Genomic DNA, 92,837 nt, shown 5'->3' with positions numbered 1-92,837 from the left:
TACGCCGCCATCAACGTCAGCGCCGCCATCAACGCCAGCCGTCAAACGCCGCCATCAACGTCAGCGCCGCCATCAACGCCAGCCGTCAAACGCCGCCATCAACGTCAGCGCCGCCATCAACGCCAGCCGTCAAACGCCGCCGTGAACGCCAGCGTCAGCCGTCAACGTCAAACGCCAGCGTCAACCGTCAACGCCGCCGTGAACGCCAGAGTCAGCGCCGCCGTCAGCGTCAGCGGCGGCGACGCCGACGGCGTCAGTGCCGGCCGAGGAAGACCCGCCGCAGGATCGCCGGGGCGAAGAGGCGCTCCGGCGGCGCGGTCAGGTTCACCGTGCGGTGGAAGGCGACCGCCACCTCCGGCGAGGTCTCCGCCGCGCGCAGCAGTTTCGCGATGTACCAGTTGAAGAACCGGATCTTCGCGGTGCGCCGGCCGGGCACCGCCGGGAACGCGAGGTCGCCGCCGACGGCCATGTCCCACGGCGTGTCGATCACCTTCGCCGCCCTGGCGTAGAAGCGCCTGGGCAGGCCGTCCAGCCCGTCGGCGACCGCGGCCCGCAGCTCCAGAGCCTCGAGCGCGGCGACGGTCATGCCCTGGCCGTAGATCGGGTTGAAGGCGCAGACGGCGTCGCCGAAGGCGAGGAAGCCCTCCGGGTGGCGGGGGATCCGCTCGTACCGCCGGCGCACGCTCGCCGGGACGCGGAACGGCCGCGCCGGCCCGAGCGGCCGGGCGCCGTGCACCACCTCGGCGAGGTCGCCGATCGGCAGGCGGGTCGCGAAGGCGGCGAACCCCGCCTCGTCGGTGGGCGGGAGGTCGTCGCCGAGCCCGGCGAGAGTCAGGATCCAGCGGTCGCCCTCCATCGGCAGCAGCGCCGCGCCGTACGGGTACTCCGGCGTCACCCCGGTCAGCACGCCGAGCATGCCGCTGGCGAGGGGGCGGCGCTCGTACTCGCGGGTGGCGTACACGACGCCGGCCATGACGCTGTCCTGCTCCGGCGGCGCGTAGCCGAGCTCGCCGAGCCAGGTGGTGCCCCGGTTGCCCCGGCCGGTGGCGTCGACGACCAGGTCGGCCCGCACCTCCTCGGTCGCGCCGCCGGGCCCGGCCCCGGCGGGGACGACCCGGGCACCGGTGACGGAGGCCGGGGTGTGCAGCAGGCCGGTGGCTTCGAGGCCGCCGCGGAGGGCGACGTTGGGGAGCTTGCCGACGCGGGCCCGCAGGTAGTCCTCCAGGGCCGGCCGGCTGACGGCCAGGACGACGAGGTCGGAGGCGGCGCGGGCCATCGGGTTCGGGCCGTTGTGCCAGGCGAAGCCCGCCTGGATGTCGACGGTGAGCGCGCCGGCGGCGACGAGCTCGCCGGTGAGGCCGGGGAACAGGTCCTCGAGGACCTCGCGGCCCTTGGCGAAGAGCATGTGCGCGTGCCGGCCCTGCGGGACGCCCTTGCGCGGGCCGGTGCCGGTGAGGTCGTCGCGGTCGATGACGGTCACGGTGCCGAAGGTGTCGCTCAACGCGCGGGCGGCGAGGAGCCCGGCGATGCTGGCGCCGAGGATCACCGCGTGCGTGGAAGGTCTGGTCATCAGACCAGCCGACCATTGATCAGCGACAATTCATAGGTAGATGTACACGCAGCGCGAATCAGCGGGTGCTACGAGTCACATTCATGACAGGTTCGCCGGACGGGCAGGTGAACGTCATCCGGAGCAGGTCGTTGCCGTGGCGGAGCTCGACGAACGCGGTCGCGGCCGGACCGTCCTGGCGGGTCTCCGTCTTGTACGGCCTGGTCACCGTCACGGTCACGATCCGGACCCGCCCGGCGCCGGCGCACGCGGCCTGGACGGTGCCGGCCTCGGTGGTGAACGCGACCGGCGCGGTCCCCTGCGGCGTCGGCCCGGCGGTGCGCGGCGGCGTCGTGCCCCCGGTGGGCGTCGTGGGCCCCGTGGGCGTGGCGGGCCCGGCCGGCGTGGTCGCGGGCGTGCCGCCCCACGGCTGCGGGGGCAGGCCCGGCCCGGGGCCCTGCGAACCGGTCGCGCCGGTCGACGCGGTGCCGCCCGGCCCGGCGCCACCCGGCAGCGTGCCGCGCTGGGCGTCGGGATGCGCGGGGTCGCTGGTGGCCGCGCCGGCGGTGTCGCGCCGTCCGGCGCCGTCCAGCGCGGCCAGGATCCACGGGAAGGCGGCGGCGACGAGCAGGACGAGGGCGGCGAGGGCGAACCGGCGGCCCCGCCCCCCGCGGTCGGACCCGCCGCCACCGGTGGCGGCGGCTTCGACCGGCACGGGGGCGGCCACCGCGCCGGTCGGCGTCGTCCCGGTGGCGGCGGCCGCTGCCAGTACACCGGCGGCGGCGGAAGCGGAGGGGCGGCCGGCCGGATCCTTCGCCAGGCTCGCCATGCACAGCCGGGCGACGGCGTCGGGCACCCCGGGCAGCGGCGGCAGCGGCAGCGGCGGCGTGAAGACGTGGTCGCGGATCAGCTGGGTGGTCGTCTCCGCCGTCCACGGCAGCTCCCCGGACAGGAGCCGGTAGAGCAGCACCCCGAGCGCGTAGACGTCCGACGGCGGCGCGACCTGCCCGGTCAGCCGCTCCGGGGCCAGGTACGCGGGCGTGCCGAGGACGTCGTCGGGCAGCCGCGAGCCGGCGGGCGTGGCGAGGCCGAAGTCGACGAGCTTCGCGCCGGCGGGGGTGACCATGATGTTCGCCGGTTTGACGTCCTGGTGGACGAGCCCGGCCTCGTGCGCGGCGGCGAGCCCGGCGGCGACGCCCGCGCAGACCCGGAACACCTCCGCCGGCGGCATCGGGCCGTCGTCGATGTGCTGCTGGAGGGTCCGGCCCTCGACCAGCTCCATGACCAGGAACGGGAAGCCGTCCTCGCCGAAGTCGTGCACCTGGGCGAGGTTGGGGTGCGACAGCGCGGCGGCGGCGCGCGCCTCCGCCCGGATCCGGCCGTCCTGCCGGTCGTCGTTCAGGTGCAGCACCTTCACCGCGACCGCACGGTGCAGGACCTCGTCACGGGCCCGCCACACCACCGACATGCCGCCCGAGCCGAGCAGCTCCTCGAGGTGATAGCGACCCCCAAGCAGCAGCTCGCCCATCGGGGTCATCCTGCCTCATCGATGCGGGAAGTCCATCACCGGAACCTCTGGTTTCCTCACGTTCCCGGCCGATGGGAGGACCGGGAGGGCATCATGTCCACGTTTCTGATCGTGTTGGGCGGCATCCTGGCCGGCGTCGCGATCGGCTTCGTCGCGGGCCGCCGTGGTGCGGGCGGCGGGGACGAGGCGGCGCGGGTGCTGCGCCGGGCCGCCGCCGGCGACCTCACCGGGCGCGTGCCCGCGGGCGCCTCGCCGCTGGCCGCCGCCGTGAACGGCGCGCTCGACCGGGTCGCCGGCACGGTCCGTGACGTCGCCGCGGCGGCCGCCGCGCTCGGCGCCGCCGGCCGGCAGCTCGGCGGGATCGTCGAGGAGATGCTCACCTCGGCCGAGCAGTCCGTCGCCGCGTCGCAGCGCGTCCTGGAGGCGGCCAAGCACGTGCACACCCAGGTCACCGGCGTCGCCGACGGCGCGCGGCAGCTGGACGCCAGCATCGGCGAGATCTCCCGCAGCAGCGGCGAGGCCGCGACCGTGGCCGCCGACGCCGTCCGGGTCACCGACGCCACCGGCAGGACGATGACCAGGCTCGGCGACTCCTCGTCGGAGATCGGCGCCGTGATCAAGGTCATCACGTCGATCGCGGAGCAGACGAACCTGCTCGCCCTGAACGCCACGATCGAGTCGGCCCGCGCGGGCGCGATGGGCAAGGGCTTCGCCGTCGTCGCCAGCGAGGTCAAGGACCTGGCGCAGGAGACGGCCACCGCGACCGAGGACATCACCCGCCGCATCGCCGCGCTCCAGGCAGACACCACCGGCGCCGTGCAGGCGATCGGCCGGATCACCGACGTCATCGGCCGGGTCAGCGGCTTCCAGACGACGATCGCCCGCGCGGTCGAGCAGCAGAGCAGCACCACCGCGGGCATGTCGGGCGGCATCGGCCGGGCCGCCGGCGGCGCCGCCGAGATCGCCGACACGATGACCGTGGTCGCCGGCAAGCGCAAGGAGGCGCACGCGACGGTGCTGCGCGCGAAGGAGCTCGCCGCGGAGCTCGACCGGCTCACCGCCGGCCTGACGACCACGGTGGCCGCGCTCAAGGTGCCCTAAAAATCATCGATCGGGTGGTGCCGCGGCGGTTCGTGCCCCGTGCCGGGCGGTTCCACTGAGACTGGTGTTACCGGAAGCGAAGCATGCGATCGCACAAGCTCACCGGAAGCGAGACGGCCGGCCCGGGTGGCAGCGGGCCGGCCGGCGCTCGCCCCGCGTGATCATCCGGGGCATCGCGGCGGCCGGCGAACTGGCACACTTGGCGCCATGTCCTCGTTCATGTCCAACCTGACGCTGCACGACCTGACGATGATCGTCGCGGGTGTCGGCGTGTTCGGCGTCCTCCTGATCGTGGTCGGCGTCCTGGGCGTGCGCCGCTCCCGTGCCGCCCGCCGGGCCTCCATCACCCCCTGACCACCCGGGCCATTGACTTCTTCGGATGCGTGCAGAGAATTTCCCTGGGCGGTCCGAGAAAGGGAAATGGCGAATGGGCAGTAGCACACGTCGCATCCTCGTGCCGTTTCACGGTGAGGGGGCCGGGGAGGCCGACCTGACCTGGGCACAGCTGGGGATCTGGCAGACCATGCGGGACACCGGGCTGAGCATGAACATCGGCGGGACCGTGGCGATGCCGCCGGGGACGTCGGTGGAGTCCATGCGGACCCTGCTGCGCTATCTGGTGAGCCGTCACCAGGCGCTGCGCACCAGGCTGCGGTTCGGCGACCCGGTCCGGCAGGTCGTGTCCGAGGCCGGCGAGGTGCCCCTCGACGTCGTCGACGTCGGCACCGACGAGGAGCCGGAGGCCGTCGCCGAGGCGTTGCGGCTGCGGTACGAGGCGGCGCCGTTCGACTACGAGGCCGAGTGGCCCGTGCGGATGGGCGTCGTGTGCCGCGACGGTTCGGTGACGCACGTCGTCGTGCTGTACTGCCACGTCGCCGTGGACGGCTTCGGCATCGACGCGATCGTGCGGGACATGGCCAACCTCGACCCGGCGACCGGCACGACGGCGGCGCCGCTGCCCGGGCTGACGCCGCTGGAGATGGCGGCGAAGCAGGCGACGGCGTCCGGGCGGCGGCAGAGCGACAAGTCGCTGCGGCACTGGGAGCAGATCCTGCGGGCCATCCCCGCGCGGCGGTTCGGCGTCTCCGACGACCCGCAGGAGCCGCGGTACTGGGAGCTCACCCACCGCTCGCCGGCGATGCACCTGGCGATGCAGCTGGTCGCGCACCGCACCGGCGCCGGGGTCGGCTACGTGGTCCTCGCCGCCTACTCGGTCGCCCTGGCCCGGCTCACGGGCCACAACCCGAGCGTCGCGCAGCTGGTGGTGAGCAACCGCTTCCGTCCCGGCTGCGCCGGCTCGGTGAGCCAGCTCGCCCAGCTGAGCATCTGCGCGGTCGACGTGGCCGGCGCGACGTTCGACGAGGTGGTCGGGCGGGCGTGGACGGCGGCGACGAACGCGTACATGCACGGCCACTTCGACCCGCTCGCGTTGACGGCGATGCTGGAGCGGGTCCGCGCGGACCGCGGCGACGTCGACTTCTCGATCATCGTGAACGACCGCCGCACCCGCGACGGCGCGCCGCCGCCCGCGGACGACCTGGCGACCCCGCGGCAGCTGGCCGACGCGGTGCCGCTGTCGACGAGCTGGTGGAACCGGAAGGTCGACGTGCTGGACGCCGAGCTCAACATCAGCGTCGACGCCGCGCCCGGCGCGGTGGACGTCTCGATCTGCGCCGACACGCACCGGCTGTCCCCCGCCGACATCCAGGCGCTCGCCGCGGAGATGGAGCGGGTTACCGTGGAGGCGGCGTTCGACGCCGCGTCGCCGACCCTGGTCGGGGAGCATCAGACTGTGGCCGGCTGAGGAGTCAGGTGGGGTTCAGGTTCGACGTCGTCGGGGTCGGGGCCCTCAACCTCGACTCGATCGCCCCGGTGTCACCCGCCGCGAAGGCGCTGCTGCGGGGCTCCGTCGTCTGGGGCGCGGAGGGCAGGGTCGGCGCGGCGACGGTCGACGCCGCCCTGCGCACGGTGCAGGGCGCGGCGGTCCGGGTCGCCGTCGGCGGGTCCGCCTACAACACGATCAACGCGCTGGCGCACATCGATGCCGGGCTCCGGCTCGGCTACGTCGGCGTCGCCGGCCGGCTGCCGGTGCCGGGCACCCCGCTCGCGGGGCGGCTGCGCGCGCTCGGCGTCGACACGGGGATGCTGCGCGAGGAGCCGCGCGAGCTCAGCGGGGTGTGCCTGTCGCTGGTCGAGGACGGTGAGCGGACGCTGCTGGTCCACCCCGGCGCCAACGACCGCATGGCCGCGCACCTGGAGGTCGAGTTCGAGGCGGTGGTGGAGTACCTGTCGGCGGCCAGGATCGTGCACGTGACGTCGTTCCTGGACCAGCAGACGCCGGTGGTGCTCGCCGCCGTGCTCGCCGCGGTGCGGGAGCGCAGCCCGGAGACGGTGCTGTCGTTCGACCCGGGGCACGTGTGGGCGGCGAGCGGGTCGGCGCCGGTCACCGCGCTCGCCACCCTGGCCGACCACGTGCTGCTCAACGAGCGGGAGCTGCAGGCCCTCGGCACGACCGGCGACGACACGTGGGCCGCGGACCGGATCCTGCGGGTCGGCCGGCCCGGGCGCTTCGTGCACGTCAAGCGCCCCGCCGGCGTCACGACGTTCACGCGGTCGGGGCCGCTGCTGCGGGCCCGCTTCCACCCGCAGCACCCGGTGCCGGTGGAGCGGGTCGTCGACGCGACCGGCGCCGGGGACGTCTACGCCGCCGGGCTCGTCGCGGCGCTGGCCGGCGGCGCCGGCCTGCACGACGGCGTCCGGCTCGGGATGGCGATGACCAGGCACAAGCTGGTGCACCTGGCCGACGCCGGCCACCCGGGGCTGCCGGCCGTCTTCCGCGCGTGGCAGGACGGGGCTACGCCGGATCCGTCCTGATCATCCGCACCAGAGCGCGGATGCCGGTCAGCAGCTCCTGGTGGTCGCTGATGCCGTCGAGGGTGCCCTCGACGCGGCGGGCCATCTGGTCGATGCGGGCCTTGAGCGCCTCGTCGCGGTCGCGGGCGGCGGCCCGGTCGGCGGCCTGCGCGTCCTCCAGGCGGGTCAGGTCGGTGCCCGCCTGCTTGCGCAGCCTGGCCAGGTCGTCGGCGGTGGCCGTCCGGGCCTCGTCGAGCTCCCGCTGCACCCGCTCCACGGCCTCCTTGAGCGACTCCACGGCGGCGTTGAGCGTGACGACGTCGTCGCGGGGGTGGGTGCTCTCCCGGCGCAGCGACGTGATCCGCTCGCGGAGGTGGCCGAAGTATGCGGCGGCCGGCCGCACGAGCGTGGACAGCAGGTAGAACCCGGCGAGGTAGTAGCCGGTCAGCTCGCCGGACACGGCCGCGAAGACCGCGGTGACGGCGGCGGTGGCGAGGTGCCCGCCGATCGCGAAGCGCAGCATCCACCGCGCGATCCGCCTGGCCTCGTCGTCGCGGGCCGGCGGGACCGCGATGCCCCGGGCGCGGGAGACCTCGTGCTCGGCGGTGACGTGCCGGGCGTCGAAGTACAGGTTCCACGGCCAGGTGACGAGCACGACCGTCCACATGAGGGCGGCGAGCCCGGCGCCGACGGTGAGCAGCGTCCGCAGGGACACGCCGGCGACCTTGCCGAGCCAGGCGAACAGCAGCGCGGCCGCGGCACCGACCACGACCGTCGCCCACCACCTGGCCATGCTGGCACCACGATAGGAGCTCATGCCGACAGTGTTCCGCCTGTCGCTCCTGTACGGCACCGTGCCGCTACTCACGTGCCGGCAGGTACGCGTACTCAGCCCGTGACGACCGGGTCCTCGGCGAGGCTCTGGGTGCGGGCCACGAGCAGGGTCCGCAGCCGTTCGGCGTCCGACGCGGTGATGGCCGGGTCGCCGCCGGCGACGGTGCCGAGCACCTTGACGATCGAGTCCAGTGTGGACAGTGCCTGCGCGCCCGCGTAGAGGCGGCGGTACAGGTCGCGGTAGGCCCGCTCGTACACCACCTTGAACGCGGGGCTGGTCAGCGCCCGCTCCTTGAGCCGGTGGCCGCCCAGTCGCCCGCCCGTCCGGCCGGCGTCGAACGGGCCCTGGCCGGCGGCGCCGCTGAACGTGAGGTTGTGGTCCCAGGCGACGACGCGGAACCGGCCGGTCGCGGGGTCCAGCCACAGGTAGTAGTTGCGCCCGGGGCCGGCCATGTCGTCGAAGTTGAGCAGGAGGTTCTGCAGCGCGACGTACCGGGCGAACGCGGCGACGTCGACGTGGTCGCCGAGGTCCCGGTCGAAGTCGGCGTCGCTCGCGGTGCCCACCCAGCGGATGAGGTCGATGACCGGCTGGAGGTCCTGGCTGCCCTTGCCGGTGACCTGCTTGAAGTCGTCCTGGTAGGCGGTGGGGTCGTCGCCCTGGTCGGTGAACTGGCTGGTGCTGAGCGCCTTGTACAGCGCGCCGCCGGCGAACCGCGCCTCCGGGAGCTCGACGAGCAGGCGGGCGGTGGTGGGGCGGTCGTTCACCGTGAAGCTGCTGTACGCGTAGCGCTGCGCCGGCTCCCCCACCGACCCGAGCAGGTCCAGGGCGAGGGCCTCGTTGAGCACCGTGGATCCGCCGCCCATGCCGGCGACCCGGACCGCGATCTCCTTGTGCCCCTGGAAGCGGCGGCCGTCGACGTACGTGTCGAAATTGATCAGCCAGGGCAGGGTCTCGGGCTGCTCCGCCTTGAGCGTGGCCCGCCCGCCCATCGGCCCGCCGCCGCCCATCGGGGCGGGCATCTGCCCGCCCGGCGGGCGCCCACCCTGGAACTGACCGCCGCCGGGGAACGCGTCGCCGCCCGGGAACGCGCCGCCGCCCGGGAACGCGCCGCCGCCGGGACGGAAGCCGCCCGGGCGGGTCTGACCGTTTCTGGTCAGGCCGCCGAGCGTCGAGTTGCCCTTCAGGCGGATCCCGACGCTCGGCACCAGGACGCCGTCGACCACGAGGTCCGCCTCGAGGTACTCCTTCTCCCCCTCGTCGAAGTACGCGTCGAGGACGCGCTGGTAGTCCGCGTCGCGGAAGGTGAGCCTCAGGGTGTGCGCGACGGTCGCGTCGAACAGGTCGCGGCGGCCTTCGACGTTCACCGACCCCCTGTCCCCCGCCTGGTCGCCCGCCGCCGCGCCGGGGCTGGTGACGAACGGCCGGACCCGGTCCGTGCCGAAGACCAGCGTCAGCACGGCCAGAAACGCGGCGCAGGCCGCCAGCAGCTTCCAGTACTGGCGCACCCGCACCGGGATCCGCCGGACCAGCCGCCGGCGCATCAGAGGTCCGTCTGGTCGTAACCGGTCAGGACGGTGACGCGCTGCCCGGCGGTGCGTTCGCTGAGCGCGGCGACGAGGTCGGTGGGCTCCTTGCCCTTGGCGAGCCGGACCGTGTACATCAGCTCGGTGAGCGCACCGCCGCGGATCGACTCCATGCTGACCAGCTCGAACTCGCTGGTGAGCCGGATCAGCACGTCGCGGACGCGCTCGGCGTAGTCGCCGTCGGGCGGGACCTGGACCTTCACCACCTGCCGCTGGACGTTGAGCGCGAACCAGTTGAAGCGGTACATGACGGTGATGATCAGGCAGATCGCGACGGTCGCGACGATCGCCAGGGTGTAGAAACGGGTGCCGGCGGCCATGCCGACGCCCATGACGAGGAAGATGAACCCGACGTCGCGGGTCTCCTTGATGGCGTTGCGGAAGATGATCGCGCTGAGCACGAACGACAGCGACAGCGCGGCGGCGATGTCACCGACGCTGAACGTGCCCGACAGGTCCTGAACATCGAATGGCATCGTCACTCACCTACGTCGTCGCGGACATGGAAGATCGAGCGGGGGGCGCGGCCGAACGCCTCGACGCTCTGGCAGTACTTGGACACCCGCGCCACGGACAGGTTGGTGCGGGCGGCGAGGTCGGTCATCCAGTACGGGACGCGGTCGTTGGCCTTCACCTCGAGGATCGAGCGGGACGCCGGCACGACGAGCCGGTTCTGCGCGTCGGCGCCGAGGTGGAAGTCGCGGTCGCGGCCGCGGATCCGGTGGTCGAGGGTGACGCGCAGGCCGACGTCGGCGTCCCGGCCGACGAACGCCTCCCGCTGGTAACCGGTCACGGTCACCGGCCGCAGGTCCAGGCCGGACACGAGGCCGAGGACCTCCTCCAGGAAGGCGCGCTGGGCGCCGTCGTGCGCCACCATCGTGCGCTCGTCGCAGAGGCGGCGGGCCGTCCCGTACGGCAGCGGCACCCGCCGCTTCTGCGTGACCCGGTTGACCCGCTGCTTGATCTCGACGTAGACCGTCGTGTCGTCGGTGACGGCGAACCGGTCGCCGTAGTGCCGCAGCCGCAGCTTCCGGCGGAACCGCAGCCCCTCGATCTTCTCCCAGTAGAACCGCAGGCCGGGGGTGTCGTAGTAGACGCTCCAGACGCCGTAGCCGTCGGCGCCGGCGTGACTGTCGGCGTCCAGGCGGCGCGCGAACTCCTCGCGCAACGCCGGCACGAGCGCGGCGTCCACGAGGTACTTGATCTCGTAGCGGTTGAACGCGTGCAGCCGGCTCGGCGCCCGCAGCGCGTGCCCCGCCTGGTCGAAGCTCAGTCGCACGCAGGTGAGCGCACCGGACGAACCTCGGAGCCGGCTCGGAGAAGCCACCCGAACTTCCTGTGAACCCGGGGTGAACACCGCCCGGGAGATCGCGATGGCGATCAATGCTTGACAACTGTCACATCGACCGGCTTTGCTGTGATGGCTTATGAGCATCCGCGTTGGAACCTGTTGCCTTTTCGCCGAATCCGCCCGGAGGCGAACATGACAGACGCCCGGTTGTCCCGCCGCTCCGCGCTCAAAGGCCTCGCCGCCGCGTCCGCGCTCCTCGGAGCGCCCACGTTCGTCGCCGGCTGCGGCGACGACGACGGCAAGGCGCCCGACTCCGGCACCGTCACCGACCCGATCACGTTCGGGTCCAACTACTCCGACGACGCCACCAAGCAGGCGTTCGCGGCGCTGTGCGCGGCCGCGACGTCGGCGACGAAGGTGCCGATCACGGTCAACACCACCGACCACAACACGTTCCAGAACAACATCAGCAGCTACCTGCAGGGCACGCCGGACTCCCTGGCGACCTGGTTCGCCGGGTACCGGCTGCAGTTCTTCGCCGCGCAGGGGCTGCTCACCCCGATCGACGACGTGTGGGAGAAGATCGGCGGCACGTTCAACGACGCCGCCCGCAGCCTGTCCAAGGGCATCGACGGGCACTACTACCTGGTGCCGCTGTACAACTACCCGTGGGTCGTCTTCTACAACAAGAGCGTCTTCGCCGCGAAGGGCTACCAGGTCCCCGCGACCTGGGACGCGTTCATCGCACTGTGCCAGAAGATGAAGACCGACGGCCTCGTGCCGATCGCGTTCGCGGAGAAGGACGGCTGGCCGGCGCTGGGCACGTTCGACATCCTGAACCTGCGCATCAACGGCTACGACTTCCACATGCGGCTGATGAAGCACGAGGTGCCGTGGACCGATCCGAAGGTCGCGGCGGTGTTCGACCAGTGGCGGCAGCTGATGCCGTACGTGCAGAACGGCGCCAACGGTCGCACCTGGCAGGACGCGGCCAAGACCCTGGAGAACAAGCAGGCCGGGATGATGTTCCAGGGCTCCAACCAGGTCGCCGCGAACTACGCCCCCGCGAACCTCGCCGACCTGGACTTCTTCCCCTACCCGGCGATCAACCCCGAGCACGGCCAGTACTACATGGACGCCCCGACCGACGGCTTCATCCTGCCGAAGAAGGGCAAGAACTCCGCCGCCGCGAAGGTGGTCCTGCAGCACATCGGCACCCCCGAGGCGGAGACCAGCTTCCTGCAGAACGACCACTGGGACGTCGGGCTCGCCAACGGTCTGGTCGCGCCGACCTACAACGAGATCCAGAAGAAGTCCGTCGCGGAGATCGCCAAGTGCAAGAACGTGTCCCAGTTCATGGACCGCGACACGGTCCCCGACATGGCCACCGCGATGATCAAGCTGATCCAGACGTTCATCGACGACCCGAGCCCGGGCACGGTCACCTCCATCCTGAAGACCGCGGAGGACCAGGCGAAAACCATCTTCACCAAGTGAAGCGGGGCTTTCTGGGACGGCGCCGCCGTCGCCTGCTCACCCGCCGCGACGTCGCGGTCGTCGCGGTCATGCTCGGCATCCCGCTGCTGCTGGAGGCGTTGCTCATCTGGGGGCCGGCGCTGGCGTCGGTCGGGCTGTCGTTCACGAAGTGGACCGGCGTCGGCGGGGTGACGTTGCAGTCCTGCGACTCGCTGCCGTCCGTGCCCGGCATTCCGCAGCCCGGTTGCCTGTACGGTGTCCGCAACTACGAGCAGGCGTTCACCACGTACCCCGACTTCTGGCCGGCCGTGCGGCACAACATCATCTGGCTGCTCGTGTTCGTGTGCTTCGCGACGCCGCTCGGGATGCTGTTCGCCGTCGTCATCGACCGTGGCATCCGCGGCTCCCGCATCTACCAGAGCATCCTGTTCCTGCCCGTGATGCTCTCCCTCGCCCTCATCGGCATCATCTGGGAGCTCATCTACTCGCCCAACTTCGGCCTGGTGAACTCGCTGCTGCACCGCACCGGCGACGACAACCTCATCGACTGGCTCGGCGACCCGTCCCTCAACCTCTGGGCCCTGCTCGTCGAGGCCAGCTGGCGGCAGGCCGGCTACGTGATGATCCTCTATCTCGCCGGGCTGAAGGCGGTGGACCCGGCGCTGCGCGAGGCCGCCCTCATGGACGGCGCGTCAGCCTGGCAGACGTTCTGGCGGGTCGTCTTCCCCGCGATGCGCCCCATCAACATCGTGGTCATGGTGGTGACGGTGATCGAGTCGCTGCGCGCGTTCGACCTCGTGTACATCACCTCCGGCGGCAACCCGCTGAAGGGCCTCGAACTGCTGTCCGTCGCCGTCACCCAGAACATCGTCGGCGAGACCCAGCGGATCGGCTTCGGCTCCACCCTCGGCGTCATCCTGCTCGTCATCTCGCTCGTGCCGATCACGCTGTTCCTGTACCAGGCGTTCCGCCGCGAGGAGGCCCGCTCATGACCCGCCGCCCGTGGCGCGTGGCGTCCCAGGCGTTCATGCTCACGATGATCGCGCTGTGGCTGACGCCGATCCTGTTCGCGCTGTACGTGGCGCTGCGACCGATCGCCGACACCAACGCGCACGGCTACGTCTCGCTGCCGTCAGGCCTGACGCTGTCCAACTTCCGCGCCGCGTGGACCCAGTCCGACATGTGGCGCTTCTTCCTCAACTCGCTGATCGTCACGGTGCCGGCCGTGGTGCTGACCCTGCTGCTGGCCTCGTCGTTCGCCTACGTCGTAGCGCGGCTGCGGTTCCGCTGGAACATCGCCCTGCTCATCCTGTTCACCGCCGGCAACCTGCTGCCGCAGCAGGTCATCATCACGCCCCTGTTCCGCCTGTACCTGGCGATCCCGCTGCCACACTGGCTCAGCGAGAGCGGCCTGATGTACAACTCGTACCTCGGCCTCATCGCCATCAACGTCGCCTTCCAGCTCGGCTTCTGCGTCTTCGTCCTCAGCAACTACATGAAGACCCTGCCGAACGAGCTCGACGAGGCCGCCGTCGTCGACGGCGCGGGCGTCTGGACCCGGTTCTGGCGGCTCACGCTCCCCCTGTGCCGCCCCGCCCTCGCCGCCCTGGCGACCCTGCTCACCACCTGGATCTACAACGACTTCTTCTGGGCCATCACCCTCATCTCCACCGGCGACAAGCGCCCGGTGACCTCGGCCCTGGCCAACCTCCAGGGCCAGTTCGTCGCCAACCAGAACATGATCGCCGCGGCCGCCCTGATCGCCGCGATCCCGACCCTCATCGTCTACGTGGCCCTGCAGAAGCACTTCATCGCCGGCCTGTCCCTGGGCTCCACCAAGGGCTGAGCGCCGCTCATCCCTCCCCGACGAAGGTCGCCAGGGGCGACACCCGGGTCGCGCTCTCGTAGCCCGGCGTGAACGGGGCGGTCCCGAGCCCGTTCGCGTCGCGCCCGTTGTAGACGTGCAGCCCGCCGCCGTCCGTGACGATCCACAGGCCGGACGTCACCCAGCCGGCGAATGCGTGCCACGGCAACGGGTCGACGTTGAAATCCACGTCGTCACCACCCCGGAAGCACGGCGACTCGGTCACCGCGATCTCCGTCACCACCCGGCCGACGACCGCCGCGAGCGGCTCCGGCGCCGACGGCCGCCGCTCGTGCGGGCGCCCGACGGCCTCGGGAGCGACCGCGAGATCGATCGTGTCCCAGGTCACGGACAGGCCGTCCCAGGCCTGCCAGGCGAGCTCCAGCTGCGTCCCATCGTCGATGACCAGCACGAGCGGGATGTCCTCGAACCACCGGTCACGCTCGGGGTCCCAGCCGGTCCAGCCGGCGGTCACCCGCCGCCCGACCAGCGCGAGCAGCCGGTCCCGTTGCCGGTCCAGCTGCACCCGCGCACGCGCGAAGTCCGGCCGCCAGCCCGAGATCTTCTCGTCCCTCATACCGGCGATCCTTCCGCACGCATCGACCCACCTGATCACGAAACGGCGAAGAGCGGGCCACAGGTCGGGCCCGCTCTTCGCCGCGCCGGTCAGGCGGTGGTCGTGGCCAGCTTCTTGGGCTCGGCCGGCAGGTGGTCCTGGGCCTTGCCCTCGACGTGCAGCTCGGGCAGGAGGCGGCCGAGCCAGGCCGGCATCCACCAGTTGACGCGGCCGAGGATGTGCATCGCGGCCGGGACGAGCAGGAGGCGGACGACCGTCGCGTCGAGGAAGATCGCGGACGCCATGCCCACGCCGATGACCTTCAGGACCAGGTCGGGGCTGGGGATGAAGGCGGCGAACACCGCGATCATGATGGCGGCCGCGGCCGTGATGACGCGGGCGGTGCCGGCGAGGCCGTCGGTGACGGCGCGGGCGTTCTCGCCGGTGCGGGTCCAGACCTCGCGCATGCGGCTGACGAGGAAGACCTCGTAGTCCATCGAGAGGCCGAACAGGACGGCGAACATCAGCACCGGCACGAACGCCGGCAGCGGCGTCTCGGTGTCGATGCCGACCAGCTTGCCGGCCCAGCCGCCCTGCAGGACGAGGGCGACCACGCCGTACGCGGCGGCGACCGACAGCAGGTTCATCACCGCCGCCTTCAGCGCCACCGCGACGCTGCGGAACGACACCAGGAGCAGCAGCATCGACAGCAGGACCACGCCGCCGATGAGCAGCGGGATCCGCCGGGCGATGTTGGCGGTGCTGTCGATCGCGGTGGCCGTCATCCCGCCGATGTGGACGTCGGCGCCGGTGCCGGCGACCGTCTGCGGCAGGATGTCCCGGAGCCGCTCGACGAGGTCCTCGGTGCGGGCGTCCTGCGGGCCGGTGCGCGGCAGCACCGTGATGACCGCGGCGGTGCCGTCCTGGTTGACCTGCGCCGGCATCGCGGCGGCCACCCCGTTGACGCCGGGGAGGGCGGCGGCGAGCTTGTCCAGCGCCGTGGTGTCGCCGGGACGGGTCAGCTCGACGGCGAGCACGAGCGGGCCGTTGGCGCCCGGGCCGAAGCCCTCGGCGACCATGTCGTAAGCCTGGCGGGTGGTGGTCTCGGCGCGGTTGTTGCCCGCGTCCGGGAAGCCGAACCGGACGCCGAGGAACGGCGCGGCCAGCGCGAGCAGGATCGCCACGCCGAGGAACGCCGAGACGAAGCGGTGCCGCTGGACCAGCCCGCTCCAGCGCAGCCAGCCCTTGCCGGGCTCGACGTGCCCACCGGCGGCGACCGTCACGGCACCCTGGCGGAGCAGCGGCAGGCGCAGCTTGTCGACGTGCCGGCCGAGGTACCCCAGCAGCGCCGGGAACAGGGTGACGCTCGCGACCAGCGTGACGAGGACGCCGAGGATCGTGACGAGCGCGGCGCCGCGCATGAACGACAGGCCCATCGCGAACAGGCCGAGCATGCTGACGATGACCGTGCTGCCGGCGACCATCACGGAGCGGCCGGCGGTGTCGAGCGTCGCGACGGTCGCCGCCTCGGGTTCGAGGCCGGCGGCGCGCCACTCGCGGAAGCGGGTGACCATCAGCAGCACGTAGTCGATGCCGATGCCGATGCCCATCATGGTGGCGAGGGACGTGGACCAGTCGGGCGCGTCGACGAAGCGGATGAGGACCCCGGTCAGCGTGGCGCTGACGGCGAGCCCGGCGACGGCGACCAGGACCGGCAGGCCGGCGGCGATCACGGAGCCGAACATCAGCAGCAGGATGACGATGGCGGCGGCGAGGCCGATCCCCTCGGAGCCGATCTCGCCCTGCTCGGCGCGCTGGATGCTCTGCCCGCCGAGCGCGACCGTCAGCCCGGCGCGGCTCGCCTCGGTGGCGATGTCCATCAGGCGCTGGCTGTCCTCGACCGGCATGTCGTCGGGGTTGACCACGTCGAGGCGCAGGTCGGCGACCGCGGTCCGGCCGTCCTGCGAGATCCCGCCGGGCGCGGCGAACGGGTCGGCGACGCCCGCGACGTGGGGCGCGGCCGCCAGCTTCGCCAGGAGCGCCTGCACGTCGCTCTTCGCGCCGGCGACGCCGTTGTCGGCCCGCACGACGACCGCGACGGTCGCGCCGGACTGACTGGTGAAGCGCTCCTCGAGCAGCCGCGTCGCGGCCTTGGAGTCGGAGCCGGGCGCGGAGTAGTCGGCGGCGAAGTCGCCGCCGAAGAAGTTGGACAGCGCGAACGCCGCGGCGAGCGCGACGACCCACGCGACGACGGTCCGGCCACGCCGCCGGTACGCCACCCGGGCGAGCCGCCCGAGCGGGCCGAGCGCTGGGTTCGGGAGGTCGGTCATGATCCCTGCCTTCAGCAGTGAATGGGCGTCAGTTGCGTTATGCCTCTTAACCAACATGACGACCCGTCGCTTGTCAAGCGCCTTCACTTCTGTAACGATGATTAACGGAACGGTCATCAGGAGGACTCATGAACACACCCCGGCGGGAGAAGGCGCGCGCGGCGACCATCGACGAGATCAAGCACACCGCCCTCACCCACATGCGGGAGCAGGGCACCGTCGACATCCGCTTCGCCGACATCGCCCGGGCCATGGAGATGACGCCGCCGGCGCTCTACCGCTACTTCGCCGACCGGGACGAGCTGCTCAGCGCCCTCATCGCCGACGCGTACGACGATCTCGGCCGCTGCGTCGCCGAGGCCCGCGACGCGGTCCCCTCCGACGACGTCGGCGGCCGGTTCATGGCGGTCGCCGGCTCGTACCGCCAGTGGGCCCGGCAGGATCCGCAGCGCTTCGCCCTCATCCTCGGCATGCCCCTGCCCGGCTACGCCGCCCCCGTCGACGGCCCCACCACCGAGGCCGCCCAGCGAGCGATGTCACAGCTGTCGTCGCTCTTCCTCGAGGCCCAGGCGCAGGGCGTGCTCGGGCGCCCCCGGCTGCGCGACGTGCACCCCGCCATCGCCGCGTGCGCCGAGCAGAAGCACCAGCAGTCGGGTGTACCGGTCTCGGCGGAGACCTTCCAGGCCATGCTGCACGCCTGGTCGTCGCTGCACGGCTTCGCCGCCCTGGAGGCCTACGGCCACTTCGACTGGATCACCGAGGAGGGCCGCGACGCCCTCTTCGACGGCCACGCCCGCCTCACCGCCGAAACCGCCGGCCTCCCCGCCCCCAGGACCCTCTGAACTGGACGGTCTCCGACGGCGAACCTGACGCGGGCGGGTCAGCCGGTGACGCGGCGGGCCGCGGGTATCGCGGCGGTAACGAGGCCAGCGAGGGCCCGGCGGTGCACAACCTCGCCGCGGCGGTGCACGGGCTCGGCGGTGTCGGCAAGTCCGAGCTCGCCCTCCAATACGCCGCCGGCACGCTCGACCAGTACTGCCTGGTGTGGTGGGTGACCGCCGACACCCGCCAGAACGTCGAGGCGGGTCTGACCGACCTGACCCGGCAACTGCACCCGGTCGCCACGCTCGCCGAGGCGGCCGACTGGGCGATGGGCCGACTGCAGTCACACACGGGCTGGCTGCTGATCCTGGACAACGTCGAGCGGCTCCCCGACGTCGACCGGCTCCTTGGCAGCGCCAGGGGCCGCGGACACGTCCTGCTCACCACGCGCCGCGACGTCGGCACCGCCATGTGGCGGCGGGCCGGGCTCGCCCGCCACCCGCTCCGCGTCCTGGACCGCACCGCGAGCGTCACACTCCTGCGCCGCCTGACGAGCGACGAACCCGACGACAGACCGGACGACGGCGCCGGTGTGTTGGCCGCGGACCTCCGCGACCTTCCCCGGTGCTCGAACAGGCGGCCGCGTATGTCACGCACCACGACGGCATGACCCTCGCCGGATACCCGGGCGCTGCTGACGACGCGGTTCGACCGGGTTGCCGCGCACCAGGGCGACGAGCGCCGCTCGATCGCCGCCGTCTGGCGGGTGAGCACGGACGCCGCCGCCCGCCGGTCCGGCCTGGCCCGGACGGTGCTCGCCGTGCTTTCCTGGCTCGGACCCGACGGGCTGCCGGTCGACGTCCTGGCCCCGATCGCCGACGACACCACCGACGTCGAGCGCTACGAGGCGCTCGTCAGCGACTACCGCCGGGCACTGGGCGACCTGCATCCCGACACGCTCACCACCGCCGGCCTGGCCCGGGCATACCTGGCGACCGGCCACCGCGACGCCGCGATCCGCGCCCACGAGGACGTGCTGCGCCGCCGTCGTGAGTCCTTCGGCGACGGCCACCCGTTCACCCGCGGCTCCGAGTGGCACCTCGCCGCCGCCCGCTCCCATCCACCCGTGACCTGACGCGGGGGCGCCGCACGGCGTGGTGATGCTCAGCCGGCGGCGCGGCGGCCGCGGGTGATCGCGGCGGTGACGAGGCCGGCGAGGGCGAGCGCGCCGAGGCCCAGCAGGGCGAGGACGCCGGTCCGGGTGCGCTGGCCGTCGCGGGTGTCGGCGGTGGCCGCGACGACGGCGGTGTCCGTTGTGCCGTTCGGCAGGCCGAGCAGGGCGCCGAAGCCGTCGGTGGAGCCGTGGTGCTGGGCCGCGGTGCCGGGCTGGGCGGTGTCGCGGCCCTTGTCGGTGCCGGCGAGCCGGCGCGTCGAGTCCTGCGTGGTCCGGTGCTGCGCGGCGCGGTTCGCGTCCTGCGCGGCGCGGTTCGGGGTCCGGGCGGCGGCGTTCGACCCCGGCGCGGCACCGTTCGCGGCCTGCGTCGTGCCAGCGCCCTGGGCAGCGGCCTGCGTCGTGCCAGCACCCTGGGCAGCGGCCTGCGTCGTGCCAGCACCCTGGGCAGCGGTCTGGGTCGTGCCAGCGACCTGGGAAGTGATCTGCGTCGCGCCAGCGCCCTGGGCCACCGTCTGCGTCGTGCCCGCGCCGTGGGAAGCGGTCTGCGTCGTGCCCGCGCCGTGGGAAGCGGTCTGTGTCGTGGCGGCCGCGCCGTGGGAAGGGGGCCGGGTCGTGCCGGTCGTGGTCTGTGCGGCGGGCTGGGTGGCGGGGTTCGTGTGGGCCGCGCCGGTCGAGGGCGGGGTGGCCCGGTGCGGGTCGCGGGCGGGTTCGGTGGCCGGCGCCTTGGCGGGGGTCGTCCGGGCGGCGGCGGGGGCGCCGACCGTGGCCGGGGCGGACAGGGCGCTCAGGACCGAGCTGCGGGCGCCGGAGTCCGGGACGGCGACGGCGCGGACCGTGAACGAGTACGTCGCGCCCTGCGTCAGCGCCGGCACCACACAGCTCGTCGCGGCGTTGGTCCTGGTGCGGCAGGTCTTGGTGGCGTCCTCGATCGCGGTGGCCTCGAAGTGGTCGACGATGCCGGTCTCGCTGATGTTGACCTTCCACGAGACCTTCAGCGACGTGGGGGACTGAGCGGTGACCGTGACCGCGGTCGGGGCGGCGGCCACCTGCTGCACGGGGGTCGACAGGGCAGCGGCGCCGGGGGCGGACGGGGTGCCGGCGGGGGCCTTGCGCGGCGGCTTCGCGGCCGGCTTGTGCGCGACCTTGCGAGGCTTGGTTTTCGTCTTCGCCTTGGCCTTCGCGGCGGGCTTCGTGGCGGTCTTCGTGGTGGTGTCGGCCTTCGCGGGCGCCTTCGGCTTCGGGGCGGCGGGGAGCTTGCCGGCCTTGCGGTCGTTGACCTCCCGGTCGCCGCCGGTCGCGTGTACGCCGTGGCTGCGCACCTCGGTGCCGCCGTCCGGGCTCGGGCGGTTGAACTGGCCAGGACCCGCGAACGCCGTGCCCCCGGTCGCGCCGACGACGACGATGCCCACGGCCGCCAGCGCGAGACCGGCCCGGGCGGCGCGGGCGGTCTGGACGGCCCGGGCGGCACGGAAAGCGCGGACGGCGCGGCGGGCGGGGCGCGGCACGGATCTGGTCACCACGGTAACGGTCCCCTCTGGAGCATTCTGGACAAATGCCTATCGAAGGTAATGTAGCGACTACTCGGCGTGTCCGGGCGACATTCGCCGGTGGTGCTGTGACAGTTGAGCGGATCCGGGCGGTGGCGGCGCGGCGATACGCTGCCGCCGTGACCATGCCACCCGATGACCGGCGGCCACCCGCACCCTGGCCCCCGCCACCGGGTCCGCAGCCCTGGACACCCCCGCCGCCGCAGCAGCAGGCGCAGCCGCATCCGTACCCACCGCCGCACCACCTGCCGCGGCGGGGCAACCCGCCCCGGGGCGGTGGCCTACTGCCCTGGGTCGTCGGCGCGGCGATCCTCGGCGTCCTCGCACTCCTCGTCGGCGCCGCCGTCATCGTGGTCCGCCTCGCGGGTGACGACGGCGACGACCCGTCCGTGGCGGCGCCCCCGGCGACCACCGCGGCACCCGCGGCACCCGCGACCACCGCGGCGGCAACACCGGCGCCGGGCGAGACCGTGCCGCCGCGGCTGCCGGAGCGGCCCGAGACCTCGACGCCGCCGGCGCTGCCGGAGCTGGCGACCCGGCCGGTGACCGAGGAGGGCACGCTCAGGTCCGGGACCACGGGCGCCGCCACCGCGGTCACGTTCGTGAACAAACGCACGGACGCGGTCACCGTCCACTGGCTCGACTTCGACGGCAAACGCGTGCGCTACCAGCAGATGCCGCACGACACGTCGTACACCCAGCAGACGTACGCGAGCCACGCGTGGCTGGTCTGCGGCTACGACGAGACGCCGCTGCTCATCGTCGTCGCCGCCGCGCAGCCGGGACTGGTCACGATCCGGTAGCGGCCGCAACCCGCGCCGCCTCCCGGCGGTCCAGACCAGCATGAGACGCATTGGACTCGGACTGCTGGCGGTGGCCCTGATCTCCGGCTGCGGCGGCGACCCGGCCGCGGCACCAACCGGGGCACCGCCTGCGGCACCGTCGACGGCAGCGTCCGCGCCGCAGGCGGCGCCGAGCCCGACGGACCGGCGCTGCGCCGACCCCGAGCTCAACGACAAGCAGGTCGCGTTCCCGGGCAACGGCGGCTTCCTGACCGGCGTGCTGCTCGGCGCGGCCACGAGCAGGACCGTGCTCGTCCTCGCCCCGCAGGCCAGCGCCGACGCGTGCTCCTGGCTGTCGTGGGCCAGGCAGGAGGCCGCCGCCGGCTACCGCGTCCTCGCCCTCGACTTCGCCGGCGAGGGCCGCTCCCAGCGCGGCGACGGGAGCAAGCCGTCCGCCGACGTCCTGCGGGCGGTCGCGTACACGCGAACCATCGGCGCCGAGAAGGTCGTCCTCATCGGCGCGTCCCGCGGTGGCACCGCCTCCCTCGTCGCGGCGGCCGCCGCCGAGCCGCCGGTGACCGCCGCGGTGAGCCTGTCGGCGCCCGCCACCTACGCGGGCGAGGACGCCGCCGCCGCGGTCACCCGGATCGCCGTGCCCGTCCTGTACGTCGCGGCCACCGGCGAGACCTCGTTCGCCGCCGACGCGCAGACGATGTACGGCGCGACCGCCGACCCGCGCCGCCGCATCGCCCTCGTCCCGGGCCGGCTGCACGGCACATCGCTGCTCACCGTCACCGCCGACGGCACCGCCGAGGCCACCGCGGCCGTCACCGAGTTCCTGAAGGCCAACGCCGCACCGTGATGTCCCGGACGGGTGGGATCAGCTGACCCATGCGGCCCGGGACACCGGACCGGCACGCTCACTGGCATGACGAACGCAACCGTGCCGGACCGCTCCGCGGCGGCCGTACAGACATACACCGCGCCCCGCCGGGGCTGGGCGCTCACCGGTGCCATCGGCGGCCTCGCCGGCGCCGTCGGCATCTTCCTCGGCGCGAACCTGACCACCGACGTCGGCGACGGCATCAAGGACAACGCGCAGCTCGTCGCGGCGATCGTCGCGCACCGCGACCTGGTCTGGGTGTACCAGGTGAGCAGCGTGATCACCGCCGTGAGCCTGATCGTGTTCGCGGCCGGGCTGCGCCGGCACCTCGCCGTGCAGGAGCCCGCCGGCAGCCTCGTGCCCGGGATCGCGGCCGCCGGGCTGGGGCTCGTCGCCGTGTCCGCGTTCATCGGCGGCGGCATCTGCACCGAGCTGTACTGGGCGCTCGGCGAGCCCGACCGCTGGGACCCCGACACGATCGCCGCGCTGATCGAGGTCTACAACACGATCAGCTGGCTGTGGGCGGGCGCCGGGATCGCCGCCGCCGCGGTCGCCGTCGGCGGGTTCCGGCACGGCTCGGCCAGCAGGTGGCTGGCGGGTGTCAGCGTCGTCCTCGCGCTGCTCGTGGCCGCGACGCAGGCGTTCCCGGTGCAGTACGCGTCGCTGTTCCCCGGCGCGCTGTGGGTCGTCGTCGCGGGCCTGGGGTTCGGGCTGCGGAAAGCTCGTTAGGGTCTGAAGGCGATGCACCGTGCAGCCTGGGCCACCCTCGCCGTCGCGGGCGCGGCGGTGTGGCTGGCGATGGCCAACGGCGCCCCGCTCGCCGGCGTCAGCCACCTGTTCGCCGTCTCCGCCTGTACGGTCGCCGGCGGTCTCGTCCTGCGGCAGCGGCCGGCCAACCCGTTGGGCCGGCTGCTGCTGCTCGGCGCCGCGTGCTTCGTGTTCCTGGAGGCGTTCGGCCAGTACGCGATCCGCGGCCTGCCGGGCGCGACCGCGGCCGCGTGGCCGCAGACCTGGCTGTGGGCGCCCGCGAACCTCGCCCTGGCCGCGGTGCCCGCGTTCTTCCCCGACGGCCGCCCCGGCCGGTGGATGCGCCGGGCGCTGTGGACGGTCACCGCCCTCGCCGCCGCCGCCGCGGTCACCGGCGCGCTGAAGCCGGGGCACAACGACCAGGTCGGGCCCGACGGCCGGCCCAACCCCCTGGGTGTGGCCGGGTTCGGCGGCGTCGCCCCGGTCGTCGAGTCCGTGTTCACCGCGGCGGCGGGCCTGCTGTTCGTCGCCGGCGCGGCCGGGGTCGTCGCCGAGGCCGTCACCGCGACGGGAGCCCGGCGCGCGCAGGCCCGCTGGCTGGCGTACTCCATCGGCCTCGTCGCGCTCGTCGTCGTCGGCCGGCTCGCCGCCGGGCTCACCGACGGCCACCGGGACAAGATCTGGCCGGCCGGGAACGTGTGGTGGGACCTCGCCGGCAGTGTCTCCCTCGCGCTCGTCCCCGCCGGGATCGGCGTCGCCGTGCTGCGGCACCGGCTCTTCGACATCGACCTGCTGATCAGCCGCACCGCCGTGTTCGTCGTGCTGACCGGCGGCGTCAGCTGCGCGTACCTCGTCATCGTCGGCTACCTGGGCGCCTCGTCCGTGGTGGCCGCGGTCGCCGCCGCCCTGGTCTTCGGCACGGCCCGCACCTGGGTGCAGCGGCGGGTGAATCTTCTGGTGTACGGCGAGCGCGACGACCCCTACACGGTGCTCGCCAGGCTCGGTGAACGGCTCGCGCAGACCCAGGATCCCCTGGCCGTCCTGGCGACGAGCACCGCGACGGTCCGGGAGGCGTTGCAGCTGTCGTACATCCGCATCGACGCCGACGGAGGGCGCTCCTACGAGATCGGGACCCGCCCGGCGGAGCCCGTCGAGCTGCCGCTCGTCGCCGGCGGCGTCACCGTCGGCACGCTGCTGATCGGCCCGCGGCCCGGCGAGCCGGCGCTCGGCCCGCGCGACCTGCGGCTGCTCGCGGACGTGGCCAGGCACATCGGCCCGGCCGTGCAGGCCGGCCGGTTCGCCGCCGACCTGCAGCGCTCCCGCGAGCAGCTCGTCCAGGCGCGGGAGGAGGAGCGCCGCCGGCTGCGCCGCGACCTGCACGACGGTCTCGGCCCCACCCTCGCCGGGCTCACGATGCGGGCGGAGACGGCCCTCGCGGTCGGCCCGGACGCGGCGGAGCGCCTCCTGGAGGAGATCGTCCGGGACGCGGAGACCGCCATGGCCGACGTGCGCCGGCTCGTGGAGGGCCTGCGGCCGCCGGCCCTGGACACGCTCGGGCTGCGCGGCGCGCTCGTCGGCCACCTCGCCGGCTGGCCACCCGGCGGGCCGCGGGCCGGCGTGGACGCCGCCGACGACCTGCCGGCGCTGCCCGCCGCGGTGGAGGTCGCGGCGTACCTGATCGCGGTCGAGGCGCTCAACAACGCCCGCCGCCACGCCGGCGCGACCACGGTCCGGCTAGCGTTGCGGGTGGACGGCGACCGGCTGTGGTTGTCGGTCACCGACGACGGCCGGTTCACGACCAGCGGCGCGGGGGTGGGCATGCATTCGATGCGCGAACGCGCCGACGAGCTCGGCGGCACCCTCGACGTGACAGCCACCGACGAAGGCACCACCGTCACCGCCACGCTGCCGATCGGAGGGGCCGCGTGAGCGAGTCGGTACGGGTGCTGATCGTCGACGACCACGCGCAGTTCCGGGCGGGGCTGCGGGCGTTGCTCGCCACCACCGGCGAGGTCGAGGTCTGCGGCGAGGCGGCCAGCGGCGAGGAGGCCCTCACCGCGCTCGCCCGCGCGCAGCCGGACGTCGTGCTGCTCGACCTCGCGATGCCCGGCATGGGCGGGATCGCCGCGACCCAGCGCATCCTGGAGGCCAGCCCGCACGTGCGCGTGCTGGTGCTGAGCATGGCCGACGACGACGACTCGGTGTTCGCCGCGCTGCGCGCCGGGGCTCGCGGGTACGTGCTGAAGGGCGCCCGCCGGCTGGAGATCATCCGCGCGGTGAAGGTGGTCGCCGACGGCGAGGCGATCTTCGGCCCGGCGATCGCGACCCGGCTGATGGGTTACTTCGCCAACGTCGACCGGGACCCGCCCACCCCGGCCATCCCCGGACTGACCGCCCGGGAGCACGAGATCCTCGCGTTCGTCGCGCAGCACCTGACGAACCCGCAGATCGCGCAGCGGCTCGGGCTGAGCCAGAAGACGGTCCGCAACCACGTCTCCAACATCTTCGCGAAGCTGCAGGTCGCGGACCGTGCCCAGGCCATCGACCTGGCCCGCGAGGCCGGTCTGGGCTGATCGATTCCCACGATCCGCGGCCGGTGGCGCCGGTAGGCTCGCTGGTGCCGGCCCCCTCCCTTGGTTTGGACCTCACCCCACCATCACGGAGGTCATCGAAGCCATGCACACCGCAGCATCGACCCCGAACGCCAACTACGGCTACCCGTTCCCCGGCCCGCAGCGGCCGACCGGCCAGGACGTGATGGACAACGTCTTCTTCGTCGGCGCCGGCGACTGGGAGCGCATCCGCGCGCAGGAACGCTTCGACCACATCGTCATCGGCACCGGGCACTGCGGGCTGGCGTTCGCCGAACAGGTCCTGCAGCGCCGCCCCGAGGCCAGGATCCTGATGCTGGAGCGCGGGACGTTCTTCCTCGCCGAGCACTTCCAGAACCTGCCGCTGCCGTACGAGCAGACCCTCGGCGGGCTGTCGGAGACGTTTCCCTGGACGCTGTCGTCGCGGACCGTCAACGGCAAGCACATCCGCTGGCAGCACGGCATGGTGCCGTTCGTCGGCGGCCGGTCCATCATGTGGAGCGCATGGTGCCCACGGCCGACGGAGGCGGAGATGGCCGGCTGGCCACGGCCGGTCATCGACGTCGCACACGAATACTTCCACTCCGCGGAGCGGCTGCTCAACGTCGTGTCCGCCAACGACATCGACAGCGGCCCGACGGCCCCGCCGCCCGGCTCCCGCCCCGTCTTCGGCGCGCTGCAGCACCGGCTCACCGACCGCCTCGCCGAGGACCTGCACCGGATCCCGGCCGCGACCCGGGTCATGCCCGCTCCCCTGGCGGTCGGCGCGCCGCAGCTGCACGGCCTGGACTTCGACAAGTTCGCCACGCCCGGCCCGCTGCTCGGCCTCGTCGACCGGCAGCGCCGGCTCGCCGTCGAGGGGCACGGGAGCCCGCTGCAGATCCTCACCGACTGCACCGTGCGGCGGATCGTGTCGCAGGACGGCCGGGCGACCGCGCTCGACACCAGCCGCGGCATGATCACCGTCGGCGACGCCGACGTGGTGCTCGCCATGGGCACGCTGCCGCCGACGACGTTGATGCTCAACTCGTTCCCGCAGCTGCGGCACGCCGGGGAGCGGTTCACCGCGCACTTCATCAGCGCCGTCGTCGCCCGGGTGCCGCGCCAGGACTACCCGTTCCACGGCGAGATCGCCGACCTGGAGCTCGGCGCCATCTACCTCGCCGGCCTCGACGAGGGCAGCCAGGGCCAGTTCCACGTGCAGCTCACCGTCCTCGCCGACCGCGACCCGCAGGCCAACGCGCAGACCGCGGCCCGCCACATGCCGGACGTCGTCGCGACCGCCACCCCGGAGCAGCTGCGCACGTCGACCGACCACGTCGTCTTCGTGTGCGCGGTCCTCGGCGAGCTCGACGCCGGCAACCCCGACAACTGGCTGCACCGCCACCCCGACGGGCCCGACGCCGAGGACCCCACCACCAACGTGCTGCTCCAGGTCGTGCAGAACGACCGGGACGGCGCCACCTGGGACACCATGGACACGGCGACGTTCGCGATGCTGGAGGACGTCCTGTCCCCGAAGGGCGCCGAGCGGGTCGAGTACTGGCACGTCGACCCCGACGGCCGGCACGGCCGCTGGCTGCCGCACCGCCCGCCGACCGACCAGATCCGGGTCCCAGCCCTGGTCCACGAGGGCTCCACGATGTGGATCGGCGAGCACGACGACGCCCCCGTCGGCCTGGACTACCGCCCGCGCGGCGTCGACAACGTCTACGTCACCGGCGGGTCACTGTGGCCGCGCGGCGGGTCGTGGAACCCGACGATGACGATGGTCGCGCTCGCCCAGCACCTCGCCGACCTGCGCACCGACGCGGCGAAGAACCGCTCCCGCGACCCTTACGGCTCCCTTGAACGGCGGCACACGCCGTACACGATGTCCTGAACCATCTATCCTGCACCGGTGGACTGGCTCGACTACCTCGGCTGGGCCGGCTCGGCGGTGCTCGTCTGGTCGCTGTCCCAGGCCCGTCTCCTGCGCCTGCGGGTGCTCAACCTGATCGGGTCCGTCGTCCTCGTCGTCTACAACGCCGCGTTGAGCGTCTGGCCGATGGTCGGCCTCAACGCGGCGATGACGGCCATCAACACCTACCACCTGTACAAGATGCTGCGGACCCGCCACGACGAGGCCACCTACACCGTCGTGCAGGTCGGCACCGACGACACGTTCCTCGCCCACGTCCTGCGGGTGCACTGGGCGGACCTGGCGAAGTTCAACCCGTCGTTCCGCTTCGACGACAACCCCGACCGCGCCGCCTTCCTCATCACGCGCGCCGACGAGGTCGTCGGCGTCCTCTTCCTGCGCCCCGCCGACGGCCCCGACGCCGAGGGCGTCGCCCAGATCGAGCTCGACTACGTCACGAAACGGTTCCGCGACCTCAGCCCAGGCGAGTTCGTCTTCCGCAGCAGCGGCCTGCTCACCGCCCGCGGCTACCACCGCGTCCGCACCCCACCCGGCATGCTCGCCCCGTACTACGGCCGCCTGGGCTTCCACCGGGTCGGCGACCACTACGAGCTGGAGCTGCCTAGCACGCCGTCACCGGCTTGAGCCGGACCACGTCGGCGGCGGGCAGCACGGCGACGTCACCGCTGTCCGCCCGCCGGATCCGGACCGCGCCGTCGGCGGTGGACGCCAGCAGCACGCCGCACGTCACCGACCCGTCCGGCCGGGTGACCTGCACCGGGTCCGAGGACGCCGGCGCCTCCGGGCCGAAGACGGTCACGCCGACGGCGACGGCGAGCGCGGCGATCGTCGCGACCGCCGCTCGGACCGCCTGCCGCAGCCGCCCCGCCGCCTGCGCCGCCCGGCCCTGATACCGGGCGTACCAGTCGCGCAGCGCCTGGTCGTCGCCGACCACCCGGGTGACCGGCCACCCGTGCGCCGCCTGGTACGCGCGGGCGACGGCGAGCGCGGCACATCCGAGCGCGACCGCCAGCGCGACCCCGGTCAGCCCCTGCGCCCACGGCTCGAGGGCGCGGATCGCGTCCCGGCTGACCGCGGGCACGACGAGCCCGACCAGGCCGATGAGCGCGACCACCCCGGCCGTCCACTTGTCCGCGGCGCCCCGCACCGCCTGCAGCTGCCCCTCCTGCTCGGCCCGCACCGCGACGGCCGCCGCGAGCAGGTACGCGTCGGTGGCGGCGGCGAGCGTGACCGAGCCGTCGGCGGCGACCGTGGCGGTGACCCCCCACTCCCGCCCGCACCCGTCGGCCACCCCGGCCGGTCGCCCGTCGTGCGTGCCCGCACAGCAGCACGGCAGGCTCACGGTGATCGGCCCCGGCACCGGCGCCGTGGACTCCAGCGCCGTCGACGCCAGCGCCAGGTTCGCGAACGTGGCGTCACCGCACGCCGGGCACGCCCCTTCCAGCACCAGCTCGGTCCCCTGCCGCCGCCCGGCCCACCCGGCCAGCTCAGCCGTCGTGACCACGATCCGCTTCCGCTCGTACGGCGTCATCGGCACAGTATGTCGATACGCCGGCGCCGCGGAGGAGCAGCCGGACGGACAGATGTCGTACAGTGGCAGGCACTTCCGATCCCGATCGACGCGATCCGGCGGTGCCGCCGCCGGGCCTCACCGTGCGGCAGGTGGTGCCACATCGACCCGGAGCGCGCGATGCAGCGGCAGCTCATGGCGGCCATGCGCGACGCGTACACGAAGCGGTCCGACCTGGACCAGATGGTGTACTTCGTCATGGAGAGGAACCTGCCCGCCATCGTCGGCGACCAGGGTCTGCAGGACGTGATCTTCGAACTGATCCGCGCCGCCGCGGCCGAGGGCTGGCTGGACGAGCTGATCGACGCCGTCATCACCGACCGGCCCGGCAACCGCCTGGTCAAGCAGTTCGCGGCCGCCCACAGGCCAGACGGCCCGCCAACCGCGGCGACACCCGAGACGACCACCAGCGTCGGGCGGGACGCGCGCCATCCCGAGCCGCCCCGGCGGCCGCGGGCAGTCCCCGACGTCCGAACGGCCGTCGGCATCACACCGCAACCTCCCGAGCGGGCGATCGAGGACGCGGGTGGACCCATCGCCCCCGAACCGCGGACGGTGATCGTCCGCCGCGAGCCGTTCCTGTGGTCACCGGCCTTGCGCGAGACGGCCGATGCCGCGATCGCCATCGGCCGGCCGCTGCTGCTGCAGGGCGAGCCCGGCGTCGGGAAGACCCGCCTGGCCCACGCCGTCGCGTACGAGTTCGGCCTTCCGCTGGAGCAGGTCCCCGTCGACTCCGGCACCCGGAGCCGTGACCTGCTGTACGAGTTCGACACCGTCCGCCGCCTCGCCGACGCCCAGTCGGCTCACCTCGCCCCTCCGCACGCCTACGTCCAGTTGGGCCCGCTGGGCCGCACGATCGTCCGGGCCATGCACGGCCGGCGGTCCGTGCTCCTCATCGACGAGATCGACAAGTCGGGTCCCGACTTCCCCAGCGAGCTGCTGCGCGTCCTCGATCACCTGCGTTTCGAGATCGCCGAGGCGCCGGGCAGGTCATACGGGGTGCCGGCCGACCGACCTGAGCTCCGCCCGATCGTGATCATCACGAACAACGAGGAGCGGCCGCTCCCGAGCGGCTTCCTGCGCCGCTGCGTGACGCATATCGTCGAGCCGCCGGACGACCCGGCGACGCTCGACCACATCCTGGTCATGCACGGCGTCGACGACCCGGACCTGCGATGGCACGCGATCCACGTGTTCCTCCGCCTGCGGGCGATGGACCTCGAGCGCAAGCCCGGCCTCAGCGAGCTGCTCGACTGGGTCGGCTACCTGCGAGCCGTCGGCGCCCGCCCGGCCGACCTGCGGTCGTTGCCGCAGCTCGGCATGCTGGTGAAGCGCCGCGCCGATCAGGTGGCCGTCGCCCGGGCGTTCGACGACGGGTGATCCGCTCGTACGGCCGCCGGCGGGACGACATGTCAATGTGTCGACCGGTTGGGGGGATCTGACACACGCAGCGTTGTCGTACAGTGACAGGCGCTCCGGCCAGTCGATCGAAGGTGGTGCCGCATCTCCAGTCCGTTGACCGGCCGGCGCCTCGGCAGCCTTCTCGAGGCGATACTGGCCGCGTACCCGAGCCGCGCCGACCTGGACCGGCTGTTGCTGTTCTCGCTGGACCGGCGGCTGTCGGACTACGCCGGCGAGACCGGGCTGCGCCAGGTGGTGTTCGAGCTGATCCGGGCCGCCCAGGCGGAAGGGTGGCTGGCACAACTCGTCGACGCGGTGTACGTCGACCGTGGCGGCAACCAGCTGGTCCGCGCGTGGGTCGCCGCGAACGGCTCGCTGTCGGTGGCCGCGACCGGGCAGGACTTCGCCACCGACGAGGGCGGCCTGGAGCGGACCATCCGCGGGCACGTCCCCGACCTCGACCCGGCGCAGCTGCGGCAGCGCATCGAGGAGGCCGAGGGCCGGGTCTGCCGGGTCGAGGCCGACACGACGGCCGGTCCCCGGCCGCTCGGCACCGGAGTCCTCGTCGGACCGGGTCTGTGTCTCACCGCGTACCACGTGATCAGCGGCGTCCAGGGCGACGCCATCCGCCTGCGGTTCGACTACCGCTCCGCGGCCGGGACCGGGCACGTGTTCGCGCTGGAGCGGGACTGGCTCGCCGCCTCCGCCCGGCCGAGCGCCGCCGACGGCACCGCAGACGCGGCGGTCCCCGACCCGGCGGAGCTCGACTTCGCGGTCCTGCGGGTCGCGGGCGACCCCGGCAAGCAGCCGGCGCCGTCCGGCGCCCCCCGCGGCTGGATCGAGTCGGTGCGGGTCGACGCCCCCGAGCCGTACGACGACCTGTTCCTGTTGCACCACCCCGACGGCCGCCCCCTGCGCCTGTCGATCGGCCCGCTGCTGGACGTCAACGCCAACGGCACCCGCCTGCGGCACGCGGTCAACACCGCACCCGGCTCGTCGGGCGCGCCGTGCTTCGACGTGAACCTGGCCCTCGTCGCCATGCACCAGGGCGGCGACCCGGACTTCCGCCCGCAGCACCGCCCGACCCACAACCGTGCGATCCCGATCTCCGCGATCCGGCGCGCCCTGCCGCCGTCACTCGCCGCGTTCTGAGGAGGCACGGCATCGAGCACCACCAGATCCTGCAGTTCGCCGACGCGATGCAGGACGCCTACACCAGCCGGTCGCAGATCGACAGGGTGGTGTTCGCCGCCGGCCACGACCTGACGGCGATCGTCGGTGACGTCGGCCTCGACGCCGTCGTGTTCGGCCTGCTGCGGCAGGCGAAGGCGGCGGGTTGGCTGGACGCGCTCGTCAGCGCCGTGATCCAGGACCGGGCGGGCAACCCGCTCGTCAAGCGGTTCGCCGAGCAGCACGGCCGGTCCGCCGAAGTCGCCTCCGCCCTGGCAGTGCCACCGAACATCCGGATCCTCGACTCCACCTACTTCGACCTGGAAGCCATCAAGAAGACGGTCGCGCACCGGGTCCTGCGCCACCCGCCGGGCCTGCACGCGATCAGCCTGGCCTCGCGGGAGGACGTGCTGGTCAGCAAGTTCTGCACCTGGCTGCAGCACCGCCTCGGCGACGTGGAGCAGCCCCGGACGCTGACCCTGCAGCCCGAGTTCGCGCAGGCGGACCTGCGGGTCAAGCAGGTCCTGCAGCAGCTGCCCGCACCGGACGACGGTGGCCGGATCTGGTCGGTGCGCGTCGATCACGCCCCCTTGGACGTCGTCCAGGACTTCTGGCGCGGTGTCCACGCCAGCTGCCCGCCGCTCGAGCAGTGGTTCGTGCTGATCTTCACCGGCGCGTCCGAGCCCCTGCGCCTGGACGGTGTCGTCGACCTGGCCGAGCCGTGCTTCGGCGACGAGGACGTCTCGGCGTGGGTGTCCGAAGCGCTCATGGCGCTGGAGTGGGACAACCGGCTGCTCGGGCCGTGGAGCCACTACGTCGAGCGGGAGGCGACCGTGGCCGGGGCCCTCGACGTCCTGCTCACGTACGGCGCGCTCGACAAGAGCATCGGCGCGCTGCGCAAGGACCCGCACCCGCAACGATTCCGGCACTGGCTGGAGAAGGTGAGCTGACGTTGTACGTCCGCACCGTCGACACCTCGATGCGCCTCAGGGCCGACATGCCACCACCGGACACGCAATCCATCGAGGACGTCGAGGCCCACCCGATCGCCGAGCAGGACCCGCCGATGCGGCAGGTGCATCCGGAGCCGTACCTGCTGACACCGCAGCTCTGCGAGGCCGTCAACGTCGCGATCACCCTCGGCCGGCCCCTGCTGCTGCAGGGCGACCCGGGCGTCGGCAAGACCCGGCTGGCGCACGCCGTCGCGTACCGGCTGGGGCTGCCGCTGGAGCAGGCGCACATCAAGTCGACCAGCCGCGGCCGGGACCTGCTGTACGTCTTCGACGCGGTCCGCCGCCTCTCCGACGCGCAGCTCGGCGGCGTCGGCGGCGTGCCCCTGCCGGACCAGGCGGCCTACGTGCGCTTCGGCGCCCTCGGCCGGGCCATCGTGCGGGCCTCCTACGGCCGCCGCTCCGTGCTGCTCATCGACGAGATCGACAAGGCCGACCTGGACTTCCCCAACGACCTGCTCCGCGAGCTCGACGAGCTGCGCTTCGACATCGACGAGGTCCCCGGGGCCCGGCACCAGGTCCCACCGGACCGCGCGGACCTGCGCCCGGTCATCATCGTCACCAACAACGAGGAGAAGCAGCTGCCGGGCGCGTTCCTGCGCCGCTGCGTCTTCCACTTCGTGGAGTTCCCCGACGGCAGCCTCGACGCGATCCTGCGGATGCACGGCATCCGCAGCCAACGCTTGCGGCACAACGCGATCGAGGTGGTGCGGCGCCTGCGGGGCATGGGCCTCAACCGCGCGCCCGGCCTCAGCGAGCTGCTCGACTGGGCCGACTGCCTGCAGGCCGACGACGCCGACCCCGCCGGGCTGCACACGCTGCCCAACGGCGGCGCGCTGATCAAACAGCGCGACGACCAGCTCAAGGCCCGGGAACGGCTCAGCGCACCGTGACCGCCCCGATGCCGTCGTTCGTCCGGGAGCTCGTCACCCGGCTGCGCCGGCGTGGCCTGCCGCTCGGCGTCGACGACTGCGCCGCGCTGCGGACCGCCCTCGCCGCCGGGCACGGCCTCGACTCCCCCGCGGAGCTGCGGGCCCTGTGCGTCACGCTCTGGGCCAAGTCACCCCGCGACGCGGAGCTGATCAACGCCACGATGCATCTGGTACGGCTGCCGGACTGGCCCACCGCCGACACCCCTTCCCCGTCCAGGCCGGCCGACGTCGCCCTCGGTAAGCGGGCCGCACAGACCTCACCGGACATCGATGCTCCCACTGCGGCACCCGCTCCCGAGCTGGTCGAGGAGGAGCTGACCGTCGTGATACCGCCGCGGCACGCCGGTCCGGCCGAGCCGCCCCGATCGGGCATGACGTCGCCGTTCCTCGTCGTCCGGCCGCAGTACCCGCTCGCCGAGCGGGACGTCGCGCAGATCTGGCGGCGGCTGCGGCGTCCCGTCCGCCGCGGCCCGCTGACCGAGGTCGACGTCGACGCGACCGTCGACCGCTTCGCCCGCACCGGCCTCGCCGAAGGCCCGGTCCTGGTGCCCCGCCGGGTCAACGCGGCCCGGCTGCTGCTGCTCGTCGACCGCGACGGCTCCATGGCGCCCTACCACGGGTTCGTCGACCACGTCGTCGGCTCCGTCGTGCGCGCCGGGCGCCTCGACGACATCACCGTCGCCTACTTCCGCAACACCCCCGGCCGCAGCCGCGACCGCAGCGCCCTGGCGTCGCTGCCGGACACCCTCGCGTCCGACCTCGACCCGATCCTCGACCACGTCCCGCCGCTTCACACCGGCCGGGTGTACCGCGACCCCGAGATGCTCACCTCATGGCCCGTCGCCGACCTGCTCTCAGGCGTCACGCCCGCCACGGTGGTCGCCGCGATCAGCGACGCCGGGGCGCTGCGCGGCGCGTTCGTCACGACCCGGCTCTTCGACACCGTGGCGTTCGCCCTCGCGGTGCTGCGTCGCGGTGCCCGCCTCGCCTGGCTCAACCCCGTCGACCCCGACCGCTGGCCCGGCACGACCGCCGGCCAGATCGCCCGGCACGTCCCGATGTACCCGCTGACCCGCGCCGGTATGTACAGCGCCGTCGACGCGCTGCGCGGCCACCCCGTTCTGCTGGAGCGCCCGCTGTGACCGTCTTCGACCGGGTGTCGACGGCGGCCGCCAGGCTCGCCGAGGCCCGCGCGGCCCTCCCGCCGGGAGCCATCGAGCTGGCCTGTCACGCCGCCGTCCCCGTCGCCGTCGACCCGACCCTGCTCAACCTGCTGCGGATCAACTTCTTCGTCGACCCGCCGCACGACCTGCCGTGGTCGGTGGAGGCCGTGCTGCTGACGTCGCCGCTGTTCAAGGAGCTCGGCGGCGACCTGTACGAGATCGACGACGACCTGCGCCGCCACCTGCTCATCAGCCTGCGCACCACCTACGGCCCGGACCGCGCCGTGCAGGTGGCGCTGCTGCTGGAACGGTACTGCGACCGCCCCGGCGTCTGGGGCGCCCACCCGTTCCTGGAGCAGGCGCAGCGACTCACCGCGATCGGCATCATCGACCCATCGGCGGCCCACCGGTGGCTGGAGGAAGCCACCGGCGACTCCCGCGCCGAGACCGGCCTGTCGAAGGACTGGTTCGTCGCCATGCGCGGGCGGCTCGACCGCCAGCCAGACCCTGCCCTGCGCCTCGGCGCGGAGATGGAGGACGCGATCGGCCTGCTCCCGTCCAATGCGGCGGTCCAGAGGCTGGCCGAACTCGGCCAACTCCCCGGCGCCGACCTCGACGCCATCCGCGACGCACTCAGTTCCGTGCGCTCGGACGCGGCGGCGTCGGCCCTGGCGCTGCTGGACCGCCTGGCCGGCCCTGAGTCCTCGGACGCGGACCTGGAGGACGCACCGGTCCCGCTGACCGACCTCCTCGGCGGGTTCCCGATGTGGGACGAACACCTGGACGGCCGCCTCGTCCCAGTCCCGTTCGGCGTCGACGACGCCGGCAGGCCGGTCACGCTCGACCTGGAGCGGCACGGCCCGCACGGGTGGATCATCGCTCCCGCCTACACCGGCCGACGCCAGCTGCTGCGCACGATCGTCCTCGCGCTCGCCGCGGCCCACCCACCGCACGAGCTGGAGCTGCTCCTCGTCAGCGCGGGCGGCTCGCGGACGTTCACCGGCCTGAAGGACCTGCCACACACCGTCGGCGTCATCCCCGGCCCGCTCACCCCGATCAGCGCCGGACGGCTCGCCGACGACATCGGCCGCGAACTGGACCGCCGCCTGCACATGCCCGCGAACCGGCCGAAGCTCGTCATCGTCATCGACAAATACCTGAACGTCCCACCACGCCCGGACAGTCTTGTCGACCGGCTCTTCAACGCCGACGACGCCGGTCTCCACGTCCTGCTGACGGACGGATCCGAGGACTTCCGGTCGTCCGGGTTGCCGGAGCATCTGGGGTTCGAGCTGCGACTCGAACCGAACGCGCTGCCCGGATTCGGCACCTTCACAACTCGCTCCAGCGAGCCGCAACGGTTCCGGGGCGCCGTGACGTTCCTGCCGCTCGCCCCTCCGAGGCACGACACCGTCGCCGAATGGCTGGTCGCACGGATGTCCGCACTCGCCGGCGCGAGACCCTGGATCGCCGCGCCGGCCCCGTCCACGCAGCCGGCGCTGCTGGACCTGCTCGGCCCCCGCCGCGTCATCGAGGGCCGCGGCCTCACTGCCGGCTCCCAGGCCCTCTGGGGCAAGGCCGCCGGCATCGCCGGCAGCGTGGCCCGCAAGGACGGCACCGGCTACGAGCCGCTGGAGCTCGACCTCACGACCGGCAACGTCGCGATCGTCGGCATGCCGTACACCGGACGCGTCGACATCCTGATCTCGCTGGTGCTGTCCCTCGCTCTGACGAACACCCCGGACGAGGTGCAGTTCCTCCTCCTCGACCACGGCCGCGGCCTGGCCCCGCTCTTCGCACTGCCGCACGTCGGGCTCGCCGTCGACGACGAGGACGACCCGCAAGCCCGAAGCAAGGCGCTGCGTGCCGCGTTGCGGTTCATTGAACGGCGCCGCAGCACGCGCCGGCTCTTCCTGGTGATGAACCGGTGGGGCCCGCCCGACCTGGCTGAGCTGCTCACGCTGGCGGCCGCCTCGCGCGACCCGTCACACGGCTTCCACATCCTGGCGTCGGCCGAGTCGTGGGACGTCGGCGGCATCGAGTCGTTCACCACGAGGATGGAGACGAAGCTCGGGGACCCGTCGACCTCCCGCATCGACGCCGGCCTCGCCGCGGAGCTGCTCGCCGAACGACTCGACTACGGCCTCGCCCCGGACGGCGAACCCTTCGTCATCGGTCTCATCGGCGAGCACCGTGCGGACAACCGCGACAACGCCGCGGCGCTCGCCGCCGACATCGCCATCCAGTGGATCGCCTCGGCGGCCGGCGGTCAGCGGTCGTTGGGCGGTGGACGGTTCGCGTTGGTGATCGGCAACGTCAGGTCCAGCGACCAGTGGTACGGCGACACCTTACCCATACGGGAGAACCTCGCCGCGATGTCGGAGGTGCTCGGCGATCCGTCGATCGGCGGGTTCGCCGTGACCAGCACCGTCGACTTCGACCCGCAACGGATCCGGCAGGCGATCGGCGAGTTCCTGTCCGATCGCACGCACACCGATCAGGTGGTGCTCTACCTGGCCGGCCACGTGCTGCGTGACCTCGACGGGCCGGACGCGGTCGCCGGGGTCGGCATCCAGTGGCTGCGCACCCGGCTGAACGCGTGCCGGGCTCGCCGCCAGCTGGCGATCCTCGACGTCTGCACCGCCGATGAAGGCGACGGCACGCGCCTCGTCAACCTGCTGAGCGTCGCCGGCGACGCCACCGGGGCGTGGATGGTCGGTTCCTATCCGCGCGGCGGGCTCCCGAGATTCACCCGCGCGCTGGTCAGCGGGCTCCGCGACGGCTCGGCGGACAGCGACGGTGACGGCTTCATCACCGTCGGCGAGGCGTTTCAACGGGCGGTCGCCCACGGTGTGGCCGATGATGCATGGCCAGCGCTGCTACACAGGAATGACGCCGGGCACGAGTTCGTCATCGCCGTCGCCTGACAGCGAGGCGCCCCGGCGAGGTCTGGAGAACAGGACCACGCCGGGGCGGTTCCCCCGCCCCTGGGGGCTCAGCCGAACGCGCGCAGCTCGTAGATACGGGTTGCGGTGTCCGTGGTCTGGGTGGGGGTGGTGATGTTGAGGCGGACGTAGCGGGCCGAGAGCGCCACCGGGTGGGTGGTGTTCGCGGCGGTGTTGTTGGTGACCGTCACCGGGGTGGTCCAGGTGCTGCCGTCGTTGGAGACCTGGATGGTGAAGGCCTTCGTGTTGTAGTCGGCGGGCTCGCCGCCGGCCTGGGCGTGGGCGACCTCGAAGCGGGTCAGGGCGCGGACCGAGCCGAGGTCGACCTGCAGCCAGGCGCCCGCGACGCCGGAGCAGAACTTGTCGGTGTTGCCGCCGGAGACGCTGCCGTTGACGGCCTTCTCGGGGCCTTCGGTGGCGGCGCACGCGGTGGAGCCCGTGGCCGGCCGGTTCAGGGCCAGGTTCACCGGGACGGTCGCCGAGCCGTACGCCTCCAGCTCGTAGATGCGCGTCGCCCCGTCGGTGGTCTGCGTCGGGGTGGTGACGTTGAGCCGGACGTACCGGGCGGACGTCGACGCGAACTGGTGGATGGTGACCGGGTCGGCGTTGTTGGTGACGGTGACGGGGGTCGACCAGGTGCTGCCGTCGGTGGACAGCTGCAGGTTGAACGCCTTCGTGTTCAGGTTGGCTGTCTCCGCCCCGGCGCCGGCGTGCTTGACCACGATCTTGTTCAGCGACGCGGCGGACCCGAGGTCGACCTGCAGGTAGGCGCCGGCGACCGTGGAGCAGAACTTGTCGGTGTTGCCGCCGGTCACGCTGCTGTTGACGGCCTTCGACGGGGACTCCTCGGCGGCGCACGCGGTGGAGCCGGTGGCGGGCTTGCCGGCCGCCAGGTTCACCGCGGGGGCGGGGAGGGCGGTGTGGTTCGACGACGGCGGGGTGTCGCCGGCGCCGGTGCCCCACGAGCCCGGCGTGCCCGTCACCGTGTAGGCGATGTCGCCGCCGTGCGCGATGTCCGCCTGCGAGAGCCAGGTGCGGCTGAAGCCGGTGCCGTTCAGCGAGGCGGTGCCGATGTAGCGGTTGCTGTCGCTGACCGACGGGGCGGTGATGTTGAGCGTGCCGCCCTGCTGGCTGCCGTACGAGCCGATCGTCACCTTCGCCGACGGGAACTGCGGCGTGCTCACCCCGTAGAAGTTGGCGCCGTTCATCAGCGGGTACAGGCCCAGCGACGAGAACACGTACCACGCCGACATCGTGCCGAGGTCGTCGTTGCCGGTGACGCCGTTGGGGCCGTTGGTGAAGAGGGTGTAGGCGGCCCGCAGCACCGTGGAGGTCTTGTACGGCTGCCCGGTCCACAGGTACGTGTACGGCGCGAGCAGGTCGGGCTCGTTGTTCGGGTTGTACGTGGTGAAGCTGTAGTAGTCGTAGGCGCCGTTGACCCAGGTGTTGTGCGCGGTCCCCGACGGGTCGGTCAGCAGGTTGTTGTAGGCGAAGAAGCTGTCGAGCCGGTTGTTCGCCGCGGTCTTGCCGCCCAGCAGCGAGACCAGGCCGTCGGGGTCCTGCGGGACGAGCCACTGGTACTGGTAGGCGCCCGCCTCGTGGAAGGTGTGCGAGCCGTCGGTCGGCGAGTACGGGGAGCCCCACACGCCGTTGGCGTTGCGCGGCCGGAAGAAGCCGATCGACGGGTCGAACAGGTTGCGGTAGTTCTGCCCGCGCGCCTCGAACATGGTGGCGTCGGCGGTGTTGCCGAGGCCGCGCGCCATGATGGCGAGGGAGGAGTCGGCGGCCGCGTACTCCAGGGTGGCCGAGCTCGGGAACTTGCAGTCGTGGTCCATCGGCAGCACCGGGCCGCACGTGACGCCGGTCGGGATGTAGCCCAGCGACGCGTAGTAGGGGTTGCCGTTGCGGCCGTTGATGTTGGTGGGTACGCCGAGCGCGTTCTTGCGCAGCGCCGCGTACACCTGGGACTCGTAGCCGCCGAGCAGGCCGCGCGCCCACAGGTCGACGAGGAACGGGGTGACCGGGTCGCCGGTCATCGTGTTGGTCTCGGTGTTGGCGAGGGACCACTTCGGCAGCCAGCCGAGCTCGCGGTCCACGGCGAGCAGCGACAGCCCGTAGTCCCGGGCGACCTGCGGCTCGAGCAGCGCGACGAGCTGGTTCTGCGCGCGGTACGTGTCCCACAGCGAGAACGTCTGGTAGGGCGTGTACCCGGACGCGGTCCGCACCACGTTGTCGAAGCCGCGGTAGGAGCCGTTGACGTCGCCGGACAGGTTGGGGTGCAGCAGCGAGTGGTACAGCGACGTGTAGAACGCCACCTGCCGGTCGGTCGTGCCGCCGTCGACCTCGGCCTTGTGCAGCTTCGCGTTCCACGTGTCGCGCGCGGCGTTGCGGATGGTGTCGAAGCTGAAGCCGGCGGCGCTGGTCTCGGCGCTGAGGTTGGCCTGGGCTCCGGCGATCCCGGTGTACGAGAGGCCGACCTTCGCCGTCACGACCCGGTCGGACGAGGTGTCGAAGCGGACCCAGCCGCCCTTCGCGCCGCTGCCGGACGAGGCCCGGCTGCCGCCGGTGAACGTGGTGCCGGACCAGGTGCCGAAGGAGGCGAACGGCCGGCTGAACTTGGCCGAGAAGTACACGGTGTGCGCGGGCGCCGAGGCGCAGAACCCGGCGGTCGTCACGGACCCCTCGACGGTGTCGCTGCCGACGATCGAGATCGACGACGACTGCGCGCCGGTGCCGCTGCCCCGCGCCTGCGCGGTGTTGAACAGCACGTTGGCCTGGGTGCTCGACGGGAAGGTGTACCGCTGCCAGCCGCTGCGCAGCGTCGCCGTCAGCTCGGTGGTGACGCCGTTGGGGGTGGCGAGCCGGTAGTAGCCGGCGGTCGCCTGCTCCTGGGCGTGGTTGAGCGTCTGGCCGTAGGTGTTGGGGTCGGCGGAGTTGACCGCGCCGATCGTCGGCATGAGCGGCACCTCACCCATCACGGGGCAGCCGACGCCGGACAGGTGGGTGTTGGAGAAGCCCCACACCTTGCCGTGGTCGTAGTTGTACCCCGTGCCGTGGCCGGTGTCCGGGCTGACCTGCACCATGCCGAACGGCAGCGCCGCACCCGGGAAGGTGTTGCCCTCCTTCTGGGTGCCGATCATCGGGTTGACCAGCGTGGTCAGGTCCGCCGGCACGGCCGCCTGGGCCGGCACCGCGGGCAGGCCGGCGACGGCCGCGGTGACCGCCACCAGCAGTGCGCTGAACCGCAGTCTTCTCACAAACGCTCCGTTCGGATGCCACGGCACAGCCGCGGTGAGTGTCCCTGTGACCGCGGCGCGCCGATCGCCGAGGGAAGGAAGCTGGCGGGCTTCCTGCTGGAGAGGTTGGTCGCTGCCCCGAGTTCTGTCAATACTTGACATTTGCTACGGCCGTCGATCCGGTCCATCCACGGACACGAAAACGCCCGCCGCGCCGGGCGGCGGGCGGGCGGGCGTTACCGGGACAGCGGGCGTCAGATCATGCCGATGACCGCCCGCAGGACGATGATCGCCAGGAAGACGACGATGAACGCGAGGTCGATCCCGACCCCGCCGAGGCGCAGCGGCGGCAGCACGCGCCGGACCGGCGCCAGGATCGGCTCGGTGACCGCGAACACGCCCGCGGACACCCGCGAGCGGATCGAGCCTTGGGTCGACGGACCGGCCAGGACCACACTCCAGTCGAGGATGGCACGCGCGATCAGCAACAGCTGCACCACCAGCAGCACCAGACTCACGATGCCGAGAACGAGACCCATCGGATGCCTCCAGTGACCGGGCGGGACGTTCCTCCAACTGTGCGTCACGAATCTGTGGATCCGCTGAGCGCCGGCTGAGATTTGGTTCATGATCCCGGTCACCCGGCCGATGCCGACCTGTGTGAGAGGTGTGGCGGTCTGGCGTCCGACCGGTCTCCTGATCGGCGCGGTCGTCGTGCTGGTCATCGCGGAGGCGTGGTTCCTGGTGGGGCTGGCCCGGACGACGCCGGCGCTGGTGAGCTGGCTCGCGGTCCCCCTGGCGGTCGGGTGCGCGGTGTGGGCCTGCTGGACCACGAGCGCGGCGGAGGGGATGGCGCCCGGCGCGCGCCGCTTCTGGCGGCACGTGGGGCTCGGCATGGTCTTCATCGGCCTCGGCGGCGCCAGCAACGGCGTCGACATGTTCCTGCACCTGGTGGCGCCCCAGCACGTGAGTGGCCTCACCGCGGCGGTGTACCTGATGGGCCTGGTGGTGATGCTGTGGGGCCTGTTGCGGATCCCGGGCGCCCACCGCAGCCGGGGCGAGTGGCTGCGCTTCGGCCTCGACACCGCGACCGTCCTCGTCACCGTGGTCACCTTCGCCTGGCACTTCATCTTCCGGCACTGGGAGACGTGGTCGGGCGGCAACACCAGCGGCACGTGGGCCGTCATCGCGATCGTCGCGACCGGGTCGGTGTGCGTGTTCGCGTTCATCAAGGTGGCGTTCACCGGCACCGGCCCGCTCGACCGCAAGGCCCTCTACCTGCTCGCCCTCGCCGGCGGTGGCGGCGCGACCGGCGGCGCGCTGACGCCGCTGCTGACCGACCGCCCGCACCTCAACGGCACGCCGGTCGTGCTGCCCCTGACCTGCTTCATCCTGTGCCTGGCCGCGGACCGGCAGCGGCGGGCGGCCGGGGTCGAGCCACCGGCGGCGGTGCGGCGGGAGCGGCGGCCGCTGGTGCCCTACCTGGCGGTCTTCGCCACCGGGGTGCTGCTGCTCGCCGACGCGGCCGACGGCGGCGACGACGTGCTCGGGGTGGCCCTGGGCACCGTCGCGCTGGTCCTGCTCGTCGCGGCCCGGCAGGCGGCGGCGCTGCGCGACAACGCCGTCCTCGTCGACACGCTCGACAGCCGGCTGCGGGAGTTGGAGGAGTACCAGCAGACCCTCGCGTGGCAGGCGACCCACGACGCCCTCACCGGGCTGGCGAACCGCCGGCTGCTCATGCAGTACACCGGCGAGATCCTCGACGCGGGTCAGGACCCGGTCGCGGTCGCGCTGGTCGACGTGGACGACTTCAAGGGCATCAACGACGACCTGGGGCACGCCGTCGGCGACGCGCTGCTGACCGCGGTCGCGGCGCGGCTGGAGTGCCTGCGACCGGACGGCGGCCTGGTCGCCCGGCTCGGCGGCGACGAGTACGCGCTGGTCTTCCCCACCACCGGCGAGCAGCACGCGCTGCACGTCCTGGACACCGTGGCGGCCGAGCTGCGCCGCCCGCTCGACGCCGCCGGCCACGCCCTCGTCGTCGAGGCGAGCATCGGCCTGGCCCTGCACGCCGGCGACGCGACCGCGGAGGAGCTGCTGCGGCGCGCGGACGTCGCCATGTACGAGGCGAAGGCGCAGGGCAAGGGGCGGCGCGTCACGTATGCGCCGTGCCTGGACCAGCACAGCGCCGAGCAGGCCCGCACCGCCGCCGACCTGCGGGTCGCGCTGGACACCGGGCAGCTGCGCCTGCACTACCAGCCGATCGTGCGGCTGTCGGACGCCCGTACCGTCGCCGTGGAGGCGCTCGTGCGGTGGCAGCACCCGGAGCGCGGCATGGTGCGCCCCGACCTGTTCATCCCCGCCGCGGAGCGCACCGGCCTCATCGTCCCCGTCGGCCAGTGGATCCTCACCGAGGCGTGCCGGCAGGCCGCCAGGTGGCGCGACGAGCTCGGCCCCGACGGTCTGGAGTACGTGTCGGTGAACGTGTCACCGCGGCAGCTGCGCGAGGCCGGCTTCGCCGCGCAGGTCCAGGCGACCCTGCACAGCGTCGGCCTGCACCCCCGCCACCTCACCGTCGAGGTCACCGAGACGGCCGTGTTCGACGGCGGGTCCGGCCTGGAGGAGCTGCACCAGCTCAAGCGCCTCGGCGTCAACGTCGCCCTCGACGACTTCGGCACCGGCCACTCGTCCCTCGGCCTGCTGCGCACCTGCCCGGTCGACCTGCTGAAGGTCGACAAGTCCTTCGTCGACAACATCACCGACCGGGGCGACCGTTCGGTGATCGCGGAGGCCCTCATCGGCATCAGCGACGGCCTGCGCCTGCGCGCCGTCGCCGAGGGCGTCGAGACCGAGGCCCAGGCGGGGGTGCTGCGCCGGCTCGGCTACCGCTACGCGCAGGGCTACCACTTCGGCCGCCCCATGCCGGCCGCGGACCTCGCCGCCCACGTGCGGGCCGCCCACCCCGCCACCGTCGGCTGACCCCCCCGGCGGCGTCACCCGTCGACCGGGAGCGGGGCGCCGCAGACGGCGCAGGCGAAGTCGCCGTCGTGCACGATGTTGCGCTGGCCGCAGGCGGTACAGCGGCGGAAGACCACCGTGTCGGTGAACCCGCCCGGGTGGGGCGTGCCGGCCGCGTCGAGGGCGGCCGCGACGGCCGGCCAGCACGCCGGGTCGGGGCAGTAGCCGGTGGACTGGTTGCTCACCCGGTCGACGCGCCAGTCGGCGGCGAACCCCATCTCCCCGGCGGCGAGCACCGGCTCTCCGCCGGCGCAGGCGATGTGCTCGCTGCGCCGCGGCGCGAGGCGGAGCGTGCCGCCGAGGTCGACGACGAACGTGAACGGCTCGGCGAGCTCCCCGCGCGGGCGGGCCGCGAGCCACGCGGCGAGGTCGTCGCGGGACCGGATCACGGCGACGGCCACGGGTGGCAGGTCGCGCAGCTCGGCGGGCCCGACGTACTCGTACCGCCGCATCACGCGGCCAGGCGGGTCGTGGCGGCGGCGCGGACCTCGGGGGTCTCCAGGGGGTCGTCGCGCAGGACGGCGAGGCGGTGTTCGACGACGGGGCTCAGCGGTGCCCGCGCGGCGGCGAACTCGCGCACGTCCGCCTCGCAGTCCCAGAGGCCCTCGGTGAGCTGCCGGGTCGCGGCGTCGGGGTCCAGCGCGGTGAACGCCTTCAGGGTGGCGGCGCGCTCATAGGAGTGCGGGGTGAACCAGGCGCGGCGCAGCTTCGGGACCGCGGCCCGGGCCGCGTCGCCGCCGATCCGGGCCAGGCCGGTGGCGAGCCGGTCGAAGCCGCACAGGTCGTCGCGGTCCTCCAGCCACGCCCAGCCGGCGAGCAGCGCCGGCCCGTCGGACCCGTCGCCGTGCTCGGCGAGCAGCACGCACCCGGTCCAGCCGATCGGGTGCGGCAGCCGGGCCGCCCACGCCCGGGCGACCGGCACGGCCGCCGCGCCGAGCTCGCCCAGGGCGTTGCCGAGCGGGCCGTGCAGCTCCTCCACCGGCAGGGTGGCGACCAGGTCGAGCAGCGCGGGCTGCGGCCCGTGCCGGCGCAGGTGCCGCAGCGCGTGCCGGCGCTCCTCGACAGTCCCGGTGCCGACCTTGGCCAGCAGCTCGCCGGCGGGGGCGCCGCTGCACGGGCACCGCCGGTCGGGTGGGCGGCACGCTGCGATCGCGGCGGCGATCCGGTCGTCGCGGGCGGCCCAGCCGGTCCACGGCCGCGCCGCCCAGCCGATCATGTCGCCGGGGCGGAGCCGGTCCGCGGCCACGGGCAGCAGGTCGTCCCACAGCTCGGCGGGCCACGCCGCGGCGATCTCCTCCAGCGCGTCGACCCAGTCCGCCCCGTGCCGGACGTGCTCCCGGACCGCGTCGACCGCGACCTGGTCGCCGCCGCGGCCGAGCTGCGTCAGCACCTGCATCGCGTTGCCGACCGCGTTGTCCTCGTCCTCGCCCCGCAGCACGCCGGCGATCCGCCCGGCGTCGATCCCCAGGTCGCGGACGAGCCGCGCCAGGTACAGGGCCCTGTCGTCGAAGATCCGCCAGTACCGGTGATCGCGCCGGACGCACGCCATGACCGCCTCGGGGTCCAGCGCCAGCGCGGCGCCCCGGCCGAGCCCGCGCTGCAACGCCCCGGCGACCGTCGACGGGCTGTCGTAGTACCACTCGCCGCTCAAGCACTCCATGCTCCGCCCGCCGCGCCCGGACTGCGAGCGAATTGCCGCCGGGAGAGGATGGGCGGCATGGGGAGGATCGTGCCGTTCCGGGCGGAGTTCGGCGTTTCCTGAAGGTGGCGGGTCCTCTGGCCGGCGCGGGGTTCCACGTCGTGCGCCCGTCGCTGCCCGGGTACGGGTTCAGCGACAAGCCCACCGGCACCGGCCGGGGTGTGGAGCGCATCGCGGCGGCCTGGGTGGAGCTGATGGCGGGCCTCGGCTACGAGCGGTTCGCCGCGCAGGGGCACGACTGGGGCACCAGCGTCAGCACCGCGATCGCCCAGCAGGATCCCGGCAGGGTGGTGGGGCTGCATCTGGTGCCGCCGCTCGCGGCGCCCGACCCGGCGACGTTCGAGGACCTGACGGACGCGGAACGGCGGAGCCTCGCGGACCTGGAGCGGGCCGGCGCGGTCGAGGACGGATATTCCCTGGAGCAGTCGACCCGGCCGCAGACCGTCGGCTACGGGCTGGTGGACTCGCCCGCCGCCCTGTGCGCGTGGATCGTGGAGAAGTTCCGGCTTCGAAGCGCTGCGGGGTCAGTAGGTGCGGTGGTGGCACCAGGAGCGGGCGGCGCGGGTGTTGAGCAGGATCAGGAACAGGGCCGGGAAGGCGGCGCTGACGATCGTCGACACGGTGAGCAGCGACGTGGAGTAGGCCTGCCACGCGACCGAGGCGAGGCTGAGGACGTTGAGCACGGTGAGCAGGATCCGGGCCCAGTTGCGGCCGCGCTGGACCTTGCGGCCGAGGATGATGGCGATCAGGCCGATCCCGGCGAAGACGGCGACGACGACCGCGACGGCGGACGTGACGGACGCGTCGTAGGTGCCGAGGCGACCGCCGAGCTGCTTGGTCATCTCCGAGGCGGCCAGGGCGAAGAGCGCGGCGATCCCCAGCATGAGGAGGCCGCCGAGGTACTGGAAGATCGCGACGACGTGCAGCGAGGCGGGTGCGGTGCTGCGCATCGCGTACGCCTGCTGCGGCGGGTATGCGTAAGCCATACCGAGGAGCATGGTCCGGCGCCGCCGCGGGCGACTCGCACGTTCATGCCACTTCAGCCCGGTGGGCCCCGGCGGACGTACGGCAGGACCGCCCCGTCGTCGGCGCGGACCACGCGGCGGTCGCCGAGCGGCCTGGACAGCGTCAGCGAGTCCCACGCCGTCCGGCCGTCGGAGCCGAGCCCGGCGCAGGCCCCGCCGGAGCGCGGCGTCCTGCTGACGACGTCGCCGACGCGGACCTCGGTCGACGTCTCCGCGGCGGCGATGGTGAACTGGCCGGAGCACCAGCCCTCGTGCGGCCAGTCGAAGCGGATCACGATCGTGTTGGAGTCGCCGCCCTGGCCGAGGTCCGAGTACGCGGTCGGCCGGTGCCGCGTCTCCGGCGGCCCGGCGGAGACGCCGTAGAAGAGCGCGGTCACGACCAGGCCCGCGAAGGCCAGCAGGACGATCCACCAGTGCCGCACGCGCCGATGGTACGGCCGCGCCGCGCTACGTGAGGGCCCGCAACGCGGCGGCGATCTGGGCGACGGCGACCGCGGCGTCCCTCGTCAGCGCCAGCTTCCTCGGGAAGTTGTGGAAGGTTCCCTGGTACCGGGTGGCGATGACCGGCACGCCCGCGGACGCGAGGAAGGCGGCGTACCGCTCGGCCTCGTCGCGCAGGATGTCCAGCTCGGCGGTGACCACGACCGCCGGCGGCAGGCCGGCCGGGTCGGCGAGGAACGGGTCGAGGTCCGGCTGGTGCCGGTCCACGCCCGGCGGGCAGAACAGGTCCCAGAACTCGGCCATCTCCTGCGGCCACAGCCCGTCGTTGCCGAGGTCCGGGTAGTCCATGACGGGGCTCAGCGCCGGGCAGATCAGCACCTGTGCCAGCAGCCCCCGCCCGGCGTCGCGTTCCCGCCGGGCGGTGACCGCCGCGAGCAGCCCGCCGGCGGAGTCACCGGCGACCGCGACGGCCGTGGGGTCCAGTCCGTGCTGCCGCCCGTACACCCGCAGCCAACCGCAGACGGTGTCGATGTCCTCGAACGCGGCCGGGAACGGCGACTCGGGCGCCCGCCGGTAGTCCACGGCCAGCACCGCCCAGCCGGTCTCGGCCGCGAGGAGCCGGCACAGCCCGTCGTGCGTGGTGAGGTCGCCGAGGACCCAGCCGCCGCCGTGCGCGTAGACGATCACCGGCGGCTCCGCCGCGTCACCGTCCTGGTAGAGCCGGACGGGCACCCCGTCCGCGTCGAGGTCCCGCACGCTCCGGACGGCCCGCCCGGGCCCGACCTGCTCGCCGACCGCGTCGACCATCACCTGCCGCTGCGCCACATGATCCACGGCAGCAGTATGCCGCAGCGCCTCACATCCTGAGCTTGTGCGCCCACCGATAGTTCAGGTGGTGCGGGCCAATTCGAACATCTGCGTGTGCGAGCCGCACCACTTCGCGCAGTGGAAGTCGACGGCGCGGACGTGGAGCACGAAGTTGAACGGGTCGCGCCGGCGGCCCGCCAGCCACGCGTCGAGCCGGTCCCGGCCCTGTTCCTCGGCGGCGTCACCGAGGATCGCGATGCGGTGCCCGCGCCGCTCCAGGTCGGTGCCGGCGGCCGCGATCACGTCGGCGGCGGCGCGCCGGTCGCCCGCGACCGCCCGTTCCCGCGCCGCGCGCAGGTCGTGGTCGTCGAGGGCGCGGTCCACGTCCGTCACGAACGGCAGCGGCGCACGTTCGCGGCGGAAGATGCTCTTGAACATTCCGGCGATCTCAGGCGGGCGCGGTCCGGGCCGTTGTCGCCGGAACGGGTGGATGCGTTACTGTGCCGCGCCATGACGCGTGCGCGGTCCCGGCTGGGCATCGACTTCGGCACGTCCACGACGATCGCGGTGCTGCAACGGGCCGACGGGCGCGTCCAGCAGCTGCTCTTCGACGGCTCGCCGCTGCTGTCCTCCGCCGTGCTGCTCGGGCCCGACGGGCGCCTGCACACCGGGCGCGACGCGGCGCACCTGTCGCACAGCTTCCCGGAGCGGCTCGAACCCAACCCGAAGCGCCGCATCACGGACACCGCCGTCCTGCTCGGCGACGCGGAGGTCGGCGTCCGGGACCTGGTCGCCGCGGTCCTGCGGCGGGTCGCTGCCGAGGCGGCCAGGGTCGCCGGCCCCGTGCACGACGTCACGCTCACCCACCCTGCGGACTGGGGCGCGGGCCGCCGGGCGCTGCTCACCGACGCGGCGCTGCTCGCCGGGTTCGACCCCGCCGGGGTGCGGCTGGTGCCCGAGCCCGTGGCCGCCGCGACCTTCCTCGCGGAGGCGCAGGAGGTGCCCGTGGGTGCCGTCGTCATGGTGTACGACCTGGGCGCCGGCACCTGTGACGCCACGCTGCTGCAGCGCCGGGCGGACGGCTTCGAGCCGTTCGCGTCCGCGGGCCTCAACGACCTCGGCGGCCTCGACGTGGACGCGGCGGTCGTCGGGTTCCTGCAGGCGACGTACGGCACTCTCTGGACCGACGCGGCGACCCGGCGCCGGCTGTGGGACCAGGTGCGGGCCGCGAAGGAGATGCTGTCGCGCGCCAGCGGCACCGTGATCATGGTGCCGGCGCTCGGGCGGGAGGTGCCGCTCGGGCGGGAGCAGCTGGACGGCCTGATGCGGCCGGTGCTGCGGCCGAGCGTGGCGATGGTGCAGACGCTGCTCGCCGAGGACGGGCTGCGGCCTGCCGAGCTCGGCGGGCTGTTCCTCGTCGGCGGCTCCAGCCGGATTCCCCTGGTGGCGACGATGCTGCACGAGGCGCTCGGGGTCGCGCCGGTGGTCGCCGAGCAGCCCGAGCTGGTGGTGGCCGAGGGCGCGCTGACCGTCGCGCGACCGGCCCCTGCCACGGCGGCCACGGCCGGCGGCTCCCCCACCGCCCCGCCGCATCCCGGCGCCCCACCGGCCGGCGCCGCGCCGCGCCCCGGCGCCGCGCAGAGGACCAGCGCAGCGCAGAGCACCGGCGCAGCGCAGAGCACCGGCGCAGCGCAGAGCACCGGCGCAGCGCAGAGCACCGGCGCGGCGCCGGTCGAGCCGGTGGCCGGCGCGCGGTCCGGGGCACGCGGGCGGAGGTCGCGGAAGCGGCTGCTCGCCGGGGTCGCCGCGGGCGTCGTCGTCCTCGCCGGTGCCGCCGTCCTCCTGGCCAACCTGCCGGACGACTCCGCCGGCGCGTCCGACGGCGCCTCGCCGACCGCCGCCGCCGCCCGCTACGACCTGAGGAAGGTCCCCGACGAACTGTGCGCCAGCATCGACCTGGCGCCGTTCGCCGGCCTGTACGAGAAGGCGGACTCCCCACCGGCGTCCCGGCTCGACGTCGGCGCGGCCGGCGGCAACGCGTCGTGCATCGCGGTCCGGCTGCACGACAACGGGGCCGGGCGCGCTTCCTTCGCCGCCGAGCTCCGGATCACCCCCGAGGAGGCGACCGCCGCGTACGACTACAAGCAGCGCATCGCCGGCGACGCCGCCCTCAACGTGCAGCCCGTCCAGCTGACGGGTCTCGGCGAGGAGGCCGTCGTCTTCGAGATGGCCGGGTCCAGCGCGCAGGCGAAGACGATGCTGACCCTGCGCATCGGCGTCCGCGACGGCAACCTGGTGTGGCAGATGCGGATCTCCGTCGACCGTCAGGACAAGGCCGGCTGGACGGCCGCGCAGAAGCAGGACCTCCGCGACCGTCTCGTCACCGTCACCCGGGCGGCGCTGCCGAAGGTCACGGCTGCGGTGCGTTGACGATCTGGATGTCGTCGACGTAGCCGCGGAACGTGCCGGTGCCGCCGGGCTGGTCGTAGCCGATGCGGATCTGGTCGACGGTGCCGCCCGCCAGCCCGGCGAGGCTGACCTGCACCAGGTTCCACTGGTTGACCACCAGGCGCCGGCCCTCGCCCTGGAACTGCGGGTGCGCCCTGACCCCGAACTGGTCTACGGCGCCCGAGTCACGCAGCGACCGGCCGTCGGTGAGCGCGAGGTCGAGCGCCGCGAAGGTGCCGTTGACGGACTGCGGATAGATCCAGTAGGTGAGCGTCGTGCCCGCGGTCAGCGGCAGGTGCACGTCGAAGACCCGGTTGTAGGAGTACGACCCGGCGGCGCTGGTGTCGGTGCCGGAGTACATGAGCGCGTAGGTGCCGCCGTGCGCGACCTCCGCCCGGCGGCCCGACTCCATCGACGTGAGGCCGCAGCAGTACCCGGTGACGTTGCGCGCCGCCTGCACCGTGTCGGTCCACGTGAGCGGCGGCGCGGCGGCCCCGAAGTCGGTCTTGAATAGCGGCCACGGCCGACCGGCGCCGAGCACCGGCTGGAGCGCGGAGAACCACACGTCGGCGAGCTTGGCGTAGCCGCCGTCGGTCGGGTGGATCCGGTCGGGGCCGATGTCGGCGAGGGTCAGGTTGGCGTGGAAGTCGGCCAGGCGGACCTTCTTGCCCGCCGCGGCCTTGGCCTGGACGATGCCCGGGATCTGGCCGTTGTACGCGCGGACCCTCGCCTCCACCGCCGCGTCCGGGTTCGGCACGAGCGTCGAGACGACGACGGTCGCGGTGGGGGCGGCCCGCAGGATCTGGTCGACGAGGGCGCTCAGGCGCGCCGGCGCGTTGGGCAGGTCGTAGCTCTGCAGCATGTCGTTGGTGCCGACGTTGAGCAGCACGACGTCGGGCCGGGCCGCCGCGATCCAGGCGTCGGCGCCGGCCGCGACCTGGTCGACGCGGTACCCGGGATGGCCCTCGTTGTCGTTGTCCGCGGCGGTGCCGGAGCGCTGCGAGCCGACCATGTCGACCGCGACCCCGGCGTCGTCGGCGAGGTGCCGGCGCAGCGCCTCCCGGTAGCCGTTGCCGTCGGTGGAGCTGGTGCCCCACGTGATCGACGCACCCAGCGGCATGATCCGGGCGGGCGTCGCCGCCTGGGACGCGGCCGCGGGGACCACGGCGAACGCCGCGGCGGCCAGCACCGTCGTCAGGGCACGGACGGATGGGCGCACGGCAGCTCCTCGATCGACCGGGATGTTGCCGTACAGCTAAGAGCATCGATACAAGTTGTGTCAACGATGTCAGGTCACGGCGGCCGCCGGCGTGCCCCCGGCGGGCGTGGCGGCGTCAGCGCAGCCAGGCGCGGATGCCGTCGAAGACGGCCGGGCCGTAGTCGCCGGTGACGCTCTCGGCGAGGTCGGCGATGGTGACCGCCCGCAGCGCCTCCCGCCAGGCGTGCTCGGCGGCGGCCATCGCCCGGCTGATCGCGCACGGCGCCGTGCACATCTCCGCCGGGGTCGCGAGGGGCCCCCGCTGGCGGATCTCCGTGCACACGAACGCAGGCTGCGGCCCGTCCACGGCGACCACCACGTCCAGCACGGTGATCTCGCTCGCCGGGCGCGTGAGCCGGTAGCCGCCGGCGTGCCCCTGCACCGAGTGGACCAGGCCGGCCCGGGACAGGCTCTGCAGCTGCTTGGCCAGATAGCTGCCGGAGACGTCGTGCAGCTCGGCGAGCCGCCCCGCCGGCACGGGCGCGGGCGCCGCGGTGAGCACCACGCAGCAGTGCAGCGCCCACTCGACCCCGCCCGACATCTTCACCCCGCCATCCTACTTGACTCGGACACTTCATGTCCGGGTATGGTGGTGGCGTCATCCCGGACAAGATTTGTCCGAGTTGGATCTGTGGAGGAGACCCTCATGAAGTTCGTCATCATCGGCGGCACGGGGCTGATCGGCGGCAAGCTCACCCACCTGCTGCGCACCGCCGGCCACGAGGTCGTCCCGGCCTCCCCGGCCACCGGCGTCAACACCGTCACCGGCGAGGGCCTCCCGGAGGTCCTGGCCGGCGCCCAGGTCGTGGTCGACGTGTCGAACTCGCCGTCGTTCGAGGACGCGGCGGTGCTCGAGTTCTTCCGCACCTCGGCCCGCAACCTCCTCGCCGCCGCCCGCACCGCCGGCGTCTCCCACGTCGTCGCCCTGTCGGTCGTCGGCGCCGACCGCCTGCCCGACAGCGGATACCTGCGGGCCAAGGTCGCCCAGGAGGCCGCGATCACCGGGTCCGGCCTGCCGTTCACGATCCTGCGGGCCACCCAGTTCTTCGAGTTCACGCAGGCGATCGCCCAGTCCGCGGTCGTCGACGGCGCCATCCACCTCCCGCCGGCGCTCTACCAGCCGGTCGCCGCCGACGACGTCGCCGCCACCCTCGCCGACGTCGCGCAGGCCGCCCCGGTCGGCGGGATCGTCGAGCTCGGCGGCCCGGAGCCGGTGCGCATGGACGAGCATGTCCGCCGCTTCCTCGCCGCCCAGGAAGGCGCCGAGCCGGTCCAGGACGTGACGACCGACCCGCACGCCCGCTACTTCGGCGCCGAGCTCGACGACACCTCCCTGACCCCCGGCCCGGCCGCCCGCCTCGGCACCATCCACTTCGTCGACTGGCTCGGCAAGCCCTGACCGCACATTCATCACTCACGGTGACCGGGGCACCGAAACGCGTGATGATTGGCTACCGTGGATGGGTGACTACCGCGCCGAGCACGCCGCTGTTCACGCAGGACTTCTGGGACGACCCGCATCCGGTGTACGCCGCGATGCGGGAGCAGGCGCCGGTGCACCGGCTGCAGCTGCCGACCGGCATGGAGATGTGGCTGGTCACCAGGTACGCCGACGCGAGGTCGGCGCTCGGCGACCCGCGGCTGTCGAAGCGGGTCGGCGCGACCGCGAACGCCGCCGCCCTCGCCCGGGAGGTCAGCGCCCCGCTGACCAGGCACCTGCTGGCGAACGACCCGCCGGACCACACCCGGCTGCGGCGGCTCGTCGCGAAGGCGTTCACCGCACGGCGGGTCGAGCAGCTGCGCGGCCGGGTCGAGGAGCTCAGCGCCGCCCTGATCGCCGGCATGGCCGAGCGGGAGCACGGCGACGTCATCGACGACTACGCCGTGCAGCTGCCGATCCAGGTCATCTGCGAGCTGCTCGGCATCCCGCAGGAGGACCAGACGGAGTTCCGGCGCTGGACCGGCGTCCTGGTGGCCGGGTCCGTGGAGCGGGCCGGCGTGCCTGAAGCCGCCGCGAGCTTCCTCGCCTACCTGCGGACCCTGATCGCGACGAAGCGCGCCGAGCCGGCCGACGACCTGCTCAGCGCGCTCATCGCGACCACCGACGAGGGCGACCGCCTCGACGAGGACGAGCTCACGTCGATGGTGTTCCTGCTGCTGATCGCCGGGCACGAGACCACGGTCAACCTGATCGGCAACGGCATGTGGACCCTGCTGACCCGCCCGGAGGAGCACCGGCGCCTCCTCGCCGACCCGGCGCTGATCCCGCGGGCCGTCGAGGAGTTCCTGCGCCTGGAGTCACCGGTGGAGACGGCGACGTTCCGGGTGGCGATGGAGCCCGTCACGTACGGCGGCATCACCATCCCGGCGGGCGCCGTCGTCGCCATCTCACTGCTCAGCGCGGACCGCGACCCGGACCGCTTCCCCGACCCTGCCGCCGTCGACCTGGACCGCCCCGACAACCAGCACCTGGCCTTCGGCCACGGCATCCACTACTGCCTCGGCGCTCCCCTGGCCCGGCTGGAGGCGCAGATCGCCTTCCGCGACCTCCTCGCCGCGTTCCCGGCGATGCGCCTGGCCGTCCCCGCCTCGGAGCTCATCTGGCGCCCGGGCGTCCTCATCCACGGCACCACAACCCTGCCGGTCCACCTCGGCTGAACACCACGGCGCCCGGCCACCTCGGCCTGACCACCACGGTGCCCAGCCACCTCGGCCTGAACACCAACGCGCCCGGCATCTCGGCTGAACACCAACGCGCCCGGCCAGCTTGGCTGAACACCGAAGTGGCCGGGCACGAAGGCCCGGCCACCGGTTGCGCGAGAATTGCTAGGGCAGGACCCAGCGCTGGTTCGCGCCGGCGAAGCAGTCCCAGATCTGCAGGCGGGTGCCGTCGGTCGACACGTTGCCGGTCACGTCGAGGCACCTGCCGGACGTGGGGTTGCGCAGCGTGCCGTCCGCCTGCGACTGCCAGACCTGGGCGCCCGTGCCGTTGCAGTCCCACAGCTGGATCTTCGTGCCGTTGGCGGTGCCGGCGCTGGTGACGTCCATGCACTTGCCGAGGGCCCGCAGCGTGCCGTCAGTCGCGACGGTCCAGTTCTGCGCGTTGGTGCCGTTGCAGGTGTACAGCTGCACCGCGGTGCCGTTGGCGGAGGAGGCGGCGGCGACGTCGACACACTTGCCGGCGATCCCGGTGATGCGGCCGGTGCGGCCGCCCGGGTTCGTCGTCGGGCCGCCGGTCGGCTGGGTGCCGCCGGTGGCCGTGGTGTAGATCGCGCTGACCAGCGAGGTGCTGGTGTTGGTGTCCTGGGACAGCTCCCAGTTCATGATGCCGCCGGCGTTGGCCATCGCCCACGTGGTCTTGCGCTTGATCGTCGGGATGCCGTTGTAGCACTCCTGGACGCCGTTGATCGTGGTGCAGTCCCGGTTGGCGTTCGCCGGGTCGCGGGCCACGAGGTCGCTGTACGTGTAGTAGCCGGGCCGCGAGTAGAACGGCACGCCGAGGACCGCCTTCGAGGCCGGCAGGCCGCGGCCCTTCCAGAAGTTCACGGCCGCGATCGACCAGTCGTAGTTCGCGTGCGGGCTGCCGCCGTCGTAGGCCATGATGTTGAGCCAGTCGACGTAGCCGAACACGGCCGGCTGCACGCCGTTGGCGGTGCCGCCCTCGGACACGACGGCGGCGGTGAGGAGCTTGCCGCGGCTGTGCATGGCGGTGCTCAGCTGCGACATGAGCGCGGTGTAGTTGTTGCCGGAGGTGCCCGGGTCGGGGTACTCCCAGTCGATGTCGACGCCGTCGAGGTTGTACTGGTTGACCAGGTTCACGATGTTGTTGACGAACGCGGTCCGGGCGGTCGCGTTGCCGGCCATGCCCTCGAAACCGGAGTCGTTGCCGTCGTTCCAGCCGCCGACGGCGATGGAGACCTTGACGCCCGCGGCGTGGCCGAGCGACACGATCGACTGCAGCTTCGACGGGTTGTCGAGGCCCTGGAGGCTGCCGTTGCTGTTGGGCAGCACGAAGGCGTAGTTGATGTGGGTCAGCTTGCTGTACTGGATGCTGTTGGCGCTGCCGGCCCACGACGGCATGTAGCCGACGCTCTTGAACCCGTTGGGCAGCGTGGCGGCATCGGCGGCACCCTGGTTGACCAGGGCGAAGACGCCACCCGCAGCAGCGGTGGCGATGGCGAGCGCACCGGCGGCGAAGGCCGATCGGCGGGCCCGGTGGCGTCCGGGGCGGGCGGCGCCGGACTCCAGTTCGGACGAGGAGGACAACGGGTGCTCCTTCGGATGGTCGGCCGGCGGCGAACGGGCAGGGTGGGATACCCGCAACCACTGAAGGAGGTGCCACCGGCGCGATGACAGGTGGCTGAAACGATAGGAAAGTTAACTGTCGGATGTCAATCAAAGTCGCGAAGAAAGTCGGTACCAGCGGGTATTCATCCGCCGAAATGTGTCAACCCGACCACCGACAGCAACGCCAGCTTCTCCGCGGCGTCGGTGCCGGGCTGCGGCGTCAGCACGAGCAGCTTCTGCCCCAGGTCCGGCGTCACCAGCGTCTCGCAGTCCATGTGGATGACCCCGACCTGCCGGTTGACGATCCGCTTGCGGTCGGAGCGGCGGACCGCGACCTCGTGCTCGCCCCACAGCGCCGCGAACTGCGGGCTCGCCGCGAGCAGCCGGTGCACCAGCCCGTCGACGTCCGAGTCGCCGTGCCGCCGGGCGGCGGTCGCCCGCAGGTCCGCCACCGTGACCCGGCTGTGGTGCTCGGCGTCCTCCCGCGGGTACACCTGCCGCCACTCCGGATCGGTGAACCACCGCCACGCGTGGAAGCGCCGGTCGCCGCGGAAGCTGGTCTGGTCGCCGAACAGCAGCGTCGCCATCCGGTTCTGCGCCAGGGTCTCCCCCAGGTCGCTCACCACCGTCGCGGGCGTGTCCCCGAGCAGGTCGAGCATCCGCAGCAGGCCGGCCCGCGCGTGCGTGGCCCCGCCCGGCGAGCGCGGCGGCTGCTGGCCGGCCAAGTGGTACAGGTGGTCCCGCTCGTCCTCGGTCAGCCGCAGCGCCCTGGCCAGGGCCGACAGCATCTGCGCCGACGGCTGCGCGCTGCGGCCCTGCTCCAGGCGCACCACGTAGTCGGTGGACATGCCGGCGAGCAGGGCGACCTCCTCGCGGCGCAGCCCGGCGGTGCGCCTTCTCGGCCCCTCCGCGAGCCCGACGTCCGCCGGGCGGATCGCTTCGCGCCGGCGGCGCAGGAAGTCGGCGAGGTCGTCACGCTGCATGCCTTCATCCTCGCCGCTCGCGGGGCCGCGCAGCCAGGGACCGCCGCTCCTACGAAAAGCGCTCCGCTGTGTGTCGCCCTCCATCAGGGGCAGTGTCGAGGCATGGAGCAAAACATGAACGGCCCCGTGATCGGACTGGGCGCGATGGGCATGTCGGGCATGTACGGCCCGGCGGACCGCGCCGAGAGCATCGCCACCATCCACGCCGCGATCGACGCCGGCGTGACCCTGATCGACACCGGCGACTTCTACGGGATGGGCCACAACGAGCTGCTCATCCGCGACGCGCTGCGCCCCGGCGACCGCGACAAGGTCCGGCTCAGCGTCAAGTTCGGCGCGCTGCGCGGCCCCGACAACGCGTGGGGCGGCATGGACACCCGCCCGGCCGCGATCCGCAACTTCCTCGCGTACACCCTGGTCCGCCTCGGTGTCGACCACGTCGACGTCTACCGCCCCGCCCGCCTCGACCCCGCGGTGCCCGTCGAGGAGACCATCGGCGCCATCGCGGACCTGATCAAGGAGGGGTACGTCCGGGAGATCGGCCTCTCGGAGGTCGGCGCCGACGTCATCCGCCGCGCGCACGCCGTGCACCCGATCGCGGACCTGCAGATCGAGTACTCGCTGCTGTCCCGCGGCGTGGAGGACGAGGTGCTGCCGGTGCTGCGCGAGCTGGGCATCGGCATGACGGCCTACGGGGTGCTGTCCCGGGGCCTGCTGTCCGGCCACTGGCGCGCCGACCGCCCGCTCGCGGCGGGGGACTTCCGGGCGCACGGCCCGCGCTTCGCACCCGAGAACGTGGGCCACAACCTGGCCCTGGTCGAGGCGCTGCGGTCCGTCGCGGCCGCGAAGGGCGTCACGGTCGCGCAGCTGGCGATCGGCTGGGTCGCCGCGCAGGGCGCCGACATCGTGCCGCTGGTCGGCGCGCGGACCCGCGAGCGGCTCGCCGAGGCCCTGGTCCCGGTCGCGCTCACCGCCGCGGATCTCGCGGCGATCGAGGCGGCCGTGCCGGCGGACTCGGCCCACGGCTCGCGCTACCCGGCGCCGATGATGGCCCACCTGGGCACCGACCGATAGCTGACCGACGATGCGTGACTGACCGTTCGCCCTGTGTACATCTGTCGATCCCATCCTTACCGTCGAGGTAAGCCTGACGGTGGGAGGCGATGATGGTGGGTGGGGCCCGGGGCGCGGCGGTCATGGCGGTGACGGTCGCGCTGGTGGGGGTGCTCGGGGCGTGCGGCGGCGCCCCACCGGGTCCCGGCCCCGCCACCACCCCGGCATCCCCCGCGCCCACCGCCCAGGCGACGACGGACCGCCCTGCTTCGACGAAGACGCCGGCCTCGACCCCGACTTCGACTTCGACGAAGACTCCGTCGGTGAAGCGGACCACCGAGGCGGCCCGGCCGTCGCTCACCGAGAGCCAGCTGAAGAAGGCGCTGATCGCCGCCGACGACATCGGGCCGGGCTGGAAGACCATGAGCGGCGGGGGCGACAGCGGGGTCTGGCCGTGCGACGAGGAGCCGGACACCACCGCCGACGCGACCGCGGTCCGGAAGTTCTACCACCCCGGCAGCCCGGAGACGCAGGCGTCGGTGTCGCTCGCCGCGTACGAGGACTCCGACGCGGCCGCCGACTTCCTCGATGAGCTCCGCGACAACATCGCCGACTGCGAGGACGAGCCGGTCGACCTCGGCGGCGGGATCGAGCTGTCCTTCAAGGAGATCGAGCTGCTGCGGTCCAACGGCAACACCACCGACTCGGAGGTGCTGTCGGTCGCGATCCGGCAGGAGCAGGACGGCCGCTTCGCCGCCGACGGCGTCATCATCTTCATCCGCATCGAGGACGTGGTGGGCTCGGCGCAGGTGATCGCCCAGGCGCGGCGCAGCACGGCGATGGACCAGGTCGCGATCCAGATCGCCCGGCTGCAGCTGGAGCGGGCGGCCGACAAGCTGGGGCGGTCGGCATGACCACCACGCCGCCCGTGCTGACCGATCCGCCGCCGGGTCCGGAGCCGACGCCCGATCCCGAGCCTTCGCCGGATCCGGAGCCGACACCCGATCCCGGCCCGGAGCCGGCGCCGGCGCCGCAGGACGAGGCGCGATCGGTGTGGCCGCGCACCGAGAAGATCCTCACGATCGGCTCGGCCGTCGTCGCCGTGCTGGCCGTGTTCGTCTCCCTGTGGGCGGCGAACGCCGGCAACAACCGCGTCGACCAGGGCCGGGAGGACGACCTGCGGGCCAGGCTGCGCGACGACATCACGAAGCTCGGCGAGCTGGACAGCACCCTGCGCGGCGACGCCGGCGACCGGCAGGCGGCGTCGCTGCAGCTCGGCGTCCACGCGATCGAGGCCTGGGAGCTCATCAAGGAGCTCGGCCCGCAGCACGTCTCGCCGGTCGACCTGGCGCTCACGGCGCAGGCCCTGGCCGCGTCCGGGATCATCGCCGACGCGCGGACGGCGATCGACCTGGCGCTGGGCCGGCCCGCGCCCGAGGACGTGCGGGTCATCCTGCTGACCAGCGCGGTGTCCGTACACCACCAGACAGGCGACCTCAGGCAGCTGCGCGAGGAGTCGCAGGAGCTGGTCACCATCTACACGGCACGGCTCGCGCGGCAGCGGACCGAGGGCAACGCCTACGCCAACCTCGGCGAGGTCTACATCGCGCGCGTCCGCTACGTGTGGGGCTCGTCGGAGGCGTCGTACCGCAACTGCGACCTCGCCCGGGCGCAGATCGCCGAGGCCGACCGCCTCGCCGGGGGCGTCGACCCGCCGGTGGCCGGCATCGAGGACTTCCGCCGCTCGGCGGGGCAGCTGCTGAAGGCGAACTGCCCGGCGTAGCGGTTGGACGGATTCCGGCGTCCGGTGCTCTCCCTGGAGGAGGGAGGATCGGATGATCGATACGACGCACGAACTCGGGGTGGCACCCCCGGACTTCGCCGAGTTCTACCGGCGGGACGCGCCGGGGGTGCAGCGGTTCATGTGCGCGTTCGCCGGTCGGGAGCTCGGTGTCGAGGCGACCGCGGAGAGCTTCGCCAGGATGCTGGAGCGCTGGCCGCAGCTGCGGCGGCTCGCCGACGCGCAACGACGCGCGTACGCGCTGACGACCGCGAAGAACTACGTGCGGCGGGTGGCGGTGGCCGACGCCCGGTTCGAGCTGCTCGACGACCAGCACGACGTCGGACGGGCCGACAGCGACCTGGACCGGGTCGCGGACAGCACGGGGCTGGTGCAGGCGGTGCGGCGCGTGATCGACGCGCAGCCGACCCGCCGCCGGCAGGTGGCGCTGCTGTTCTTCCTGCACGACGACACCACGGCGGACATCGCGCGGCTGCTCGACATGAGCGAGTCGACGGTCCGCAGCCACGTGTCGGCGTTGCGCAAGCTCCTTCAACCGTAGCGTCGTCGTGGGTGATGGAGCTGGCCGGCACCACGTTCAAGGTCACGGAGGCGCGGGGCAGCTGCCCGGCCCTGTCCCTGGACCGGATCTGGCTGCTGGACGCGCGGAGCGGCAACGGGCGGGTCGCCCCCGGCGACGCCGTCCTCTGGACGATCGTGCCGGTGGACGGCGGCAAGGGACCGGTGCAGCCGCCCTTCACGTTCCGCCCGGGCGCGTGGCCCGGCCCGGTGGCGGGCCACACCTACGAGGTGATCTACGTGTCCCAGGATCTGGCGCCCCAGCTGAAGCCCGGCGACGACGCCGCCGCCGCCTACGAGACCGCGCTCAGCATCTCCAGGACCGTGATCGCATAAGGTCCGGACGCCCGGTGCCGAACTGGTCATCGTGGGTCCCAACGTACGCCGGTCGACCCGCCTGCTGCTTCCTGCGGCGGGCGGGCTCGCCGGTCTCGCGGTCGCGTTCCTGGTGATGCAGCTGATCACTACCGGAGCGTTCGAACGGCTCGAGGCTCGCCAGGTCGCCCAGGACGCCGACCGGATCCGGATCGGGCTGAACTCGCAGGCGGCGCTGCTCACCGCGTTCGGCGCCACGAACGCCGTGTGGGACAACGCCTACCACGACGTCGGCAACAGCGACAAGGCCGGCTTCGCCGCCGACTTCCCGCCCGAGGCGCAGAGCTCGGCCAACGACATCGACGGCATGTTCGGCATCGGCGTCGACGGCACGCTGCGGGTCGGCGGCATGACCACCGACCAGCCGACGCACGGGATCCCGCCGCCGCAGCTGCGCGACCCGGCGGTGCTCAAGCGGCTGTTCGACCCGTCCTCCGCGCCCGGCGTGTCGCGGTGCGGCGTGGTGTCGGCGGACGCGCCGTACCTCTTCTGCGGCGTCGGCACGTTCCTGAGCAGCGGCGAGGGCGCCCCGTCCGGCGGCATGATCATGCTCAAGCGCCTCGACGACGCCCGGGTGGCGCGCCTCGCCGAGGCCCTCGACCTGCCGCTGCGGCTCGCCCCGCGGGCCCGCTCCGGCGCCGACCCGCAGCCGGCGCTGCACAGCGAGCTCGGCGACCTGCGCATCACCACCAAGGTCCTCGGCGCCGACCACATCGCGGTCGACGCCGTCATCGACTCCGTGAACGGCGACAGCATCGTGCTGGAGGTCGTCGCGTCCCGGCCGATCCACGCCGCGGCGAGCGCGACCGCGGTCAAGCTGTTCGCGTTCGTCGCGGTCGCGACCGTGCTGCTCGTGATCGGGATGCTGTGGGGGGTACGGGCGGCGCTGCGCCGACGGGTCGGGCCGCTGCGGCGCACGACGGAGCAGATCATCGCCTCCGGCGACCACCAGCTGCGGATCAACCCCACCGGCACCGACGACATCGCCGTCCTCGGCAGGGCCGTCGACGCCATGCTCGACTCGTTGCAGGAGCAGGAGCGCAGCCTGGCGGAGGAGCGCGCGACGAAGGAGGCGCAGCTGCTGACGACGAACGTGCGGCAGCAGCTGGCCGAGCAGACCGTCCGCCGCCGCGCCGGCGAGGTCATCGACGAGACCAGCGCGTCGGCGCTCGCCGAGCTGCGCACCGTGATGAGCGACGCCGCCGACGTGCTCACCGCCGCCGACGCGATCGAGCAGCAGGCGACCACCGCGGACCGGGTCACCCGCACCGTCGTGAACCGCGCCGCGGACGCCGACGCCGTGATCCAAGCCGTCACCACCAGCCTCGGCCGGGTCGACGGGATCGCGAACCTGATCGCGGGCGTCGCCGGCCAGACGAACCTCCTCGCCCTCAACGCCACCATCGAGGCCGCCCGCGCCGGCGAGGCGGGCCGCGGCTTCAGCGTCGTGGCGGGCGAGGTGAAGAACCTGGCGACGAAGACGAAGGAGTCGACGGGCGACATCACCAGCACCGTCGAGGCCCTCGGCGCCGACGCGGCCGCCATGGCCGGCGTGATCACCGACATGAGCCAGGGCGTCAACGCCGTCGGCGGCGCCACCGCCGAGCTCACCGCGGTCGCCGCCCGCCAGCGCGCGTCGGTCGAGCAGCTCGTCGGCGCGGTGCGCGCCGCGATCTCCCGCATCGAGAGCCTGGCGCAGGTCACCGACCGCCTGGAGCGCCGCCGCCACAACCGCGCCGCCGTCGAGGGCACCGTCCTGCTCGGCCACGGCACCATGCAGGCCGAGGCGGACCTGCTGGACCTCAGCGTCTCCGGGCTGCGCTGCGCGGCGAAGTCCGGCTGGCGGCCGCCGCTGGAGTCCGTGGTCGACCTGACCCTGACGCTCGGCACCGAACGGCTCCGCCTGCAGGGCCGCGCCGTGCGGCACCTGGACACCGACACCGCGGGCGAGGTCGGCATCGAGTTCGTGAAGCCGCCACCGCAGACCGTCGCCACGATCGCCCGCTACATCACCACGCTGCTCGGCGAGGAGTGACCCCGGCGGCGGGCACTCCGCTTGAACCGACCGTACATGATGCCTGCAAATCGCCCTCACACACAGCGATCCGGCGTGCCACCCATCGTAGTACCACGCAGGTCAGCGACACGAATCCGAGCGGCCGGCCCAGCCTGCGTGCGGGCACACCGGACGGGAGCGGTTCGGTCAGCCGTTCCTGGCCGTGACGACCGTTCCTGGCCGTGACGACGGCGCCGTCGTTGTGGCCCATGACGACCTCCGGGGGCGATCGTGGCGTCGGTCCGGGGCTCGACCCGGCCGGGCACGCTCCGCGAGGTGTCACGCCAACGCGCCGAGATCGCCGACCAGGTGGACAGGATGCTTGACGCGCACCCACCTGCCCGGGTCCTGACCTCGATGCGGTCGATCTCGGGCCGCGGTCCACGCGGTAGCCGGACTCGCTGCTGGCGTTGTCGGTCCAGGCGCCCCTGATGCCGCGTCCTCGACGGTCGAGCGCGACGTCGGCGCGACCACCCGGGTCTGGACCTTGATCGGGTCGGCGCTGTCGAGGTCGGCGCTGTCGAGGTCGGCGCTGTCGAGGTCGGTCGGGCCCTCACCGTGACGCTCGTGCCGGTGAGGTGACCTCGTCGGCGGCGCCGAACGCGGTCGAGGCCGACGCCGTGGTGACGTACCCGGCGGGCATGTCGCCACCTGAGGCCTTGTTCTTCGCCGTCGCGTAGACCCGCGTGCCGGGCCGCGCGGTGACGACGCCGGCGAACTGGCCGCCGCCGACCGCCGTCGAGACCGAGGCGACCTGCACACCGTCGACGGCGATGACCCGCTGGACGTCCCACCGTCGACGTCGACGGCCCAGCCAGTGACCTTGCGACCGGCCGACCGATTCCAGCAACCCTTGGGGTTGCGCTCGGCAGTGCCCTCGAAGCAGGCCGGCCCGGCCGTGGCGGCCGGGATCTCGGCCTGACGCTCACACCGCCGCCCGCAGACAGCGGGCAACTGACCGGCAGCACTCCGCACCGCTCCCCCGCTGCCCGCAACGGCCCCACTCGACCAGCGGGGCGCGCGCGGTGCCATGGTGCGCGTCGTGGCCTCTGGGGTGAGGCGCGTCCGGGCACGGTCTTCGCGGTGAGTCGGGAGGTGGCGTTACGGGTGTGGCGGGAGGCTTGCGGCGTACATCGGCGGCAAACGATTCACGGGGAAGGCTGGTCGTCCGGGAGGGCGGCGAGGATGGCGGCGCGGGTGGGGCGGCGGTCGATCTCCATGAAGCGGCCGGGGCCGGCGACGGGTTCGAAGCCTGAGCGGCGGTAGACCTCGTGGGCGTCCCGGGTGGCGAGCAGGAAGCGTTGCAGGCCGGCGGCGGACAGGTCCTCGATGATGCTGTCGACGAGCCACTGGCCGAGGCCGCGGCCGCGGTGGGCGGTGTCGACGAACACGTCGCAGATCCACGCGAAGGTGGCGCCGTCCGTGACGGTCCTGGCGAAGGCGACCTGGGTGTCGTCGTGCCAGACGCTGTACGGCAGCGAGCCGGCGATCGAGCGGGCGATGACGTCGCGCTCGCGGCCGAGGGCCCAGTAGGACTCCTCCGACAGCCACCGGTGCACGCGGCCGACGTCGACGCGGGTGGCGTCGCTGGTCAGGACGTAGCCCTGGCGGGCGCGGTCGGTCACGGACTGACCTCCGATCGCAGCCAGTCGGTCACGGGGTGGCCTCCGATCGCAGCCAGTGCAGCGCGGTGTGGGCGTGGCGCATGACGGTGATGTGGCCCTCTGAGGCGACGACGCGCACGGTAGCGCCCGGCAGGGCGGCGGCGAGGCGGGTCGCGTGGACGCTGGGCACCATCCGGTCGGCGGCGCCGTGCATGAGCAGGACCGGGGCGGTGACGGCGGCGAGCGGGAAGCCCCACGGCCGCACGTACGCCAGGTCGTCGTCGACGAGCGGCGCCGGGCCGCGCGCCACGCCGGCCGCCACGACCTGCTGGAACCAGGACCAGTCGGTGTCCAGCGCGGTCCAGTCGGCGGGGTTGAAGCCGATGTCGGCGCCGCCGCCGGGGCGGGCCGCGTGCGCCTCCTTGGCGGCGCGGCCGTCGAGGGCGGCCCGCAGCGACGCGACTCCCCCGTCGGCCATGCCGTCGAAGTAGTCCGAGTCCGCCGTGTACGGGCTGAGCGCCGCGATGCTCACGACGGCCGTGACCCGGTCGGGCAGCAGTGCGGCGCAGGCGAGGGCGTGCGGCCCGCCGCCGGAGTGCCCCATGACCGCGAACCGCGGGAACCCGAGCGCGTCGGCGACCGCGGCGGCGTCACCGGCGGCGGAGGCGACGCTGCGGTCGGGCCGCGGGGTGGATCCGCCGTAGCCGGGCCGGTCGTAGGCGATCCAGCGGATGCCGAGCGGCTCGGACACGTCGAACAGCGGCGACGGCGGCTGCCCGGTGTTGGGTGTGCCGTGGTGCCACAGGACCACGAGGTCGCCCTGCCCGGTGTCGTACGCGTGGAGCGTGCGCCCGTCGTCGAGCCGGATGTCGATCTCTTCCCCCATGGGCACCGACCCTAGCGTCCGCCCGGGCCCGCGGCGAACGGGTTGCGGGATGGCATACCGGGTATGCATACTCCGTATCCATGTCCATCAAGTACGGTCTGCTGGCGCTGCTGCAGCGCGGCACGATGTACGGCTACCAGCTGCGGACCTCGTTCGAGGAGTCCACCGGCGGGACGTGGCCGCTGAACATCGGACAGGTGTACACGACCCTGTCGCGGCTGGAACGCGACGAGCTCGTCCGGTCGCTGCCGGAGCACGACGGGGGGCAGCGGCCGTACGAGATCACCGACGCCGGGCGGGCCGAGCTCGCCGCGTGGTTCGCCACCCCGATCGGCCGCGGCGACCGGCCCCGCGACGAGCTGGCGATCAAGCTGGCGCTCGCGCTGACCACGCCGGGCGTCGACGTGCCCGGCATCATCCAGAAGCAGCGGACCGCCACGGTGCGGATGCTGCAGGAGTACACCCGGATGAAGCAGCGCGCGAGCGGCCCGGCCGACCTGTCGTGGCGGCTCGTCCTCGAGTCGATGATCTTCCAGGCGGAGGCCGAGGTCCGGTGGCTGGACCACTGCGAGGCCAGCCTCGCCCGGCACGCACCCCTTCCCACGCCGGCCCCGCAGGCGGCGCCCGTTCCGGAGAAGGAGAAGACGACTTGAGCGTGTTGGAGCTTCGGGACGTGCACCGCACCCACGGGCACGGGGAGGCGACGGTCCACGCGGTCCGCGGCGTGTCCCTGACGGTCCGGCCGGGTGAGCTGATCGCGGTGATGGGGCCGTCCGGGTCGGGCAAGTCGACGCTGCTCAACCTCGCCGGCGGGCTCGACTCGCCGACCCGGGGCGAGGTCGCCGTCGAGGGGACCGTCCTGGGCGGGCTCGGCCGCAAGGCCCTGGCCGCGCTGCGCCGGCGCCGGATCGGCTACGTGTTCCAGGACCTCAACCTGCTGCCGAGCCTCACCGCGGCGGAGAACATCTCGCTGCCGCTGGAGCTGGACGGCGTCGGGGTCCGGCGGGCCCGCCGGGCCGCGCTGACGTCGCTGGCCGAGGTGGAGCTCGAGGGGTACGCCCAGCGCTTCCCCGACGAGATGTCCGGCGGGCAGCAGCAGCGGGTCGCGATCGCCCGGGCGCTCGTCGGCGAGCGGCGGCTCATCCTCGCCGACGAGCCGACCGGCGCCCTCGACTCGACCACCGGCGAGGCGGTGCTGCGGCTGCTGCGCGCGAAGGTCGACGCCGGCGCCGCCGGGGTGCTCGTCACCCACGAGGCCCGGCACGCGGCCTGGGCCGACCGGGTGGTGTTCCTGCGCGACGGGGTCGTCGTCGACACCTCCGGTCCCCTCGCCGAGCCGGAGCAGCTGCTGGACGGGGCGGCATCGTGAGCGGCCAGCGGAGCGGCTCGGGCCGCTGCCGGAGCGCAGCGGAGGTGACAGCGTGAGCGGTTGGCTGGTGTCGTTGAGGATCGCGCGGCGGGAGGCGCGCCGGGCGAAGGGGCGCACCGCGCTCGTGCTGTCGCTGATCCTGCTGCCGGTCCTGGGGCTGTCGTTCGCCGCCGTCACCTACGACATGTTCACCCTCACCCCGGCCGAGCAGCTGGACCGGGACCTGGGCCGGTTCGACGCGACGGTGCACTGGCCGTACGCGGGCTCGATCACGCAGGACGTCCAGGGCTACGGCATGATGGGCGCGGGCGACGGTGGTCCGTCGAACCCGACCGCTGAGGGGCTGCTGGCGCTGCTGCCCGCCGGGTCCCGCCTCGTCCAGATCGATGAGCGCGAGGTGCACCTGACCGGCTCGACCGGTGAGCAGAAGCTGCGGGGGCACCAGCTCGACCTCGCCGACGCCTCGTACGGCGGCAAGGTGTCGGTCCTGCGCGGCGCGCCGCCCGCCACGAGCGCCGAGATCGCCCTGAACGCGGCCGCCATGGAGCTGCTCGGCGTGCGGCTCGGCGGGACCGTGCGGCTGCGGGACCGGGGCGACGTCAGGGTCGCCGCCGAGATCGAGTTCCCCGACAACCTCTCTCCGCTCGCCGTGCTGCGCCCCGGCACCCTGCCCGTGGAGCCGCCGGCCGGCAGCACCATGTGGCTCCTCGACGCGCCCGCCCCGGTCACCTGGGAGCAGATCAAAGCACTGAACCAGCACGGGATCGTGGTGCGGTCCAGGGCCGTCGTGCTCGACCCGCCGCCGGGCGCGCCGTCGTGGAACACCAGCGACGGCGAGGTGTTCCGGCTCGGCATCCTCGTCTTCGGCCTCGGCGTCCTGGAGGTCGTGCTGCTCGCGGGGCCGGCGTTCGCGGTCGGCGCCCGGCGCCGGCGGCGCGAGCTGGCCCTCGTCGCCGCGAACGGCGGCACCCCGGCGCAGCTGCGCCGCATCGTCCTCGCCGACGGGGTGCTCCTCGGCGTGGTCGCCGGGGTGGCCGGCGCGGCCGTCGCGATCGTCGCGGCGTTCGCGCTGCGGGGCGTGTTCGAGGAGCACGTCTCCCACGCCCGGGCCGGCGGCTACCGGGTCTACCCGCAGGCGCTGCTCGGCATCGCCGCGCTCGCGTTCGTCGCCGGTGTCGGCGCGGCGCTCGTCCCGGCGTTCGCGGCCGCCCGCACCGACGTGGTCGCCGCGCTCGCCGGCCGGCGCAACCCGACCGGGCCCCGCCGCCGCTGGCTGATCGTCGGGGCGTGCACCATCGGCGCCGGGGCGGCCGTCGCCGCGTACGGTGTCGCCGCGATCAACTCGACCGTCGTCATGGCCGGGCTCGTCCTCGCCGAGCTGGGCCTGGTCGTGTGCACGCCGTCGCTGGTCGGGCTGCTCGCCCGGCTGGGCCGGCGGCTGCCGCTGGCGCCCCGCATCGCGGTGCGGGACCTGGCCCGCAACCGGTCCTCGACCGCGCCGGCGATCTCCGCGGTCATGGCCGCCGTGCTCGGCGCCGTCACCATCGGCGTGATCTTCGCCAGCGACGTGCAGCGGCAGCTCGACATGCAGATCAAGGCGCTGCCCGACGGGTACGCGGACATCACCCGCGGGTGGGGCAACCACGGCGAACGGGCCGAGCCGCTGCCGACGCCGCGGCTGGTCGAGGCGGCGACGTCGACGCTGCCGGTCACGCGGACCGTCGAGCTGCGGGGGGCCGGGTGCGCCCCGCCGGCCACGGCCGACGCCTCGTGCTGGATCACCCCGGTCCTGCCGGTGCACCGGCGCTGCCCGTACCGGCAGGGTGAGACGACCAAGGAGCAGGAGCGCAAGGCGGCCCGCGACCCGCGCTGCCGCGGGGACTCGTACATGATGAGCGGCGGCGGCAACGCGACCACGATCGTCGACGACGGCTCGACGGTGGGCGTGGTCTCCGCCGCGACCGGTGACGACCTCGCCCGGGCCGAGGCGACCCTGCGCGCCGGCGGCGTCGTCGTCGCCGACCCCGACCTGGTCGAGGACGGCAAGGTCATCCTGGCCGTGCCCAGCAAGGACGACCCCGACGGGGACCGGCACGCCATCACCGTCCCCGGCTACGTCAGCACGACCGCCGTCTGCCGGATCTTCGTCGCGATCTCGCCGGAGGCCGTCGCCAAGGCCGGGCTGACCGTGGAGGTCAAGGGCATCGTCGTGGCCACCAGCCGGATGCCGACCAGGGCCGAGATGGGCGCGTTCAACGCCGCCGCCGAGGCCCTCGGCAACAACTACCACGGGTCGGTGGCCTCGCCGTACAAGCCGGACTCCACGGTCACCCTGGTCGTCCTCGCGCTCGTCGCGGGCGTCATCGCGCTCGGCGCGGCGGGCATCGCCACCGGCCTGGCGGCCGTTGACAGCCGCCCGGACCTCGCCACGCTCGGCGCCATCGGGGCGTCGCCCGGGGTCCGCCGCCGGTTGACGCTGAGCCAGGCCGGGGTGATTGCCGGGGTGGGCTCACTGTTGGGGGCCGTGGCCGGGTTCGGCGCCGGGTGGGCGGTGCTCGCCGCGCTCAACCGCAAGGCGCTGACCGAGTGGCCGAGCGAAGCGCTGTTTCCGCTGGTGGTGCCCTGGTTGAACGTGGTGGTGGCGGTGCTGGTCGTGCCGCTGGTCGCGATGGCGGGCACCGGCCTGCTCACCAGGGCCCGGCTGCCGATCGAACGGAGGGTCTGATCTCCTGGACGTCACCGGGCCACGCTAGGATGTCCCGCAAGTCCGAATAGGGAGATCCCGTGACTTCCGACGAAGAGCCCGAAACGTCCGAGTTCCAGGACGGCGGCGCCAGCACCAACGGTTCCGGCGCGCTGATCCTCTTCGGGGTGATCGGTGTGCTGGTGATCGTCGGCTTTCTGTACTCGGTAATGAGCCGCTGACGTCGTGGGGCGCCCGCCATACGGTGGGCGCCCCACTTGGCGTTCAGCCGGTGCCGTCGGGCGCCTGCTGGTAGCCGGCCGGCCGGGTGGTGAACGTGCCCCGGCCCTGGGTGCGGCTGCGGAGCCGGGTCGCGTAGCCGAACAGTTCGGCCAGCGGCACCGTCGCCGTCACGACGACGGTGCCGGCCCGGGTGGTCGAGTCGGTGACCCGGCCGCGGCGGGCCGCGAGATCGCCGAGGACCGCGCCCACGGTGTCGTCGGGGGCGGTCACGGTGACCTCGGCGACCGGTTCGAGCACCGCGAGGGTGCTCTGCCCCAGCGCCTGCCGCAGGGCGAGCCGGCCGGCGGTGCGGAAGGCCAGCTCGGAGGAGTCCTTCGGGTGGGTCTGGCCGTCCACGAGCGTCACGTGCACGCCCGTCACCGGGTGACCGCCGAGCGGGCCTTCGAGCAGCGCGTCGCGGCAGCCGGCCTCGACCGCCTTCACGTACTCCTTCGGGACCCGCCCGCCGACGACCGCCGACGTGAACGCGAACGGCTCGTCCGACGGGGCCACGTCGATGAGCACGTGCGCGTACTGGCCGGCGCCGCCGTCCTGCTTGACGTGGCGGAACAGCACGCCGCCGACGCCCGACACGACGGTCTCGCGGTAGGAGACCTGGGGACGGCCGACGTTGACCGTCACGCCGCCGGTCTGGCGCAGCTTCTCCACGGCCACCTCCAGGTGCAGCTCGCCGAGGCCGGACAGCACCGTCTGGCCGGTCTCCGGGTCGCTGCGCACCGACAGGGACGGGTCCTCGTCGACGAGCCGGGCCAGCGCCACCGACAGCCGGTCCGTGTCGCCGGCGACGCGGGCCTCCACCGCCACGGAGACGACGGGCTCCGCGGTCGAGGCGGCCTCCAGTACCAGCGGCGCGTCCGGCGAGCAGAGGGTGGCGCCCACGCCGGCGTGTTTGACGCCGACGAGCGCGACGATGTCGCCCGCGGCCGCGCCGTCCAGGTCGGTGTGCCGGTCCGCCTGGACGTGCAGGATCCGGCCGACGCGTTCGGTGCGGCCGGTGCCGGTGTCGAGCACGGTGGCTCCCTTCGTGATCTGGCCGGAGTACACGCGGACGTACGTGAGGCGCCCGGTCGGTGCGGCGTGCACCTTGAACACCAGGCCGGCGAACGGGGCGTCCGGGGTCGCCGGGCGCTCCGGGTGGACGGGCGGGACGTCCAGCGGTGACGGCAGGTAGGCCACGACCGCGTCGAGCAACGGTTCGACGCCCCAGTTCTTGTACGCGGACCCGCACAGCACGACGACACCGGCCCTGGTGGTCGTCAGGTCGCGGAGCGCGTCGCGGAGCGTGGCGTCCTTGAGGGCGCCGTCCGCCACGAACTCCTCCATCGCCGTGTCGTGCAGGTCGGCGACGGCCTCCTCCAGCGCCCGCCGGTGCCGGTCGGCACCGGCCGGGACGCCGGTCTCGGCCATCACGCCGTCCACCCACCGGAAGGCGCGGCGCGTGACGAGGTCGACGACGCCGTCGCCCGTCGCGAGCGGCAGCTGCACGACCAGCGGCGTCACCCCGAGCCGCGTCCGGATGGACCCGACGGCGGCGTCGAGGTCGGCGCCGGCCCGGTCGAGCTTGTTCACGAACGCGATCCGCGGGACGCGGTGCAGGTCGGCCTGCCGCCACACCGACTCGGTCTGCGGCTCGACCCCGGCGACCCCGTCGAACACGACGACGGCGCCGTCGAGGACGCGCAGGGCGCGCTCCACCTCGGCGGAGAAGTCGACGTGGCCGGGCGTGTCGATGAGGTTGATCCGGTGGCCGTCCCAGGTGCAGCTGACCGCCGCGGCGAAGATCGTGATGCCGCGCTTGCGCTCCTGGGCGTCGAAGTCGGTGACGGTGGTGCCGTCGTGGACCTCGCCCTGCTTGTACGTGGCGCCGGCGCGGAACAGGATCCGTTCGGTGGTGGTCGTCTTGCCGGCGTCGACGTGGGCGAGGATGCCGATGTTGCGGGTCTGGTCCAGGCTTCTGGTGTGCACGGCTCTGCGGCCTTTCAGGGGAATCTGAACAGGGCAGCGCGATTACCCCGCCTCGGTTCGGGCAGGGTCCGGCCGGTGCAGCCGCGCGGGCTTACACCAGCGGGCGGGAAGACACCAGGATCACCTCGTGCCGGGACTGGGGGACGACGACGCGGTAACGCATGGCGGTCTCCTCCCCCTTCCTCGGCACGGTCCGGCGATCATCTCAGACGGTCGTGGCGACCGGAACCGATTTTCTGCCCCGCAACGCGTACACGCCGGCGAGCGCCGTGCCGACGCAGAGCGCGGCGGCGCTGAGCCCGAGCGACCAGTGCACGCCGATGGCGGCGCCGAGCAGCCCGACGGTGAAGCCGCTGCCGGCCCGCAGCCCCTGCGCGGACACGCCGTAGACGCCGATGACCCTGCCCCGGTCGGCGGGCGGCGCGAGCAGCTGCACGACGGTCTGCCCGATCGACATCGACGCGAGGTTGGCCACGCCGCCGAGCAGCAGCAGCGCCACCGCCAGGGGGTAGCTGGTGGTGACCGCGAAGCACAGGCTGGTGACGCCGTAGACGGCGGTGCTGATCACCGCGGCGAGGACCGTGGGCCTGATCCGGCCGGTCGCCTCGAGGAGGATCCCGCCGATGACCCCGCCGGCGCCGTTGGCGAAGAGCAGCACCCCGTACGCGAGGCTGGCCCCGTCGATCCCCTCCCCGCTCGCCGCGCTCCCGGCTCCGAGGTCGTGGGCGAAGATGGGCATCGCGGACTGCATCGACGCGCCGACGAAGAACGACCCCAGCCCGCCCAGAATGATCATGCTGACCAGCGTGTGGTTGCCGCCGACGGCCTTCAGCACCCGCACCGACTCCGTGAGCCCGACCCGCGCCCGCGGCACCCCGTGGTCGCGGGTGTGCCCGGTGAACTTCGTGCGGAACAGGAACAGCGTCAGCGGCAGGAAGAACAGCACGTTGACGAAGATCCCAGCGGTCGCCCCGAGCCCGAGCAGCAGCGCCGACCCGACGACCGGCCCGAACAGCACCCCGAGGCTGCGGAACGTGGCGTTGAGCCGGACCGCGCTGGGCAGGTCCTCGTCGCCGACGAAGTCGTGCAGCATCAGCTGCTCCCCCGGCCCCCACAGCGACCCGGCCAGCCCGTGCAGCACCAGCAGCACGCACGCGTGCCACACCTGCAGCGTCCCGGTCACGAACAGCACGCCCCACGCCACCGACACCGAGGCGAAGAGCAGCTGCGCGACCTGGATGACCCGCCGGCAGTCGAACCGGTCCGCGAGCGACCCGAAGTACACCGAGAACAGCAGGAACGGCACCCAGTGACTGATCACCTGGAACCCCGACAACGCGGGCGAATGGAACTTCTCCCACAGCACCCAGTACGTGATCACGTGCTCGATGTTGTCGGCCATCATGGCCAGCGCGGCCCCGAACAGGTACGGCCGGCAGTCCTTGTTCCGCAACGCCGCGAACCTCCGCGGCTTCTGGACCTGCCCGGCTGCGCTCATGTCCCCCAGCCTGTACCCGCCGCCCCCGCCGGGTCCGCCCCGCTCACCCCGAAGTGATCACCGCCACGCGCCGCCCACGACGGTCAGCCGACCCGGAGCCCACCCGTGAACGCCAGCCACCGCAGCGCCTCGAACGGCACCGGATCGTCGTCGTGCTCGAGGTCCACCACGACGCGATGCCCACCCGCGTCCACCCGGACGTCCCCGACGCTCCAGAACTCGTTCTCCGGCGAGAACCAGTGCACCCAGCTCGACGCCGTCCAACCGGACGCCCGCTCGAAGGCGAGCCTGTCGGGTGCGGCCCGCCACCGGACGAGCCACGCCTCGGCCTCCTCCACCGTCCGCTCCGGGGCGAACGCGTCGGCCAGCCAGCCCGGCGCCGCCCGCAACAACACCCGCTCCACCTCGCCGCCGTGATCCCTGAGCGCCACCAGCAGCTCCGCGACCTCCCTGACCCGCTCCGCCTGGTCAGGCCCACCGATCAGCTCGACCCTCGTTCGCATCAGCGCCCCGCCGCCCAGCGGCTCATGTGCTGATCGACGACCGTTCGCACCTGGCGGCGGAGGTCCGTGTCGGTCGTGTCGCCCAGCCCTTCCGCCTCGATGACCGCATCGGTGAAGCTGTCCACGTCGCCCGGGGGTGACTCCTGGAGCCGGCGGCTCTCGTCGGGTGGCAGGCAGAAGCCCAGCTTGATGCACAGTTCGTTGAGGAGTCGTTGCACGTCGGAGTCCAGGTCGTCGCGGTAGCCCACGCGGCAAGCATGGCGACGCACGTCGTGGGCTGGCAAGCAACGCCCGGCGCGTCACACGATGGCCAGGAGGACCGCCTGGCCGGCCGCGGCGGCGTCCGAGTAGAACGCCCGCAGCGCCGACAGCCGCGGGCCGACGAACCCGGCGAACTCCTCCGGGGCGATCTTCCAGTGGTTCGGGTAGATGTCGGCGGCGGCCATCGCGGCCGGGTCGTAGCGGGCCACCACGGCCTCGGCGTCGAGGTCGTCGAGGGCCGCGGACACCCTGCGGACCGTCGTCGCGTCGAGCAGCCGGGCGGGCCCGTACCCGCCGTCGCCGCCGATCTCGGTGCCGCCGAGGATCGCCTCGCCGGCGCCCTCCGTGACCTGCCAGGCGGTGCCGGTGAGCGCGAAGTGCAGGACGTGCCACGACTTGTGGAGATCGAGGTCGGGCTCGGGCATCTCCGCGTCGTCGTCGTCGAGGTCGCCGTAGAGCAGCTCGTCGACGGCCGCCGGATCGTTCAGCACGGCCCGCAGCTCCTGCACCGAGAGGTGCCGCCCGATCAGTTCCATCCCCATGCCGGCGATTCTGGCACTTCGATCGACGCCGCCGCCGGCAACGCCCGGCGCCCCGGCGGCTTGCCGTCGACCGCCGCTCCGGCCCTCGTGCACCGCGTTGACGGGCAGCGAACGTGACCGCATAGTGATCGCGGCCCGGATCTGGGCGGGGGCGCGACGCGGGGAGTTACGGGTGATCGACAGGGAGCTGCTCGCCGAGCGGGTCGCGGCGGCGCGCGAGCGCCGGAAGGCCCGGCCGGCGTGGCAGAAGGTCCTCATCACGGTCGCGGCGGTCGTGCTCGGGTTCGCGTGCAGCTACAACCTGAGCGTGGACGACAACGCGGCCCGCCCGGCGAAGCCGGCCGCCGAGGTGCGCGACGCCTGCGGCCATGTCGACGGGCGGGCGCTCGCCACGCTGTTCGAGACGCCGTTGCCGGCGGTCACGGAACGGCCACGCGTGGAGGTGGGCGGGGTCGTGACCTACAGCTGCCTGGTGGAGTCCGACCCGGGGCTGCGGCTGCGGCTCGACCTGAGCGTCCAGCACGGCAGGGCGCGGACCGACGACCCGCTCTTCCTCATGTCCCTGGCCAACCAGAGCATGTACTCCGTGGACGGCACCGACGGCGTGCTGACCGCCGCCAAGCGGCAGAACGGCTCGCTGTTCGGCATCACGTTGACCGGCTCGTCGGGCGCGCCGCCGGTGCCGCTGACCGAGGAGCGGCTGCGCGCCGTGGCCGCCGCCGTCGGCGACACGCTGTAGCGCGCAGCACGCCGCGGGTTCACACCGTGGGCCGGATGCGCTCATCGAGGGACCGGGAGCCGGCGCGGGCGGGCGGAGCGTTCTGCTGGCCGTACCAGAGGCAGAACATCAACACGGTCCAGATCTTGCGGGAGTGGTCGGCGTCGCCGCGGCGGTGGGCCGCGAGGAGGCGCTGGACGTGGCCGAGGTCGAGCAGGTGGTCGACGGCGGCGTCGGCGAACACGTCGCCGGCCCACACGCCGATCTCGCCGCGCAGCCAGACCCGGGTCGGCGTGGGGAAGCCGAGCTTGCGGCGGTCGACGACCGCGTCCGGCACGATGCCGCGCATCGCCTCCCGCAGCGCGAACTTCGTCGTCCTCGCCAGCTTCAGCGCCGTCGGCAGCTGCGCGGCGGCGGCGTAGACGGCCCGGTCCAGGAACGGCACCCGCAGCTCCAGCGAGTGCGCCATCGACATCCGGTCGGCCTTGGTGAGGATGTCGCCGGGCAGCCAGGTGTGCAGGTCGACGTACTGCATGGTGGCCACGTCGTCGAGGTGGGCGGCGGCCTCGTACAGCGGCGCCGTGACCGTCGTGTGCGGGTCGGCCGGCCCGCGCATGAGGCGGGCCTTCTCCGCGGTGCCGAAGATGCGGGCGTTGCCGTAGTAGCGCTCGTCGATCGGGGTGGTGGCCCGCTCCAGGAAGCTCTTGCCGCGCACCCCCTCCGGCAGCGCCGCCGACACGGCGCGCAGGCCGCGGCGCAGCGGGGCGGGCAGCCCGGCGACGCCGGCGAGCGCGGCCGGCTCCCGGTAGATCTCGTAGCCGGCGAAGAGCTCGTCGGCGCCCTCCCCGGACAGCACGACGGTGACGTCGCGGGCGGCGGTGCGGGCCAGGAACCACAGCGGCACGATCGCGGGGTCGGCGACGGGGTCGTCGAGGTGCCAGACGATGCGCGGCAGCTCGGCGATCACGTCGGCGTCGTGGACCAGGGTCGCGGTCAGCCCGACGCCGAGCGCGGCCGCGGTCTCCGTCGCCGCCTCGATCTCGCTGTAGCGTTCGTCGTCGAAGCCCACGGTGTACGTGCGGATGTCCGGGTGCTTCTCGCGGGCGAGCGCGACGACGGCGGTGGAGTCGATGCCGCTGGACAGGAACGCACCCAACGGCACCTCCGCCTGCAGGTGGGCGTGCACACTGTCCCTGAGCGCGTCGCGGACGGCCGCGATCGCGTCCGGCCGCTGCACCGGCTGCAGCGAGTGCCGAAAGTATGCGCTTATTTCCGTTTTTGTCGCATGTACTGTCAGCGCGTGGCCGGCGGGTAGCCGGCGCACCGCCGGGTGCAGCGTCTCCGGCTCCGGAACGTACTGCAGGGTCAGGTAATGCGACAGCGCCGCCGTGTCGACGCGGGTCCCGGTGCCGGCGAAGGGCAGCAGCGCCTTCTTCTCGCTCGCCAGGTAGAGACCGCCGGGCGTCGTCAGGTGGTACAGCGGCTTGATGCCGAACGGGTCCCGGAACGCGTGCACCGTGCCGGTCGCCCGGTCCAGCGCCACGATCGCGAACATCCCGCGCAGCCGGCGCACCGCCGACGGCCCCCAGTGGTGCAGCGCCGCCGCGAGGACCTCCGCCTCCCCCTCGGTGGCGAAGACCGCCGCGTGGTCACGGGCCAGCTCCGCGCGCAGCTGCAGGTAGTTGTAGATCTCGCCGTTGAACACGACCGTCCACGAGCCCCACGTCACCGGCTGCCGGCCGTGCGCGACGTCGACGATGGCGAGCCGCTGGAAGCCGAACGCGGCGCCGTCCTCCACGTGCAGCGTCGTCTCGTCGGGCCCGCGGTGACGCAGCAGGTCGAGGGCCTCGGCGAGCCGGTCGGTCTCGACCTCACCGGAGGCGCTGATGAAGACCAGGAATCCACACATGCCGGTGATGGTGCGGAGCCGGTCGTTGGGAACTGATGAAGAAGTGTGCGCCGGATCGAAACCCGAAGGAGGTTTCGCAGGTTCTTCACATCCTGCGCGCGACAATGATCGGCGATGAGCGCACGGATCCTGGTCGCCGAAGACGACCCGAAGCAGGCCGAGCTGATCCGCCTGTACCTGGAGCGGGACGGCCACAGCGTCCTGACCGTCCCCAACGGGCGGCTGGCCCTGGAGCAGTGCCGGTCGCGGCGGCCCGACCTGCTGGTCCTCGACGTCATGATGCCGCTGGTCGACGGCCTCGACGTGTGCCGGATCATCCGGGCCGAGTCGACGGTCGCGATCCTGCTGGTCACGGCCCGCTCGACCGAGGACGACCTGCTGCTCGGCCTGGACCTCGGCGCCGACGACTACATGACGAAGCCGGTCAGCCCGCGGGAGCTCGCCGCCCGGGTCCGGGCGCTGCTGCGCCGCTCCGGCATCGGCAGCCCCGGCCACCAGCAGGTGCTGCGGGTCGGCGACCTGGTCGTGGACGCCGGCCGGTTCGAGGTCCGCGTCGACGGCGCCGTGGTCGTGCTGACCGCGAAGGAGTTCGGCATCCTGGAGCTGCTCGCCGGCGAGCCCGGCCGCGTCTTCACCCGCGGCGAGATCATCAACCGGGTCTTCGGCTTCGAGCGCGACGTCTCCGAACGTACCGTCGACGCCCACGTCGTCAACCTGCGCCGCAAGATCGAGTCCGACCCGGCCGAGCCACGCTACGTGCAGACGGTGTACGGCCGCGGCTACCGGCTGAACGAGTCCGCATGAGCGGCCCGGAGCGAAGCGGAGGGCTGCGAATCAGCATTACAGGGTGGAGCTCAGGCCGGCGCCGGAGCGCAGCGGAGGCGACGGCATGAGCTTTCGTTTTCGGGTGTTCGGGTTGGTGCTGCTGGTGGCGGTGATCGCGATCGGGGTCACCGCGTGGCTGAGCATCCGGCTGACCGCCCTGGAGATCGCGCAGTCGCAGGAGACCTCGACCCGCAACGAGGTCACCACGGTCGCGGAGATCCAGGCGTACGCGCTGCGGCACGGCACCTGGGCGGGCGTCGACAAGATCGTGCAGCGGCTGTCGATCGCCAACCATCAGCGGATCCGGCTCACCAACCTGTACGGCCAGGTCACCGTCGACAGCGACCACCTCGCCAACCGCGCCGCCCGGGCCGTCGTCAGCCCGCCCGCCCTCGTCGACCCCCGCCCGACGCTCAAGTTCCCGCCGGAGCTGCTCGGGGCCCCGCGGACGCCCATGGAGCAGAAGACCGGCATCACCGAGCTCGAGACGAAGACGCTGCTGCAGATGGCCCTGTTCCGGGGCACGGTCGTCTTCGCGCGCTGCCTCACCGACCTGCACGTCGACCCGCCGCCGGTGACCCTCAACGAGTTCGGCGTCCCGTACGCCACCAGCGGCGTCGAGGACAGCCGCGACTGCGGCACCCAGGTCGGCGACGTCGGCGCGGCGGAGCAGCCCAACGACGAGCTGCCGGTGAAACGGTGCCGAGCCGAGAAGGACCAGGCGAAGTGCCTGATCAAGGCGTTCGGCGAGCGGGTCGCGACGTTCACCCCGGAGCCGCTGCAGCTCTACCTCGGCGCCGTCACCGACGACGCGACCAACCTCATCAGCCGCCCCGGCCTCGTCGCCGGCAGCGGCGTGCTGATCCTCGTCATCCTCGGCACCGCCCTCATCGCCCGGCACGTGAGCCTGCCCGTCCGCGACCTCACCGTCGCCTCCCGGCGCCTCGCCGACGGGCACCTCGACACCCGCGTGCCCTCTGGCGGCCGCGACGAGCTCGGGCAGCTGTCGGACTCGTTCAACCGGATGGCGGCCGCGCTGGAGGCGTCCGAGCAGGCCCAGCGCCGGCTCGTCGCCAGCGTCGCGCACGAGCTGCGCACCCCGCTGTCCAACCTGCTCGGCTACCTCGAGGCGCTGCAGGACGGCCTGGTCCCGCCGAGCCGCGAGCTGTTCGGATCGCTGCACGACGAGGCCGAGCTGCAGCGCCGTATCCTCGACGACCTGCAGGACCTGACCCTCGCCGAGGCGGGGCACCTCACGTACCGCCGCAGCGACTTCGACCTGGCCGACCTGGTCGACACCGCCCGGGTGGCGCACCTCGCGGTCGCCGAGGCCGCCGGCGTCCGCCTGACCGCGGAGACCGCCGGCCCGCTGCCCGTGCACGCCGACCACGACCGTCTCCGCCAGGTCCTCGGCAACCTCATCGGCAACGCCATCCGCTACACCGACCGCGGCGGCCACGTGGCACTGCGCGCCTTCCCCGACGCCGACCACATCACCGTCGAGGTCCGCGACACCGGCTGCGGCATCGCCCCCGCCGACCTGCCCTTCGTCTTCCAGCGCTTCTGGCGCGCCGACCCCGCCCGCGACCGCGCCACCGGCGGCAGCGGCCTCGGCCTGACCATCGCCCGCCAGATCGTCCGCGACCACGCCGGCGACCTCACCGTCGAGAGCACCCTCGGCGAGGGTTCGACCTTCCGCTTCACCCTCCCGACCGCTGACTGACCCGCAACGTCAGCCTGTACCCCTGGCGGATCGGGAATTCGTCGCCGCAGCAGTCGCCCTGCTCCACTTCGACCACGCCCGCACCACCTGAGACCCTCGGTGATCACGACGTCGCACGGAATGACTCACTGACTGGCTTCCTGCAGATCATGGATGAGCTCCGACACGGCGACCGGGTCGATCGCGCCGAAGCCGGGGACGGGCTCGCCGTCGGCGTGGGTGGGCAGCCACACGTTGCCGAGGGTCTGCTGCTGTTCGGCGGTGACGTCGCCGATGAACATGCCGGGGTCGAGGTCGAGCGAGGCGACGAGGCCGCCGGGCAGGTCGCGCTCCAGCGTGCACAGCATGCCGCCGTCGCCGACCTCGCCCATCCGCCAGCCGCGGCGCACCAGCCCGAGGAGCCGTCCGACGTGCACGGTGCGGCCGTCCTGCCGGTCGAGGCTGTGGGCGGTGCGCTCGTTGTCGGTCAGCACGTGGACGTCGCGACCCAGCTGCGCGAACGGCTGCGAGACCTCGTAGTCGGCGAACACCTCCGCCCACGCCGCCAACCGGTCGCCGAGCCGGAGCGGGTGCGCGAGCCACACCGTTGCGGTCGCGGTGACGACGATCGGCTCGTCTTCCACGTCGGCGTACGTGCGGTCCTCGGCCACCCGGAAGCACGCCTCGCCACCGTCGGGGCCCTCGGACGTCACCCAGAGCAGCCGGCGCGCGACGTGCCACAGCAGCGGATGTCCCACCAGGTACCGGTGGAACTCCGCACTGCTCCACCGGCGCTGGTCGGCCATGGCGCGCTCGAGGCGGCGGATCTGGTCGGCCGCCACGGTCCGCACGTCCTTCTTCAACCCGAGGAACCGCTGGTACGCGGCGGGCGCGGCGACCGGGTCGTCCTTCACTCCGGGCCTGGGCAGCGCGGCGCGGCGGGCACCGGCGGCGTCGGTGACAAAGGGCATGAGGTGCTCGTCGAAGCCGACGACGAACCGGCGCGGCCCGTAGTCGAGGCTGAGGCTGCCGTCGGTGTCGAGACCGAGGTCGGGCACGAGGCGGTCCGCGAGCTGCTCCAGGGTGAGGCCGGTGTCCCGGGCCAGGGTCTCCAGCCGCTCCTTGGCGAGCCGGCGGGTGCTGTGCTTGGCGGCTTTGTCGGCGACACCCTGGATGTGCATGAGCGCCACGTCGGTGCCGATCGCGGTGAGCACGTCGAGGCCGCGCGCAGCCCGGGTGTGGTCGCCGTGACCGGGCCAGGAGCGGATCAGCGGACTGAGCCTGCGGGCCGTCTCGTCGTCGCCGATGAGGCCCTGCATGTCGAGCGCCCATCGGCCGACCGACGGACAGTTGGCGTCGACCCAGCGCAGCAGGAGGGCCCGGCCGAAGGCGGCCAGCGAGACGGGGTCGCAGACGTCCTTCACGATCTCCAGGCCCGCATACGGCAGGGCGGACTGGGACAGCGCGAGCATGGTGACCACGTGCCGCGCCGACTCGACCGGCAGGGTCCGCACGCCGTCCCGCAGCCGGATCGTCGGCAGCGTCGGCACGCCGACCCAGCGCGGGATCTTCGGCAACGTCGAGGGCAGCAGCTCGAGCGGGTCCGTGTCGAGCATCGCCCGGATCGCGGCGCCGGCCGCCGAACCGTAGTTGTCGGCGGCGGTGAGCACCAGATCCCGGTGACCGTCCGTGGCGAGCGCCAGCAGTGCGCGCTCGGCGAGCTCGCGGCGCGGGCCGGGCTCGTCCAGGGCCGGCGGCACGAGATCGCGGGCGGCGGCGGCCGGGTGGCGGGACAGCCACTGCCGCGCGAGGTCGCGGGTCCACGCCGACCGGGACTTCACCCGCAGTTCCATCATCAGGTCAGCCAGCTCCGGGCCGGTGAACGGCAGCAGCCGCGGCGTCGTCTCGGTGACCATCTCCCGCGACAACGCGACGAGGTCCGGCACGGCGTGCAGCGCGTCGGCTCCCGGCGTGCCGTCGGACGCCAGCGGCGCGGAACGGGTCAGGCCGGGCACCACGACCGGCTCGCGGCGGCGGGACCACGGCGGGGTGACGAGCACATCCGGCAGCCCGTCGGGCCCAGTGGTCGCCGGGCCGGTCGGCGGCGGCAGGTCCGTCGTGGTCACGCAGTCACCTCACGCAGGTCACGGATGAGTTCGGACATCGACCTCGTCCCGAGCTCATTCGGCAACCGAGGCATACGCGAAGCTGCATCCTATTCGTGCCCGTCGGTACCGCGTTCGAGGACGACGCTTGCCGGGCCGTGGTCACAATGCGGTCATGTTCGCCGCCCGTCAACGCGGTTCGGGTACCGGCTGGACCGCGGGGCAGGCAGAATCTGGTCATGGTGGTGCTCGTCGACGACGTCGTCACGGTCGCCTACGGCCAGATGTACGTCGACAGCCGGACCCTGGCGGACCGGGACGGCGATCCCTGGCCGTTCGTGGGACAGCGCAACGGGCTGTGCGGCGCGGCCGAGCCGGGCTATCTGTTCCTGAAGACCGCGACGCACACGGGGGACGTGCCGCTCACCGTCGAACGCCATGACGAGGATCCGCCGCTCGCCGCGTTCTGGGAAGACGTCGTGGAGGTGTCGTTCCGGCCCGCCACCGCCGAGACGCGGTTGCTGCAGTGGGACGGGTCGCGAAGCTGGCGGCTGGAGCTCGAGCTACGCGACTACCGGGCCCGCTACTGCGCATACGGCTGGGACTTCGCCGAGGGCGACGACGACGAGGACTCCGAGGAGCAGTACCTGCTGCAGTTCTGGCCGGCGCCGCCCGCCGAGGATCGGCTGGTCCGGCAGGAGAGCCGCGGGGGCGAGCACCTCGCCGCCCGCCACTAGGCCCTGTCCTGCTCCTCCCCAAGTGGGGTTGAGCAGGACCGGGCGGTGGGACGGGCCGGGGTCAGGGGGAGCAGGCGGACTCGACGCGGCGGACGGCGTCGGAGTAGTCGGGGACGGTGGACATCGCCGCGGCCAGGCGCAGGTAGGGCAGGGCCTCGCGGGGCTTGTTCTGCCGCTCCAGGGTGCGACCCAGCAGGTGGTGGGCGTAGTGGTCGGTCGGGTCGCGGTCGACCAGGGCGCGCAGGTGCGTCTCGGCGCGGTGCAGCTGGGCCGAGGCGAAGTAGGCGCGGGCCAGCCACAGCCGGACCTCGGCGTTGCCCGGCTCCTGGTCCAGGACGGTGGTGAGGATCTTCGCGGCTTCGATCGGGTCGCCGGCGTCGAAGTAGAGGACTCCCCTGCGGTACTCGGTCATGACGTCGTCCATGGAAGGGATCAACTGCGCGAGGGCCCGGCGCATTCCTCAGTGGGTCTTCAGCCACCCGATCAGGTCGTCGAGGACGCGGTCCTGCTCGGGCTCGTTGAAGACCTCGTGGTGCAGGTCGTCGTAGATGTGCAGGGTGAGGTCCCGGGAGCCGGCCCGGTCCGCGATGAGGCGGCTGCCGGCGGGGTCGACGAGCTTGTCCGAGGCGCCGTGCAGGACCAGGGTCGGCAGGGTGAGCGACGGCAGGCGGCGCTGGAACACGGCCATCTGGGTGAGCATGGCGCCGCCGATGCCCGCGGGGACCTTGCCGTGGTAGACGAGCGGGTCGGCGTCGTAGGCGGCCACGACCGCCGGGTCTTTGGAGATGTACGCGGAGTTCAGCGCCTGGACGGGGGTCGCCGGCGCGATCCGGCCGAGGACCTTCGCGACGGCGATCGCCGGCTTGCCGATCCCGGAGCCGGGGACGACCGGCGTGCCGGACAGGGCGAGCGCGCGCAGCGACGCCTGGTGGTCCAGGGCGTACGCGAGCGCGATCATGGCGCCCATGCTGTGCCCGATGAGGAACGGCGCCTGGCCGGGGTGACGGGCGGCGACCTCTCCGAAGAGCAGGTGCAGGTCGGCGGTGTACTCGTCGATGCTGCGCAGGTACATCCGCTTCCCGCCGGAGCGGCCGTGGCCGCGGTGGTCGGGCGCGTAGACGGCCAGGCCGAGCTCGCCGAGGCGGGCCACGACGTGGTCATACCGCCGGGCGTGCTCCCCCATGCCGTGGGAGAGCACGACGACCCCCTCGACGTTCGACGGCGTCCAGGCGTCGTAGACGATGCGGACCCCGCCGCCTCCGGTGAGGCTGTGCTCCTCGCGCTGCATGGCAGCATCGTCCGCCCTGAACGACCGGCAATGCAACCCGCGAGTAACAAAGTCCCTGCGCCGCCCGCAAGAAACGGCGCAGGGACGATCAGGCGGCGGCGCGCTCGGCGGCGCTGCGCTCCACGCAGAACTCGTTGCCCTCGGGGTCGGCCAGGGTGACCCAGCCGGTGCCGTCGTCCTTGCGGAAGTCGGCGACCAGCGTGGCGCCCAGGCCGAGGATGCGCTGGACCTCCTCGTCCCTGGAGGCGTCGGTGGGCTGGAGGTCGAGGTGGATGCGGTTCTTGCCGGTCTTGCCCTCCGGCACCTGGATGAACAGCATCCCCGTCGAGCCGTCCGGGGCGTTCAGCGCCGCCTCGGTGTGCTCCGGCAGGTTCGGGTCGGCGGGGTCCTCGCGGAAACCCGTGACGGCGGCCCAGAACAGGGACAGGTCGTAGCACTTGGCGCAGTCGACGGTGATGTGCCTGATTCGTACGGTCATGCACCCACCTCACCAGTTCCGTAAACGGAACGCACCCGTATTTCAGAACCCCCTCGCGAGGCGATGGTACGCCTGGTTCCAGCGGACCTCCTTGGCGAACTGCCGGACCGTCGTGTCCGCGTCGATGACGAGCAGCTCCGTGCCGGTCATGTCCGCCAGGTCCGTCAGCTCCTCGGTACCGACGGCGAACGACAGCACCGTGTGGTGCGGGCCGCCGGCGGTCAGCCACGACTCCGCGGACGTCGACAGGTCCGGCCGCGGCTTCCAGACCGCCCGCGCCACGGGCAGCTTCGGCAGCGGCGCGGTCGGCGTGACCACGTCGATCTCGTTGGCGACGAGCCGGAAGCGCTCGCCGAGGTCGGCCAGGCCGAGCACGACGGCGGGGCCGGGCGTGGCGTCGAAGACCAGCCGCACCGGGTCCTCGCGGCCGCCGATGCCGAGCGGGTGGATCTCGCACGACGGCGTGTCGAAGGCGATGCTCGGGCACACCTCCAGCATGTGCGCGCCGAGGATGACCTCGTTGCCGGGCGTGAGGTCGTACGTGTAGTCCTCCATGAACGACGTGCCACCGCCGGGTGCCATCGCCTTCAAGGTGCGCACGAGCACGGAGGTCTTCCAGTCGCCCTCGCCGCCGAAGCCGTAGCCGTCGGCCATGAGCCGCTGCACCGCGAGGCCCGGCAGCTGGCGCAGCCCGCCGAGGTCCTCGAAGTTGGTGGTGAAGGCCTTGAACCCGCCGGCGGTGAGGAACGCGCGCAGGCCGAGCTCGATCCGGGCCGCGTAGCGCAGCGACTCGGCCCGGTCGGTCTTCAGCGACGACGACACCCGGTACGTGTCGTGGTACTCCTTGACGAGGTTGTCCACGTCCGCGTCGAGGGTCGCGTCGACGGCCTCGACGAGGTCGTTCACGCCGTACGTGTTGACGGAGACCCCGAAGCGCAGCTGCGCCTCGACCTTGTCGCCCTCGGTGACGGCGACGTCGCGCATGTTGTCGCCGAAGCGGGCCAGCCGCAGCGACCGCATCTCCGTGTAGCCGGCAGCCGCGCGGGCCCACGCGCCGATGCGGGCGGTGACCCGCGGATCGGTGACGTGCCCGGCCACGGTCTTGCGGGCCACGCCGAGCCGGGACTGGATGTAGCCGAACTCGCGGTCGCCGTGGGCGGCCTGGTTCAGGTTCATGAAGTCCATGTCGATCTCGGCCCACGGCAGCGCCACGTTGGCCTGCGTGTGCAGGTGCAGCAGCGGGGTGCGCAGCGCGTCGAGCCCGGAGATCCACATCTTGGCCGGCGAGAAGGTGTGCATCCACGCGACCACGCCGACGACCGACGGGTCGGCGTTGGCTTCGAGGCAGATCCGCAGGATGTCGCCGGCGCTGGTGAGCACCGGCTTCCACACCACGCGCACCGCGATGTCCGGCGACTCGTCCAGCGTCGCGGCGATCTGCCTCGACTGGGCCGCGACCTGGTCGAGCGTCTCGGGGCCGTAGAGCCCCTGGCTGCCGGTCAGGAACCAGACCTCGTGCGTCATGTTGTGCTCCTCTGCCCGCCCTGCGGCTGGCCGTAGACGTTCTGGTAGCGGTCGTGCAGCGAGGCGACGGCCTGGTCCGGCAGCCGCTCGACGGCGCCCAGCTGCCGGGCGAAGTGCATGGTCCTGGCGACGTCCTCACACATGACCGCCGCCTTCACGGCGGCCTTCGCGGTGGCGCCGATGGTGAAGGGGCCGTGCTGCAGCATCAGCACCGCCGGTGACGGGTGCCCGGTGAGCGTCTCGACGATGCCGCGGCCGATCGCGTCGGAGCCGATCAGCGCGAACGGCCCGACCGGGATGTCGCCGCCGAACTCGTCGGCCATCGCGGTGATCGAGCACGGGATCGGCTCGCCGCGGGCGGCCCACGCCGTCGCGTACGGGCTGTGCGTGTGCACGACCCCGCCGACGTGCGGCATGTGCCGGTACACGTACGCGTGCGCCGCGGTGTCCGACGACGGGGACCGGTCCCCCTCGACGAGCTTGCCGTCGAGGTCGCAGACCACCATCGCCTCGGGGGTCAGGTCGTCGTAGGAGACCCCCGACGGCTTGATCACCAGCAGGTCCGCGCCCGGGACGCGGGCGGACACGTTGCCCGACGTCCAGGTGACCAGGCCCCAGCGGATCAGCTCGGCGTGCAGGTCGCAGACTTCCCGCCGGAGCTTCGAGATCACTGGGCCACCTCCTCGCGCAGCGCGCGGAGGCGGTGCAGGACCTCGTTGCCACCGGGGCGGCCGAAGTAGTCATGCAGCTGCCGGTACTCGGCGTAGAGTCGGTCGTAGACGTCGGCGGCTGCGTCGTCGGGCGTGTAGACGGCCCGCTTCACCTTGCCCATCGCCGCCGCGGCGGCCCGCACGTCCGGGTATTCGCCGGCGGCGACCGCGGCGTGGATCGCCGAGCCCAGCGCCGGCCCCTGCTCGGAGTCGATGACGCTGATCGGGCGGCGCAGCACGTCGCTGTAGAGCTGCATGAGGAACGTGTTCTTGAGCAGCCCGCCGGCGGCGATGAACTCGGTCACCGGCACGCCGGCGGTCTCGAGGGTCTCGACGATGGTGCGGGTGCCGTAGGCGGTCGCCTCGATCAGTGCCCGGTAGACGTCCTCGGGGCGGGTGGCGAGGGTCTGCCCGACGATGACGCCCGACAGGTGGTGGTCGACGAGCACGGAGCGGTTGCCGTTGTGCCAGTCGAGCGCGACCAGGCCGTGCTGTCCGGGGCGCTGCTCGGCGGCCGCGGCGGTGAGCTGGTCGTGGTCCGCGGACGCGAACCCGGCGAACCAGCCGAAGATGTCGCCGACGCCGGACTGTCCGGCCTCGTAGCCGTACAGGCCGGGGATGATGCCGTCGGCGACGACGCCGCACATGCCGGGCACGTCGGCCAGGGTCGCGCCGCTCATCACGTGGCACGTGGAGGTGCCCATGATGGCGACGAGCTGCCCGGCGTCGACGGCCTGCGCGGCCGGGGCGGTCACGTGCGCGTCGACGTTGCCGACGGCGACCGCGATCCCCTCCGGCAGCCCGGTCCACGCGGCCGCCTCGGCCGTCAGCCGGCCGGCGAGCCCGCCGAGCGGTGACAGCGGCCCGTCGGTCTTGTCGAGGAACGCGCCGAAGCCGGTGTGCAGCGCCTCGAAGTAGTCCCGGGGCGGGTAGCCGCCGTCCTGGTGGGCGCCCTTGTAGCCGGCGGTGCACGCGTTGCGGGTCTCGACCCCGGCCAGCTGCCACACGATCCAGTCGGCGGCCTCGATGAAGCGCTCGGCCCGCGCGAAGACGTCGGGGTCCTCCTCGAGGACCTGCAGCGCCTTCGCCAGCTGCCATTCGGAGGAGAGCTTCCCGCCGTACCGCGGCAGCCACGCCTCGCCACGCGATGCGGCGAGCGCGTTGATCTGGTCGGCCTGCCGTTGCGCGGCGTGGTGCTTCCACAGCTTCGGGTAGGCGTGCGGGCGGTCCGGCAGGAGGTCGCTCAGCGGCGTGCCGTCGGCGAGCACCGGCAGGAACGTGCACGCCGTGAAGTCGGTCGCGATGCCGACGACCTGCGTGGCGTCCAGGCCCTCCAGCGCGGCCGGGACGGCGTGCCGCAGCACGTCGACCCAGTCGGACGGCATTTGCAGCGCCCAGTGCGGGGGCAGCGCCTCGCCGGTCGCCGGGAGGGTCCGCTCGACCGCGCCGTGCCGGTACTCGTGGACGGCGGTGCCCACTTCCGCCCCGTCGGCCACGCGGACCACGACGGCGCGGCCGGACAGGGTCCCGAAGTCGACCCCGACTACATATCTCGTCATTGTGATCTCCGCGCCACGGCCCGCTGCAGCACGATGAACGCGAACAGCAGCGCACCAATGACGATCTTGGTCCACCACGAGCTGAGGGTGCCCTCGAACGTGATGATGGTCTGGATGAGGCCGAGCACGAGGACCCCGAGCACGGTGCCGAACAGGAAGCCGGATCCGCCGGTGAGGACGGTCCCGCCGATGACCACGGCCGCGATGGCGTCGAGCTCCATGCCGAGGGCGTGCAGGCCGTAACCGGAGGACGTGTAGAAGGTCAGCAGCACGCCGCCGAGGGCGGAGCAGACGCCGCTGATCGTGTAGACGGCGATCTTCGTGCGCCCGACGGGCAGGCCCATGAGGAGCGCCGACTGCTGGTTGCCGCCGATGGCGTAGATGTTGCGGCCGATCCTGGTGTACGCCAGGACGTACGCGCCGACGAGCACCACGACGAGCGAGATGACGACGCTCCACGAGATGTGGAACCCGCCGAAACGGATCTTGTAGTCGGCCAGCTCGGTCCACAGCGCGTTGTCGATGCGGATCGCCTCGGTGCTGATGACGTAGCACAGGCCGCGGGCCAGGAACATGCCGGCGAGCGTGGCGATGAAGGGCTGGATGTCGAAGAAGTGGATGATGCAGCCCATCGCGAGGCCGATCAGGGCGCCGACGAGCAGCACCACGGGCAGCACCGCGATCGGTGACCAGCCGGCCCGCACCAGCGACGCGAAGATCATCGTGGTGAGCGCGACGACCGCGCCGACCGACAGGTCGATGCCGCCGGTCAGGATCACGAACGTCATGCCGACGCCGACGACGAGCAGGAATCCGTTGTCGATGAAGACGTTCAGGACGATCTGGGTGTCGTCGAAGCCGGTGTACCGTACGACGCCGGCGCCGTACATGAGGCACAGCAGCGCCAACGTGGCCAGGACCGGGATGTGCCGCTGCTGCGGCCTGCGGATGACCCGCTTCTGCAGTGATTCAAACGTCGTCATGCCGTCACCTCCACCTTCTGCGGCGCCTTCGGGGCGGGCGCGGACGGCCGGCGGCGCTGGAACTTCTCGCGGAACTTCGGCGCCTGGGCGAGGCACAGGACGACCACGACGACCGCCTTGAACAGCAGCGTCACCTCGGGCGGGATGCCGACGGTGTAGATCGTGATGTCGAGGGTCTTGATGATGACCGCGCCGAGGATGGTGCCGGCGATCGAGAACCGGCCGCCGGACAGCGAGGTGCCGCCGATGACCACGGCGAGGATCGCGTCGAGCTCGATGAGCAGGCCGGCGTTGTTGCCGTCGGCGCTGGACACGTTGGAGCTGATCATCAGCCCGGCGACGCCGGCGCAGAGCCCGGCGAACACGTAGACGATGAGGATCAGCCAGCGCGACTTGATGCCGGCCAGCCGGGAGGCTTCGGCGTTGCCGCCGACGGACTCCAGCAGCAGCCCGAGCGCCGAGCGGCGCACGACCAGGCCGGCGAGGACCGCGACGCCGACGGCGATGATGACGCTGAGCGGCAGGCCCAGCCAGTAGCCCGCGCCGATCATCTTGTACGGGCCGCTGTTGATCGTGATGATCTGCCCGTCGGTGATGAGCTGGGCAAGGCCGCGGCCGGCGACCATGAGGATCAGCGTGGCGATGATCGGCTGGATGCCGACGGTGGCGACGAGGAACCCGTTCCAGACGCCGAGCACCAGCGACAGCACGAGCGCGAGCCCGACGGCCGCGAGGACGCCGCCGACGCTGTTCTGGTTGTCCAGCTCGCTGATGCGCAGGCAGGCGAGCGCGCCGGCGATCGCGACGACGGCGCCGACCGACAGGTCGATGCCGCCCGTGGCGATGACCAGCGTCATGCCCAGCGCCACGAGCCCCAGCGGCGCGCTGGCCCGCAGGATGTCGATGATGCTGCCGTACAGGTGACCGTCGCGGAGCTCGATCTTGAAGAACCCGCCGGAGAAGAACACGTTCGTGACGAGCAGCAGCACGAGGATCGCCGCCGGCCAGAACAGCCTGTGCTTGGTGATCGCCGCCATCAGGTGCCGCTCGCAATCGTCTCGGTGAGGCGGTCGAGGTCGACCGCGTCGGTGTTCTCCAGCTGGGTGACCAGCCTCCGGTCGCGCAGGACGCCGATGCGGTGGCTGAGGCGCAGCACCTCCTCCAGCTCGGCGGAGATGAACAGCACGGCCATGCCGCCGTCGGAGAGCTCGACGACCAGCCGCTGGATCTCGGCCTTGGCGCCGATGTCGATGCCGCGGGTCGGCTCGTCGAGGATGAGCAGCCGCGGCTCGGTGATGAGCCACCGCGCCAGGAGGACCTTCTGCTGGTTGCCGCCGCTGAGGTTGCGGACCGGCAGCTCCGGGTCCTTCGGGTTGATGTTCAGCGCGTCGATGTACTTCTGGACCAGTTCGTCCTGCCGCCGGCGGGGCAGCGGGCGGGTCCAGCCGCGGGCCGCCTGCAGGGCGAGGATGATGTTCTCGCGGACCGACAGCTCCTCGACCAGGCCTTCGGTCTTGCGGTTCTCGGAGCAGTACGCGATGTCGTGGCCCATGGCGGTGCGCGGGCCGTGCAGGTTGACGGGCTTGCCGTCGATCTCGAGGCGGCCGCTGTCGGCCTTGTCGGCGCCGAAGAACAGCCGCGCCAGCTCGGTGCGGCCGGAGCCCAGCAGGCCGGCGAGGCCGACGACCTCGCCCTTGTGGATGGTGAGGCTGAACGGCTCGACGGCGCCGGAGCGGCCCAGCTCGTGCGCCTGGGCGACCGCCTCGACGCCCGAGAACGAGCGCTTGCCGGCGTCCTCGAGCCGCTCCAGCAGCGCCAGCTCCTTGCCGATCATGAGGCTGACGAGCTGGACCTGGCTGATGTCGGCGACGAGGTGCTCGCCGACCAGCCGGCCGTTGCGCAGGATCGTCATCCGGTCGCAGATCTCGTAGATCTGGTCGAGGAAGTGCGACACGAACACGATCGCGATGCCCTGCGCCTTGAGCTGCCGCATGATGCGGAACAGCTGAGCGACCTCGCCGGCGTCGAGGCTGGAGGTCGGCTCGTCGAGGACGAGGACCTTCGCGTCGACGTCGATGGCGCGGGCGATCGCGACCAGTTGCTGCACGGCGAGGGAGTAGGTCGACAGCTGTGCGGTGACGTCGAGGTCGAGCTCCATGCGCTGGAGCAGCTCGGTCGCGCGGCGCCGCATGACGCCCCACTGGATCCGGCCGAACTTCGTCGGCTCGCGCCCGATGAAGATGTTCTCCGCGACCGAGAGGTTGGCGCAGAGGTTGACCTCTTGGTACACGGTGCTGATGCCGGCCTCGGTGGCCTGGTGCGGACCGGCGAACCGGACCGGGCGGCCCTCGAGGGTGATCTCGCCCTCGTCGATGTCGTAGACGCCGGTCAGCACCTTGATGAGCGTCGACTTCCCGGCGCCGTTCTCACCCATGAGGGCGTGGATCTCCCCTTGGTACAGGCGGAAATCCACACCCTCGAGGGCCTTGACGCCGGGGAACTGCTTGCTGATGCCGCTCATGCTCAGCATTGCGGTCCCCATGGTTGCGCCTCTCAGTACTTGCGGTTCGGCAGCGCGGCCTTCGCCTGCTCCGGGGTGAACGCGGACTCCTCGGTCAGCACCCGCTGCGGGATGGTCTCGCCGGCGACGACCTTCTTGGCCAGGTCCATGAGCTGGGGGCCAAGCAACGGCGAGCACTCCACGATGTAGTTGATCTTGCCCTCGGACAGGGCCGTCATGCCGTCCTTGACCGCGTCGACGGTGATGATCTTGATGTCGACACCGGGCTTCTTACCGGCCGCGACGATCGCCTCGATGGCGCCGAGGCCCATGTCGTCGTTGTGCGCGTACAGCACGTCGATCTTCGGGTTGGCCTTCAGGAAGGCCTCCATGACCTCCTTGCCCTTGGCGCGGGTGAAGTCACCGGTCTGCGAGGCGATGACCTTGAACTTCGGGTCGGCCTTGATGACGTCGGCGAAGCCGGACTTGCGGTCGTTGGCCGGCGCTGAGCCGGTCGTGCCCTGCAGCTCGACGATGTTCACCGTGTCGGTCTTGCCCTGGTACTCCTTGACCAGCCACTCGCCGGCCTTCTTGCCCTCCAGGACGAAGTCGGAGCCGATGAACGTCTTGTAGAGCGAGGTGTCCTTCGAGTCGACCGCGCGGTCGGTCAGGATCACCGGGATCTTGGCGTCCTTGGCCTCCTTGAGCACGGTGTCCCAGCCCGACTCGACGACCGGCGAGAAGGCGATGATGTCCACCTTCTGCGCGATGTAGCTGCGGATCGCCTTGATCTGGTTCTCCTGCTTCTGCTGCGCGTCGGAGAACTTCAGGTCGATACCGGCGGCGGTGGCGGCCTCCTGGATCGACTTGGTGTTCGCCGTCCGCCAGCCGGACTCGGCGCCGACCTGGGCGAAGCCCATCGTGATCTTGCCGTCGTCCTTCTTCGTGCCGCTGCCGGCGTCGCCTTCCTTCTCGCCGCCGCACGCGCTGAGCGCGCCTACGACCAGCAGACCGCCGAGCACGGCCGCGGACCACTTCTTCAGCACTACGCCTCTCCTCACGGGGTGTCTTGCGCCAGAGCTAGTGAACGTTCACATTCAAGGGCGGGCCGCCCCACCGCCGGGGTGTGTGGCAGTGGGGGTACCTCGCTCCGGCCTGGATTACATTGGCCGTCGCGCTTGTATGTCGAGAGTGTTAGCGTTCTCATCCCCGACGTCAAGTCCGTGACGTCGATTCGTGACCGGAGGTGCTCGTTGGCCCATCCCGCGCGCTCCGGGCGGGACCGCGCAGCCTCCGCTCGCGCCGCCTCAACCGCCCCCGCTTCCACCGAACGTGCTTCCACTCCTACGGAAAGTAGCGCTTCCGCCGCTTACGGCGATCCAGGTTCGACGGAACGTGACGCACGAGCTGCGTCGCGTGATGTTTCGGCTCGCGGCCAGATGTCCCTGGGCAACCTGGCGCAGTCCTCGGACATCGAAGGCCGTGCGCCGGGACAAACCGGATCCAGGCCCGCCGG

General features: G+C 72.9%; 83 protein-coding genes and 1 pseudogene. 42 read left to right on the top strand and 42 right to left on the bottom strand.

Annotated features, from left to right (window positions below):
* Nucleotides 1-253 precede the first annotated feature (253 nt).
* Nucleotides 254-1,570 (bottom strand): FAD-dependent monooxygenase, encoded by a 1,317-nt coding sequence (locus AB0J72_RS34925; RefSeq protein WP_363406255.1) that lies wholly within the window; start codon nucleotides 1,568-1,570, stop codon nucleotides 254-256.
* 58 nt (nucleotides 1,571-1,628) lie between these two features.
* Nucleotides 1,629-3,077 carry a serine/threonine-protein kinase gene (locus tag AB0J72_RS34920; RefSeq protein WP_363406252.1) on the bottom strand — a complete coding sequence of 483 codons (1,449 nt, stop codon included), beginning with the start codon at nucleotides 3,075-3,077 and terminating at the stop codon, nucleotides 1,629-1,631.
* Nucleotides 3,078-3,170: 93 nt separating this feature from the next.
* Between AB0J72_RS34920 and AB0J72_RS34915 the strand changes: the two genes are divergently transcribed.
* The 4 genes from AB0J72_RS34915 (at nucleotide 3,171) to AB0J72_RS34900 (ending at nucleotide 7,052) form a co-directional block, all read left to right on the top strand.
* A complete protein-coding gene (locus AB0J72_RS34915; protein WP_363406249.1) occupies nucleotides 3,171-4,178 on the top strand; it encodes a methyl-accepting chemotaxis protein in 1,008 nt (335 codons plus the stop codon).
* A gap of 207 nt (nucleotides 4,179-4,385) precedes the next feature.
* Complete coding sequence (locus AB0J72_RS34910; protein ID WP_360564191.1) at nucleotides 4,386-4,532, top strand: hypothetical protein; 147 nt, start codon at nucleotides 4,386-4,388, stop codon at nucleotides 4,530-4,532.
* 73 nt (nucleotides 4,533-4,605) lie between these two features.
* Complete coding sequence (locus AB0J72_RS34905) at nucleotides 4,606-5,982, top strand: condensation domain-containing protein (RefSeq protein ID WP_363406246.1); 1,377 nt, start codon at nucleotides 4,606-4,608, stop codon at nucleotides 5,980-5,982.
* A gap of 8 nt (nucleotides 5,983-5,990) precedes the next feature.
* The gene (locus AB0J72_RS34900) at nucleotides 5,991-7,052 is read left to right on the top strand and encodes a carbohydrate kinase family protein (protein WP_363406243.1); all 1,062 of its coding nucleotides are present in this window, start codon (nucleotides 5,991-5,993) and stop codon (nucleotides 7,050-7,052) included.
* On the opposite strand, the gene AB0J72_RS34895 is transcribed toward AB0J72_RS34900, so the two are convergent.
* From AB0J72_RS34895 to AB0J72_RS34880, 4 genes are all read right to left on the bottom strand, one after another.
* On the bottom strand, nucleotides 7,033-7,848 hold the full coding sequence (locus tag AB0J72_RS34895) for a hypothetical protein (protein WP_363406240.1): 816 nt from the start codon (nucleotides 7,846-7,848) through the stop codon (nucleotides 7,033-7,035). The genes AB0J72_RS34900 and AB0J72_RS34895 overlap by 20 nt on opposite strands.
* A 71-nt stretch (nucleotides 7,849-7,919) precedes the next feature.
* Nucleotides 7,920-9,407 (bottom strand): CotH kinase family protein, encoded by a 1,488-nt coding sequence (locus AB0J72_RS34890; protein WP_363406237.1) that lies wholly within the window; start codon nucleotides 9,405-9,407, stop codon nucleotides 7,920-7,922.
* Nucleotides 9,407-9,925 carry a DUF4956 domain-containing protein gene (locus tag AB0J72_RS34885; RefSeq protein WP_363406234.1) on the bottom strand — a complete coding sequence of 173 codons (519 nt, stop codon included), beginning with the start codon at nucleotides 9,923-9,925 and terminating at the stop codon, nucleotides 9,407-9,409. The genes AB0J72_RS34890 and AB0J72_RS34885 overlap by 1 nt, the downstream gene beginning before the upstream one ends.
* Before the next feature lie 2 nt (nucleotides 9,926-9,927).
* A complete protein-coding gene (locus tag AB0J72_RS34880) occupies nucleotides 9,928-10,728 on the bottom strand; it encodes a polyphosphate polymerase domain-containing protein (RefSeq protein ID WP_363406231.1) in 801 nt (266 codons plus the stop codon).
* Between the two features lie 204 nt (nucleotides 10,729-10,932).
* Between AB0J72_RS34880 and AB0J72_RS34875 the strand changes: the two genes are divergently transcribed.
* From AB0J72_RS34875 to AB0J72_RS34865, 3 genes are read left to right on the top strand one after another with little or no spacing between them, the layout of a single operon-like run.
* Complete coding sequence (locus AB0J72_RS34875) at nucleotides 10,933-12,237, top strand: ABC transporter substrate-binding protein (RefSeq protein WP_363406229.1); 1,305 nt, start codon at nucleotides 10,933-10,935, stop codon at nucleotides 12,235-12,237.
* Entirely contained in the window at nucleotides 12,234-13,208 is a 975-nt protein-coding gene (locus AB0J72_RS34870) for a sugar ABC transporter permease (RefSeq protein ID WP_363406226.1), read from the top strand. The genes AB0J72_RS34875 and AB0J72_RS34870 overlap by 4 nt, the downstream gene beginning before the upstream one ends.
* Nucleotides 13,205-14,062 carry a carbohydrate ABC transporter permease gene (locus tag AB0J72_RS34865; RefSeq protein WP_363406223.1) on the top strand — a complete coding sequence of 286 codons (858 nt, stop codon included), beginning with the start codon at nucleotides 13,205-13,207 and terminating at the stop codon, nucleotides 14,060-14,062. Before AB0J72_RS34870 ends, AB0J72_RS34865 begins: the two co-directional genes overlap by 4 nt.
* A 7-nt stretch (nucleotides 14,063-14,069) precedes the next feature.
* Here the strand turns inward: AB0J72_RS34865 and AB0J72_RS34860 are convergent, their stop codons facing one another.
* Nucleotides 14,070-14,657: a hypothetical protein gene (locus tag AB0J72_RS34860; protein WP_363406220.1), complete on the bottom strand. Its 588-nt coding sequence runs from the start codon at nucleotides 14,655-14,657 to the stop codon at nucleotides 14,070-14,072.
* Between the two features lie 89 nt (nucleotides 14,658-14,746).
* Nucleotides 14,747-16,966, bottom strand: a complete 2,220-nt coding sequence (locus tag AB0J72_RS34855; protein ID WP_363406217.1) for an MMPL family transporter — start codon at nucleotides 16,964-16,966, stop codon at nucleotides 14,747-14,749.
* A 128-nt stretch (nucleotides 16,967-17,094) separates the two neighbouring features.
* Here AB0J72_RS34855 and AB0J72_RS34850 point away from each other — a divergent pair, with 128 nt between their 5' ends.
* The 3 genes from AB0J72_RS34850 (at nucleotide 17,095) to AB0J72_RS34840 (ending at nucleotide 18,923) form a co-directional block, all read left to right on the top strand.
* Complete coding sequence (locus AB0J72_RS34850; protein WP_360564173.1) at nucleotides 17,095-17,808, top strand: TetR/AcrR family transcriptional regulator; 714 nt, start codon at nucleotides 17,095-17,097, stop codon at nucleotides 17,806-17,808.
* Nucleotides 17,809-17,909: 101 nt separating this feature from the next.
* Nucleotides 17,910-18,458 (top strand): hypothetical protein, encoded by a 549-nt coding sequence (locus AB0J72_RS34845; RefSeq protein ID WP_363406214.1) that lies wholly within the window; start codon nucleotides 17,910-17,912, stop codon nucleotides 18,456-18,458.
* Nucleotides 18,459-18,554: 96 nt separating this feature from the next.
* Nucleotides 18,555-18,923 carry a tetratricopeptide repeat protein gene (locus AB0J72_RS34840; protein WP_363406211.1) on the top strand — a complete coding sequence of 123 codons (369 nt, stop codon included), beginning with the start codon at nucleotides 18,555-18,557 and terminating at the stop codon, nucleotides 18,921-18,923.
* Between the two features lie 29 nt (nucleotides 18,924-18,952).
* Here AB0J72_RS34840 and AB0J72_RS34835 read toward each other — a convergent pair whose 3' ends face one another.
* On the bottom strand, nucleotides 18,953-20,479 hold the full coding sequence (locus tag AB0J72_RS34835; protein ID WP_363406208.1) for a fibronectin type III domain-containing protein: 1,527 nt from the start codon (nucleotides 20,477-20,479) through the stop codon (nucleotides 18,953-18,955).
* Between the two features lie 155 nt (nucleotides 20,480-20,634).
* On the opposite strand from AB0J72_RS34835, the gene AB0J72_RS34830 reads away from it, so the two are divergent.
* From AB0J72_RS34830 to AB0J72_RS34800, 7 genes are all read left to right on the top strand, one after another.
* On the top strand, nucleotides 20,635-21,312 hold the full coding sequence (locus AB0J72_RS34830) for a hypothetical protein (protein ID WP_363406367.1): 678 nt from the start codon (nucleotides 20,635-20,637) through the stop codon (nucleotides 21,310-21,312).
* Nucleotides 21,313-21,352: 40 nt separating this feature from the next.
* Nucleotides 21,353-22,153, top strand: coding sequence for an alpha/beta fold hydrolase (locus tag AB0J72_RS34825; protein ID WP_363406205.1), 801 nt, complete (start codon nucleotides 21,353-21,355; stop codon nucleotides 22,151-22,153).
* Nucleotides 22,154-22,219: 66 nt separating this feature from the next.
* Nucleotides 22,220-22,903 carry a hypothetical protein gene (locus tag AB0J72_RS34820; protein ID WP_363406202.1) on the top strand — a complete coding sequence of 228 codons (684 nt, stop codon included), beginning with the start codon at nucleotides 22,220-22,222 and terminating at the stop codon, nucleotides 22,901-22,903.
* A 12-nt stretch (nucleotides 22,904-22,915) separates the two neighbouring features.
* Nucleotides 22,916-24,850: a sensor histidine kinase gene (locus AB0J72_RS34815; protein ID WP_363406199.1), complete on the top strand. Its 1,935-nt coding sequence runs from the start codon at nucleotides 22,916-22,918 to the stop codon at nucleotides 24,848-24,850.
* Nucleotides 24,847-25,494, top strand: coding sequence for a response regulator transcription factor (locus tag AB0J72_RS34810; protein WP_344499044.1), 648 nt, complete (start codon nucleotides 24,847-24,849; stop codon nucleotides 25,492-25,494). The genes AB0J72_RS34815 and AB0J72_RS34810 overlap by 4 nt, the downstream gene beginning before the upstream one ends.
* A 103-nt stretch (nucleotides 25,495-25,597) precedes the next feature.
* Nucleotides 25,598-27,394 (top strand): GMC oxidoreductase, encoded by a 1,797-nt coding sequence (locus AB0J72_RS34805; protein WP_363406196.1) that lies wholly within the window; start codon nucleotides 25,598-25,600, stop codon nucleotides 27,392-27,394.
* A gap of 18 nt (nucleotides 27,395-27,412) precedes the next feature.
* Nucleotides 27,413-28,057, top strand: a complete 645-nt coding sequence (locus AB0J72_RS34800; RefSeq protein WP_363406193.1) for a hypothetical protein — start codon at nucleotides 27,413-27,415, stop codon at nucleotides 28,055-28,057.
* On the opposite strand, the gene AB0J72_RS34795 is transcribed toward AB0J72_RS34800, so the two are convergent.
* Nucleotides 28,035-28,964: a hypothetical protein gene (locus AB0J72_RS34795; protein ID WP_363406190.1), complete on the bottom strand. Its 930-nt coding sequence runs from the start codon at nucleotides 28,962-28,964 to the stop codon at nucleotides 28,035-28,037. The genes AB0J72_RS34800 and AB0J72_RS34795 overlap by 23 nt on opposite strands.
* 159 nt (nucleotides 28,965-29,123) lie before the next feature.
* Here AB0J72_RS34795 and AB0J72_RS34790 point away from each other — a divergent pair, with 159 nt between their 5' ends.
* The 6 genes from AB0J72_RS34790 (at nucleotide 29,124) to AB0J72_RS34765 (ending at nucleotide 37,606) form a co-directional block, all read left to right on the top strand.
* Entirely contained in the window at nucleotides 29,124-30,383 is a 1,260-nt protein-coding gene (locus AB0J72_RS34790) for an effector-associated domain EAD1-containing protein (protein WP_363406187.1), read from the top strand.
* Nucleotides 30,384-30,518: 135 nt separating this feature from the next.
* Nucleotides 30,519-31,556 carry an effector-associated domain EAD1-containing protein gene (locus AB0J72_RS34785; protein WP_363406184.1) on the top strand — a complete coding sequence of 346 codons (1,038 nt, stop codon included), beginning with the start codon at nucleotides 30,519-30,521 and terminating at the stop codon, nucleotides 31,554-31,556.
* Nucleotides 31,553-32,524, top strand: a complete 972-nt coding sequence (locus AB0J72_RS34780) for an effector-associated domain EAD1-containing protein (protein ID WP_363406365.1) — start codon at nucleotides 31,553-31,555, stop codon at nucleotides 32,522-32,524. The genes AB0J72_RS34785 and AB0J72_RS34780 overlap by 4 nt, the downstream gene beginning before the upstream one ends.
* Nucleotides 32,525-32,526: 2 nt before the next feature.
* Nucleotides 32,527-33,477, top strand: a complete 951-nt coding sequence (locus AB0J72_RS34775) for a MoxR family ATPase (RefSeq protein WP_363406181.1) — start codon at nucleotides 32,527-32,529, stop codon at nucleotides 33,475-33,477.
* A gap of 8 nt (nucleotides 33,478-33,485) precedes the next feature.
* A complete protein-coding gene (locus AB0J72_RS34770) occupies nucleotides 33,486-34,658 on the top strand; it encodes a VWA domain-containing protein (protein ID WP_363406178.1) in 1,173 nt (390 codons plus the stop codon).
* Nucleotides 34,655-37,606: an FtsK/SpoIIIE domain-containing protein gene (locus AB0J72_RS34765; RefSeq protein WP_363406175.1), complete on the top strand. Its 2,952-nt coding sequence runs from the start codon at nucleotides 34,655-34,657 to the stop codon at nucleotides 37,604-37,606. Before AB0J72_RS34770 ends, AB0J72_RS34765 begins: the two co-directional genes overlap by 4 nt.
* Nucleotides 37,607-37,674: 68 nt before the next feature.
* On the opposite strand, the gene AB0J72_RS34760 is transcribed toward AB0J72_RS34765, so the two are convergent.
* Both AB0J72_RS34760 and AB0J72_RS34755 read right to left on the bottom strand, forming a co-directional pair.
* Complete coding sequence (locus AB0J72_RS34760; protein WP_363406172.1) at nucleotides 37,675-40,881, bottom strand: GH92 family glycosyl hydrolase; 3,207 nt, start codon at nucleotides 40,879-40,881, stop codon at nucleotides 37,675-37,677.
* A 233-nt stretch (nucleotides 40,882-41,114) separates the two neighbouring features.
* Nucleotides 41,115-41,399, bottom strand: a complete 285-nt coding sequence (locus AB0J72_RS34755; RefSeq protein WP_363406169.1) for a YggT family protein — start codon at nucleotides 41,397-41,399, stop codon at nucleotides 41,115-41,117.
* Between the two features lie 130 nt (nucleotides 41,400-41,529).
* On the opposite strand from AB0J72_RS34755, the gene AB0J72_RS34750 reads away from it, so the two are divergent.
* Nucleotides 41,530-43,839, top strand: coding sequence for a bifunctional diguanylate cyclase/phosphodiesterase (locus AB0J72_RS34750; protein WP_363406166.1), 2,310 nt, complete (start codon nucleotides 41,530-41,532; stop codon nucleotides 43,837-43,839).
* A 14-nt stretch (nucleotides 43,840-43,853) separates the two neighbouring features.
* On the opposite strand, the gene AB0J72_RS34745 is transcribed toward AB0J72_RS34750, so the two are convergent.
* Both AB0J72_RS34745 and AB0J72_RS34740 read right to left on the bottom strand, forming a co-directional pair.
* Nucleotides 43,854-44,330: a hypothetical protein gene (locus tag AB0J72_RS34745; protein WP_363406362.1), complete on the bottom strand. Its 477-nt coding sequence runs from the start codon at nucleotides 44,328-44,330 to the stop codon at nucleotides 43,854-43,856.
* On the bottom strand, nucleotides 44,330-45,529 hold the full coding sequence (locus AB0J72_RS34740) for a hypothetical protein (RefSeq protein ID WP_363406163.1): 1,200 nt from the start codon (nucleotides 45,527-45,529) through the stop codon (nucleotides 44,330-44,332). The genes AB0J72_RS34745 and AB0J72_RS34740 overlap by 1 nt, the downstream gene beginning before the upstream one ends.
* Before the next feature lie 41 nt (nucleotides 45,530-45,570).
* Between AB0J72_RS34740 and AB0J72_RS34735 the strand changes: the two are divergent.
* Nucleotides 45,571-45,939: pseudogene (locus tag AB0J72_RS34735) on the top strand (alpha/beta fold hydrolase); the annotation flags it as partial.
* Nucleotides 45,940-46,101: 162 nt separating this feature from the next.
* On the opposite strand, the gene AB0J72_RS34730 reads toward AB0J72_RS34735, so the two are convergent.
* From AB0J72_RS34730 to AB0J72_RS34715, 4 genes are read right to left on the bottom strand one after another with little or no spacing between them, the layout of a single operon-like run.
* On the bottom strand, nucleotides 46,102-46,563 hold the full coding sequence (locus AB0J72_RS34730) for a hypothetical protein (protein WP_363406374.1): 462 nt from the start codon (nucleotides 46,561-46,563) through the stop codon (nucleotides 46,102-46,104).
* A 53-nt stretch (nucleotides 46,564-46,616) separates the two neighbouring features.
* Nucleotides 46,617-47,024, bottom strand: a complete 408-nt coding sequence (locus AB0J72_RS34725; protein WP_363406371.1) for a hypothetical protein — start codon at nucleotides 47,022-47,024, stop codon at nucleotides 46,617-46,619.
* A gap of 25 nt (nucleotides 47,025-47,049) precedes the next feature.
* Complete coding sequence (locus tag AB0J72_RS34720; protein ID WP_363406160.1) at nucleotides 47,050-47,877, bottom strand: alpha/beta hydrolase; 828 nt, start codon at nucleotides 47,875-47,877, stop codon at nucleotides 47,050-47,052.
* 54 nt (nucleotides 47,878-47,931) lie between these two features.
* Entirely contained in the window at nucleotides 47,932-48,288 is a 357-nt protein-coding gene (locus AB0J72_RS34715; RefSeq protein ID WP_363406157.1) for a hypothetical protein, read from the bottom strand.
* Between the two features lie 72 nt (nucleotides 48,289-48,360).
* On the opposite strand from AB0J72_RS34715, the gene AB0J72_RS34710 reads away from it, so the two are divergent.
* A complete protein-coding gene (locus AB0J72_RS34710) occupies nucleotides 48,361-50,280 on the top strand; it encodes an Hsp70 family protein (protein ID WP_363406154.1) in 1,920 nt (639 codons plus the stop codon).
* On the opposite strand, the gene AB0J72_RS34705 is transcribed toward AB0J72_RS34710, so the two are convergent.
* On the bottom strand, nucleotides 50,261-51,517 hold the full coding sequence (locus AB0J72_RS34705; protein WP_363406151.1) for an SGNH/GDSL hydrolase family protein: 1,257 nt from the start codon (nucleotides 51,515-51,517) through the stop codon (nucleotides 50,261-50,263). The genes AB0J72_RS34710 and AB0J72_RS34705 overlap by 20 nt on opposite strands.
* Before the next feature lie 115 nt (nucleotides 51,518-51,632).
* A complete protein-coding gene (locus AB0J72_RS34700) occupies nucleotides 51,633-52,097 on the bottom strand; it encodes an Rrf2 family transcriptional regulator (protein WP_363406359.1) in 465 nt (154 codons plus the stop codon).
* A gap of 105 nt (nucleotides 52,098-52,202) precedes the next feature.
* On the opposite strand from AB0J72_RS34700, the gene AB0J72_RS34695 reads away from it, so the two are divergent.
* Both AB0J72_RS34695 and AB0J72_RS34690 read left to right on the top strand, forming a co-directional pair.
* Complete coding sequence (locus tag AB0J72_RS34695) at nucleotides 52,203-52,955, top strand: NAD(P)H-binding protein (protein ID WP_363406148.1); 753 nt, start codon at nucleotides 52,203-52,205, stop codon at nucleotides 52,953-52,955.
* A gap of 65 nt (nucleotides 52,956-53,020) precedes the next feature.
* Nucleotides 53,021-54,214: a cytochrome P450 gene (locus AB0J72_RS34690; protein ID WP_363406145.1), complete on the top strand. Its 1,194-nt coding sequence runs from the start codon at nucleotides 53,021-53,023 to the stop codon at nucleotides 54,212-54,214.
* A 168-nt stretch (nucleotides 54,215-54,382) separates the two neighbouring features.
* On the opposite strand, the gene AB0J72_RS34685 is transcribed toward AB0J72_RS34690, so the two are convergent.
* Nucleotides 54,383-55,732 (bottom strand): glycosyl hydrolase family 18 protein, encoded by a 1,350-nt coding sequence (locus tag AB0J72_RS34685; protein ID WP_363406356.1) that lies wholly within the window; start codon nucleotides 55,730-55,732, stop codon nucleotides 54,383-54,385.
* A 254-nt stretch (nucleotides 55,733-55,986) separates the two neighbouring features.
* Nucleotides 55,987-56,826: a helix-turn-helix transcriptional regulator gene (locus AB0J72_RS34680; RefSeq protein WP_363406142.1), complete on the bottom strand. Its 840-nt coding sequence runs from the start codon at nucleotides 56,824-56,826 to the stop codon at nucleotides 55,987-55,989.
* 114 nt (nucleotides 56,827-56,940) lie between these two features.
* On the opposite strand from AB0J72_RS34680, the gene AB0J72_RS34675 reads away from it, so the two are divergent.
* The 6 genes from AB0J72_RS34675 (at nucleotide 56,941) to AB0J72_RS34650 (ending at nucleotide 62,648) form a co-directional block, all read left to right on the top strand.
* The gene (locus tag AB0J72_RS34675; RefSeq protein ID WP_363406139.1) at nucleotides 56,941-57,900 is read left to right on the top strand and encodes an aldo/keto reductase; all 960 of its coding nucleotides are present in this window, start codon (nucleotides 56,941-56,943) and stop codon (nucleotides 57,898-57,900) included.
* Nucleotides 57,901-57,989: 89 nt separating this feature from the next.
* Nucleotides 57,990-58,793 (top strand): hypothetical protein, encoded by an 804-nt coding sequence (locus AB0J72_RS34670; RefSeq protein WP_363406136.1) that lies wholly within the window; start codon nucleotides 57,990-57,992, stop codon nucleotides 58,791-58,793.
* The gene (locus AB0J72_RS34665) at nucleotides 58,790-59,662 is read left to right on the top strand and encodes a hypothetical protein (RefSeq protein WP_363406133.1); all 873 of its coding nucleotides are present in this window, start codon (nucleotides 58,790-58,792) and stop codon (nucleotides 59,660-59,662) included. The genes AB0J72_RS34670 and AB0J72_RS34665 overlap by 4 nt, the downstream gene beginning before the upstream one ends.
* 52 nt (nucleotides 59,663-59,714) lie before the next feature.
* Nucleotides 59,715-60,221, top strand: a complete 507-nt coding sequence (locus tag AB0J72_RS34660) for a sigma-70 family RNA polymerase sigma factor (RefSeq protein WP_363406130.1) — start codon at nucleotides 59,715-59,717, stop codon at nucleotides 60,219-60,221.
* Nucleotides 60,222-60,232: 11 nt separating this feature from the next.
* Entirely contained in the window at nucleotides 60,233-60,574 is a 342-nt protein-coding gene (locus AB0J72_RS34655; RefSeq protein ID WP_363406127.1) for a hypothetical protein, read from the top strand.
* A 31-nt stretch (nucleotides 60,575-60,605) separates the two neighbouring features.
* On the top strand, nucleotides 60,606-62,648 hold the full coding sequence (locus tag AB0J72_RS34650; protein WP_363406124.1) for a methyl-accepting chemotaxis protein: 2,043 nt from the start codon (nucleotides 60,606-60,608) through the stop codon (nucleotides 62,646-62,648).
* Nucleotides 62,649-63,222: 574 nt separating this feature from the next.
* Here the strand turns inward: AB0J72_RS34650 and AB0J72_RS34645 are convergent.
* The 3 genes from AB0J72_RS34645 to AB0J72_RS34635 all read right to left on the bottom strand — a co-directional run bounded on the left by AB0J72_RS34645 (nucleotide 63,223) and on the right by AB0J72_RS34635 (nucleotide 65,159).
* On the bottom strand, nucleotides 63,223-63,429 hold the full coding sequence (locus tag AB0J72_RS34645; protein ID WP_363406121.1) for a hypothetical protein: 207 nt from the start codon (nucleotides 63,427-63,429) through the stop codon (nucleotides 63,223-63,225).
* 388 nt (nucleotides 63,430-63,817) lie between these two features.
* Nucleotides 63,818-64,294 (bottom strand): GNAT family N-acetyltransferase, encoded by a 477-nt coding sequence (locus AB0J72_RS34640; RefSeq protein WP_363406118.1) that lies wholly within the window; start codon nucleotides 64,292-64,294, stop codon nucleotides 63,818-63,820.
* Between the two features lie 28 nt (nucleotides 64,295-64,322).
* Entirely contained in the window at nucleotides 64,323-65,159 is an 837-nt protein-coding gene (locus AB0J72_RS34635; RefSeq protein WP_363406115.1) for an alpha/beta fold hydrolase, read from the bottom strand.
* An 80-nt stretch (nucleotides 65,160-65,239) separates the two neighbouring features.
* Between AB0J72_RS34635 and AB0J72_RS34630 the strand changes: the two genes are divergently transcribed.
* Genes AB0J72_RS34630 through AB0J72_RS34615 form a run of 4 tightly spaced genes read left to right on the top strand, consistent with a single transcriptional unit; the run spans nucleotide 65,240 to nucleotide 69,453 of the window.
* Entirely contained in the window at nucleotides 65,240-65,812 is a 573-nt protein-coding gene (locus AB0J72_RS34630; RefSeq protein ID WP_354903252.1) for a PadR family transcriptional regulator, read from the top strand.
* Nucleotides 65,809-66,528: an ABC transporter ATP-binding protein gene (locus AB0J72_RS34625; RefSeq protein WP_363406111.1), complete on the top strand. Its 720-nt coding sequence runs from the start codon at nucleotides 65,809-65,811 to the stop codon at nucleotides 66,526-66,528. Before AB0J72_RS34630 ends, AB0J72_RS34625 begins: the two co-directional genes overlap by 4 nt.
* A 52-nt stretch (nucleotides 66,529-66,580) precedes the next feature.
* Nucleotides 66,581-69,253, top strand: coding sequence for an FtsX-like permease family protein (locus tag AB0J72_RS34620; RefSeq protein WP_363406108.1), 2,673 nt, complete (start codon nucleotides 66,581-66,583; stop codon nucleotides 69,251-69,253).
* A 59-nt stretch (nucleotides 69,254-69,312) separates the two neighbouring features.
* Entirely contained in the window at nucleotides 69,313-69,453 is a 141-nt protein-coding gene (locus AB0J72_RS34615) for a hypothetical protein (RefSeq protein WP_363406105.1), read from the top strand.
* A 43-nt stretch (nucleotides 69,454-69,496) separates the two neighbouring features.
* Here the strand turns inward: AB0J72_RS34615 and fusA are convergent, their stop codons facing one another.
* The 5 genes from fusA to AB0J72_RS34590 form a co-directional block, all read right to left on the bottom strand.
* A complete protein-coding gene (gene fusA, locus AB0J72_RS34610; protein WP_363406102.1) occupies nucleotides 69,497-71,479 on the bottom strand; it encodes an elongation factor G in 1,983 nt (660 codons plus the stop codon).
* A gap of 205 nt (nucleotides 71,480-71,684) precedes the next feature.
* Nucleotides 71,685-72,977, bottom strand: coding sequence for an MFS transporter (locus AB0J72_RS34605; protein ID WP_363406099.1), 1,293 nt, complete (start codon nucleotides 72,975-72,977; stop codon nucleotides 71,685-71,687).
* A gap of 83 nt (nucleotides 72,978-73,060) precedes the next feature.
* Nucleotides 73,061-73,480 carry a hypothetical protein gene (locus AB0J72_RS34600; protein ID WP_363406096.1) on the bottom strand — a complete coding sequence of 140 codons (420 nt, stop codon included), beginning with the start codon at nucleotides 73,478-73,480 and terminating at the stop codon, nucleotides 73,061-73,063.
* Nucleotides 73,480-73,728 (bottom strand): hypothetical protein, encoded by a 249-nt coding sequence (locus AB0J72_RS34595; protein ID WP_363406093.1) that lies wholly within the window; start codon nucleotides 73,726-73,728, stop codon nucleotides 73,480-73,482. The genes AB0J72_RS34600 and AB0J72_RS34595 overlap by 1 nt, the downstream gene beginning before the upstream one ends.
* A 51-nt stretch (nucleotides 73,729-73,779) precedes the next feature.
* Nucleotides 73,780-74,283 (bottom strand): YfbM family protein, encoded by a 504-nt coding sequence (locus AB0J72_RS34590; RefSeq protein WP_363406090.1) that lies wholly within the window; start codon nucleotides 74,281-74,283, stop codon nucleotides 73,780-73,782.
* Between the two features lie 172 nt (nucleotides 74,284-74,455).
* Here AB0J72_RS34590 and AB0J72_RS34585 point away from each other — a divergent pair, with 172 nt between their 5' ends.
* Complete coding sequence (locus AB0J72_RS34585; protein WP_363406087.1) at nucleotides 74,456-75,022, top strand: hypothetical protein; 567 nt, start codon at nucleotides 74,456-74,458, stop codon at nucleotides 75,020-75,022.
* A gap of 19 nt (nucleotides 75,023-75,041) precedes the next feature.
* Here AB0J72_RS34585 and asnB read toward each other — a convergent pair whose 3' ends face one another.
* Nucleotides 75,042-76,910 carry an asparagine synthase (glutamine-hydrolyzing) gene (gene asnB / locus AB0J72_RS34580; RefSeq protein WP_363406085.1) on the bottom strand — a complete coding sequence of 623 codons (1,869 nt, stop codon included), beginning with the start codon at nucleotides 76,908-76,910 and terminating at the stop codon, nucleotides 75,042-75,044.
* A gap of 114 nt (nucleotides 76,911-77,024) precedes the next feature.
* Between asnB and AB0J72_RS34575 the strand changes: the two genes are divergently transcribed.
* Nucleotides 77,025-77,714: a response regulator transcription factor gene (locus AB0J72_RS34575; RefSeq protein WP_363406082.1), complete on the top strand. Its 690-nt coding sequence runs from the start codon at nucleotides 77,025-77,027 to the stop codon at nucleotides 77,712-77,714.
* Between the two features lie 85 nt (nucleotides 77,715-77,799).
* Nucleotides 77,800-79,458 (top strand): ATP-binding protein, encoded by a 1,659-nt coding sequence (locus tag AB0J72_RS34570; protein WP_363406079.1) that lies wholly within the window; start codon nucleotides 77,800-77,802, stop codon nucleotides 79,456-79,458.
* Between the two features lie 125 nt (nucleotides 79,459-79,583).
* On the opposite strand, the gene AB0J72_RS34565 is transcribed toward AB0J72_RS34570, so the two are convergent.
* Nucleotides 79,584-81,563, bottom strand: coding sequence for a DUF4132 domain-containing protein (locus AB0J72_RS34565; RefSeq protein WP_363406077.1), 1,980 nt, complete (start codon nucleotides 81,561-81,563; stop codon nucleotides 79,584-79,586).
* A 218-nt stretch (nucleotides 81,564-81,781) separates the two neighbouring features.
* On the opposite strand from AB0J72_RS34565, the gene AB0J72_RS34560 reads away from it, so the two are divergent.
* Nucleotides 81,782-82,279, top strand: a complete 498-nt coding sequence (locus tag AB0J72_RS34560) for a hypothetical protein (protein ID WP_363406074.1) — start codon at nucleotides 81,782-81,784, stop codon at nucleotides 82,277-82,279.
* A gap of 61 nt (nucleotides 82,280-82,340) precedes the next feature.
* Here AB0J72_RS34560 and AB0J72_RS34555 read toward each other — a convergent pair whose 3' ends face one another.
* From AB0J72_RS34555 to AB0J72_RS34510, 10 genes are all read right to left on the bottom strand, one after another.
* Nucleotides 82,341-82,703: a tetratricopeptide repeat protein gene (locus AB0J72_RS34555; protein WP_363406071.1), complete on the bottom strand. Its 363-nt coding sequence runs from the start codon at nucleotides 82,701-82,703 to the stop codon at nucleotides 82,341-82,343.
* Nucleotides 82,704-82,739: 36 nt separating this feature from the next.
* Nucleotides 82,740-83,567, bottom strand: a complete 828-nt coding sequence (locus AB0J72_RS34550; RefSeq protein ID WP_354903242.1) for a lysophospholipase — start codon at nucleotides 83,565-83,567, stop codon at nucleotides 82,740-82,742.
* A gap of 88 nt (nucleotides 83,568-83,655) precedes the next feature.
* Nucleotides 83,656-84,045 carry a VOC family protein gene (locus AB0J72_RS34545; RefSeq protein WP_363406068.1) on the bottom strand — a complete coding sequence of 130 codons (390 nt, stop codon included), beginning with the start codon at nucleotides 84,043-84,045 and terminating at the stop codon, nucleotides 83,656-83,658.
* Between the two features lie 42 nt (nucleotides 84,046-84,087).
* Nucleotides 84,088-85,569, bottom strand: coding sequence for an L-arabinose isomerase (araA, locus tag AB0J72_RS34540; RefSeq protein WP_363406065.1), 1,482 nt, complete (start codon nucleotides 85,567-85,569; stop codon nucleotides 84,088-84,090).
* A complete protein-coding gene (locus tag AB0J72_RS34535) occupies nucleotides 85,566-86,240 on the bottom strand; it encodes an L-ribulose-5-phosphate 4-epimerase (RefSeq protein ID WP_363406062.1) in 675 nt (224 codons plus the stop codon). Before AB0J72_RS34535 ends, araA begins: the two co-directional genes overlap by 4 nt.
* Complete coding sequence (locus AB0J72_RS34530) at nucleotides 86,237-87,838, bottom strand: ribulokinase (RefSeq protein ID WP_363406059.1); 1,602 nt, start codon at nucleotides 87,836-87,838, stop codon at nucleotides 86,237-86,239. Before AB0J72_RS34530 ends, AB0J72_RS34535 begins: the two co-directional genes overlap by 4 nt.
* Nucleotides 87,835-88,821 carry a galactofuranose ABC transporter, permease protein YjfF gene (yjfF, locus tag AB0J72_RS34525; protein ID WP_344498949.1) on the bottom strand — a complete coding sequence of 329 codons (987 nt, stop codon included), beginning with the start codon at nucleotides 88,819-88,821 and terminating at the stop codon, nucleotides 87,835-87,837. Before yjfF ends, AB0J72_RS34530 begins: the two co-directional genes overlap by 4 nt.
* Nucleotides 88,818-89,858, bottom strand: coding sequence for an ABC transporter permease (locus AB0J72_RS34520; RefSeq protein ID WP_363406056.1), 1,041 nt, complete (start codon nucleotides 89,856-89,858; stop codon nucleotides 88,818-88,820). The genes yjfF and AB0J72_RS34520 overlap by 4 nt, the downstream gene beginning before the upstream one ends.
* Nucleotides 89,858-91,351, bottom strand: coding sequence for a sugar ABC transporter ATP-binding protein (locus AB0J72_RS34515; RefSeq protein WP_363406353.1), 1,494 nt, complete (start codon nucleotides 91,349-91,351; stop codon nucleotides 89,858-89,860). Before AB0J72_RS34515 ends, AB0J72_RS34520 begins: the two co-directional genes overlap by 1 nt.
* A 23-nt stretch (nucleotides 91,352-91,374) precedes the next feature.
* Nucleotides 91,375-92,367 carry an ABC transporter substrate-binding protein gene (locus AB0J72_RS34510; protein WP_344498943.1) on the bottom strand — a complete coding sequence of 331 codons (993 nt, stop codon included), beginning with the start codon at nucleotides 92,365-92,367 and terminating at the stop codon, nucleotides 91,375-91,377.
* Nucleotides 92,368-92,837 lie beyond the last annotated feature (470 nt).

It is taken from the genome of Dactylosporangium sp. NPDC049742 (assembly GCF_040674675.1).
Lineage (GTDB): Bacteria > Actinomycetota > Actinomycetes > Mycobacteriales > Micromonosporaceae > Dactylosporangium > Dactylosporangium maewongense.
Note: the sequence above shows the minus strand (reverse complement) of the source record. Positions and strands in the feature narration are given on the sequence as shown.

Coding starts and splice junctions, on each gene's coding strand:
- AB0J72_RS34660 (WP_363406130.1), top strand. CDS start 59,715: ATGATCGATACGACGCACGAACTCGGGGTGGCACCCCCGGACTTCGCC.
- AB0J72_RS34895 (WP_363406240.1), bottom strand. CDS start 7,848: ATGAGCTCCTATCGTGGTGCCAGCATGGCCAGGTGGTGGGCGACGGTC.
- AB0J72_RS34730 (WP_363406374.1), bottom strand. CDS start 46,563: ATGGCTTACGCATACCCGCCGCAGCAGGCGTACGCGATGCGCAGCACC.
- AB0J72_RS34600 (WP_363406096.1), bottom strand. CDS start 73,480: ATGCGAACGAGGGTCGAGCTGATCGGTGGGCCTGACCAGGCGGAGCGG.
- yjfF (WP_344498949.1), bottom strand. CDS start 88,821: ATGACGACGTTTGAATCACTGCAGAAGCGGGTCATCCGCAGGCCGCAG.
- AB0J72_RS34745 (WP_363406362.1), bottom strand. CDS start 44,330: ATGCGGCGGTACGAGTACGTCGGGCCCGCCGAGCTGCGCGACCTGCCA.
- asnB (WP_363406085.1), bottom strand. CDS start 76,910: ATGTGTGGATTCCTGGTCTTCATCAGCGCCTCCGGTGAGGTCGAGACC.
- AB0J72_RS34555 (WP_363406071.1), bottom strand. CDS start 82,703: ATGGACGACGTCATGACCGAGTACCGCAGGGGAGTCCTCTACTTCGAC.
- AB0J72_RS34770 (WP_363406178.1), top strand. CDS start 33,486: ATGCCGTCGTTCGTCCGGGAGCTCGTCACCCGGCTGCGCCGGCGTGGC.
- AB0J72_RS34795 (WP_363406190.1), bottom strand. CDS start 28,964: ATGACGCCGTACGAGCGGAAGCGGATCGTGGTCACGACGGCTGAGCTG.
- AB0J72_RS34710 (WP_363406154.1), top strand. CDS start 48,361: ATGACGCGTGCGCGGTCCCGGCTGGGCATCGACTTCGGCACGTCCACG.
- AB0J72_RS34885 (WP_363406234.1), bottom strand. CDS start 9,925: ATGCCATTCGATGTTCAGGACCTGTCGGGCACGTTCAGCGTCGGTGAC.
- AB0J72_RS34910 (WP_360564191.1), top strand. CDS start 4,386: ATGTCCTCGTTCATGTCCAACCTGACGCTGCACGACCTGACGATGATC.
- AB0J72_RS34855 (WP_363406217.1), bottom strand. CDS start 16,966: ATGACCGACCTCCCGAACCCAGCGCTCGGCCCGCTCGGGCGGCTCGCC.
- AB0J72_RS34560 (WP_363406074.1), top strand. CDS start 81,782: ATGGTGGTGCTCGTCGACGACGTCGTCACGGTCGCCTACGGCCAGATG.
- AB0J72_RS34670 (WP_363406136.1), top strand. CDS start 57,990: ATGATGGTGGGTGGGGCCCGGGGCGCGGCGGTCATGGCGGTGACGGTC.
- AB0J72_RS34890 (WP_363406237.1), bottom strand. CDS start 9,407: ATGCGCCGGCGGCTGGTCCGGCGGATCCCGGTGCGGGTGCGCCAGTAC.
- AB0J72_RS34755 (WP_363406169.1), bottom strand. CDS start 41,399: ATGGGTCTCGTTCTCGGCATCGTGAGTCTGGTGCTGCTGGTGGTGCAG.
- AB0J72_RS34805 (WP_363406196.1), top strand. CDS start 25,598: ATGCACACCGCAGCATCGACCCCGAACGCCAACTACGGCTACCCGTTC.
- AB0J72_RS34865 (WP_363406223.1), top strand. CDS start 13,205: ATGACCCGCCGCCCGTGGCGCGTGGCGTCCCAGGCGTTCATGCTCACG.
- AB0J72_RS34635 (WP_363406115.1), bottom strand. CDS start 65,159: ATGGGGGAAGAGATCGACATCCGGCTCGACGACGGGCGCACGCTCCAC.
- AB0J72_RS34575 (WP_363406082.1), top strand. CDS start 77,025: ATGAGCGCACGGATCCTGGTCGCCGAAGACGACCCGAAGCAGGCCGAG.
- AB0J72_RS34530 (WP_363406059.1), bottom strand. CDS start 87,838: ATGACGAGATATGTAGTCGGGGTCGACTTCGGGACCCTGTCCGGCCGC.
- AB0J72_RS34520 (WP_363406056.1), bottom strand. CDS start 89,858: ATGGCGGCGATCACCAAGCACAGGCTGTTCTGGCCGGCGGCGATCCTC.
- AB0J72_RS34605 (WP_363406099.1), bottom strand. CDS start 72,977: ATGAGCGCAGCCGGGCAGGTCCAGAAGCCGCGGAGGTTCGCGGCGTTG.
- AB0J72_RS34875 (WP_363406229.1), top strand. CDS start 10,933: ATGACAGACGCCCGGTTGTCCCGCCGCTCCGCGCTCAAAGGCCTCGCC.
- AB0J72_RS34715 (WP_363406157.1), bottom strand. CDS start 48,288: ATGTTCAAGAGCATCTTCCGCCGCGAACGTGCGCCGCTGCCGTTCGTG.
- AB0J72_RS34815 (WP_363406199.1), top strand. CDS start 22,916: ATGCACCGTGCAGCCTGGGCCACCCTCGCCGTCGCGGGCGCGGCGGTG.
- AB0J72_RS34860 (WP_363406220.1), bottom strand. CDS start 14,657: ATGAGGGACGAGAAGATCTCGGGCTGGCGGCCGGACTTCGCGCGTGCG.
- AB0J72_RS34925 (WP_363406255.1), bottom strand. CDS start 1,570: ATGACCAGACCTTCCACGCACGCGGTGATCCTCGGCGCCAGCATCGCC.
- AB0J72_RS34630 (WP_354903252.1), top strand. CDS start 65,240: ATGTCCATCAAGTACGGTCTGCTGGCGCTGCTGCAGCGCGGCACGATG.
- AB0J72_RS34680 (WP_363406142.1), bottom strand. CDS start 56,826: ATGCAGCGTGACGACCTCGCCGACTTCCTGCGCCGCCGGCGCGAAGCG.
- AB0J72_RS34695 (WP_363406148.1), top strand. CDS start 52,203: ATGAAGTTCGTCATCATCGGCGGCACGGGGCTGATCGGCGGCAAGCTC.
- AB0J72_RS34590 (WP_363406090.1), bottom strand. CDS start 74,283: ATGGGGATGGAACTGATCGGGCGGCACCTCTCGGTGCAGGAGCTGCGG.
- AB0J72_RS34830 (WP_363406367.1), top strand. CDS start 20,635: ATGCCACCCGATGACCGGCGGCCACCCGCACCCTGGCCCCCGCCACCG.
- AB0J72_RS34515 (WP_363406353.1), bottom strand. CDS start 91,351: ATGCTGAGCATGAGCGGCATCAGCAAGCAGTTCCCCGGCGTCAAGGCC.
- AB0J72_RS34550 (WP_354903242.1), bottom strand. CDS start 83,567: ATGCAGCGCGAGGAGCACAGCCTCACCGGAGGCGGCGGGGTCCGCATC.
- AB0J72_RS34545 (WP_363406068.1), bottom strand. CDS start 84,045: ATGACCGTACGAATCAGGCACATCACCGTCGACTGCGCCAAGTGCTAC.
- AB0J72_RS34825 (WP_363406205.1), top strand. CDS start 21,353: ATGAGACGCATTGGACTCGGACTGCTGGCGGTGGCCCTGATCTCCGGC.
- AB0J72_RS34850 (WP_360564173.1), top strand. CDS start 17,095: ATGAACACACCCCGGCGGGAGAAGGCGCGCGCGGCGACCATCGACGAG.
- AB0J72_RS34920 (WP_363406252.1), bottom strand. CDS start 3,077: ATGGGCGAGCTGCTGCTTGGGGGTCGCTATCACCTCGAGGAGCTGCTC.
- AB0J72_RS34570 (WP_363406079.1), top strand. CDS start 77,800: ATGAGCTTTCGTTTTCGGGTGTTCGGGTTGGTGCTGCTGGTGGCGGTG.
- AB0J72_RS34790 (WP_363406187.1), top strand. CDS start 29,124: ATGCAGCGGCAGCTCATGGCGGCCATGCGCGACGCGTACACGAAGCGG.
- AB0J72_RS34905 (WP_363406246.1), top strand. CDS start 4,606: ATGGGCAGTAGCACACGTCGCATCCTCGTGCCGTTTCACGGTGAGGGG.
- AB0J72_RS34665 (WP_363406133.1), top strand. CDS start 58,790: ATGACCACCACGCCGCCCGTGCTGACCGATCCGCCGCCGGGTCCGGAG.
- AB0J72_RS34675 (WP_363406139.1), top strand. CDS start 56,941: ATGAACGGCCCCGTGATCGGACTGGGCGCGATGGGCATGTCGGGCATG.
- AB0J72_RS34820 (WP_363406202.1), top strand. CDS start 22,220: ATGACGAACGCAACCGTGCCGGACCGCTCCGCGGCGGCCGTACAGACA.
- AB0J72_RS34915 (WP_363406249.1), top strand. CDS start 3,171: ATGTCCACGTTTCTGATCGTGTTGGGCGGCATCCTGGCCGGCGTCGCG.
- AB0J72_RS34700 (WP_363406359.1), bottom strand. CDS start 52,097: ATGTCGGGCGGGGTCGAGTGGGCGCTGCACTGCTGCGTGGTGCTCACC.
- araA (WP_363406065.1), bottom strand. CDS start 85,569: ATGACGCACGAGGTCTGGTTCCTGACCGGCAGCCAGGGGCTCTACGGC.